Origin of the sequence: Pseudarthrobacter sp. BRE9 (assembly GCF_031844305.1) — a bacterium.
Classification (GTDB): Bacteria; Actinomycetota; Actinomycetes; order Actinomycetales; family Micrococcaceae; genus Arthrobacter.
This window is the reverse complement of the sequence record NZ_JAUZUY010000008.1, coordinates 115,344-216,017: the sequence shown is the minus strand read 5'-3', so window position 1 is coordinate 216,017 and position 100,674 is coordinate 115,344. Positions and strand designations below refer to the sequence as shown.

Below are 100,674 nucleotides of genomic sequence, written 5' to 3'. Positions count from 1 at the left end.
TCGGCGTGCTCATCATGGTCTTCATCGACTCACCCCTGACCATGCTCGTCACCGCCATCGCCTCCATCCTCATGGTCATCGGCTGGTACGCCTGCCGCCAACGCATCCGCCACATCGCCGAAACCCGCGACGGCTACACCGGCACATCCCCCGTCATCGCCAACGCACCGGCTGAGACTTTCAAGAAGTAACTGCCTGCAACGTCCGACGGCGGCACCTGGGTTCTGGAATTCCTGAACCCAGGTGCCGCCGTCGGGGTTTAACGGCGGTTTTCTCCGGTCACTTTGCCGGCTTCACCACCATGGCCGATCCACCGCCGCGCCTGACCGGTTCCGCGGCCGCGAGGACCCGGCCGTCCTTCTGGAACTCGATCGCCGTGGCCGCGCCGATTTCGGAAGCGGACGAGAACGAGTCGCCCGATGAGGCAAGGACGTGGCCGAAGCGCGAGGTCAAAGCGGCGCCGTACTTGTCAATGAAGGCCGGCTCGGCCGTGACGCTGGCGGTATTCCGCTGCGAGGCACGCGGCGCGGCGATGGCATCCGGAATGCTCATGCCCAGGTCGATGCGGTTCACCAGGGTCTGCAGGACGGTGGTGATGATGGTGGAGCCACCCGGGGAACCCAGCGCCAGGAACGGCTTGTCGTCCTTCAGCAGGATCGTCGGGGACATGGACGAACGCGGGCGCTTGCCGGGCTCAATCCTGTTGGGGTCCGCAGCGTCAAAGACGGTGGAGAAGTCGGTGAGCTCGTTGTTGAGCAGGAATCCGCGGCCGGGAACAACGATGCCCGACCCGCCGGTCTGCTCGATGGTCAGCGTGTACTCCACCACGTTGCCCCACTTGTCCGAGACGGTCATATTGGTGGTGGAGATGTTTTCCGTGTCCTTCTCATCCGGGAGTGCGGCGGGGTCCACCGGGCAGGTGCCGTCGTATGACTTCACGTCACCGGCCGCAACCGGCTTCTTCGCCGCGTGGAGGGGATCAAGCTCGCAGGCGCGTTCCTTGCCGAAGATGGGATCCGTCAACGCCTTGGTCGGGACGTCCACGAAGGCCGGGTCCCCCACGTACTTGGCGCGATCCGCGAACGCCAGGGCGCTGGCCTCGAGGTAATGGTGCAGAACGGCCGGCTGGTCAGCCTTCAGGGACGCGAGGTTGAACACGTCCAGAATGTTGAGCGACTCGCCCACGGTGGTGCCGCCACTGCTGGAGGGCGCCATGCCGTAGACGTCGTACCCGCGGTAGTTCACGTGGGTGGGGTCCTGGTCCAAGGCCTTGTAGTTCTCCAGGTCCTTCTCAGTCATGGAACCTTTGGGGACCGGCAGCGTGGTGTCCTTTGACTTGGGCGGGTTCTGCACAGTCTTGGCGATCTCCTTCGCCAGCGGTCCGTCATAGAACGCGTCCATGCCCTTGTTTGCCAACAGCTGGTAAGTATCTGCGAGGTCGGGGTTCTTGAAGACTGACCCCACCTCCGGGAGCTTCCCGTCGTGCAGGTACAGGTCCTTGGTGGACGTGAAGGCTTCAAACCGGAGCTGGTTGTCCGCCGTCTGCTGGCGGAACGTCTCATCAACGACGAAGCCGTCTTCTGCAACGTCAATGGCCGGTTCCAGAGCGTCAGCGAGGCTGAGGGTGCCCCAGCGCTTCAGCGCCCGCTCCCAGGTAGCGGGAGTTCCCGGGACGCCAACGGAGACGCCGCTGGTCACCAGATCGGGCGTGAATTTGTAAGGCTCCTTCGTCTTCGGATCAATAAACGCATCGCTTTTGATTTTTGCCGGCGCCGTCTCGCGCCCGTCAATGGTGCTGACCCTCTTGCTCTTCGCGTCGTAGTAGACGAAATAGCCGCCGCCGCCAATGCCGGCGCTGTACGGCTCCGTGACTCCAAGGGTGGCTGCTGCCGCGACGGCGGCGTCCACCGCGTTTCCGCCCTTGCGGAGGACTTCAATGGCCGCCGCAGAGGCATCCGCGTCCACTGTGCTGACGGCGCCCCCGTAGCCTGTGGCGGTAGGCATCTTTTTGGTCTCATCGCTGGCCCCGGAGTGGGCAGAAGCAGGACTTACTAACGCTCCGGTGGTTACGCTCATTGCCAGCGCAGCCGTTACTGCGGCTAACCGGCGTCCCAGAATTTGCATGATGGCTCCTGAACGGGTTTTGAGTGATGTGAGTCACGCTACTCCTCGGGCAAGGGACCCTCAACGGAGCGAGTTACCCAACCGGGTACCCCAAAAGCGTCATGCAACCGGCCCGCAACGTCCGGCGGGGGGCGGATCGCATATGCTTCCTGTGCAGCTCAATCACCGCGGCGCGCGGCACGTGCGTTCAACGACGAACAGACCGGGAGACGGCATGACCAACTGGCGGATCAGGGATTTCCACTCGGCGGACCTGGACGGGATCCTGCATCTGTGGGAGACACTGAAGGCACACAACGTCGAACCCGTGTATGCCCTGTCCGAGGTCCTCGCGTCCTGTGAAAAGGACCATGCGGTGGTTGCCGTGCAGGGCGAGCAGGTGGTGGGTGCCGCAGTCGGACGGGCCGCGCACGACCAGGGCTGGATTGTTTTCCTTGCCACTTTCCCCGAGTACCGCGGCAGGGGCATCGGCACTTCGCTGCTGGCCGCCGTCGAAAACCGGATGGCACCGCACGGGCTGAACAAGCTCTCGGCCCTGATGCCTGAGTCCGAAACCCGGGTGGAGGCCTTCCTGGGCCGCGGCTTCGCGCTCAAGAAAAACCTGCGCTACTTCGAGCGGACCATTCCCGTGCAACGCCAGGAACTCGGCGCCCTGGGCCAGCTCGGCGGCCGGGTCCTGGCCCGCGACCTGTGGGAAAACGTAGCGGGCATGCGCAGGGAAAAGGAACTGCTTGAACGGCGCCTGGTGCTCCCGCTGGCCGAGGCGGACCTGGCCGATGAATTCGGCGTGGTGCCGCCGCGCGCCGTCGTCCTTTTCGGCCCGCCCGGCACAGGTAAGACCACCTTCGCCAAGGCCATCGCCTCCCGCCTGGAGTGGCCGTTCGTGGAGGTGTTCCCGTCCCGCCTGGCCGGCGACCCGCAGGGCCTGGCCGGTGCGCTCCGCGAGACCTTCCTGGAAATCGCGGAACTGGAGCATGCCGTGGTGTTCATCGACGAGGTGGAGGAGATTGCTTCCCAGCGGGCCGGCGATCCGCCGTCGCCGCTGCAGGGCGTGACCAACGAACTGCTGAAGATCATCCCCGCGTTCCGCGAACAGCCCGGCCGGCTCCTGGTCTGCGCCACCAACTTCATCCGCGCCCTGGACTCGGCTTTCCTGCGCCACGGACGGTTCGACTACGTCATCCCCATCGGACTGCCGGACCGGCAGGCCCGGGAGGCGATGTGGCAGCGGTTCATCCCCGCGGCCATGGTGGACGCCGTGGACGTGGAACTCCTGGTGGAACGTACCGAGGGCTTCTCCCCGGCGGACATCGAGTATGCGGCCCGCAGCGCCTCGCAGCGGGCGTTGGAAAAGGCAGTGTACGACGACGGCGGGCTGGCCTCCGGAGGCGAAGTTTCCGTCCGTACGGCGGTCAGGAAGGGGCCCTCCACCCAGGACTACCTCGACGCCATCGGTGATACCCGCACCACCGTGAGCGCCGAGGTGCAGGCGGACTTCCTGGAGGACATCGAGGCGCTGGGGCGGGTTTAGGCCTCGGGGCCGGTGTCGTAGCGGAGGTTCTCGTAGTCGGTGTCGTCGGCGTCGTCCAGCTGCGCGTCGAATTCCTCCAGCAGCCAGGGATTAACCCGCGCCAGGATCTTCCGGACCTCTTCCACCTCCACGGCGGCGTAGAGCACGGGCCGGGCATCCCGGTACTTCGTTACCGGGGGTTTGTCCGGCCACTTCTCCGCCAGCGCCTGCACCCGCTCCGGCAGCGAGTTGTGCGCATTGTCCGCGATCTTGACCAGGGCGGCGTCATGGTCCCCGGCAATCTCACGGATGCCGGATTGATAATCGTCCGGGTTGCTGTGCAGTCGGTTGGTGACACGCTCGATGATGTCCACGGAGCGCTCCGGGACACCCATGTCCAGCAGGGCCTGGCGTGTCATCGGCGTATCCTCGGCGATGTCGTGAAGATAGCCCGCAATCCTGATCTCGTCGTCGAAGTCCGCCAGGGCGTCTCCGACGGCAAGGACATGGTCCCGGTAGGGCCGCTTCAGCTTGTCCTTCTGCCGGTTGTGGGCCACCTCAGCCAGGACTTTGGCGGTCTCCACCGTAAACGTGGGCGTCCGGACCTGGTCCGTAATGTGCTCGTCTGACATCTCCCCAGCTTAGCCAGCGGACGGGCGGTCCATCCCCGTCCATACCCAAGGCATGCGGGGCAACCGTTCCGGGTCAAGGGCCGGCACGGCGTGCTCCAGCGGTCCGGCGGGCAATCCCAGGGACTCAAGCAGCAGGTTCCGCACCTCGTCTGCGGCAACCCCGGCTTGGGAGAGGTCCGCCAGAGTGACCGCTCCATCACGCTTAGCCAGCCTCACGCCGTCGCGGTTCACCACCATGGGTACGTGGACATATTCCGGTGCGGGAATATCCAAAAGCATGGCGAGGTAGGCCTGCCGGGGCGTGGAGGGAAGGAGGTCGTCGCCGCGGACCACCTGGTCTATGCCCTGCGCAGCATCATCTACGACGACGGCAAGGTTGTAGGCGGTCACACCGTCGTTCCTGCGAAGCACGAAATCGTCCACCGCCCCCGTGAACGTGCCATGGAGGACGTCCTGCACTGTGTACTCCTGCACGTCCGCCCGCAGCCGGATCGCGGCTGGCCGGGTGGAGCGTTTGTATTCCAGTTCCGCCCGATCCAGGTTGCGGCATGTGCCGGGATAGGCTCCCTGCGGAGCATGCGGGGCGGACGGTGCCTCCTGGATTTCCCGGCGCGTGCAGAAGCACTCGTAGGTCAGACCGGCCTTTTCAAGCCGGGCAATCGCCTCAGCGTAGAGGGTCCCGCGGTCCGTCTGCCGGACCACGTCGCCGTCCCAGGTGACGCCCACCGCCGCCAGATCCCGCAGCTGCACCGCCTCCGCTCCTGCACGGGCGCGGTCCAGGTCCTCCACCCGCAGCAGGAACCGGCGTCCGGTGGAGCGGGCGAAAAGCCAGGCAAGGATTGCGGTCCGGAGGTTCCCTACATGCAGCTCACCGGATGGGCTGGGGGCAAAGCGGCCGGCGGAAGTCATGGACCAACCCTAGACGGAAGCACACAAGAGCCCCTCAGCTACCGATGACTCCGCCGAATGCGGGCGTCGGTAGCTCAGGGGCTCTTGCCGTGTTTGCAGAATGAGCGTGGTGTGAACAAGCGTCAATCAGCGGCGGCCTCCTTGCGGGAAGCGGTGTCCAGTTGCCGGGTGGTGTGCCGGGGAATCTGTAGCCTGCGCGGACCAGCGGTAGCTTTTGTCCTTGTTGCCACTATTCCAGCAGAGACCATACAGTTGGGACAACAGGCGGAACTTCAGTTGATCAGTCTGATCAAACCTTGGAGTTCCCAGCGACAGGAAATGATCAGATTGCAGGAACTGGACGCAACGGACCGGCGGATCCTGAACGCCCTGGACGAGGATCCGCGCGTCCCCATCATGGTGCTGGCACAGCGGCTGGGCCTTGCCCGCGGAACGGTGCAAAGCCGGCTGGAGCGGATGACGGCGTCCGGCGCCCTCCGGCCCAACAGCAGCCGGGTGCTTCCGGCAGCACTTGGACGGGGCGTGGCCGCTGCGGTCAGTGCGGAGTTGGACCAGAGCCACCTCAACGAGGCTATCGCTGCCCTGCGCAAGATCCCCGAAGTCCTGGAATGCCATGCGCCGGCCGGCGATACCGACCTGCTGATCCGGGTAGTGGCCACCAGCCCGGACGATCTCTACCGGGTATCGGAGGAGATCCGCCTCTGCCCCGGCATCGTCCGCACGTCCACCAGCATGTTCCTCCGCGAGGTCATCCCGTACCGGACCACGGGTCTCCTGAAGGACCACACAGAGTAGCCGGCAACTACACGGGCGGGCCCGCATTGGATTTGAGGTTCTTCATGACCAGCGTGGACGTCAGCCGCTCAACACCGGGCAGGGACGTCAGTTCCGTGTCGTAGAAGCGCTGGTAGGCCGGCAGGTCCTCGGCGATGACCTTCAACAGGTAGTCCGGCGAACCAAACAGCCGCTGGGCCTCCACAATGTTCGGATTGTCCGCCACCCGGTTCTCGAAAATCTCCATGGTGGGCCGGTCAACTTGGCGGAGCGTGACGAAGACGATCGCCTCGAACCCCAGGCCCACGGCCGCCGGGTCAACGTCTGCCTTGTACCCGCGGATCACCCCGGACTGCTCCAGGTCGCGCAACCGCCGGTGGCACGGCGCCACGGTCAGGCCCACCTTCGACGCGAGTGCGGTGGCCGTCATGCGGCCGTCTTCCTGAAGGTGCCGCAATATATTCCTGTCGATTTGATCCAACACGCAATAAACATACTGCCTCTACCGCGGGGCGGGCGAAAACAGGACAGCACTTTTGGCCGAATTCTCCCTATGGTTGCTCGTGAGAGCCCGTCGACAGGAGAAACCCGATGAATCCGCAGCTGTTCCTGGCATTCCTGGTGGTGGCCGCAGCCCTGGCCTGCACACCGGGTGTGGACTGGGCGTACACCATCGCGGCGGGCCTTCGGCAGCGCAGTTTTGTCCCGGCGGTTGCCGGGCTCTGCGGCGGCTATGTCCTCCACACAGTCCTGCTGGTGGCCGGGTTGGCCGCAGTGCTGGCAGGCATGCCCGGCGTCCTGGGTTGGATTACCCTGGCCGGCGCGGGCTACCTGCTGTGGCTCGGGGTGGGAACCCTTAGGTCCTGGCGCGGCGCCAGCTTCAGCGCGGATGCAGCCGGTGCCGGCGGGACACAGCTGCGAACCTTCCTGCAGGGGATGGGCACCAGCGGGATCAATCCCAAGGGCCTGCTCTTCTACGTGGCCCTCATTCCCCAGTTCGTCAGCTCCGAGGCCTCCCTGCCTGTGCCGGTGCAGTCCGGGCTGCTGGGCATGACGTTCGTGGCGCTGGCAGGCCTGGTCTACACCGTGGTGGCCCTGCTCTCGCGCACACTGCTGCAGAGCAGGCCCGGCGCCGCGCGGGCAGTAACACTTGCCAGTGGCATCATCATGGTGGGTTTGGGAGGCGTGCTGCTCGGCGAACAGCTGCTGCCCTTCCTGGCCAGCCGCTTCCAGTAGCTGGCGGGGCTTCCTAGTCTCCGCTGAGTTCCTTCCAGTCCTGCTCCCAGATCCGCCGCATTTCTTCGTCCTTCCGGATGGGTGCCGGGGCCTCGAGCTCGCGCTGTGGTTCCGGGTCCTCGCGCCGGCGTCCCCAGTCGCGGGGATTCAGCGATCGCCGGCCTGATTCCAGCACGAGCAGCGCGCGGTCCGTCAGGGCGTCGTTCCGGAGCACAAGGTGTGTCCTGCGGCGGCGCAGGACTTCGGCGATCGCCTGGTGCGCGGCGTCCAGCCGGCCTTCCCGCCGCAGGGCACGGGCGCGGACCAGCAGCAGGGCCGCGGAGAGATCGTCCGCGTTCAGCAGCCCCTCCGTCCAGTCAATGACGGTGCGGCTCCGGCCGAGCGTGAGGGCGAGGGAGCAGCGGGCCAGGGCCATGGGGAGCGACGGCGGCAGCCCGGTCAGTGCATCGAGCGCGGCTTCGGTGCGGCCGGTCTCGCGCAGTGAATGGGACAGGGCGAGAAACACGGATTCTTCGCTGAACAGCACGGGGATCTCCACCCGCTCGGCCAGTTCGATCCGCGTGACGATCCGGGTGAGGTAGGTCGACGAGTAGCGGTTGGCCTCGTCATCATTCCGGGTGGTGAGGCCGCGTTGAAGGAGCTCGGAAGCACGCAGGTAGCCGCCGTGTTTGTACACCAGGAGCCCGGCCATGAGGTAGCAGAGGCCGGCCCATCCGGGATAGGCGCGGGCCAGGGTGATCAGGCGCTCGGGTTCGCGGCTGGTGAAGACGGCTTCGTGGACCACCTTGGCGGGCTTGGGCAGCAGCCGCTTGAGCCGCGGCACCTCGCCGTCGATGGACAGCAGGGCGGGGTTGCGGCCGCCCAGCACGCCAGTCAGCAGGCCGCCCACTCCCCCGGCGAGGTCGTGGACCGGGGTACGCAGCTGCGCCTGCCCGAAGGGGGTGAGGTCACGGCTGTCCCAGTAGATCGGTGCGGTGTCCCCGGCGCTCATCACTCCATGCTAACCGGGAGGCGTTCACGGCTCGACGCCCCCATCCGGCCGGCGATCGCGCCTGGACCTTGTCCCCCGCATCATTTTCAGGAAAGGTTGTAAGCCCCCTTAGTAGATGAACCGCGGCAAGGAGAATGCCATGCAGATCGACAAAAACCAGATCCTCGAACTCCTCCGGACCCAGGGAGACCAGGCCAAAGCCTCGCAGGCGGAATCGGAACTGCCGGACCAGGTGGACACCGAACAGCACGCTGGCCTGCTGTCCAAGCTCGGCATCGATCCGGCCGAACTGCTTTCCAGGCTTCCCGGCGGGCTCGGGGACAAACTTCCGGGCGGGCTGGGCGACAAGCTCGGCGGGCTCGGGCTCTAAGCACGGGCCGGGCCGTACGCGGCCGGGCCGGGAGTCAGTCAGGTTTCCTCGCCATGAACCATTCGGTGAAGGAGCTGGCGCGGCCTAACTCGTCGAACCTGATGACCCACAGGTTGTCGTACGTGGGCCGGCCACCCGAGTAGGTGGTAACGCCCTGGACGAAGGCGGTGTCGCCGTCGCATCCCAGCAGTTCCCAGGTGAACGTCCAGTCGGCCGGCTCGTCGCGTGCCGCGAGCCAGCCCTGGACGATCCCGTCCTGGCCCCGCCAGGGTTCCGGATCGTGGGGACGCGTCTCATAGAGCGCGTCTGTGGTGAAAAGCGCGCGGATGTCCTCGGAGCCGTTGCTGGTCCAGGCTGCCTGGTATTTGTCCATCCACGAGTGGACGAGGTCGCGGGCTGAAACCGGCTGGGTCATGATTTGGTTGTACCCGCGGAACAGGCGGCGCGCAACCGGTTCAGCCGTTGGCGGCGGCTATCCACACACCGATCACCCAGGTACTGGCGGCAAGGCAGGCCAGCCCGAATTCCGCAAGCATGCCCAGCCCCGTGGCCTTCAGGGCAGCCCAGCTGGACCTCGCCGCCGTCGAAAAGTTCCGTGTCCGGAGGAACTCGCTGGCCAGCAGCCCGGCCGCGAAGCCAACGAAGAGGCCCACCACCGGGATGATGAACATCCCCGCCACGCCCGCAACGAGGGCCACCACGATGCTGCGGCTGGGAATGGCATGCTGCTTGAGCTTCCTGCCCGTGAGGACGGCGCCCGCCGTCATTCCCGCGGCGACAAAGACCATGGCCACCGCGAAGACCACCCACCCCGCCGTCCCGGCGCCACCCCAGATGGCCCAGGCCAGCAGGCTTATGCCGATGAGGACGCTGCCGGGCAGGACGGGAATGATAGTGCCGGCCACCCCCACCAGGATTGCAAGGCCGCACAGGATGGTCACCACGGTCTCGGAACTCATGGATCCCAGTCTAGGGGCCGGTCCTTAACGCCCGACGGCGGCACCTCCTTTGGGAAAGGAGGCACCGCCGTCGTGGTTTCTGCAGAAGGGGCCTACTCCGCTTCCACCGCGGCGGCGACGGCCGCGGTGACTGCGGGTGCCACGCGCGGGTCCAGCGGGCTGGGGACGATGTAGTCGGCCGAGAGGTCCTCGGCGGCGAGCCCGGCGATGGCGCGCGCTGCTGCGAGCTTCATTGCCGGCGTGATGCGGCGTGCGCCGGCATCGAGGGCACCGCGGAAAATGCCCGGGAACGCCAGCACGTTGTTGATCTGGTTGGGGAAGTCGCTGCGGCCGGTGGCCACCACGGCAGCGTACTTGACGGCCACCTCGGGCAGGACTTCGGGGTCCGGGTTGGACAGCGCGAAGACGATGGCGTCCTGGTTCATCGAGGCCAGGTGCGCCTCGTCAAGCTTGGAGGAGGAGACACCGATGAAGACGTCGGCCCCGGCGAGAGCCTCGGCAGGGCCGCCTTCCACGCCACGCGGGTTGCTGCGCCCGGCAATGTCTGCCTTCTTGCTGGCCGGGTCCGCGGCGAGGTCCTTGCGGCCGGCGTTGATGACTCCACGGGAGTCGAGCAGGACGACGTCGGTGATCCCGGCGGCCAGCAGGATTTCGGCGACGGCGATCCCCGCCGCGCCGGCGCCGGACACCACCACCTTCAGGCCTTCGAGGCCCCGGCCGGTCACCTTGGCAGCGTTCGTCAGCGCCGCAAGGGCCACGACGGCGGTGCCGTGCTGGTCGTCGTGCATGACCGGGCAGTCCAGGGCTTCGATCAGCTTCTCTTCGAGCTCAAAGCAGCGCGGCGCAGAGATGTCCTCGAGGTTCACGGCGCCGAAGCTGGGGCGCAGGCGGACCAGGGTTTCCACGATCTCTTCCACGTCGGTGGTGTTGAGGACCAGCGGGATCGAGTCAAGGTCCCCGAAGGTCTTGAAGAGGGCGGACTTGCCTTCCATCACGGGAAGCGAGGCGCTGGCTCCGATGTTGCCCAGGCCCAGGACGGCAGTGCCGTCACTGACGACGACCACCAGGCGCTCGGCCCAGGTCAGGGTGCGGGCCAGTTCGGGCTTTGCGTGGATGGCCCGGCTGACCTCGGCCACTCCGGGGGTGTACGCGATGGACAGGTCGCGCTTGTTGGACAGCGGAACGGTGCTGGTAACGGAGAGCTTGCCGCCCTGGTGGGCGCCGAAGATTTCGTCTTCCGTCAGGGCCGTGGCTGCTGAACTGTCGGTGGCTGTAAATGCGTCAATGGACACGTCGTTGTCTCCTGGTGCTCGCCGTGGGCGCACGGCACATGGGGCTGGAGCCCGGCGGGGCCCAAGCAGGGAAAGTAGTGCGGCAGGAAACCCAGGGGTGGCGGGTCCGTGGGAACGCCGGGGATGTTTCCGCCCTGCCGCTCCTGCCCCCATGGTAGGCAGCCCGGGAAGGGCCTGATTGTCCTCCTTGACACGTTCCGGCGCTGACAAAACGTTTAGTCAACGCTAACAGTGATCCAGATCACGGTATTACAGCTGATTTATTGGGCTTTTGGTCTAGACCAGTTACGCGGACTTGGCCACTGTGAAGCCAGTCTCCGTCTCCTGGGACAGCCTTCCGCAGGCCTTTTTCAGGTCCTCCTCGGCTTCGAAGAGGGACAACCGCCGGTTCCGCACGGACTGGACCAGACCAGTGACGGCCATGAGGAGGACCCGCGCCCCAACAGCGTCGCCGCAGGCACCGGCGACCAGCTTCTCGCTCAGGGCATCGATTTCGCGGAGGAGCTCCGTGGTGTCCTTTTCCGGGCGGTAAACACCCCTGCTGAGGCATTGCTCCACTGCAGGCTGCATGACGCGCATGTGGAAGATCTCCATCAGCAGGCCTGAGAGCGCGCGGCCCCGGAAGCGCGGGGATGACCCCCGGGTTCCGGCCTGCAGCTCATCCAACTGCTGGCGGTACAGCGCCAGCATCAGGTGGGTGGGGGACGGAAAGTACCGGTAAAGGGTCCCCAGCGGCACGTCAGCTTTTTCTGCAACCTGGGAGAGTTCCACGGCATCAAGTCCCGTGCGCGCGAACCCGGCGGCGGTGTCCAGGATCCGCGTGTAGCGGAGGCGCTGGCGCGGAGCGGAAGGCCTTGCGGCCATGGGCGGATGGTCTGAAAAAGTCTCGGGCATCAGCATTCCGGGGTTGTGTTTTAGGGACTGCGGCCAGGAGCGCCCCCACTTCCGTACCGCCCTGCAGCCCGGTTCAACTATACGGCACAGGCATGTGCCCTAATTAGTCAGCGGCCTTAGTTTCGGGCACCGGCCCGGTCAGTCAACGCCCTTGATTTTCACCACGAAAACGGCGCCCAGCAGGCCAATGGCAGCAGCAGCAAGGAACAGTGTCCGGTAGCCGCCCCAGGAGGTCACTGCCAGCAGCGCCAGGGCCGGAGCGGCCACCTGCGGCAGCGAGTTGGCCACGTTGATAACCCCCATGTCCTTGCCCCGGCTGGCGGCGAACGGCAGGACCTGCGTCAGCAGCGCGTAGTCCACCGCGACGTAGGCCCCGAAGCCGACGCCCAGTACGGCAGCGCCGGCCAGGGCCCCGGGCCAGACCGGGAAGAAGGCCATTATCAGGCCGGCCATGGCAATAATGGCGGAAGACCCGATCACGAACGGCTTCCTACGTCCCACCCTGTCGCTCCAGGGGCCCGCCACCACGGCGGTAATCATCACCATCAGCGCGTAAATGCCGGTGAGGACCAGCACGCCCGCGGCGGGATCTCCATGGTGGATGATGTCGCGCAGGAAAAAGAACAGGTAGACGATGGTGAGCTGGTTGCCCACATTCACCAGGAAGCGGGTGAGCCCGGCCCAGGCGAAATCCGGGTACAGCCTTGGACTGATCCAAAACCCCCGGAGGAAGGAAACCAGCCGGAACGGGGGCAGGACGCTGTCGCGCAGCACAGGGTCGTCGCGGTGCATTAGATATGGGAGTACGGACAGCAGCAGCGCGGCAGCGCACAGCCAGTAGCCCACCATGAAGTTGCCGGACACCACGGCGCCAAATACGGCGCCTGTAAGGATACCCAGCGTCTGGCCCATGGCGGCGAGCCCGCCTACCTTGCCGCGCTGGAGCACCGGTACCCGGTCCGGAACCGCGGCCGTGATGGCTGCGTAGGCCGCGTTCGCCCCGAGCTGGACGACGCACCAGAAGGCCACCAGCAGCGCAACCGTGGTGGCGCCGGACATCGCCAGAAGCGCGATGGCAGCGAGTACGGCGCCCGTCAGCACCCAGGGCGAGCGGCGGCCGAAACGCGACGTGGTGCGGTCCGAGAGTGCCCCGGACAGCGGATTCGCCACCAGTGAGACAGCCGCGCCGCAGGCTGTAGCGAGGGAAAGGACGGCTTCTTTGCTGGGCTCGTCGATACTGATGGCCTGCTGGCTTATGAAGATATTGATGGGGCCAAAAAAGGCGCAGTTGATCCCCACGTTGACCAGGACGAGTCCGGTGACCCAGCGGGCGGTGACCTTCTGCGCCGGCTCGGCGAGCGCCGCCGTCGCGTTTTCGCCTGCGGAGGTGCCATCCGGCTGTGCCGGCGTTTTGAACGGACTCATTGGCGTGCTCCCCCTGGTGCGGCCGGCTGGCTATGGAATCAGACTATCGTGGGCGGTACCGGGCCGTCTTGCACACGGCGGCCAGCCTGCGCGCCAGGTTGCCGGGCCACCAATCGCTGAGTATCAAGGAGAACCAGATGAGCGCACCCACCCCGACCGAAGGCGTCGCTATCAACACCGCGGACCTCTACGACGAACGCGGTGAGGAGCTGGCCTCCGTCTCCCTGCAGTTCCAGTCCCTGGGCGGCCGCTTCCATTTCAGCGGTCCCATACGGACCATCCGCTGCTATCAGGACAACGCCCTGGTGAAGTCCACGCTCGGTTCACCGGGGAACGGAGCTGTGCTGGTGGTGGACGGCGGCGGGTCGCTGGGCACGGCCCTGATGGGGGACATGATCGCCGAAAGCGCCGTGGCCAACGGCTGGGCCGGCGTCGTCATTAACGGCGCGATCCGCGACAGGCTGGCCATCGCGGACCTGGACCTCGGCGTCAAGGCCCTGGGCAGCAACCCGAAGAAAAGCCAAAAGGCGGGTGCAGGCGAGGTTGACGTGGACGTGGTGATCGACGGCGTGACCTTCCGTCCCGGAGCCACCGTCTGGTGCGATCCGGACGGCATCCTCGTGGAGCCGTAGCGGGAAAATGCGCAGGGCGGGGAATAGAAAGACCGAGTAAGATAGTTACTGAAAGCAACTATCGCTGCTTATATCCTTCCTTTCCCTTGGAGCACCCATGTCCAAAGCCACTGCCGCGCCCCGCGCCGGAGAAGTCCTGACGCAACGCCAGATCGTCACAGTAATGGTGGGTCTGATGCTGGGCATGTTCCTGGCATCCCTTGACCAGACCATCGTCTCCACCTCCATCTACACCATCGCCAACGACCTGGACGGGCTCTCCCTGCAGGCGTGGGCCACCACGGCATACCTGATCACCTCCACGGTCAGCACCCCGCTGTACGGAAAGTTGAGCGACATCTTCGGACGCCGCCCCCTGTACCTGACCGCGATCGCCGTCTTCCTGGTGGGCTCGCTGTACGCCGGCTCGGTCCACTCGATGACCGAACTCGCTGTTGCCCGCGGCATCCAGGGCCTGGGCGCCGGCGGCCTGCTGGCCCTGGCGCTGACCATCATCGGCGACATCGTCTCGCTCAAGGACCGTGCCAAGTTCCAGGGCTACTTCATGTCCGTGTTCGGCATCTCCTCGGTCCTGGGCCCGGTGGTGGGCGGTGCGTTCGCCGGTTCCGCGAACATCCTGGGCTTCGATGGCTGGCGCTGGGTCTTCTTCATCAACATCCCCATTGGCCTGGCCGCACTGACGGTAGTGTTCCTGTTCCTGCACCTGCCCGCGAAGCACCTGAAGCAAAAGATCGACTACTGGGGCGCCGCCGCCATCACCGTGGCCATCGTTCCGCTCCTCCTCGTGGCTGAACAGGGCCGGACCTGGGGCTGGAGCTCCGTGAACTCCTTCCTCTGCTACGGCCTGGGCGTGGTGGGCATTGCCTGGTTCCTGCTCGCGGAAAAGCGTGCCGGCGACTACGCCCTGATCCCCCTGCGGCTCTTCCACAACGTCACGTTCGGGCTGTCCTCGCTGCTGAACTTCATTATCGGCATCGGCATGTTCGGCGCCATCGCCATGCTCCCGATGTACCTACAGCTGGTCAAGGGACTCACCCCCACTGAAGCCGGCCTGATGATGATCACCTTCACCGTGGGCATCCTGTTCGGCTCCATCACGGCAGGCCGCACCATCTCGGCCTCCGGCACGTTCCGCATCTTCCCCATCATGGGCACCGGCATCCTCACCGCGGCCGCCCTGGTGATGGGCTTCTCGCTGGCAGTGGACACCGAACTCTGGGTTCCCGGCCTGATCGCGGTGTTCTTCGGCGTCGGCCTGGGCTTCTGCATGCAGCCGCTCACCCTGGCCATGCAGACGTCGGTGCCGCCGCGGGACATGGGCGTGGGAACCTCCTCCGCAGCCTTCTTCCGCTCCATGGGCGGCGCCGTGGGCACCGCCGTCTTCATCTCCATGCTCTTCAGCCTGGCTGCCGGCCGGATCGCCGACGGCATGAAGACCGCCGCCACCGACCCCGCCTACCTCGCCGTCCTCAAGGACCCCGCCGTCGCGTCGGACCCTGCCAACGCCAAGCTGTATGAATTCTTCAAGAACGGCGCCTCCAACGACTCCCTGAATGACACCAGTTGGCTGCACACCGCCAACAGCACCCTTACCCGGCCCATCACCGAGGGCTTCGCCACGTCCATCGACACCGTGATGCTCACGGCGGCAGCGCTCACCGGCCTCGCGTTCCTCATCAGCTTCGCCCTTCCCCGGAAGAAGCTGACCGACCAGAAGGCATCCCCGCAGGACAAGGACAGCATGGAGATTCCGGCGCACTGACCCGGACACTGCACTGGTGGGACGACGACGGCGGCACGGCCCGCCGTCGTCGTCCTGCGTTGGAGGGGGCATAAGGCGCCAAGTGGAACCTCGGGCGGTGACGTGCCACACTGTTTAGCGCGTGTGCGCCGGCCCCTCTGGCCGGTACCGCAGCCGACGACGTCCGCACCGCATCCATAACCCCCCAAACCCAGGGAGAACCATGCCCACTGCACAGGAGCAGACCACAACCGGCATACCGCGGCGGGTGATCTGGCTGGCGCTCGCGGGGGCGGTGGGCGGATTCCTCTTCGGCTTCGACTCATCGGTGGTCAACGGCGCCGTCGACGCCATGAAGGGAGAGTTTGCGCTCTCCGAGGCCGTCACGGGCTTCGCCGTGGCCATCGCCCTGCTGGGCTGCGCTGCCGGCGCCTTCCTGGCCGGCAAGGTTGCAGACCGCTACGGCCGCATTCCGGCCATGAAGCTGGGCGCCCTGCTGTTCCTGGTCAGCGCCGTGGGCACAGGTTTCGCGTTCGGCGTGTGGGACCTGGTGTTCTGGCGCCTGGTGGGCGGGCTGGGCATTGGGCTGGCCTCGGTCATCGCCCCCGCCTACATCTCCGAGATTTCGCCGCGAAAGGTCCGCGGCCGCCTGGCGTCGTTGCAGCAGCTGGCCATCACCACGGGTATCTTTGCCGCGCTGCTGTCCGACGCACTCCTGGCCACCAGTGCCGGCGGTGCGGACCAGGCCTTCTGGCTGGGCATCGAATCATGGCGCTGGATGTTCCTGGCGGCCGCCGTCCCCGCGGTCGTGTACGGCTGGGTTGCCTTCACCCTGCCCGAGTCCCCGCGGTTCCTGGTGTTCCAGGGCAAGGAAGACCAGGCCAGGGAAGTCTTTGAATCCATCGCGCCCTCCGAAGATGCCGACCGCCATATCCGGGACATCCGGGAAGCCATCGAGGAAGACAAACTGGCCGGGCAAAAGGGGTCCCTCCGCGGCAGGACGTTTGGCCTCCAGGCTGTGGTCTGGGTGGGCATCACGCTGTCGGTGCTGCAGCAGTTCGTGGGCATCAACGTGATCTTCTACTACTCCACCACGCTGTGGAAGGCCGTGGGGTTCCAGGAGAAGGACTCCCTGGCCATCTCGGTGGCAACCTCCATCACGAACATCCTGGTCACCCTCGTGGCCATCGCCCTGGTGGACCGGGTAGGCCGCCGGCCCATCCTGCTGGCCGGATCGGTGGGCATGGCCGTGTCACTCGGCGCCATGGCCCTGGCGTTCTCCTCGGCAACTGGCAGCGGCGAGGACATCAGCCTGCCGGGCGAGTGGGGCCCCGTGGCCCTGGTGGCCGCCAACATCTTCGTGGTCAGCTTCGGCGCGTCCTGGGGACCGCTGGTGTGGGTCCTGCTGGGCGAGATCTTCCCGTCCAGGATCCGTGCCAGGGCTCTGGGGCTGGCCGCCGCGGCGCAGTGGGTGGCCAACTTCGCGATCACCCTCAGCTTCCCGGTCATGGCTGCGGCATCGCTCCCGCTGACCTATGCCATGTACGCCCTGTTCGCGGCGGCATCCTTCTTCTTCGTCATGTTCAAGGTGCCCGAGACCAACGGCATGTCCCTGGAGCAGGCAGAGACGCTCTTCGTGCCCAAGGGTTCCAAGAAGGCCTCGTAACGCCGCATCCCTTTTGGCGGCCTTCCCCGGAACGCCCCATCAGTTTTCGCAGGAAAACAGCAAACCCTCCATCACATGGCGTGATGGAGGGTTTGCTGTTTGGTTCGGGGACCTACACGACGTGCGGCTCGTGCGAGGACAGGTAAGCGCGGCCGCCAAACGCGACGAGGATGGCGATGACCATGGCCAGGGCCCCTGCGAAGAACGGAACCTGCGGGCCAAAGTGCTCACCGAGCTGCGCCGCCGCAAACGGGGCAAGGGCACCGCCCATCCAGCGGACGAAGTTGTAGCCGGAGGAAGCCACCGGCCGGGGCGAATCCGAGACGCCCATGGCCAGTTCCGTGTAGATGGTGTTGTTGATGCCCAGCAGCGCACCGGCAACAATGACCAGGACGACGACGGCCGGCACCGAGTGCCCCGCCGCCAGTCCCAGCCCGGCCAGGTCCAGCATGAGGACGAACAGCGTGCCGGTCAGTACCTTGACGGCGCCGAAACGGCGCTGCAGGACCGGCGCGACGAAGACGGAGAAGACGGCCACGGCCACACCCCAGCCAAAGAAGACACCGCCGATGCCGTACGCGTCCATGCCCAGGACGAACGGGGTGAAAGCCAGGATGGTGAAGAAGCCGTAGTTGTAGAACAAGCCGCTTGCCGCCGTCGTCCGCAATCCCTTGTGGCCCAGGGCCAGCAGGGGGTCGCGCAACCGCACCTTGCGTTCGGGCAGCGGAGTCCGGGGCAGGAGGGCGATCAGGGCGATGAAGGCGGCGGCCATCAGGACGGCGGTGCCGAAGAACGGGGCGCGCCACTGCCAGCCGCCCAGGAGGGCGCCAAGGAGCGGGCCGAGGGAGATGCCCAGGCCCAGTGCGGCCTCGTAGAGGATGATGGCGGTGCCGGCGCCGCCGCTGGCTACGCCGACGATCACGGCAAGGGCGGTGGCGACGAACAGGGCATTGCCCAGTCCCCAGCCGGCGCGGAAGCCCACCAGCTCACCGACGCTGGCGGACAGGCCGGACAGCGAGGAGAAGACGACGATGACGGCCAGGCCGATCAGCAGGGTCTTCTTGCCGCCGATCCGGGAGGAGACATACCCCGTGATCAGCATGGCCAGCGCAGTGACCAGGAAGTAGCTGGTGAAGAGCAGGGACACCTCGCTGGGGCTGGCGTCCAGGTTGGTGGCGATGGCCGGGAGGATGGGGTCCACCAGCCCGATGCCCATGAAGGCGAACACTGCGGCGAGGGCGGTGGCCCATACCGCCTTTGGCTGCTTGAGGAATGAGGCCTTTTCAGCCTTCAAAGTTGCTTCTGGTGCCTGCAGGGTTTCTGCGAGCTGGCCGTCCATGGAGGGTGCTCCTAAGTGAGTGGCTGGTTCGGGTTAGTTCTGGAGGGAGTCGTTGATTTTGTCGATGACCGGCAGGGCCTCCGCCAGGGCTTTGCGGTCCTGGTCGGTGAGCGTGCTGAGGATGCCCGCCATCACCTGGTTGCGCCGCCGGTTTGCGGAGTCGACGGCGGCACGGCCTTCGGAGGTCAGGATCACCCTGACGGCACGGGAGTCAGCCGGGTCCGGCTCGCGACGGGCCAGCCCGGCGCGTTCCAGCTTGATGATCTGCTCGGTGGCACTGGGCACGCGGACGCCGAGGTTCCGGGCGATCTCGCCGACGCGCTGGCCTTCGCCGAGCAGCATCTTGAGCGTGCTGAGCTGGGCGGCGCTGAGTTCGCCGTCGGCGTCGAGGCGGCGGACCAGGTACACGCTGTGCCGCAGGGCTTCGCGGAAGTCGCTGGCCAGTTTCTGCAGCTGGGCATCGTTGGTATTCATCGTTAGGTAGCCTAACATTTAGGGTGCCTAACCGTCAAGGACGTTAGAGTGCCAGCTTCATGCCGATGTGGCTGGCCTCGAAGCCCAGTTGCCTGTAGAACCTGTGCGCGGCGGAGCGGCTTTTGTGGGTGGTCAGCTGCATCAGCCCGCAGCCGCGGCGCCGGGACTCCTGGATGGCCCACTCCACCATCAGCTTGCCGAGGCCCTGGCCGCGAAGGGCAGCTGCCACCCGGACGCCCTCAAGCTGCGAGCGCCATGCTCCCTGCCGGGAGATGCCGGGAAGGAAACTCAGCTGGAAGGTGGCAACCACAGGCCCGGACTCATCCCCGTGCGGCACCAGCTCGCCCACTATCAACAGGTGGGCCGGGTCGGCGTCGATCGCGTCAAAGCCGCGCTCATACGGCGCCATGTCCTCCGCTGCCTCGCGTCCCGCGCCAAGGGCGTCGTCAGCGAGGAGGCGCACCATGGCGGGAAGATCGGAGCGGGTGGCTTGGCGGAGACGGAACGTCCCGCCGTCGAGGTCGGCAGTGAGCAAAGCGGGGACGGCAGCCGGGTTCTGGTTCACCCGCCCAGCTTGGCACAGGATCTGCGCGGGGGTCCCGGAAAACGCGCCAAAGGCGAGCGGGCGTTGGGGGAAGACGCGCCAAAGGTGAGCGGGCGTTGCAGGGGGTACGCAAAAAGGACGACGCCGGCACCCCGCCACCGGAATGGAAGTGGTGGGTGCCGGCGTCGTCCGCTCTGCAGTACGTCGGTGTGTCGAAACGCGGACCTGGTCAGGCGGGGGTGCCGGCCATTTCCGCCTGCCGCTCCTCCACGAGGGTGGCAACCGCGGCGAACAGCGGGTGGCCGGGTACCAGCCCGGTGATCCTTTCCGTGGCGTCGGTGGGGCTGGCCGAGGCCAGGATGGCTGCCAGCTCGGTGGCCTCGGTGTCAGCGGGGTCGTTGAACCGGAGCGCCGCCGCGATCGCACCGAGCAGGGCCTCCGGCACCACGCCACGTTCGGCCAGTTCCGCTGCCGGGCCGATGAACCGCTCATTCCGGCTCAACTTCCGCAGTGGCGCCCGGCCCACCCGGTTGACGGTGTCCGGCAGGTACGGGTTGGAGAACCTGACCAGGATTTTCTGGACATAGGCTTCCTGCTCGTCGTTGTTGAATCCGTGCTTGGCCACCAGGAGCTGCTTGGTTTCCTCCAGCACAGCGCGGACATCCTCCGCAACATCCTGGTCGGCCATGGCGTCCGAGATCTTCTCCAGGCCCGCCTCGAACCCGAAATAGGCCGCGGAGGCGTGCCCTGTGTTCACGGTGAACAGCTTCCGCTCGATGTAGGGCGAGAGGTTGTCCACGAAAGTGGCGCCGGGGATCACCGGGACGGAGTCACCAAAGGCGGTGCGGTCGATGACCCATTCGTAAAAGGTCTCCACCGTGACGTCCAGGCCCTGCCCGGCCTCCTGGTTGGGCACGATCCGGTCCACGGCGGTGTTGGCGAACACTGCCTTGCCGTCCAGCGCTGCGGCGGTGGCACCGGGCTGGGCGGCCACCTCCTTGGCCAGGATATCCGTGGCGTTGATCGCGTTCTCACAGGCCATCACCTGCAGGGGAGCCCGGCCGGGCTCCCTCGCAACGATGCCCTTGGCGATCACGGGCGCCACGAACTTCAGGATGTGCGGACCCACCGCGGTGGTGACGATGTCCGCCGTGGCAATCTCGGAGACCAGTTCCGCTTCCTGGGCGTTGGAGTTCAGCGCCCGGAAGTTGTCCACGGTCCGCACGGCGGGGTTCTCCCCCACCTCGTGCACGGCATAGCTGTCCGCTTCCTTGAGCCGGTTGATGAGGTCCTCGGCCACGTCCGCGAAAACCACTTCGTAGCCGGCATCGTGCAGGAGCAGCCCCACGAAGCCGCGGCCTATGTTGCCGGCCCCAAAATGTACTGCCTTCACTATGCGTTGACCTTTCCGAAGAGCTCCAGGACTTCATCCTCGGACGTGGCGGCCTCGAGCCGGGCAACCTGTTCCTTGTTCGTGAAGACCTTGGCGATGGAGGACAGGATGTGCAGGTGCTCGTTGTTGATGCCGGCAACGCCAACCACGAATTTCACCTGCTTGCCGTTCCAGTCGATGCCTTCCGGGTAGCGGATTACGGACACGGCCGACTTGCGGATGTGGTCCTTGGCGGCGTTGGTGCCGTGCGGGATGGCCAGGAAGCTGCCCATGTAGGTGGACACGGACTCTTCCCGCTCGTGCATGGCGGCGATGTAGCCCTCGTCCACGGCACCGCGGGCCAGCAGGAGGCGGCCGGCCTCGTCGATCGCGGCGTCGCGGGTGGTGGCCGAACCGCGCATGACCACGCTCTCGCGGGCCAGGATGTCTGAGCTTCCGCTCGCCGGGGCTCCGGCTGCACCTGCTGCGGCCGGCGCTGCGTCCACCGGCGCATCGGCGGCGTGGGCACCGTGCGTGGTGCCGGCGTCGGACGTTCCACCCTCGGTGTTGCTCTCCCGGACCAGTTCCACGATCTCGTCATAGCGCGGGCTGTTCATGAAGTTGTCCACGGAGTAGTGGGCGGCGCTGGAGGTGGCCGGCTTGGCCCGCTCGGTGAGGTCCTGGTGCGTGACCACGACGTCGTAGGTGTCGCTGAGGTTGGCGATGGAGGCGTTGGTGACCTTGACGTCCGGGAAGCCCGCCGCCTTGATCTTGTTGCGCAGCACCGAGGCGCCCATGGCGCTGGAGCCCATGCCGGCGTCGCACGCGAACACGATGTTCCGGACCGGTCCGGCCAGCACGCCAACACCGCCATGTCCGGCAGCCGCGGCGCCTGCGGCAGTTCCCGCGCCGGCACCGGTCAGGGTGGAGGCAACCGAGCTCTTCTTGCCCTTCATGGCCTCCATCCGGGCGGTGGCGTCGCCCAGATCGGCTTCGTCGCTGTGCTTGGTGGTGCGCAGGATCAGCGAGGAGACGAGGAAGGACACCGTGGCGGCGAGCACCACGGACAGGATCACGCCAAAGTAGCTGTCCCGCGAGGTCTGTGCCAGGACGGCGAAGATGGAACCAGGCGCCGCGGGGGCCACCAGGCCGGAATTCGTGAGGGCCAGGGTGGCGATGCCGGTCATGCCGCCGGCGATCGTACCCAGGATCAGCAGCGGGCGCATCAGGACGTACGGGAAGTAGATTTCGTGGATGCCGCCCAGGAACTGGATGATCGCTGCGCCCGGGGCCGATGCCTTGGCGGCACCGCGGCCGAAAAACATGTACGCGAGCAGGAGGCCCAGGCCGGGGCCGGGGTTGGCTTCGAGCAGGAACAGGATGGACTTGCCCTGCTCCAGCGACTGCTGGACGCCCAGCGGGGTGAGGACCCCGTGGTTGATGGCGTTGTTCAGGAACAGGACCTTGGCAGGCTCGATGAAGATGCTGGTCAGCGGCAGGAGGCCGTTGTTGACCAGGAACTGGACAAAGTTTCCGGCGGCCGTGCTGAACGCTGTCACCAGCGGCGAGATGCCGAAGAAGCCCAGCAGGGCGAGCAATGCGCCCCAGATGCCGGCGGAAAAGTTGTTGACCAGCATCTCGAATCCGGGGCGGATCTTGCCGTCCCAGAGCATGTCGATCTTCTTCATGGTCCAGCCGCCGAGCGGGCCCATGATCATGGCGCCGATGAACATGGGGATGCCGGCACCAACGATCACGCCCATGGTGCCGATGGCTCCCACCACGCCGCCGCGGACGTCGTAGACCATTTTGCCGCCGGTGTAGCCGATCAGGAGGGGCAGGAGGTATTTGATCATGGGATCCACGAGGCCCAGATTCTTCACACCGCCCGTCTCGCCGAAACCGCCCAGTTGCGGAACGGGCAGCCAGCCCTTTTCGATGAAGAGGGCGGTGATAAGGCCCCAGGCGATAAACGCCCCGATATTGGGCATGATCATGCCGGACAGGAACGTCCCGAACTTTTGGACATGCACGCGGGCGCTGGTGCGGGGTTTTGCAACTGTCTCTGTTGCCATGTGATTTCCTAACCTCTTTCCTGCTGCTCCGCAGGAGTGGTCCGATGATTACGACGACGTACTGCTGGGTGTTACGGGGTTGCGGGGCTAACCGGCAGGGCTGGTGGAGATCCGGTGCAGCCATTCGAGGAAGAGCTTGAGTTCCGAGCTGGACAGCTGGTCAGAGTGCGAAGCCTGAAGTGCGGCGTTCAGGGCGATCGCTGCCACCACCACCGAGGACTTCCCAGTGCCGCCCGGGGCCGGGCCGCTGGCGGGCTCGGCGGACACCGCGAAGATCATGGCGTCCCGGGTCATGGTGGACAATTCGAGGTTGCGTTCGGAAGCGGGCTCCGCAATCAGCATCAGCGTCACGCCCACGTTGGCGGCCAGGATGGACCTGGCTGCCTCCCTGGGCTGGACGTTCAGCTGGCCCGCCGCCGCTGCCTTGTTCAGCATCTCCTCCATGAGCGCCTCGGCGTCTGCCACGATGGCAGGCCGGCTCTCCGGGCGGATATTGCCGAACATCACCAGGTACAGCTCGGGCTGGTTCAATCCGAACTGGACGTGGTTGTCCCACATTCTCCGGATGTCCTCGAGCGGCTGTCCGGAGGGGGCGAAATCCCTTTCGCCCGCTACATATTCTTCAAACCCTGCGGCGACAACGGCGTCGAATAGACCTTCCTTGTCACCGAAGTGGTGGTACAGGGTAGGAGCTGTAACCCCGGCCAGCTGCGTGATCTGGCGGGTGGACACCGGAGCTCCCGCGGATTTTGCCAGCAGTTCCGCGGCAGCACGGAGCAGCCGCATTTTGGGGGGAAGCTGGCCATCCAAACTCATAACCGCTACCCTAGCACCTATAGCGTTGCTATATGAACTGAATCACATACAATTTTTTCAGGCACGTTTCCTGCCCTGGACGTAGCAGTCCTCCGGCGGACCCGGCATGGCGCCGGAGAACTTGGCGGGCCTGTCTACCGGCAGAGAATGAGGACCTTCAGTGCAGAACTTCCCAGGAGTAGGCGTCAGTCCAGGCCGCGTCATCGGCACCGTCCGGCAGATGCCTAAACCGATCAGTGAGCCTCCCGCCGGTGAACAGCTGGCCCCGGACACCACTGCCGAGGAAGCCACCGCCGCACTGAAGGCAGCCGCACAAGCCGTGCACGACGAGCTGAAGGACCGCGCCGCCCACGCCACCGGCGACGGCAAGGCAGTCCTGGAGGCCACCGCTCTGATGGCCAAGGACACCATGCTGATCAAGGGGGCAGCCAAACTCGTGGCCCGCGGCACCTCCGCCGAACGCGCCATCTGGGAATCCGGCTCCTCCGTCTCCGAGATGCTGCACAATCTGGGCGGCTACATGGCTGAACGCGCCACCGATGTCCTGGACGTGCGCGCCCGGATCGTGGCCGAACTCCGCGGGGTTCCCGCACCCGGCATCCCCGCCTCCAACACCCCGTTCGTCCTGGTGGCAGAGGACCTGGCCCCCGCGGACACCGCAACGCTTGACCCCAACAAGGTCCTGGCGCTCGTGACCGCCGGCGGCGGTCCCCAGTCCCACACCGCCATCATTGCCCGGTCCCTTGGCCTGCCCGCCGTGGTTGCCGCCGTGGGCGTGGACGACCTCCCGGACGGCACCGAGGTGTATGTGGACGGCGCGGCCGGCCTCATCACCGCCGAGCCCGACGAATCCCTCCGGGCAACAGCGGAAGCATGGGCCGCCACGGCGTCGCTGCTGGCTGACTTCACCGGCGCGGGCACGACGGCGGATGGCCACGAGGTGCCGCTGCTCGCCAACGTGGGCGGCGGCAAGGATGCCGAAGCTGCCGCGAAGCTGGGAGCCCAGGGCGTGGGCCTGTTCCGGACGGAGTTTTGCTTCCTCGAACGCGATACCGAACCCAGCGTCGAAGAGCAGGCCGCTGCCTACAAGAGCGTCTTTGATGCCTTCCCCGGCAAGAAGGTGGTCCTGCGTACCCTGGATGCCGGTGCGGATAAGCCGCTGCCGTTCCTGACGGACTCCACGGAGCCCAACCCGGCCCTCGGCGTCCGCGGCTACCGCACCGACTTCACCACGCCCGGCGTCCTGGACCGGCAGCTGGAAGCCATCGCCCTGGCGCAGCAGCAGTCTGAGGCGGACGTCTGGGTGATGGCCCCGATGATCTCCACAGCGGAAGAAGCAGCACGGTTCGCTGCCATGTGCTCCGATGCCGGCATCAACACTCCGGGCGTGATGGTGGAGGTCCCGTCGGCCGCCCTCACGGCCGAGGCCATCCTCCGCGAGGTCGGCTTTGCCAGCCTGGGCACCAACGACCTCACCCAGTACGCCATGGCCGCCGACCGCCAGCTTGGCCCGCTGGCCAACCTGAACACCCCGTGGCAGCCTGCAGTCCTGCGGCTCGTCGGCCTCACCGTTGAAGGATCCCGGGCGGAAGGCCACAACAAGCCTGTGGGCGTCTGCGGCGAGGCTGCCGCCGATCCTGCCCTCGCCGTCGTCCTTACCGGCCTTGGCGTGAGCACCCTGTCCATGACGGCGCGCTCCCTCGCCGCGGTGGCTGCAGTCCTGAAGACGGTGACCCTCTCCGAAGCCCAGGACCTGGCCAAGCTTGCCCTGTCCGCGCCGAGCGCCACCGAGGCGCGGGCGTGGGTCCGGGAAAAGCTGCCGGTATTGGAGGAGCTGGGGCTCTGACGCGTTCGCGGGCACGCCGGCCACGGCGGGATAGGCTACGTCCATGGCACTGATAGCCCCCCGCATCACGGCCGGCCTGCCCGCCGGCGAGGCCCGCAGCCTTGCGTGCGCCCTGGAGGACAGCAATGACATCACCGTCTTCGTGGACGGCACGGTCCACCGCCTGCCCGGCCAGGCCCGGGACGCCGTCGTGGATCTCCTCGCCCGGCTGGGCCGCGGCGAAACGGTGACAGTGAGCAGCGTGGAGGAGATGCTGACCACGTCGCAGGCGGCCGAGCTGGCCGGGATTTCCCACACGTACCTGCGCAACATGACGGACCGCGGTGAGATCCCGGTGGAGTACCGCGGCTCGCACCGGCGGATCCGGACAGCTGACATCATGGGCTGGCTCGAAGGCCAGAAACTTGCGGAGCAAAAACGCAGGCATGACAAGAACGCCGGGGCCGGCGCCGGAACGGGCGAATAGTGCGTGTTACGTGGCCCGGGGGCCGGAAGGAGCCACGGCTGCAATCAGCCGACGTGGAGGCCGACGGGTTCCACGGCCGCATCCTTTGGGCTGACGGAACACCTGCGCCGGGACTGGAAAGCACAGGCGATCCCGCCGCGCCGGCGTACATCCTTATCCACGGCATCGGTGTCTCCCATCGCTACCTTCGGCGCCTGCACGGTGAGCTCGCCGCCGTTGCCCCCACCTATTCCCTGGACCTGCCGGGCTTTGCCGGTACACCCAAACCCGGGCGGCAGTTGTCGGTGGAGGACTACGGCGCCTTCATTGCGCAGGCGTTGAAGGCCTGCGGCATTGGCCCGTACATCCTGGTGGGACATTCGATGGGGGTCCAGTTCGCCATTGAAGCGGCGCTCTACGCACCGGAGCAGGCACGGCGGCTGGTGCTGATGGGCCCCGTGGTCGACTCGCAGCACCGCAGCATCCGGCGGCAGGGCCTGGCACTGTTCCTGGACTCGCTCCTCAGGGAAAGTGCCTCCTCCAACTGGCTGGTCTTCTCGGACTATTTCCGCTGCGGCCCGCGCTGGTACTTCACGGAGCTTCCCGTCATGATGGCCTACCCCACGGAGCTGCGGCTGGCGGGCATCAACGTGCCCGTGCTGGTCCTGCGCGGAAAGCATGACCCGGTGGCGGGCGCCAAGTGGTCGCTCCGGCTCTCGCGGGTTGTACCGCAGGGCAGCTTGGTTGAGATTGGCCGCGCAGGGCATGTGGCCCAGCACGTGCGGCCCCGGCAGGTTGCGGACGCCATCAGATCCTGGGCCGCGCCGCCCAGCGCCGCATCTTGAGTGCAGCGTGCAGCTCCAGGCGGGGCATGCCCTTCAGCGGGTCCACGCCCAGCAGCTGCCGGATCCGGCCCAGCCTGTTGTAGATGCTGCTGCGGTGCAGGTGGAGCCTGCCCGCCACGTCCTGCACGGAACCGTCGTTGTCATACAGGAGTTCCAGGACGGGGATGAGCTCGTCATTGCGGTCGTGGTCCTCAAGCATCCGGAAGTACACCGAGCCGGAATCCGCCCAGGCCCCCACGCCTCCCCCGGCCGACGCGAGAAGCTGGTACACGCCCGCTGCACGGCAATCCACCAGTTCACCCAGCTGGGGGTCCACGGCTGCCGCCTGCGCTGCTACCCGCGCCTGCCGGTATGCCTCCGGCAGCTGGCGGGTCTTGGCGAACCCCTCACTGATGCCCAGGATGATCCGGTGGACCGGTCGGCCGGAGCGCTTGGCAAGCTCCAGCTGGTAGTGGACCAGGACCTGGGCGTGGTTGGCCCGGCCTGTCGACTCGCGGAACAGCACCACGGAATGGGTCTCCGTGCCGGCGCTGAAGAGGGCGGCATCCATCCCCACAGTTGCCTGGAGAGCAGTTGAGCGGTGGATCAGGGTGGACGCGATGGGGTCCGGTCCGCTGGACCAGCCGTCGGCATCGAGTACCGTGACCATCTGCCACGGCCCCCGGCCCTGGACTTCCTTCCAGCCGGCAACGGCGGCCACGGCGTTGGGTTCGCCCGCGCAGGCGGCGAGGAACTCCCGCTCCCGGCCCCGCCGGAATTCAGATTCGGCCGTATTCGAGTCGAGCAGGAGGCCGGACAGCAGCTCAAGCTCGTGGTTCACGCCCGGCAGCTGGGTGAGGATCGCCGTCGGGCTTTCCTCCGCGGAGTCCTGCTGCACCCAGAGGTAGCCCACGCGGAAGCCCCGCACCATGAGCGGAACGCAGACCCGGCCCAGCATGCCCAGGTCCGGATTGGCCGGGACCACAACGGGCCGCACGGCGGTGGCGATGCCGTGCGAAAGCTGCCACGCACTCACGTCCGCCGGGACTTTCTTGCTCAGGAGGAAGTTCACCCGCACCCGGTCGGCATGGGACTGGTTGGAGCTGTAGGCAAGCAGCAGGCCGTCCAGGTCCTCGAGGGACAGGCCGCGTCCCAGCTTCTGCGCCACCTGTTCCACAAGTTGTTCCACACCCTGCTGCTGCATGGGCCAACAGTACTGCCTGGAAAGCGCCGCGGACGAACGGACACGAGGCGACACCTGACGCTTCACGCCTCGACAGATGTCGAATCAAAAGCGGTCAAAACCGCGGAATCACGCGGCTCCCGTGCCCGCTTCCTGGCCCCCGGCATGTCAGGTGGCTCACAGCGGGATTTATCGTTGAAACACGAAATCCCTTCCGTTTTGACGGCCTACCGGCCCCACACCCTGGAGCAGACGATGATCATCGGCGTCCCCAAAGAAATCAAGAACAACGAATTCCGCGTGGCCATCACCGCGGCCGGCGTCCACGAGTTCCTCACCCACGGCCACACCGTCCTGGTGGAGCGCGGAGCCGGGCTGGGATCAGGTATAACCGATGAGGAATACTCGATCGCCGGCGCTGAGATCGTCAACGAGGCGGACGACGTCTGGGCCCGCGCGGACATGGTGATGAAGGTCAAGGAACCCATCAAGGCCGAGTACCACCGCTTCCGCAAGGGCCTGATCCTCTTCACCTACCTGCACCTGGCTGCCGAGCCGGAGCTGACCAGGGAGCTCATCAACTCCGGCGTCACCGCCATCGCGTACGAGACCGTCCAGGAGGGCCGCTCACTGCCGCTGCTGGCCCCGATGTCCGAGGTCGCCGGCCGCCTGTCCGTCCAGGTGGGGGCCACCTCGCTGATGGCTCCGGCCGGCGGCAAGGGTGTCCTGCTGGGCGGAGTGCCCGGTGTTCGCCCCGCCAAGGTGGTTGTCCTGGGCGCCGGTGTTGCCGGCACGAACGCCGCAGCCATGGCGCTGGGCCTGGGGGCAGACGTCACCATCCTGGACATCAACATCAACCGCCTGCGCGAGCTGGACGCCCAGTACCAGGGCCGGCTGAAGACGGTCGCTTCCAACAAGTACGAGATCGAGAAGTCAGTGGTGGACGCCGACCTGGTGATCGGTTCCGTCCTGATCCCGGGCGCCAAGGCTCCCAAGCTGGTCACCAACGACCTCGTGGCCCGGATGAAGCCCGGCTCGGTCCTGGTGGACATCGCCGTGGACCAGGGCGGCTGCTTCGAGGACACGCACCCCACCACGCACCAGGAACCCACCTACAAGGTGCACAACACCATCTTCTACTGCGTGGCCAACATGCCCGGCGCCGTGCCCAACACCTCCACCTACGCGCTGACCAACGTCACCCTGCGCTACGCCGTGTCCCTGGCCAACCTGGGCGTCAAGGCCGCGTTCGACCGCGACCCCGCCCTCGCCGCCGGCCTGAACATCGCCGCCGGCCACGTGGCACACCACTCCGTGTCCGAGGCCCACGACCTGCCCCTCGTCGCCGACTGGCACGAGCTGGTTTCGGCGTAAGGCCCCTCATCGATTGCTCCGTACGCGCCCTTTTGAACCCTCAAAACGGCAGATGCGGAGCAATCGATGATTGGTTTAAGCCAGTTCCCGGGCGGCCTCGATCAGCTTGAGGACCTCGACGGCGTCTTCCGGGTTTACCGGGAGGGGCCGGGCTGACTTTGCGCCGCCGTCGAGGATCTTCTCCGCCAGGATCCGGTAGAACTCGGGGTACGCGCCGCGTTCGGTGGGGAGGCGGTCCAGGTGGCCGTCGCGGCCCAGGAGGCCTGCCCATTCGGGCGCCTCCTGGCCGTAGTCGGGATCCAGGGGATTGCCGCCGGCCGCCATATATGGCTCCTGCGGGTCAACGCCGTTCTTGGTGAAGCCCCCGATTGAGCCCAGCACCCGGAAGCGCGGGCCCTGCTGCGCGCACAGCATGTTCATGGTCAGGTGGCTTGTCACACCGTAATCGTGCCGGAGGACCAGGAAGACGTCATCATCCGCCCGCTCGTCCGACCGCCGGGCCGTCAGCTCGGCGTGCAGCACGGTGGCCGGGCCAAACAGTTGCAGCGCCTGGTCAATCAGGTGGCTGCCAAGATCGAACAGGACCCCTCCCCCGTCACCAGCCGTGGCCCGCGCCTTCCAGGCTTTGCCGATGGCCGGGGACCACCGCTCGAAGCACGATTCGAACCTGGTCACGTTGCCAAGGGCCTGGGCGGCCAGCAGCTTGCGCAGCGTGAGGAAGTCACCATCCCACCGCCGGTTGTGGAACACGGTCAGCACCCGGCCCAGCTGCCGCGCCAGGTCAACCAGTTCCTGCCCCTGCCCGCTGGTGACCGCGAAGGGTTTGTCCACCACCACGTCCAGCCCCGCCTCCAGCGCCGCTTTGGCCAGCGGATAATGCGTCGCTGGCGGGGTCGCCAGGACCACAAGGTCAAGGTCAGCTGCCTGCTCAAGGACGGCGCCGCCGTCGCGCACCACTGCCGCCCCCGGAAGCCGGGATGAGGCAGCCGCCCGCCGCCCGGCGTCGGACGTGGCCACGACGTCGAGCGAGTAACTGCTGTTGGCCGCCAGCAACGGCGCGTGGAATACGCTGCCGGCAAGCCCGTAGCCGACGACGGCGGTGCGGATGGTGCGGCGGTCGCCTTCAGTTCCGGTCATGGAAGCTACGCTACCCCCGGCCTGGCACCGTTGGACAAGCACAGTGAAACGCCGAAGCCGGCACCCCCGGGTGTCCAGGGATGCCGGCTTGGGCGTTATGCGGCTACAGCCGGGGTGTTACTTCTTTTCCCAGCCGATGGTGGTCCAGTCCGGAACCTGCGAGAGGCTCTGGAAGAGGGACGGGCCGTAGTTGGCCAGGCCGGTGCGGACGAAGGAGATCTGCGGGCCGTTGAAGACCACGCCCATGGAGTAGTACTTGGCCATGTGCTCCTTCTCCACATCCATCGCTGCCTTGTTGCGGGCGGCGTTGTCCTCGATGGAGGCGAGGTCGGCGATCTTCTTGTCCAGCTCGGCGTCGCCCAGCTTGTTCTCGTTCGTCTTGGAATCGTAGTACTGCTTCACGGCATCGGTGGCGTCCGGACCAACGGTGTAGCCCGAGATGCTCAGGTCGAATTCACGGCTGCCCAGGACCTTGCCGAAGTCGGCGGAGGCGCGCTGGTCAATCCCGACATCCATGCCGCCTGCCTGAAGCTGCTTCTGGAGGGTCTGGGCCACTGCCAGGGTGGTGGGGTCATCGCCGAAGTTGCTGATCTTGAAGGCGGCGGGCTTGCCGTCCTTCTCCATGATCCCGTTGGCGTTGGCCTTGTAGCCGGCGTCGGTGAGGACCTTCTTGGCGGCATCGGGGCCGGTTTCCTTGACCGGGTAGTTGTCCTGGTAGTAGTCCGAGAACGGCAGGAGCATCATGGAGCCGGAGCTGGGCTCCTCCCAGTTCAGGCCGTTGAAGCGGACCTTGCGCAGGGCTTCACGGTCCACGGCGGCGAAGATGGCCTTGCGGACGTTGACGTCGGTGATGCGCTGGGCGTTCAGGTTCAGGCCGCCGGCAAACAGACGCTGGCCACGACGGATGTCGGAGTCCTTGCTGCCATCAAGCTGCTTGTAGAGGGAGATGGTGTTGGCCGACATGGCGTCAATCTCGCCGTTCTTGAACGCGGCGATCTGGGCGCTGGTTTCCAGCTGCCGGAAGGTTACGTTGGCAAGGACCGGCTTCTGGCCCCACCATTTGTCGTTCGGGACCAGGGTTACGGTCTTGGCGGCGGTGTCGTACTGGTCGAGCTTGAAGGGACCGGCCATCCATTCGGGGTGCATGTTGCCGTTGAAGCCCTCGTTGAAGATCTCGGGGGTGTTGACGGCCGGGTGGATGAGCCCGAAGAACAGCGAATCCACGGGGAAGACCGGGCGGCTGGTCTTGACGATGACTTCCTTGTCATTGCTGCCCGCCTCGACGGAGTCAACGAATTCGTAGGCCCCCGAGCTGACGATGTCGTAGCCGGCATCCGGGCTCTTGAGGATGTTCCAGGTGTTCTTGAAGGCCTTGACGTCGATGGGCGTGCCGTCATTGTAGGTGGCCTTGGGGTTCACCTTGATGGTGATGGTCTGCTTGCCATCCTTGACCTCGCTGTCCACCGACTCACAGAAATCCGTGTTGGGCGTGACCTTGCCCTTGAAGTCCACCTTCCAGCAGCCGCCCGTGCCGCCGCTGTTCATGGCCACGGGGTTCATGGGGACCTGCAGGGCCGAGTTGTCCGCGCTGTTGCCGTTGTTGGAGAACCCGTTGAAGTCCGGCCCGATGTTGCCCAACGGAAGGGTCACCTTGCCGCCCTGCTGCAGATCGGCTGCCGGCTTCTCGTTGATGCTGATCAACTTGGACAGGTCGCTTCCCGATTGCTGTCCCTTGGCTGTTTCGGGGCCGCTGGCACCGCCACCGCCGCAGGCCGTCAGCGCCAGGGCCGCAGCAACGGCTGCAGCTCCGCCGATCCTGTTCAGTTTCCTCATGGTTTTCCCTTCATTGGTGCGAGTGGTGGTGCGTGTGGGTCGAGAAGTCCTAGGGCGCATGGTGGTCCGCCGGTTCGTGGACCACCAGCATGTCCTCGTCCAGTTCCCCGTCCGGAAAGAAGCAGGCGAACTGCTGGTCCGTGGCGGACGCCGCGGCTTCCAGGGGCGGTTCCAGGGTGAGGCACTTTTCCTGCTTGGCCGGCGGCAGCGCCGCGAAGACAGGACAACGGGTGGCGAAGTTGCAGCCCTTGGGTGCCTGCAGCGGCGAGGGCAGGTCGCCCTGCAGGATGATGCGTTCACGGGTGCGTTCCAGCTGGGGGTCCGGCACGGGGATGGCGGACAGGAGCGCCCGGGTGTAGGGGTGGCGGGGGTTGCCGAACACCCGGTCCACGGCACCGATTTCCACGATCTTGCCCAGGTACATGACCGCTACCCGGTTGGAGATGTGGCGCACCACGGAGAGGTCGTGCGCCACCAGCAGGTAGCTCAGGCCCAGTTCGGCGCGCAGGTGGTCCAGGAGGTTGATCACTCCGGCCTGGACTGAGACGTCAAGGGCCGAGACGGGTTCGTCCAGGACCACCAGCTTGGGGTTCACGGCCAGGGCCCGGGCAATCCCGATCCGCTGGCGCTGGCCGCCGGAGAACTGGTTGGGGAAGCGGTTGACGTGGTCCGCCTGCAGGCCCACGAGCTTCATCAGCTCCATGATCCGTTTCCTGATGGCTGCACGGTCCATGCCCGCGTTCTGCAGGGGTTCGGCCAGGACTTCGTACACCGTGAACCGGGGATCCAGGGCGCCCGTGGGGTCCTGGAACACCATCTGCAGCTCGCGCCGCATCTTTGCTTTGGTCTTCGCGTCGGCCGCCTCTTTGTTGCTGAGGCCGCCGATCACCACCTCGCCATCCTGGTCCGGATGGAACTCCATGATTTCCAGGAGCGTGGTGGTCTTTCCTGATCCAGACTCACCGACGATGGAGAAGCATTCACCTTCCCGGATGTCGAAGCTCAGGCCGTCCACGGCCTTGACGGTGCCGATCCTGCGCTTGATCAGGGCGCCCTTGGTCAGCGGGAAATGCTTCCGAACGTCCTTGAGCTGCAGCACCGTGGAGCGCTCCGCCCGGGGGACCGCGTCGAAGCGGGACACCGGCACCGGCGGGGCGGCGAAGACATCGTGGACATCCACCGTCCCGCCGAGCGATTCGGACTTGATGCAGGCCGCCCGGTGCCCTGCCTCGCCGTCCACAGGCGCCAGGGCGGGCTCGCCGTCCAGGCAGGCCTCAGAGGCAAGGGGGCAGCGGGGAGCGAACGAGCATCCGGTGGGGGCGTGGAGCAGGTTGGGCGGCATCCCCTCGATGGGAACGAGTGAGGATTTCTCCGCCACATCCACCCGGGGCACGGCACCGAGCAGGCCCATGGTGTACGGCATCCGGGGGTTGTAGTAGATGTCATCCACTGCCCCGGTTTCCACCGGTTTGCCCGCGTACATGACCATGATGTCATCAGCCATGCCGGCCACTACGCCGAGGTCGTGCGTGATCATCACCACCGCGGCACCGGTCTCCTCCTGCGCCGTGTGGAGCACCTCAAGGACCTGGGCCTGGATGGTGACGTCCAGTGCCGTCGTCGGTTCATCCGCGATCAGGACGCGGGGGTTGTTGGCGATGGCGATGGCGATCATGACGCGCTGGCGCATGCCGCCGGAGAACTCGTGCGGGAAGGCTTTAAGCCGTTCCCTGGGGCTGGGGATTCCCACCATGGCCAGAAGCTCGACGGCGCGGGCTTCTTTGGCTTTCCTGCTCATGGCGGGGTGGTGGATGGTCAGCGCTTCGATGATCTGGGTGCCCACCGTGAATACGGGCGTAAGGGAGGAGAGCGGGTCCTGGAAGACCATGGCGAGGTCGTTCCCGCGGTATTCGCACATGGCCTTGTCGCTCAGCCCCAGCAGCTCCCGGCCCTTGAGCCGGACGGAGCCGGAGACCTGGGCCGTGGGCGGGAGGAGTCCCATGATGGCCAGTGAGGTGACCGATTTGCCGGAGCCGGATTCACCCACGATTCCCAGGGTTTTGCCGGGCATCAGGTCGAAGTCGACGCCCCTGACGGCGTGGACCACGCCGTTCTCGGAACTGAAGCTGACGTTCAGGTCACGGACCGACAGCACTGCGTCGGTAGGGGCGTGCAGTCCTGCCACGTGCAGGCGCTCCACGTGCGACCGCGCGGGTTCCATGGCTCCGGTGGTGGTTTCGCTGCTCATGCCGTCTTCTTTTCCGCGCGGACTGTCCCGGCCTTGGCCTTCTTGGCTTTGCCGGTGGAACTGGAGCTGGGGTCGAACGCGTCCCGCAGGCCGTCGTTCATCATGGCCAGGGAGCCGGTCAGCAGGAACATGACGGCCAGCGGAACCCAGAACATCCAGGGGAAGGTCTGCACCTGGGAGGTGGCGCCGCCGATCAGCACGCCGAGGCTCACGTCCGGGACCTTGATCCCGATGCCGATGAAGGAAAAGGCCACCTCGGCGAGGATGGCAGCCGTGACGCCGCGGGTGATGTCCAGGATCAGGAGCGAGCCGATGTTCGGCACCAGGTGCCGCCAGACGATGCGGCGCGGCGGGACACCCATGTACTGGGCCGCCTTGACGAAGTCACGCTGCATGAGGGACATGGACATGGAGCGGATCAACCGGGCGGTGCCCATCCAGCTGAACACCAGCAGGACGATGATGAGCAGCAGCCATGAGGGAAGGTCGCGCTTGAGGCCGGCACCGCCGCCGCTGGTGGCGACCGCCACCACCAGGAGCGCCGGCATCATGATCAGCGCCTCCAGGATGAACAGCATGACCTTGTCCACCTTGCCGCCGAAATAGGCCATGCTGCAGCCGTAGACAGCGGCGATCAGGACCGATACCAGGCCTACCACCAGGCCTATCAGGATGGAGATCCTGGTGCCCTCGACGGTCATGGCGTAGAGGTCGATGCCGGCCTGGGACGTGCCGAGGAGGTGGTCGGTCGACGGCGGCATCCCGATGTTGAAGGGGTCGATGGTTTCCTTGTCCCACGGTGTGAAGAACCCGCCGATGAACGAGAAAACGGTCAGGGCCAGGAAGATGGCAAGGCCCGCCACTGCCATCTTGTTGCGAAGGAAGCGGCGGAAGATGATGGTGTTTTTGCCAATGACGACGTCGGCACTTTCCAGGTGCGCGTCCTGTGCCGCGGCTGCCGGGTCAACGGCGTTCAGGTTGGTCATGGCTACTGCACCCGCACTCTCGGGTCGACAAGCGTGGTGGCGAAGTCCGCCAGGATGGCACCAATGGCGAAGATTACGGAGCCGTAGGCCAGGGTGGCCGTGGCGGCGTTGACGTCCTGCAGCGAGATGGCATCGATGCTCCAGGAGCCAACACCCGGCCAGGCAAAGATCTTTTCGGCGAAGAAGCCGCCGGCGAAGATGGCGGGGATGGTGAACGCGATGCTCTGGGCCACGGGGATGAAGGAGACGCGGAGCGCGTGCCGGGCGATGGCCTGGTTCCGGCTGAGGCCCTTGGCCCGAGCGGTGCGGACAAAGTCGGCGTTGACGTTGTCCAGCAGGTACTGCCGCTGCGCAATCTGGTAGGCGCCCCAACCCACGAGCGTGATGGCCACTGTGGGCACCACGTAATGCCCCGCCAGGTCAATGAACTGGGGCCAGCCAGGCGCTGTGCCGGGAGTGGAGATGCCCGTGACGAAGAAGATGCGGTCCCCTACGGATTCATTGACGTTGATGGCTCCGAGCTGAACCAGGAAATAGGCGATGGGCGCGGGCACAATGTACGCAAGGTAACTGTAGGAAGTAATGACGCGGTCCTGGAACCTGTACTGCCGGGCCGCCGAATAGACGCCAAGCGCGACGCCGATCACCAGGGTCAGGATGATGGATGCCAGGAAGAGCCGCGTGGAGATCCAGACGCGGTCCCCAAACTCGGCATTGATGTAGGCGCCGTTTGGGCTCCGGCCCCAGTCCCACCGGGTGACGATCCCGGTGAGCCAGCCAACGTACCGCTCCCACGGGCTGAGGTCCGGGTCCAGGCCCTTGAGCCGCATTGAGTTGGCAACCTGTTCCGGCGTGGGGCGGGGGATGCGTTCCTGCTCGAGGAGCGCCGGCTTGAGCGAGCTGACAGCCAGGAAGTAGCCGGCGGATGTGGTCAGGAAGATCATCACCACGTAGGTGATGCCGCGCTTGGCGAGGTACTTGAGCATGTGCGCTGCTGGATCCTTCCGTCGTCCCCGGACAAGCACGGATTGTGCCGCCTCGCCAGGTTCTGCACCAGCGGGTAGCTGGCCTCCCGCAGCCCCAAGGGGCAGGTCCTGGTGGACTATGTCGCGGGTCACATTCCAGAGGAAACTATCACAAGCCTTGGCCGGAAAAGGGCCGTAATCCCCGGAAACCAGACGGGCCGTATCAGATCGTTATGAATAGTTCTGTGAAGTTGGTTTGACTGGACGAAAAGGCGTTCCACCGCGTAATCTACGCGCCGCGCACCACTCGTGTGACAAGATCCCGCCAGGAAGCAGACAGCCGGCGGCCCGTTACTCCATGTTCACGGACCAGGTGAAGGAGCCGCTCCGGGTCCAGGGTGGCATTGAGGGATCCTGCCATCAGCCACGGCTCAGGGGAATCGAAACCGCCTTCGCGCAGGAGCATCTCCACGTGCCGGTTCCAAAGGGCTGCGGCCGGGACGTCAAACCTGTTGCGGGAGGCGTGTTCGGCCGCCAGGACCAGGTCCCCGTATTCCAGTACGTAAACGATGCGTTCGGCGCCAAAGGCAACGAGCCGGTCGAGCGGCGCAGCCCCTGGCCCCAAGGGCGGGGGGCCGAACAGGACGCGGGCCTGGAAGGCGGCCTCCGAGTCGTTCAGCAGCGTCAGCATCAATCCGGCGCGGCTGCCGAAGCGGCGGAAAACGGTGCCTTTGCCCACGCCGGCGTGCTCCGCCAGGCGGTCCATGGTGAGTGCCGCTGCCCCGCCCTGCCCGATCAGTTCCCGGGCAGCCAGCAGGAGCCGCTCCCGGTTCCTGGCAGCATCGCTGCGTTCCGCGGCCGTTGCCGGTGTCATTTCCGGCCGCACTGGGATGGAACTCACAAAGACAGTGTAGCTGCGGGGAATATAACCGGACTGCGGTCCGTTTAGTCCGGTGAAGGCTCCATGAGCCTCTGTTCAACCAAACGCGGTTCCCGCCGCGACCCTAGCCAGGAGTTTCCATGACCAAGAGCACCGTTCTTACCCTTGTAGGCAGCCTCCGTGCCGAGTCCACCAACCAGAAGCTGGCGGAAGCCATTCAGCTCAACGCGCCCGAGCAGGTGGAAGTAGTGATCCACGAAAGCCTGGGCAACATCCCGTTCTACAACGAGGACCTTGACGTGGAAGGCCAGGTGCCGGCTGCCGCCGCAGCACTGCGCGCCGCCGCCGAAGAGGCCGACACCCTCCTGCTGGTCACCCCCGAACACAACGGCACTGTTCCCGCCGCCCTCAAGAACGCCATCGACTGGCTCTCCCGCCCCTTCGGTGCCGGCGCCCTGGCAGGCAAGCCGACCGCCGTCGTCGGTACGGCGTTTGGCCAGTACGGCGGCGTCTGGGCCCAGGATGAGGCGCGCAAGGCCGCCGGCATCGCCGGTGCCCAGATCCTCGAAGACGTCAAGCTCGCCGTCCCCGGCTCCATGGTCCGCTTTGCCGAAGTCCACCCCAAGGACGACGCAGAAGTAGTGGAGCAGATCAAGGGCATCTTCGATACCCTGGCCGCCGCAGCTCCGGCAGCGTAAGCTTCCGCGCAACCTCGCAGCGCCCGGCACGCAACTCCGCGTGCCGGGCGCTGCTGCCTTAAGTTCACCTCCGGTTCAGGACACTTCCGGCCCCGTGACCAACTCTTGTCCCAACCGGTACCTTCCGGTCATCCGAGCGGGCAAGGGCCGCCGTAGCGTTAATCCACTGGACCTACCGGATCGGATTGCGGTGCCGCATGGCAAAAAGACGGAGTTGGGGCGGTGGTGGCCGCGGCGCACTGGCGGCGGCGGGCTGCCTTGCGCTGCTGCTCACCGCTTGCAGCGCCCCGCTCCCCCAGCCCGGAGTGTCCTCCCTGCCCGCGCCCACTGGAACTGCCGGAACCAGCCCGGCCCCGATGGCCCTCCTTCCGCCCACAATGGGCAGCAGCGCTCCTGGCCCCGAGTACGGCAAGGCGGCCGGAAAGCCGGAAAGTACCCCTTCCGCAGCGGCATCCTCCGGGCCAGGCAGCAGTGCCGCCGCTACGGCCCCGCCGGTAATGGCCTACTTCGTGATGGTGGACGACGGCGGGAGGCATGGCGTGCGCTTTGGCTGCAACGACAGCCTGGTCGGCTCCGCCCCGGTGGGTGGCGCGGGGGATGCTCGGCTCAAGGCGGCGATTAGTGCCCTGTTGGACGGCGAACAGCAGCCAGGCGGGCTCTACAACGCGCTGGGCGGCTCCCGGCTGACATTCCTGTCCGGCAGTTTTGACGGCACAACCGTCACGGTCTACCTGGCGGGCACCCTGAAGCCCGGCGGAACCTGCGACCTTCCGCGCGTGGAGGCACAGCTCACGCAGACAGCCCTTGCGGCGGTGGGTGCAATCAGGGCTGATATCTACATCAATGGACAGCTCCTCGGCGATGTCCTGAAACTGAAGTAGGGCTGCGGTCTGTGATTCGTTGATAAACGCTTGTTGCTACTCAAGCAACAACGGGCTGTATCCTGACCTTGTGACCCACGAAACACTTGACGCCTCGGCGGGCACGCTGCCCGCCGAAGCCATTGACGCGATCGAGCGTGCCGCCACATCCGCACACCGGCACGAGGAGCTGTTCTCCGAGCGTGCGGCGAACATCCGGCAGTCGGCCGTCAGGGATGTTTTCGACATCTCCCTGCGGCCCGGGCTCGTGTCCCTGGCGGGGGGAAGCCCGTACCTGCAGTCACTCCCCCTGGAACGGCTGGCAGCTACGGCAGCCAAAATCATCGGAGAGGACGGCCTGACCGCACTCCAGTACGGGGCGGGGCAGGGAACTGCGGAGCTTCGCACACAAATCTGCGAGGTCATGGCCGCCGAAGGCATCCTGGACGCCCGGCCGCAGAACGTAGTGATCACCGCAGGCTCCCAGTCGGCCCAGGACGTGGCCACCAAGCTCTTCTGCAACCCGGGGGACGTAGTGCTGGTGGAAGATCCCACCTACGTGGGTGCCCTGAACACGTTCGAGGCCTACCAGGTCCAGGTGGAGACCGTAGAGATGGACCAGTACGGCCTGGTTCCGGAGCTGCTGGAGGCACGGATCGCTGCCCTGCAGCTGGCCGGCAGGAGCATCAAGTTCCTCTACACCATCCCCAACTTCAACAATCCATCCGGGATAACCCTTGCCAGGGAACGCAGGCAGCAGGTAGTCGATATATGCCGCAGGGCGAATATCCTGGTCCTCGAGGACAACCCATACGGCCTGCTCCGTTTCGATGGGGAGCCCCTGGCTCCGCTGCGCGCCGCAAACGCTGACGACGTCATCTACTTGGGGTCCTTCTCCAAAATCTTCGCACCCGGTCTCCGGATCGGCTGGGCCCTCGTGCCGGAGCACCTGCAGCGCCGCTATTACCTGGCCGCGGAATCGGTGACGCTCTGCCCGCCCGCCCTGAACCAGATGCTGGTCTCGGCCTACCTGCGTGAGTACGACTGGAAAGGCCAGATCGAAACCTACCGCGGCCTGTACGCCGAGCGCTGCCGGGCCATGCTGGCCGCCCTCGAGGACTACATGCCCGCGGGAGCCACCTGGACCAGCCCGCAGGGCGGCTTCTTTGTCTGGGTGACGCTGCCTGAGGGCGTTGACACCTACCCGCTGCTGCACAAGGCGATCGACGCCGGCGTCGTGTTTATCCCCGGCGCTGCCTTCACGCCGTCGGACGAGCCGTCCAACAAGCTGAGGCTCGCCTTCAGCGCCGTACCTCCCGAAGCCATCGCCGAGGGAGTGCGCCGGTTGGCGCCGGTGCTGCAGGAAGCCATCGCCGCGCTGTAGCGTAAGCCACACGAGTGCCGAAAACCGAGCAAAGGAGCATGCATATGGCTGGAATCATCGTTGTAGGGGTTGACGGCAGCGGGACCGCGAAGAAGGCGGCGGAGTCAGCAAGGGACCTGGCGGCAGCTTTAGGTGCGTCCCTGCACGTCGTGTCCGCCTTCGACAGCGACAAGACCGAGGTGTTCGGCAGCGGCAGCGACCGCTGGATCGTGTCTGACGCCGACGCTGCGGAGCAGGTTGCCAGGACGGTGGCGGAATCGCTGGGCCGCGACATCACGGTGACCTACTCCGCGGCGCGCGGACGGCCCGCCGACGCCCTCATCAAGGAAGCCCTCCGCATGGATGCCCGGATCATCGTGGTGGGAAACCGGCGCATGCAGGGCATCGGGCGGGTCCTTGGCAGCGTGGCCAACAGTGTCGCCCACAATGCACCCTGCGACGTGTACATCGCCAACACCTACGACGCCGACTGACCCTTTACTTCCGGGTGCCGGCGTAACGCCGGACACTCCCCGTGGTGGCGGATATCGCTGCGGGGGGTGTCCGTTCTCACCGGCTCAAACGGGTTTCGCCCTGTTCTCCACCGATAAAATCGAAGGAGGCCCCCAAAGGCGTGGACACTGACGAATCCACCCCCAGCGAAGGGCTCCCCTTGATCACCATGCAGCGCCGCCAGCTCGTTGGCCACGACATCCTCCTGGCCCGCCACGGAAACCACATCTGCTCCATGCGGGTGGACCGCAGCAACGGCAGGGTTGTTGCACTCCTTGATGATGGCACCCTGGACAGCGCCCCCAACCTCATCGCACCGGGACTCGAGCTTCCCCAGACCGTGCGGAGCGTCCTGCGCGAGGACTGGAAGCTGCTGGGGGCCTGGGCCGGGATGGCGGCCGTGATGGGCGGCCTGATGACCGCGGCCGCCGTGGTTCTGGGAACCACCACTGATCCTGCCCTGCTCGAGGCCTTCGCCGCCTACTCCGCGTACTAGGGCACGGCGCTTACCGAACGGTACGCTTCAGTGGACCAGCCAGCCCTGCAGCAGCCACCAAATCCCCGCCATCACCACACCGCCAAAGAGCGAACCGGCCAGCACCTGCGCCGGGGTATGCGCCCGCAGGACCACCCGTGACCAGCTGACCGCCGGAACCAGGAGCAGCAGCGGCGCCCAAGCGGCGCCAAGCATCAGCACCAGCACGACGGCGGCGCAGGACACCGCGGCGGCATGGCCGCTCATTTTCCAGAACGGACTGACGGCCGCCAGTACGGCTACTCCGCCCACCACCGCCAGCACCATGGCCGTTACACTCGGCGGCGCGTCGACGGCGGTCAGCACCAGCAAACCGGCAGCAATGCAGCCCAGTGCCATCAGGAGTACAGGGGCGCGCTGCTTCCGGTCGCTCACGTGATGGTCGGTGACCTTCCCCAGCCTGACCAGCGCCAGCAGCACCAGGAGCGGAAGCACGCACACAAAGAGGGCCGCCAATGCCCCGTAGCCGATGGTGCCGGGGAATCCGGCCTCCGGCAGGGGGCTGACCAGCAGTTGGATGCTGACCACCACCGGGGGCTGGAAAACCTCCGTCAGCCACTTGGCGGTGTGGTTCCTGACCCGGATGGAGCCGCTGCCTGCCGTCACGTCCTTGTCCAAGAGCCCTGGTCCCACAGCCCTAGTCCAGGAGGAGCGCGGGCTCTTCCAGGATGGCCGCGACGTCGGCCATGAAGCGGGCGGACAGGTCACCATCCACCACGCGGTGGTCGAAGGATCCTCCCAGGGTGGTGATCCACCGGGGAATCACCTCACCGTCCAGGACCCAGGGCTTTTGCTTGATGGTTCCAAAGGCAACGATCGCCACCTCGCCCGGGTTGATGATGGGCGTGCCGGTGTCGATGCCCAGGGCACCGATGTTGGTGATGGTGAGCGTGCCGCCCTGCATCTCGGCGGGCTGGGTCTTCCCGGCCCTGGCGGTGGTGGCCAGGCTGTTCAGCGCCAGGGCCAACTCCTTCAGGGACAGGTCCTGGGCGTTTTTGATGTTGGGGACCATCAGGCCGCGCGGGGTTGCCGCGGCAATGCCCAGGTTCATGAAGTGCTTGACATGGATTTCAGCCGCGTCCGAGTCTTCGCTGTCCACCCATGATGCGTTGACGCTGGGGTTCCGGGCGGCGGCCCAGATGACGGCCTTGGCCAGGATGAGAAGCGGCGAAACCTTGATGCCCTCGAAGTCGCGGGAGGCCTTGAGCCGCTTGACGAACTCCATGGTCCGGCTGGCATCGACGTCCACGAAGATGCTGACATGGGGTGCTGCAAACGCGGATTCGACCATCGCCTTCGCCGTGGCCTTGCGGACGCCCTTGACCGGGATGCGCTCCACGCGCTGGTCCTGCGGTTTTCCGGCCTTGCCCCAGAAGCCGTCCGCCTTGTCCAGTTCGGCGTCGCGCTGCGCCTGGTAGCTGACCAGATCCTCGCGCGTCACCTCGCCCCGTGAACCGGTGGCAACAACATCCGCGAGGTCGATGCCCAGGTCCCGCGCGATCTTTCGGACCGGGGGCTTGGCCAGCACCCGGTTGACGAGGCCCGTTATGGTGCCGCCAAAGGTGGGACGGTCGTCGACGGCGGCGGGTTCGATGGCGGACACCTCGGCGGGTGTGCGCGGCTGCACAGGCTCAACCTCCGGGGCGTTCACCGTCACGGCAGCGGCGGGCGCGGTCTTCCGGGGGCGCCGCTTGACGGCATCGGCTTTGGGGCCGGAACCCACCAGCGGACCGCCGGCCGGGGCACTTCCGCCAGTGCCGCCGTCGGCCGCTGCGTCTTCCGGGGCGTCCTCCGGCAACTTGCCGTAGAGCGGCTGCACTGGCGTTTCCTGGGCACCGAGGCCTGCCGGCGCACGGACGTCGGCCGGCGTAGGGTCGCCGGAGACGTCGTCGCTGACGCTGATGATGGCAGTGCCGACGTCAACGGTCACGCCTTCCTCCACCAGCAGTTCGCTGACCGTCCCGGCATACGGGGACGGCAGTTCCACGATGGACTTGGCGGTTTCGATCTCGCAGAGGACGTCGTTGATGGCAACGGCATCGCCCGGCTTGACCTTCCAGGAGACGATCTCCGCTTCGGTGAGGCCCTCGCCGACATCGGGCAGGTTGAACTTGTTCAGGGTCATGGTGTCCTCAGTAGGAGAGGGCGCGGTCCAGCGCCTCCAGGATGCGGTCAATGTCCGGAAGGTAGTCTTCCTCCACCTTGGCAACGGGATAGGGCATATGGAATCCGCCGACGCGGATCACCGGAGCCTCGAGCGAGTGGAAGGCACGCTCACTGATGCGCGCGGCGATCTCACCGCCGATTCCACCGAACGTGGGTGCCTCGTGCGCCACGATCAACCGGCCTGTCTTCTGGACGGAGGCGGTGACGGTATCAAAGTCGATCGGCGAGATGGACCGGAGGTCAATGACCTCCACGCTCCTGCCGTCCTCCGCCGCGGCGTTGGCGGCGGCAAGGGCCACGGGAACCAGGGGGCCGTAGGCGACGATGGTGGCATCAGTGCCCTGACGCAGCACGTGGGCCTTGAACGGGTCTTCGGACGGGCCGGGCGCCTGGACGTCCACTTCGCCCTTGAGCCAGTAGCGGCGCTTGGGTTCGAAGATGATCACCGGGTCCTGGCATTCCACGGCCTGCTGGATCATCCAGTAGGCGTCGTGCGGGTTGGAGGGGGTGATGATGCGCAGGCCCGCCGTGTGGGCGAACAGCGCTTCGGGGGATTCGGAGTGGTGCTCAACGGAGCCGATGCCGCCGCCGTAGGGGATGCGGATGACGACGGGAACGGTGAGGTTGCCGTGGCTGCGGGCGTGCATCTTGGCCAACTGGGTGGTGATCTGGTTGAACCCGGGGAAGACGAATCCGTCGAACTGGATCTCGCAGACGGGGCTGTACCCGCGCAGGGCCAGGCCGATGGCGGTGCCGATGATGCCGGATTCGGCCAGCGGGGTGTCCACCACGCGGTCCGGGCCGAATTCACCTATCAGTCCGTCCGTTACCCGGTACACACCGCCCAGGGGGCCAATGTCCTCGCCCATCAGCAGCGACTTGGGGTTTGCGGCCAGGGTGGCCCGAAGGCCCTCGTTTATGGCCTTGGCGATGGTCATGGTGGTCATCAGTGGCCTGCCTTTGCTGCCTGCCCGGCGGACTCTTCCTCGCCGGCGAATCCTGCGCTGTACTCCTCGAACCACGCCAGTTCCTCGGCCACCAACGGGTGCGCCTGGGCATAGACGTTGGCGAAGGCCTGCCGGATGTCCGGGTTTTCAAGGTCATGGGCGGTGCGCCGGACATAGGCGGCCAGCTCATCGCCGTCGGCCTTGACCTTGGCGAAGAAGGCGTCGTCCGCAAGGCCTTCGGCACGCAGGTACTTCTCAAGCCGTGCCAGCGGGTCCTTGGCGCGCCAGGCATCTTCCTCCGTCGACTGGCGGTACTTCGTGGGATCGTCGGCGGTGGTGTGCGCGCCCACCCGGTAGGTGAACGCCTCGATGAGGACGGGCCCGTTGCCCTGGCGGGCATGCTCCAGCGCCCACTCAGTGACGGCATGCACGGCGATCACGTCATTGCCGTCCACCCGGATGCCGGGGAAACCGTAGCCCTTGGCGCGGTTAGAGAGCGGCACCCGGGTCTGGACGTTGGTGGGTACGGAGATGGCCCAGTGGTTGTTCTGGCAGAAGAACACCACCGGCGCCTTGTACGAGGAGGCGAACACCATGGATTCGTGCACGTCGCCTTCGGAGCTGGCTCCGTCGCCGAAGTAGGCGATGACGGCCGCGTCAGGTTGCCCGTGGGCCGCATCCGACGCGGCGGCGAGCTTCTGGTCGCGCTGGATCCCCATCGCGTAGCCCACCGCGTGGAGGGTCTGGGCCGCCAGGACCAGCGTGTACAGGTGGAAGTTGGTGTCCTTGGGATTCCAGCCGCCGTTGGAAACTCCCCGGAACTGGCGCAGGAGTTCTGCCAGATCCACGTTGCGGGTCAGCGCCACGCCGTGCTCACGGTACGTCGGGAAGATGTAGTCCTGCGGCTGGCTGGCCCTGCCCGAGCCGATCTGCGCGGCTTCCTGGCCCGTCAACGGCACCCACAGTGCCAGTTGGCCCTGCCGCTGAAGGGCCGTGGCTTCAACGTCGAACCGGCGGATCGCGGCCATGTCCGCGTACAGCCTGCGCAGGTCCTCCGGGGTCAGTTTGTCCGCATAGGCGCTGAAAACCGGGTCGGCACCCAACTGCCCGTCGGGGCCGAGCAGCTGCACCATCTGGGCCGCGGGCTCGCCCATAACGGCCTCAGCATCGGCTTCCCGCTGGTCGTCTACCGCTGTTCCGTCGAACTCGGTGGAAGGCAGATGAGTGCCCATACCGTCTCCTTGCTTGCCGCATCCGGATGCAATGCAAATGTCGCTGGGATATATGCCTCATGAGGAATACATTCCCTTTGCGGCATATACATTGGCTTACTGATCCTAACTTTATCTTCGGTAGGTAGCGGGAGGGCTACTTGTTAAGTGCTAGGAAGTTGCCGGCGCCTTTGTATAGTCGGCACACAACTGGAGGAACCGGGTGTTGGCCTCGGGCTCCCCGATGCTGACCCTCACGCCCTCCCCTGGGAAGGCCCGCACGGAAAGGGCCTGGGTCCCTGCGAGGTCCGCGAAGCCGGCACTTTCAGCGCCAAGTGCGAGCCAAACGAAGTTGCCCTGGGCATCCGGAACCTCCCATCCAAGCTCCCGGAGACCCTCTGTTACCCGCGTCCGCTCATCGACCAGTTTTTGTACCCTTTCCACAACCTGGGCGAAATTTCCAAGGGAAACAATTGCTGCTTTTTCGGCTATCTGGGAGACGGCGAACGGGGTTGCGGCAACCCGGAGGTATTGGGTCAGTTCCGGCTGGGAGACGCTGTAGCCAACGCGGAGGCCGGCCAGGCCGTGTGCTTTGGAAAAGGTCCGGAGCACCACCACGTTGGAGTATTTGCGGTAGAGGTCGATCCCGTCCACGGCGTCTTCGGCCCTCACAAACTCCTGGTAGGCCTCATCGATGACCACCACGACGTCGGCCGGCACTGACCGGATGAAGGCCTCGGTTTCGGCCGCGCCAAGAGCTGGTCCGGTGGGATTGTTGGGCGTGCAGAGAAGGACGACCTTGGTACGGGCGGTCACGGCGGCGGCCATCGCCTGCAGGTCATGCCGCCCGTCCGCGGTTACGGGGATGCGCACACTGTGGGCGCCCGCCAGGCCCACGCTGATGGGGTACGCCTCGAAGGAGCGCCATGCATAGATGACTTCGTCCGCCTTGCCGTCCTCGTTCTGCCCGGCAAAGGCCGCGAGGATCTGGTTCAAGGCGCCCAGGCTCCCGGCACCGGTGACGATGTCATCCGCGGGCACGTCAAGGAATTCTGCGAGCGCGGCCCGGAGTTTGCTGCTCAGCGGATCCGGGTACCGGTTGAAGTCCGACTGGCCGGCGATTGCCTCGAGGACGGCCGGAATCGGCGGCAGCGGGTTTTCGTTCGACGACAGCTTGTAGCTGACCAGTCCGCTGACGGCGGCCGGCGGCTTTCCTGCAGCATAGCGGGGCAGCCGTTCCAACACCGGGCGGGGTGCGATGCTGCCGGCCCTGGTCTCAGGTGAAGTCATGGCTTCTAGCCTACTTCCAAGCCCCCGGCGGGATCGGGGAGCAGTCCAGTGAAATTGAGGGCATCCTGCCAGCCGTGCGTCAGGACCGTATGGAAGCATGGTGGCATGGGTTCACTTATCCTCCGGGTCATCGTCAATGCCGCAGCTCTTTGGGTGGCCAGCTGGATCCTGCCGGGAATGGACATCTCCAGTACAGCGGCCTCGGATGCCGTTGCCAGGACCGGTATTTCGCAGGACACCGAAACCATTGGGATTGTCCTGGCCTACCTCTTTATTGGCCTCATCTTCGGTGTGGTGAACGCTTTCGTGCGGCCACTGGTCAGGCTCCTGGCGCTTCCCATCACCATCCTGACCCTTGGCCTGTTCGCGATCGTGATCAACGCCGCCATGCTGTACCTGACGGCCTGGATCAGCAGTTATACGCCGGTGCACCTCACCATCGATTCCTTCTTCTGGACAGCTGTCCTGGCCGCCATCATCATCTCCCTGGTCTCACTGGCAGCGGGTCTGCTGCCGGGCGGCAGGCGCTGACGCCCGTCCGGGGTTGGCCCCTAAGTAGGAACCCGGGCGGAAACAGGTACCCGGCAAGTGCCTTCCCGGTAGGCAGCCTGCAAAACTCCAGTACCGGCCACCCATGACCCCCAAAGGACGGGCCGCCTAGGCTGCACATCAGGCCCAAAGGCCTGCTTGTTGCCAGTTCCGAAACACCGGGGGCCCACGAATGAAGCCCATAAGAATCCTGCTTGCATCCTGCCTGCTTTTCACATTGCAGGCAGGCCCGGCGCAAGCGGACGCGGAGTCACAGCCGGCATCGCGCGGCAGCGCCGCGCTGGGCAACGACATCTCGTGGCCCCAGTGCGGCGGCGATCTCCCTTCACCCCCGGCATTCGCCATCGTGGGGGTGAACGGCGGACGGCCGGACACTGTCAACCCATGCCTTGCAGCCCAACTGGCCTGGGCAGACCGCAGCACAGATGCAGCCGGAGGAACGCCGGCGGAGATCTACGTGAACACCGCCACCACAGGGCCTGTCGATTCCCTCTGGTGGCCGGCAAACAACACCTACCGGGGTGAGGACGTCAGTAACCCCTACGGTACGTGCGATGGTACGGAAACACCTGCCTGCGCCTATGTCCACGGGTACGCCATGGCCTTCAACGACGTTGTGATCCTGAAGGAATCAGGTGACGGCGTGGTGCGGCACATGTGGTGGCTGGACGTTGAAACCGGAAACAGCTGGCTCTGGGACAAGGCCGCCAATGCTGCCGAACTGGAGGGCATGACCGCGAATCTGGAGAGCACGGGTGCGGAAGTGGGGATCTATTCCACTGGGTATCAATTCGGCGAAATTGTGGGCGAGGTGGGTCCGGGAAGCAATCTCTACCGCCTGAGGAACTGGCTGGCGGGTGCGGAATCCACCTCCACTGCGCGGGAATTCTGCACGGCTTCCCCCCTCACATCAGGCGGGGCGGTGGCGCTGACCCAGTTCACTGAAGGCGACTTCGACTATAACTACCGTTGCCCCGCGGCCGTCCCGGCACCGGCTCCCCAGCCGGCCCCACAACCGGCGCCGCCACCGGAGAAGGCGCGCAGCAAAGCGTACGCTGAACTGCACGCCGCCCAGATCGCTTGAACCCTGCTTGCCGGGTGGCGGCAGCTTCCCTGTAAGTGGCAGCTTCCTGCCTTGCACCCGTTCGTAGCTGGCACCCGTTCCTACCTGGCACCCATTCCTACCTGGAACCCGGCTGCGGCCGCCCGGAAAACGGGTCCCTGCGTTCCCGGGGAAGGTTGGGCGGTGGCGGTTTGGACAAGGAAAACCGGGTTGCAGTGGCGGCACCGCCGGCGCCCAGGACCCCGCCCAGCACTGCCGTGGACTGGGCCAGGGAAGGGTCCTTGCTGCCAGCCACCAAGCGGGCCGCCTCCTCGTAGCCGGTGAGATTGTGGCCCGGTCCCAGTCCGGCGTCTTCTCCCCCACGCACATACAGGTCATTGGTCACGGTCACGGTGACCTGGTTCCTGGTGTCCGGGTTGGCCAAACCGTCGCTGCCCGGCACCCAGTCCGTGCGGTGTTCCAGGTGAAGGGTGCTGACGTCGGGGGGAGGCGTGATGCGTGAAATGGGCGATCCGGCGGTCAGGACGTATTTCATGTCGTACTCCTTCAGAAACTCCTTGTCTGCCGCCAGGTTCATGGCATGGATTCCGCCCTGGCTGTAACCCACTGCCACAACGTCCGCTCCCGGCTCCGCACCGGCTGCATGGAGCGCCTGGAGGACAGCGGCATTTACCTGCCGGGAATTGTTGCCCAGGCCGTCCACGATTCCGGCAAGATCGAAAGGATTGGTGCCTTCGTCTTCATCGTGCACCTGGGTTCCCGGAACCACCACCACGTAGGCCTTCGCACCCCTGTCATCGACCTCGATAACTTCGATGTAGCCGCTGCCGCGCTCCTCGATCAGCCTGACCCGTTCCAGCAGGCCGGCGGGGGTGGCGTCGAGATCGATGGGCACACGTTCTTCCTGTTTTGCCGTGACCGGGCCCGGCCGCAGCGCCGGGTTGGCACTTTCAACCAAAGATTTGATCAACGGAAGGGTGGTGACGGCATTGGCCACCAGCATCTCCATGGCATCCCCATTGAGGAATCCGGTCCGCCAGAAATCCACATGCTTCTGGAGTTCGACGTCCGGATTCGACAGGCCCAGCATCCACTGGGTGTGGGCAGCCGATTCGGCGATGTCGTAATCCCGCCTGCAGCTCCGCACCTGGCTGCTGATCCGCTGCAGGTCCAGCCGGACTCTGAGGACCGCGTCCCGCGCCTCCCCCACGGCGATGAGCGCGGCAGTTCCCGTGGTTCGAGGCTGGTTCTGGTACGGGCCGAGGTCCTGCCACGTCCCGAAAAGTTCCGCCTCGATGGCCGCGAGACGGCCGGCGAGTCCATCGAGCTTTCCAGCTCCGGCATCCAGTTCCTCCAGCTGGACGGTGATGCCACCCACGCCACCGGAAATTGTCAGGATGCCGTCCGGGGGCGGCGGTGAGACGTGGATGGGGCTTCCCGAACCGGAGGGTGTTGCGTCGGCCATCAGAACCTGCTCCCAGGCGAACAATCGGCGGTCATTGCCGCACGGGCGTGGGCGGCTACCGCCGCTGCGGCCTCCCGCAGCCGATCCAGGGCCCTCCGCACCGCCACCGCCTGCAGGCTTACCGAATCGCGGTACGCCTGCCCCGCGGGTGATTCCCAGTTCACCAACTGGATCTCGTGAAATCCGGCAAGTACCTCTTCCGCCCTCGCCGTGCACTGCGCCACCCTTCGGCCCAGCTCCTGGACTTCAAGGCTGACGCCCAGCCCGGTTCCCCATATTCCGTCCGTTGGATCGTTCCCCATGCCTGCTTCCCGTCACGGCCACCCCGGCCACCTGATTCGCCACAGCCTTGCCGTTTCCAACGCTAAGGAGGCGGCCCTCCCGGGGTAAGCACCGCCGTCGGCTATGTGGATAAGTAACGTGGATGCCCGGCTTAAGGCGGCACCGGACTTCGTGAAAGAATCAGGACATGCCTGAAACTGCCGCCACAGCTGATACCCGTACGCCCTCAGGACGCCTGGCCCTCGCCGCGTCATCGGAAAAAATTGCGCTCGGACCCCTGGACGGCCGCTACCAGTCCGCCGTTGCGCCCCTCGTGGACTACCTGTCCGAGGCCGCCCTCAACCGCGACCGCGTCGCTGTCGAAGTTGAATGGCTCATCCACCTGACCAGCAACAATGTCCTTCCGGGCGCCGGGCCCCTGAGCCGGGAACAGCAGGATCAGCTCCGCGCCATCGTCACCGAATTCGACGCCGCCTCCGTTGCCGAACTCGCAGAGATCGAGGCCGTCACCGTCCACGACGTCAAGGCCGTGGAGTATTACATCGGCCGCCGCCTGCCCGCGATCGGCATCGAGAACCTGACCGCCATGGTGCACTTCGGCTGCACGTCCGAGGACATCAACAACCTTTCCTACGCGCTCGGCATCAAGGGTGCTGTGGAGGACGTGTGGCTGCCCGCAGCCCGCGCCCTGGTGGGACAGATCAGCAAGATGGCGGAAGACAACCGCGCCGTCCCCATGCTGTCCCGGACCCACGGCCAGCCGGCCACCCCCACGACCCTGGGCAAGGAGCTGGCTGTCACGGCGCACCGCCTGACGCGCCAGCTGGACCGGATTGAAAAGACGCAGTACCTGGGCAAGATCAACGGTGCCACGGGAACCTACGCCGCCCACGTGGCCTCCGTGCCGGGCGCTGACTGGCAGCAGGTGTCCAAGTCCTTCGTGGAGGGGCTGGGCCTCACCTGGAATCCCCTGACCACCCAGATCGAGAGCCACGACTGGCAGGCGGAGCTCTATGCCGACGTCGCGCGTTTCAACCGCATCCTGCACAACGTCTGCACGGACATCTGGAGCTACATTTCCATCGGCTACTTCGCCCAGATTCCCGTCGCCGGCGCCACCGGTTCCTCCACCATGCCGCACAAGGTCAACCCCATCCGCTTCGAAAACGCCGAGGCCAACCTGGAGATCTCGTCCGGCCTGCTGGACGTCCTGGCTTCAACGCTGGTGACCTCCCGCTGGCAGCGCGACCTCACGGATTCCTCGAGCCAGCGCAACATCGGGGTTGCGTTCGGCCACTCCCTCCTCGCCATTTCCAACGTGGCCAAGGGCCTGGAGCGCCTGGACGTTGCGGAGGACGTACTGGCGGCTGACCTGGACACCAACTGGGAAGTCCTGGGCGAGGCGATCCAAATGGTGATGCGCGCCGAGGCAATTGCCGGCGTCGAAGGCATGGAAAACCCGTACGAGCGGCTCAAGGACCTTACCCGCGGCCAGCGCGTGGACGCCGCGCGCATGCAAGAGTTCGTGCAGGGCCTCGGCCTTTCCCCGGAGGCCGAGGCACGCCTCCTGGCCCTCACTCCGGGCAAGTACACGGGCATCGCCGACCAACTGGTGGACCACCTGAAGTAAGCCCCGCTTCAGGGCAGGAACGTACGACGGCGGCGCCGGGCTCCCAAGGGGCCCGGCGCCTTTCTGCGCCCGGAAGCGTAACGCCGGTTCCGCCGTGCGCCTGCAACCTTCCGTGATGGGAAACTGGGATCATGAAGTTGCTCCTGATCCGCCACGGCGAAACCCCCGGCAATGTGCTGGGCCAACTGGATACCGACCACCCCGGCCCCGGACTGACAGAACTGGGCGAGCGCCAGGCGGAGGCGATGGCGCGGTCCCTTGCCAATGAACGCATCGGGGCTCTCTATGCCTCCACGCTGATCCGGACCCAGATCACCGCCGCACCGCTGGCGCGGCTGCACGCTCTAGATGTCGAGGTGCTGGACGGGCTGCACGAAATCGAGGCCGGATCGCTGGAGAAGCTCACCGACCACGAATCCCACAAGCGCTACATGGGGACGGTAATGTCCTGGGCCGCCGGTGACCTGGACCTGCGCATGCCCGCGGGACCGGACGGCCACGCCTTCTTCGAACGGTTTGACGCCGCCATCGCAAAGATGGCGGACCGCGCCGAGCGGCAGCAGCATGGCACCGTCGCCGTCGTCAGCCATGGCGCCGCCATCCGCACGTGGGCCGGGCTCCGGGCCGACGGCGCGGACCACGAATTCGCCGCCAGCCATGTCCTGGCCAATACCGGGATCGTGGCCCTTGAGGGCAGCCTGCGTAGTGGCTGGAAGCTGATCCACTGGGACGGGAGCCCGGTGGGTGGCCTCGCCCTGGCGGACCCGACCGCCGAGGACCCGACGGGGCGGGATGTCTCCGCTCCCTAAATCTGCTGCCCGTGGCGCCGGGCGGAAAATCTGCGCCTTGGCCCGCATGGGAGGGTGCCCGCCCCGAGACGCTGGATCCCGGGGCTGCGCTGGCTGTTCGGGCCGTCCTGGTACTGCACTGGGAACGCGGAGATCAGCTGCGCTGCCATGGCCGCCGCGCCTGCCGCCGTCGGCCTTTCTCCCGGCTCCATGGCTGTCAGGGAACGCAGCAGGCCGGCCCAATCACCGAGGTGGTCCGGAACGTCCGGGGACCGCAGGGTCCGCGCCACGAGGGATTCGATGGCGGTGCCCGGAAACGCCTTGGCGCCGGTGAGAAGCTCCAGCAGGACCAGCCCCATGGCGTAGACATCCCAGGAGGGCTCCACGGCACCGCCGGAAGCCTGCTCGGGGCTCATGTAATGAACGGTGCCGGAAGAAATTCCCGGCTCGGGCGCCGAGCCCGCCGCGGCGGCGATGCCAAAATCTATGATCCGGACGGGACTTCTGCGCAGGCCGCTCAGCATCAGGTTGGCCGGCTTGATGTCCCGGTGCACAAGCCCGCCGGCGTGAATATGGGCCAGCGCACCGAATAAGCTCCGCGCCCACCGGGCGACCTCCCCGGGCCCGGGGTTCTGCAGCCGGATGGTCTCGGCCAGGCTCGCGCCCAAAGCCAGTTCCTCCACCAGAAAGGGGCGCCCGGAATAGCTCCCGCCCGCAGGCATGACACCCTGGGCAAGAAGCCGCACAACGGAGGGGTGGTTGAGCCTGGCCAGCACATGGGCTTCATTGCGGATCCGCTGGTGCTGCTTCCGGCCATCGGTGGACGCGATCTTGACTGCGGCTTCAGGACCACCGTCCAGGTCAACGGCACGTAAGACCTCGGCAGCGGCCCCACGCCCCAGGCGTTCCTTGAGCTGGTACCGCCCGGCAACAAGACCACCGGCCTCAGGTTTAGCCGGGGCAAACGGATGTGCAGGCGCTGCTGTCCCCGCGATGCTCATGCGGAAAGGGCGACCGAGGCGCGCGGTGAGCTGAAATCGGCTGCAGGCCAGGCGTCCAGCTGGAATCCACAGGCGCATCGCCATACCGGCGGAAGCTCAACACCTCCGGGTTCGGCTGGCTCGAACGTGTAGTTGGCAGCCTCCCATCCCACGGCCGGCGTCACCAGCTGCATGGCGGCACCGCAGTGGACCGCAGGTTCTCCCTGCGGCGCAGCGGCGCCGTCCGGGGCAACGTGCAGGCCGCCTGTCAGGGATGCCCCGGCCAAGCGGGGATCAGGCGGTGAAACTTCGGTGAAAGTAACCAACACACTCACGACTCCGTCGGGAAGCAACTTCGGGAACGATCGTAAGCTTACATATAACTAGCCGGACTAGCTAGTCACCCTAGATAATTTTGGTCTTTCCACTTTGGGGCGCCTGTAGCGCCTCGGTCATCCGCTGGAGGAAATCCACCACCACGCGCGCCTCGTCCGCGGTCAGACCTTCCGCGACCTGCATCATCCGGCGATGCATGGAACCGAGCGTCTCGCGGACCTCTTTGTCGGATTCAACCGTGGGGATGACCACTACAGAACGGCGGTCCGTGGGGTGGGCTTCACGGCGAACGTGTCCACTCGCAACCAATCGGTCGATCAGTGAGGTAGTGGAAGCACTAGTAATATTGAGGAATTGGCTCAGGTCCTTGGGGACAACCTGCTTGCCGGAGGCTTGCATGCGCAGCAGGTACCGCAGTGCAAGAATGTCCGTTTCCCCCATACCCATGGAGTCCCTGGTGGAGCGGCGGATTTCCGTCTCGGCCGCCCGGTAGTCCCGGAGGGACTTCAGTACAGCAGCACTGTTGTCCAGCTGCCCGTCAGGCCCGTACCAGTAGCCGGATCCCTCGTTGCCCTTAGAAACCATGTAGTTATTTTAGACCAACTGGTAACTAGGCAGCCAAGCAACCTGCCGCTGCTTTGCGGATCCACGTTATCCAGGTGCTAACCGTCAGGAAACACCTCCGTAACTCCTCGCGCCTAGCCTTATCAGGCATACCCCTCCGGCGAATCGAGGCAGATATGCAGACCAACCCCAGGCTGAACATCCGGCAGGTCTCCTGGTCCAACCCCGTGGGCGCCGATCTTCGCCGCGCGCAGCAGGCCGAACTTGACGCCCGCTTTGGCCGGCCTGACCACGAACCCGGCCCGCCGCCGTCGGGCGCCGACTGCGCCGTGTTCCTGGTGGCGTACGACAAGGGGTCCGGGCAACCCGTGGGTTGCGGGGGACTGCGGCTCCTTGATGGATCGACTGCCGAAATCAAGCGCCTCTACGTGCTGCCCTACACCCGTGGGTCCGGCGTGGCCAGCTCCATCCTGGCGGCCCTCGAAGCGGAGGCCTTCAAGCAGGGCATCACCCGCATCAAGGCGGAGGCAGGATCGGCGCAGCCGGACGGACGGAACTTCTACGAGAATTCAGGATTCGAGGCCATCCCGAACTTCGGACCCTACGTCGGGGTGGAACACTCGTACTGCTACGCCAAGGGCATCAATGCCCGCAGCGCGGCGCAGACCGCGATGGCCTAGCAGTGGAGTTCCCGGCAGTGGAGTTCCTGCACCGGAGCTCCTGCACCGGGGCCTGCGCGCCGTCACAGTGGGAGGGCGCGCAACGCCTTCAGCTAATCTCGCCCTATGGAAACAGCGGACATTACCTTCCGGACCCGCAAGTGGGTCCGGCCTGAGGACCTCAACGCGAACGGGACGCTCTTCGGCGGCAGCCTGCTGAAATGGATTGACGAAGAGGCCGCCATCTACGCCATCCTCCAGCTGGGAAACGGCCGCGCCGTCACCAAGTACATTTCGGAGATCAACTTCGTCAGTTCGGCCGTCCAGGGGGACCTCATCGAAATGGGCCTCACGGCCACCCGGTTCGGGCGGACCTCGCTGACCATGCGCGCGGAGGTCCGCAACATGATCACGAGGCAAAGCATCCTCACCATCGAGGAGATCGTATTCGTGAACCTGAACCAGGACGGCAAGCCACAGCCGCACGGCTACACGGAGATCACCTATGACCGGGACCGGATCCCCACCCATCACCTGACCGAAACTGCGGCCAGGGAGTAACGTTCGCCCCTGGTTAACGCCGAGGGCTCCCTCCGTTTCCCCAACTGGGCCAGAGTGGGCAGCCGGGCTGTTTATCGAATCGATAGCTATAACAGCCCGGCTTTTGTCATGCCCGGCTATAGGCTGTGCGGACATGCTCCGATTCCAGTCCAGAAATGAGTCCTGATCGTGCGTAAATTGCAGACTTTGGTTGCCGCCGCCGTCGCCGCCACCCTCCTCGCCGGATGCGGTGGTGGGTCGACCCCACCAACTTCATCGGGGGAAGCCTCCGGAGCTCCGACAGGTGCATCCGGGGACACGTTGGTCGTCTATACCAACTCCAACGGTGAGGGACGGGGCGATTGGCTGGCCACCAAGGCGGCCGACGCCGGATTCAAGATTGAGATCGTGGGGGCCGGTGGCGCCGATGCCACCAACAAACTCATTGCCGAGAAAAACAATCCCATCGCAGACGTCGCATTCGGCCTGAACAACATGTACTTCTCGCAAATCAAGAACGCCGGCGCGTTGGAGGCCTACCAGCCCGCGTGGGCCGGTGACGTGGACAAGGGCCTGGGCGACGGGGAGACGTACTGGCCCCTGGTGAAACAGGCAATCCTCCTTGGCTACAACTCCGACAAGATCGCCAAGGAAGCCGCGCCGTCGGACTGGACGGACCTGTGGACCAAGGACCAGTTCAAGAGCCGCTATGAACGGGTCACCGGCCTGGGCACCGCCACAGCCCAGCTGGTCTTTGCCGGCATCCTCTCCCGCTACCGGGACGACTCGGGTGATTTGGGTATCTCCGACGACGGCTGGAAGCAGGTAGAGCAGTACTTCAAGAACGGCAGTCCCGCCGTGGCGAAAACCGACCTGTTTGCCCGCATCGCGTCTGGCGAGGTGGACATGGGCCAGATGCCGTCCTCGATCATTGCCGAGCGCGAAAAGTCCTTCAAGGTAAACGTCGACACGATCATCCCTTCCGTGGGCGTCCCGCTGGCGGTGGAGCAGGTCGCCCTGGTAAAGGGGACGAAGAAGAAGGAGCAGGCGCAGAAATTCATTGACTGGTTTGGCAGCGCGGAGGTCCAGGGCGAGTTCGCCCAAAAGTTCAATTCCATGCCGGTCAACAAGGCGGCCGAGGCTAAGGCCAACCCTGAGGTGGTCAACTTCTTTGCGGACCTCAAGCAGCAGGACATCGACTGGGACTTCGTCCAGAAGAACATGGGCGCCTGGGTGGAGAAGATCGAGCTCGAATACATGACGTAACCCGCCCTGCCAGCCGCCGTTCCCGCGATCCATCAGACAGGTATGCCATGATCCGCTTGGAAAACATCGAAGTTACCTTTGGCGATTTCACCGCCATTCCGCATCTGGACCTGCATGTCCGCCCCGGCGAGTTCTTCACCCTCCTGGGGCCCTCCGGCTGCGGAAAGACGACGGCGCTGCGCACCCTGGCCGGCTTCATCCAGCCGGCCAGGGGTACGGTCCGGGTGGATGGCAAGGATGTCACCCGGCTTCCCAGTGACAAGCGGCAGGTGGGCATGGTCTTCCAGAACTACGCCCTGTTCCCCAGCATGAGCGTGTGGGAGAACATCGCCTTCGGGCTCCGGGTCCGGAAAGAAAAACCTGCGGACAGCGACCGCCTTGTGCGGGACATCGCGAGGCGCGTGGAGCTCAGCGATGAGCAGCTGGCGAAGAACGTGGCGGAACTGTCCGGCGGCCAGCAGCAGCGGGTGGCCGTTGCGCGGGCCCTGGTGCTGCGGCCAAAGATCCTGCTGCTGGACGAGCCCCTGTCCAACCTGGACGCCAAGCTCCGCCACCAACTGCGCCAGCAGCTCAAGGACCTGCAGAGCGAGTTTGGCATCACTACCGTCTATGTAACCCACGACCAGGACGAAGCACTCGCCATGAGCGACCGCGTCGCCGTATTCAACAAGGGCGTTATCGAGCAGGTGGGGACACCGCAGGACATCTATGACCATGCCGCAACAGAATTCGTCTGTAATTTCATCGGCGACAGCTCCACCCTGACGGCGGAGTTTGTCTCGGAGGTCAACAGGCTCTCAGAAGCCGGTCTCAGCGCCGACGCCAGGTCCTACCTCCGCGTGGAAAAGGCCTCCCTGAACCGGCCCACTGACGGAGGCGGCGCCGTCGGACTTCCCGCCACCGTGGTTTCGCGCACCTATCATGGCCTGCACAGCCGCTACGTGGTCCGCAGCCACGGCGCGGACATCCGCCTCCTGGTCAGGGAAGACGGAGGCACGCACCCCGAGGCCGGCACGAATACAACCGTCTACGTCCAGCCTGGGCACGTCCTCCAGTACCATCCGGGGACTGGTGTCTCGCTGCGCCAGGACCAGGCCGTTGCCCTGCCATGAACGCCAACTCCACAGTTCACAGCATGGGTCGTTCGCCCTTCGTTCTGATGGTGGGCGTCGTCCTCACCTGGTTTATTGCCGCGTTCCTGGTGTGGCCCAACGTCAACATCCTGATTGCCACCTTCTTCCCTGACGGAAGCTTTTCGGGCCGCGCCGCGGAGAAGCTGTTCTCTTCGCAGCGGGCCGTGAAGGCATTGGGCAACAGCTTCCTCCTGGCCGTGGCTCTTTCCGTCACCGTCAACCTGGTGGGCGTCTTCATCGTCCTGGTCACGAACTACTTCCGGATCCGCGGCTCGCGCATCCTCTTCCTTGGCTACGCGTCCACCTTCATCTACGGCGGCATCGTGCTGGCGGCGGGATACAAATTTATTTATGGGGACAAGGGGATAGTCACCTCGCTGCTGGTCAAGCTGATCCCCGGAATGGACCCTGGCTGGTTCTCCGGGTTTTTCGCCGTCCTGGTGGTCATGACCTTTGCCACCACCACCAACCACATGCTGTTCGTCGCCAACGCGCTCAAGGGCATCGACTATCAGACCATCGAGGCCGCACGGAATCTTGGCGCCTCCACCTGGACCATACTTCGGCGTATCGTCCTGCCAATGCTCAAGCCCACACTGTTCGCCGTTACCATCCTGTCGTTCCTCACCGGTCTGGGCGCCTTGAGCGCCCCGCAGGTGCTCGGCGGCCGCGACTTCCAGACCATTACACCGATGATCCTGACCTTCACCAACAGCCCCACCTCCAGGGACCTCGCGGCGCTGCTGGCCGTGATCCTGGGCCTGGCCACCATGCTGATGCTCGCCGTCATGTCCCGGCTGGAGAAGGGCGGCACCTACTTCTCAGTGTCCAAGGTTTCCTCCGAGCTGCAGAAGCAGGAGATCACGAACCGCGCAGCCAACATCGCCGTACACGGCCTGGCATATCTACTGTTTGCCATCTACACGCTCCCGGTGGTGCTGATCGTGCTTTACTCGTTCGCCGACGGCGCGGCCATCCAGACGGGGCAGCTCTCGCTGGCCAACCTGACACTGGACAACTATGCCCGCGTCCTCACCCAGCAATCGGGGCTCCGGCCGTTTATCGTCAGTGTTGTGTACAGCGCCCTGGCCGCCGTCATAGCCGTAGGGGGACTGCTCTTCGTTGCCCGGCTGCTGCAGAAGTACAAAAACTGGGTGGCGTCGGCCTTCGAATACCTGCTGCACATCCCATGGATCCTGCCGTCTGCGCTGCTGGCTCTTGGCCTGATCGTCAGCTACGACCACCCGAGCCCGCTGGTGGGCGGTGCCGTACTCACCGGAACAACGGTGATCCTGCTCATCGCATTTATCACCGTGAAGATTCCATTCACCCTCCGGATGCTCAAGGCGTCCTTTGCCTCCGTGAATTCTGCGCTGGAGGAGGCTGCTGCCATCATGGGCGCGAAGACGCTGTATGTCTTTCGGCGCGTCCTCCTGCCGTTGGTTCTCCCGGCCGCAGCAGCCATTACGGCCCTGAACTTCAACAGCCTGTTGGACGACTATGACACGGCCATCTTCCTTGCCCATCCGCTGGTACAGCCGCTGGGCCTGGTGATCAAGGCCAACACCGATGGCGCGGAGGGCACTGAGGGCATCGCCAACACGTTCGTTTACACGGTGCTCCTCATGATCATCACCGGCGTGACGATGTACCTGGTCTACGGCAGGTCGGGGCGAAGGCGGACCAGGAAGCGACTGCCCGCGGCAATGCCGGTCCAGCAGGGCCCTGGAGGACTTCCCGCTACCCAGGCACCAGGAGAGGACGACGCCACACGACCTGCCGCTGCTGTCCGCTGATCACCTGCCGGAACCGCGGCCGACGGCGGCACGTTCGTTCCGTCGTCGGGCCAGGTTGAGCAGGCCGTCACGCAGCGGCTGGGCACCTTCCGCCAGCGCCACCCGCATCATCGCCGCCGACCCCAGGCTCAGGGCGCGGGTCCGCAGCCGGCGCTGCCGGTTGTAGGCGGCGAGCGCCCTCTCCTGCGGAAGACTGTTCAACAGATCCGCAAGGGTGACGGCGTCCACGAGTGATTCACAGGCACCCCGGCCGAGGTTGGGCGTCATGGCGTGGGCTGCGTCGCCCACCAATACGGCCGTGCCGCGGACGTACGACCGCAACGGCGGGGTGGTCCAGATCGGCTGTGCGAGGGAGAGCCCGGGGACGGCGGCGGCGAGGACCTGACGGATGGCGGGCGCGTGGCCCGCAAAACGCACCCGCGCCTGGTCCAGGGCCTGGGCGACATCGATCCCGGCAGGGCCCGGATCCGAACGCCAGCTCGCATACCAGTTGGTCCCGCCCGGGGACGCGGCGATGCCGAACAGGTCCCCCCGGCCCCAGTATTCCCCCACCTCATCGGCGTTGACGGGCGCCGGGATGGTGCCCCGGACTGCGATGCACCCCGCGGCCCGGGCATTCGTGCCCGCACCCCAGACCTCGCGGCGGACCATGCTGTGCACACCGTCGGCGCCAACCACCAGGCCTCCGTCACCCGGCAACGCCTGCAGGTTCCTGGTAGCCCGGCGGACAGTCCCGGGGACGGCCGAGTCAAGGAGCCTCAGCAGGTCCACGCGGGACATGCCGAACAGCTCCCCGCCGTTGACCGTGACCCACGGCTCGCCTGCCGCATTGCGGATGGACCCGCTTGCAAGCACGGGGCTGACGGCCCGGGCCCGCCCAAGGATTCCCAACCGGGCCAAGGCACGCTGGGCGTTGGGCCACATGGCGAGCACGGTGCCGACCCTGGGTAGTTCCGGCCGCTTCTCGTAAACCGTCACCTGGAAGCGGTCCTGCTCCAGGCAGGCCGCCAAGGCCAGCCCGGCGATGCCGCCGCCAACGATCGAGACCGTGTCCATGGCCATCATGTTATGCCTCACCACCGGGCAGTGGATGTGGCCGCCCGCCATTTCCTCCTGGGACTATCCGACGGCTACCGGGTCCCTAGGCGCGGCCGGGCCAGCCGGTGTAGGCCTCGGCCAGATATGCCATGCCGTGCCTGGAGGAGACGACGGAGTTCAGTTCGCCGAGCTGGCGGGCGCGGGAGAAGTCGTCCGCATCGGCAGGGGTGTGCAGCATGGTGGTCATCCAGTAGGAGAACTGCTGCGCCTTCCACACCCGGTCCAGGGCACGGCTGCTGTAGGTTTCCAGCAGCCGGTCCGAGCCGGAGTTGTAGTGGCTGTCCAGCCCCTCGAAGAGGACCTTGACGTCATTGATGGCCAGGTTGAGGCCCTTGGCGCCGGTGGGCGGCACGGTGTGGGCGGCGTCGCCGGCCAGGAAGAGGTTGCCGTGGCGCATGGGGGTGTGGACGAAGCTCCGGAACGGCAGCACCATCTTCTCGATGACCGGGCCTTCCTTGAGCTCAAAGCCGTTGCCGTTGACCCGGCTGCGGAACTCGGCCCAGATCCTGTCATCGTCCCACTCGGCAACGTTCTCCTTGGGATCGCACTGGAAGTACATCCGCTGCACCGTCTCCGTGCGCTGGCTGATGAGGGCGAAGCCGTTGGCCGAGTTGGCGTAGATCAGCTCATCCGAACTGCGCGGAGCTTCGGCCAGGATGCCGAACCAGGCGAAGGGGTATTCGTGGAAGTACCACTTGCGGTGGGCCTCGGGGATCTGGAACCGGCAGTGGCTTCGGGAGCCGTCGGCACCCACCAGGAAGTCCGCCTGGATCTCGAACTCCACGCCTTCGGCGTCGGTGAACCAGACCTTCGGCTTGCCCTCAAGATCATGGACCGAAGTGTCAGTCACGCTGTAGCGGACGTCGCCGCCGTCGTCCTTCCTGCGCGCGGCGAGGTCCAGGAAAACGTCCGTCTGCGGATAAAGCCACACGGACTCCCCCACCAGGTCCTTGAAGTCGACGCGGTGGCTCTCGCCGTTAAACCGCAGCTCGATACCGTCATGCCGGTCCCCGTCGCGCAGCACCCGGTCCGAGACCCCGCTCTCCACCAGCATGTTCACGGTCCCGTGCTCCAGGATCCCGGCGCGCACCGTGTGCGAGATTTCGTCGTGGCTGCGGACCTCCACCACCGTGGAATCGATGCCTGCCTTTGCCAGGAGGTGGGAGAGCATCAGCCCTGCCGGCCCAGCTCCCATGATGGCCACTTGGGTGGTGATGACTTTTCGTGCCATGACTGCATCTCGCTTCGTTGCGGGGCCTTGGACGGGGCCGGAATGATTGCCTGGCTTCAGTGTGCGCGACACTGGGTGACCGGCGTTACAGCGGTTCCGTTCATCGGAACCGCGAAAAGTGAATGGCAAAGGCAGTCTGCCGAACAGCGGAACAATCAGGCCAAACTTCTGGCGATGCCGCGGGCCGCCGTTTGCAGTGCCGGCACGAGGGCCTGCAGGCGCATCTCCTGCAGGGGCACCACGACACCGAGCGAGGCCACGGCGCGCTGCCTGCGGCTGAGCACGGGGACAGCAATCCCCCAGGTGTCCGGATCCACCACACCTTTCAGTTGGGCGAAGCCCTGGCGGGAAGTCTCGGCGAGCAGGGCCCGGACGTCGGCCGCAGCCAGCTTCCCGTCGGGGTCGGTGAACTGGCCCAGGTACTCCTGCTGCAGCGCCTTTTCCTGGTGGGCCATCAGCGCCAATCCGGCGGACGAGATATGGATGGGCATCCTGCCGGCCACCTGCGCCCGGTTGGCCACCGAGCCGCGGCGGGAGAGCCGCTCCACGAAGAGCGCTTCCCAGCCGTCGAGCACGGCGAGGTTCACGTTCTGGTTCAGGACCTGTTGGATGTCCTCCATGAAGGGCATGGCCGCCTGCCGGAGCGCCAGAGCCGGGGAGGCTCGGTTCACCAGCTCCCACAGCCGGAGTCCGGGCCGGACGATACCACCGGGTGCGGCCTCCAGCAGCCCGTGGCCTGCGAGTTGGCCCACCAGCCGGTGCGTGGTGGTCAGCGGAAGGCCCGCCCGCTCCGCCAGGTCTGACAACCGGAGGGCGCTGACGTCCTGGGGGAAGGCGGAGATCAGCCGCACGATCCGGTCCACCACCGAATCCCCGGAGCTTGAGTTCGCCACCGCCGCCCACCTTCCGTTGAATGGGAAGTCCAGCGTACCGGAAACGCGGGACGGAAAGGCGGTCAGGCCGTCGTCGTCCGCTGCCTGATGCGGCGCCATGCGCCGGGAGCCAGCACCACGGCAATGCCGACGGCGGCGCCGATCACGGTCTCGATGATGCGGTCGCGCAGCAGGATGGAGGGTGAGGCCGGAACCACCAGCAATGTTGAGACCAGCGCGAGGGGCGTCACGAAGACCTGCGCCAGCAGGTACTGGCGGATGATGAACATCTCGGCGCCGAACTGGCACAGCGCCATCACCAGCACTGTTTGCCACGGCTGCAGGCCCACCAGGAGCACGGCAGCCAGGACCAGCAGTCCCAGCACCGTGCCGATGATCCTTTGGACGCCCCGGCGTACGCGGTGCCGGGTGGTGTGGCCCACCAGCGGCACCACGGCAGCCACCATGGCCCAGTAGTTGTGCCCGAACCCCAGGCGCTCCCCTGCCCACGTGGCCAGCGTGCCGGCAAGGCCGGCGGCCACAAGGTACCCGAGCCCCTCAAGCCAAGCCGCGCGTTTCTCCGCGGGAGTGCGCCGGATGCGGGGAGGCCTGGTCCAGGGAGTGCGGTGGCTGGGAAGGATCCGGGACGAGAAGCCCACAAGGAGGGCGAACACTGTGGTGAGGACGGCCACCAGCATGCCCTGCCAGAGCGGCGGCTGATTGGGGATGGATGCGATGGCGGCGAAGGCGAAGATATGGAACAGCGAACCGGCGGGGCGCAGCCGGAGCCAGGAAATGGCAACGGAACAGGCGCCGGCCACCAGCGTGGTGGCCAGGACCAGCAGCCAGGTGTGGGTGGCGGCGTCCAGGCCCCAAGCGGGGCCCGTCCGCGCCGCGAGCGCCGCCAGGAGCATGACGAGCAGCATCAGCAGCCCGGCCCGCAGCTGCAGCACAAACCGGACCGCGTGGGGTTCACCGCGGCCGTAGATTCCGGTGAAGGCGCCGAAGGACGCGAAGATGGCCAGGTCCAGCCGGTCCAGGAACACCAGGGTGAGGAGCGGAACGAAGACGCCCACGGCGCACCGCAGCGCGGGGTGGTGGTCCTTGTTGCCGGGGCCGATGCTGAACATTTCGGCGAACATCTTCACGGGCAGCGCCTTCCTGGGATTTCCTGAGGTGATTCTCACGGGCGGCCGCGCTGACGTTCCTGGTAAATCCTACGGTGCAGGCCCGGGAAACCATCTGGCGCGTTCCCATGAATGGAATCCGGAGGCAATGCAGCGGAAACAGCAGCGGACGATGCTTGTGTCATGAAGCGCCCTGCACACACCGCGCCCGCTGCTGAACTGCGCTGCGAGGTCTGCGGCATGATGCCCGAACCGCCCAAGGCGCGGCTGACCCTGGCAAACGTCGCCGTGATGCTGCCGATCGAACTGCTGGTCCACGCCCTGGTGGTGGAGACCCACCTTCCGTATGTGGCCAAGGTCCTGGTGCTTACCCTGACCGCGACGGTCCTGGTGATCTGGGTGGCCGAGCCCTCCGCCGCCCGGATCCTGCTGCGCTGGCTGCACGCCCCGGCCCTCCGTCACCGGCGGCAACTGGCATCGGCGCCGTCCTTGTGGCGGGCGCGGACGCTGCTCCGGGACCAGCCCGGGTCGCTGCAGCGGATCACCGGGGCCCTGGCCCGGCTGGACACCAACATCCTGAGCATCCACGTCCACCCGGTGCCGGACGGGGTCCTGGATGAATTTGTCCTCTCGGTCCCCGGTAACGTCGGCGAGCGCGAGCTGCTGGCGGCGCTGCACGACGGCGGCGGCAGCAGTCCGCACGTGTGGCCCACCACTGCCCTGGCCATGGCTGACGGGCAGACCAGGGCGCTCAGCCTGGCAGCGAGGATCGCTGCCGCCCCGGACGAACTTCCCCTGGCGGTGGCCGAGCTGTTGCACGCGCGGATTGTGCCGCCGTGGGACGCCGGTTTCAAAGCGTCCGACGACGGCACGCACCTTAAGATCCCCACCGCATGGGATGGCCCCATCACCTTTTCCCGGCCGGAGGAACCGTTCACTCCGGCCGAGTCGGCGCGGGCCCATCGGCTCGCGGAGCTGGCCGAGACCATGTCCTACCGGCAGGCCGGGTCCCCTCAGTAGCTGCCCACCCAAGTAGGTAGCGCTACTCAGTTGGGGTGTGGGGCAGTCACAATCCGTCAGCAGGACCTCAGCGGCGTTCGGGGAGCAAAAACCCTTGACAGTGGCGGGGGTCACTTCTATCTTTGATTTTGGGATCCCAAAGCGGGATCCCAAAACGCAACGTCCCGCTCTACGCTCCGGATCGTCCAGCGGGCCCCCTTTTCCCGCCGGCAGGCCAGCGCCCTGCCAGGCATGCACCACACGCCATTTCGCATCCTCCCCATCCGAAAACTTCCCCGTGAAGGAGAAGCTGTGTCCATCCCAAACACTGAAACAACGGCCACGCCAGACGAGGCCACACCGGGCATTACCGAAACGCGCGGAAAGGACGGAACGCAACGGCGCACCTCCGTCCGCTGGAAAATGTTCCTGCTCCTGCTCGTCCTGGTTTCCGTCAACTACATCGACCGCGGCTCCATCTCGGTGGCACTGCCCATCATCCAAAAGGAGTTCAATCTCGCCCCGGAGCTTGTGGGCCTGCTGCTCTCCGCCTTCTTCTGGACCTACGCCCTGATGCAGATCCCCGTGGGACTGCTCATCGACAAGTTCGGTCCCCGCAAGGTGATGACCGCCTCCTGCGTGGGCTGGGGCGCGGCAACCGCCGCATCCGGTATGGCCGGCGGCTTCCTGAGCATGTTTATCGCCCGCCTCGGCATCGGCGTGACCGAAGCAGGTGTCATGCCGGCCGGCGGCAAGCTCAACGCCATCTGGATGCACAAGTCGGAGCGCGGCCGTGGTGCCACCATCCTGGACGCCGGTGCCCCGCTGGGTGCAGGCCTTGGCGGCATCCTCATCGCCGGCCTCATCGCCGCAACGGGCAGTTGGCGCAGTTCGTTCGTCATCGCCGGCGCCGCAACAGTCCTGATGGGCCTGGCCGTCTGGTGGTACGTTCGCGACAACCCGCGGCAGCACCGCGGCGTCAATGCCGCCGAAGCCGAGTACATCGAAGCGTCGCACGCTGCCGAGGATGCCGAAGCCGAGCTCGACGGCAGCCAGGGCAAGCGCGCACTGCTCCCCTACCTTAAGTTCCGCTCCTTCTGGGCGATGTGCTTTGGCTGGCTCGGCTTCAACGGAGTGTTCTACGGCCTGCTGACCTGGGGCCCGCTCTACCTGGCCCAGGCCAAGGGCTTCGACTTGAAGACCATCGGCTGGTCCACCTTCGTCATCTTCGGCGCCGGCTTCGTGGGTGAAATCCTGGGCGGCACCATTGCGGACAAGTGGCGTGCGTCCGGTGCCTCAGCCAACCGGGTGATGCGCACCCTCCTGGGCATCTCCAGTGTCGTGGTGATCGGCGGCCTCGTGGGCGTCACCGTGGTCCCGGACCCCACCACCGCAGTGGTCCTGCTCTCCCTCGTCATGTTCTTCCTGCGCTGGGTTGGCCTGTTCTGGAGCATCCCCTCCATCCTTGGCGGCCGCACCAACGCGGGCGTCCTGGGCGGCGCCATGAACTTCAGCGGCAACATCTCCGGGTTCGTCACTCCGATCGCCGTCGGCCTGATCGTAGGGGCTACAGGTTCCTATACCTGGGCGTTGCTGTACTTCGTGGGTTCCGCGGTCATCATGGGCGCCTCAGTGCTCACCCTGAACTACAACAAGCGGCTTCCTGTCTAAGCTGACCCTCGCAGGGAAACTTGCAAACAACGCCCCCGCAGCCGGGAGCAGTGCCACACAAAAAATCCGAATGGAGCATCATGCTGACCGCCGAAGAGACCCAGGACAAGGACCGCCCCCTCCGCGAAACCGTCCGGGACACCCTCCGCACCAGGATTTTCGAAGGACACTACGCTCCCGGCACGCGGCTGGTGGAACGCGACCTGGCAGCCGAATTCTCCGTTTCCCGGCTGCCGGTCCGCGAGGCCCTGCGCATGCTCCGCCAGGAAGGCCTCATCAGCGACCGCGGCGCACGCGGAGCCGAAGTGAGCAGCCTCAGCGCCAAGGACGTGGAAGATCTCTTCGACGTCCGCCAATCCCTGGAAGTCCTGGCCTGCCGGCTCGCCGCCAAGCGGGCCACCAGGGACGACCTCGCCTACCTCAAAGCGCTGCTGGACAACGCTGAGGCCTTCCTGGCCAAGGGTTCCGTGATGGAGGCGCACCGGTCCAACAGCGAATTCCACGACGCCATCACGGCCATCGCGGATAACAACTTCCTCAAATCCGCCCTGGAACCCCTCCAGGGCCGGATGCACTGGCTGTTCCGGCATGTCAGCGACCTGCCCGAACTCATCCGCGAACACCGCGACCTGTACGCCGCCATTGCCAGCGGCGATCCGGACAAGGCAGCCGCCCAGTCCGCGTCACATATCGGTAAGTACCGGGACCAGTTCCCGGAGGACTTCCAGAAGACCGAACCAGAATTCCACCGGAAGAGAAAATGAAACTCCTGGTCATCAACCCCAACATCAGCGCGGATGTCACAGCGCTGATTGAATCCGAGGCGCTCCGATCCGCGTCCCCCGGCACCGAACTGCTGGTTCGTACTGCCGGCCACGGCGTGGAATACATCGAGACCCGCTTCGAATCGCTGATCGCCGCGGGTGCTGTGGCAGAGCTCATCGCCGAACAGACTCTTCCCGACGCAGACAAGGTGGACGCCGTGGTGGTGGCCGCCTTCGGCGACCCCGGCATGCCGGCCCTCAAGGAACTGGCGGACGTGCCGGTCATCGGCATCACCGAAGCCGCATTGTGCGCAGCCGCACTGCAGGGCCACCGTTTCTCCATCATTGCCATCTCGGACCGGATCAAGCCCTGGTACCGGGAGTGCGTGGAGCAGTTCGGCCTGGCAGGCCGGCTGGCCTCCATCCGTTCGATCAATGACTCCCTGAACAGCATCGGCTCCGTGCAACAGGACTTCAGGGAAACCCTGCTGGCACTCAGCCGGCAGGCCGTGGCTGAGGACGGCGCCGACGTCGTCATCCTTGCCGGCGCCCCGCTGGCCGGCCTTGCCCGCGAACTCAAGGGGTTGATTCCCGTCCCTGCGGTGGATGGCATCTCCGCCGGGGTCCGGATGGCCGAGGCCGTTGCCGCGCTGCAGTCCGGGCCGCACCGCGCCGGCGCTTTCGCCCCGCCCCCCGCCAAGGACCGGAAGGGCCTGCCGGGGAACCTGGACGCTGCCCTTGCCGCCCGCCAGGAGCAGGCCGGCACTCCCCAGCCCGCCGCCTAGCCAGAGCCCACCAATCTTAGGAGGACACCGATGTCCCGCCAGCCACAACTTGTCATTGCCAACGCCACCGTGGTGAACGGCCACGGCCGCCGGGAAGCGCACATCGTGGTGCACGACGGGCGGATCGCCCGGCTCGTCGACGCCGCCCTGCCCGTCCCCGCGGCGGACCGTATCATCGACGCCACGGGAAAACTCGTGATCCCCGGCGGCGTGGACGGCCACTGCCACGTGGCCCAGGTGACCGGGCGCTTCCGCACCCTTGACGACTACCGGACCACCTCCACCGCAGCGCTGTGGGGCGGGACCACCACCATCATCGATTTCGGGATTCCCCGCGACGCCCAGGAAACCCCGCTCGCCGCCGCCCTGCACAAAAAGGAACTCGCCACGCAGTCCCGCTGCGACGTTGCCCTCCACGGCGCCGTGGTCAGCTGGGACGAAACAGTCCCGTGGCAGCTTGAGCAGCTCGCCGCGGAGGGTGTCCGCTCGGTCAAGATGTACACCACCAACCGGGGCACCACGATGGCCGACGGCGACACAATCCTGAAGGTCATGCGGGAAATGGTCCGGCTGGACGGGTTGACGTACATCCACGCCGAACACGATCCGATCATTGCCGACTGCACCGGGCAGCACGCCCAGGACGGCCGGATCGGCATTGAGCACCTGCACCGGACCAGGCCGGAGCTGGCCGAGGAAATCTCCGTCAAGGAAACCCTGGCCATGGCCGAATACACCGGCGCCCCGGTCTACTTCGTCCACCAGTCCACGCCCGGCGCCGTCGACCTGGTCTCGCAGGCACGCGACCGCGGGCTCGTGGCCTACTCCGAAACCTGCCCGCACTACGTCACGCTGGATGACTCCGTGTACGCCTCCACCTTCCCGGAGTGGTTCGCCTGCTGCCCGCCCATGCGCAGCGCGGAAACCGTGGCCGCCCTCAAGGAGCGGCTGGTGTCCGGAGCCATCCACACCATGTCCTCCGACCATTCCTGCTACGACCTGTCGCAGAAACGCGAGCGCACCGATGACGTGCGCGCCATGCCGCACGGCCTGCCCGGGGTGGAGACGCGGATGCCGGTCACGTTCACTGCGATGACCTCCGCCGGCGCGAGCGTGGAGCAGTTCGTGGAGGCCTTCGCTGCTGCCCCCGCGCGGATCAACGCAGTCCCGGGCAAGGGCCGCATTGAAGAGGGGTCCGACGCCGACCTGGTGGTTTTCGACCCCGCCGAGGAACGTACGGTGAACGGGTCAGCCCTGCACATGGGCACGGACTTCTCGCCTTTCGACGGGAAGGCACTCACGGGCTGGCCCGCCGTCGTTGTTTCCAACGGGCGGGTGGTCCTCGACGCGGACGGCTTCCATGATCCCGGGGCCGTGGGCCGCTTCATCAACCGCAACGGCTACCGGGAGCACCAGTCCGCTGCCCCGGAAGCCTCCCAGCTCACCGCCGCCCTCTAGGAGCCACCATGCCCGCAACCCCACGCCCACGCAGGATCGGCATGATCGTGCCGTCCTCCAACACCTGCCTCGAACCCCAGACCTACCGCATCCTGGGCAGCCGCACCGACGTCACCGTGCACTTCGCCCGGATCCCGGTGACCCGCATCGCCCTCGATGACTCCTCCGACCGCCAGTTCGACCCGGCAGTCATGCAGGAGGCAGCCGGGCTGCTGGCGACGGCGGATGTGGACGTGATTGCCTGGAACGGCACGTCGGGATCGTGGCTGGGCTCGGCGCACGACCGGGATCTGGCGGCCGGGATCACGGGCGCCACCGGCATCCCGGCCACCACCTCCACCCTTGCCTACCTCGAGGCCTTCCGGGCCTTCGGCACGGAGCGGATCGGCCTGTTCACCCCGTACACGGAGGATGTGAACCACCAGGTCATCGCATCCTACGAGCGCGAAGGCATCAAGACCGTGGACCACCGGGCGCTGGGCCTCAGCGACAATGAATCCTTCGCCCGGGTCACCGACGACGAAATGCGCCCGGGCTCCCTGGAGCTCGCTGCCGCGGCGCCCGACGCACTGGTGTACCTGTGCACCAACCTCTACGGCGCCAACATCACCGCAGAGATCGAGGACACCACCGGGGTGCCCGTGCTGGACTCCGTGGCCGTCACGCTCTGGCACGCCCTGAAACTGGCAGGCGCGCCGCTGCTCGAGCCCCGGTGGGGGCGGCTGCTGGGGTAAGTCCTACATCCGCAGGGCCGGTTACATCCTCAAAGTCAGGGCACCGGGCTCCATGGTCATGAGCACGTGCTTGCCCTGGCCCTCGTGGTCCCCGTCCAACTGGTAGTCGTCCTTGTGTTCCAGCGTGATCTCAACGGTCTTGCCCTGGAAGTACTCTACGGAAGTGTCCTTGTTTTTGCCTTTGCCGATGATGCCGGCCAGCACGGACAGCCAGCCCAGTTTTCCGTGGTGCGGCGCCAGGACGGCGATGTCCAGCAGGCCGTCGTCAATCTTGGCCTCGGGGAAAATCTCCAGTCCGCCCTGGACCTTGCCGCAATTGCCCACCATCACGCTGCGGACGCCACGGTGAACAGCCCTCTTGCCGTCAATCACCACGGTGGCCTTGACGGGCTTGCCCGGTAGGTTGCGAATGCCGGCATCCACGTAGGCCAGCCAGCCCACCTTGTGCTTCAGTTCCTGGTTGGTGTCCGCCATGATGGTGGCGTCGTAGCCCATGCCCGCCATGACCAGGAACAGCTGGTCCTTGTCCGGGTCGTTCCGGCGGGCGCGCACCACGTCGATCTTCCTCTCCGTGCCCACCAGGGCTCCGGACAGGGCGCCGTCATAATCGGTGACGTCAATGCCCAGGTTGCGCGCCAGCAGGTTGCCCGTTCCCAGCGGCAGCAGTCCCATGGGAATATCGCCGCCGGCCAGGACCTCTGCCACACACCGGACTGTCCCGTCGCCGCCGGCCGCGATCACCAGGTCCGCGCCCTGGGCCAGGGCTTCCTTGGCCTGCCCGACGCCGGGGTCCTCCTCCGTGGTCTCGAACCAGAGGGTTTCGCCCCAGCCGTTCTCCTCGCAGTGCTTGGCCATGAGCTCCCGCACGTCGATGTCCACCGTCTTTGCGGGATTGATGACGACGGCGGCGCGCTTGGGTGAAGGGGAATGGTGGTCAGTCATGGCGTCCTCTGATGGCGGATGGAAAGCAAGCTTCTGAAAGAAGGGTAACCCGCGGCGGCCGGTGTTCCGCGCCTACAGCGCCTTGACCGCACCCAGCACCTGGGCCAGGGAGTCCTTGGCGTCGCCGAACAGCAGTGACGTCTGCGGCTGGTACAGCAGGTCGTTCTCGATGCCGGCGAATCCCGGCCGCATGGACCGCTTGAGGAACACCACCTGCCGCGCGTCCGCCACCTCCAGGATGGGCATGCCGTAAATCGGCGAGCCGGACGAAGTCTTGGCTGCCGGGTTCACCACATCGTTGGCGCCCACCACCAGGGCCACGTCGGTCGTCTTGAACTCCGGGTTGATCTCGCCCATCTCCTTCAGCGACTCGTACGGGACGTTGGCCTCGGCCAGGAGCACGTTCATGTGTCCCGGCATGCGGCCGGCAACAGGATGGATGGCGAAATCCACCTCGATCCCGCGGGCTTCCAGGGCCAGGGCCAGTTCGGCGGCCGTGTGCTGGCCCTGGGCCACGGCCAGGCCGTAGCCGGGGACGATAATCACCCTCTGGGCGTACCCCAAAAGGACTGCCACGTCCTCCGGTGAGGACGAACGGACCGGACGCTCGCTGATGGCCGTGGACCCCGCCGTCGAACCTCCCCTGAACGCCCCGAACAGGATGCCCGCCACGCTCCGGCCCATGGCGGCCGCCATGGCCCGGGTAAGGATGGTGCCCGAGGCTCCCACCAGGGTCCCGGCCACCACCAGCAGGACGTTGCCCAGCACCAGCCCGGACGCCGCGACGGCCAGGCCGGTGAAGGCGTTCAGCAGGGATATGACAATGGGCACGTCGGCGCCGCCCACGGGCAGCACCAGCAGGAAACCGGCGGCAAGGCCCAGGAGCAGCAACAGGACCGCAAGGGGCAGCGAACCGGTGAGGACCACGGCAACGCCGGCGGCCACCGCGGCGAGCAGGACCGCGGCCATCACCACCGGCAGGCCCGGGAACACCACCGGCCGGGTGGTCATCAGTTCCTGCAGCTTGGCGAACGTGATGCCCGAGCCGGCGAAGGAAACGGCACCCACCAGGAGCGTGAACACGATGGCCACGCGGATCCAGGGATTGCCCGTATGGGCCAGTTCCAGGAGGGCCACCAAGGCAGCGGCGCCGCCGCCTACCCCGTTGAACAGGGCCACCAGCTGCGGCATCTGCGTCATCTTCACGCGCCGGGCCACCGGTGCGGCCACCGCGCTGCCTACGGCGATGGCGGCAAGGATCAAGGGAATGTTCTCCAGCCGGGCGGACAGGAACACCGTGACGACGGCGATCAGCGCCCCGAGCGCTCCCACCAGATTTCCGCGGCGGGCCGTCCGCGGGGAGCTGAGCCCGCGAAGGGCCAAGATGAAGCAGACCGCCGCGGCGAGGTAGAGCAGGGAGGTCCAGACCGGGTCGAGGAGGCTCATCTGTTGCCCGCCTTTGGCTCCACGGCGTTCGTCGTGGCCGCGTCCTTCTTGGCGATGTCCTGCTTGGCCATGTCCCTTTTCGCATGGAACATGTGCAGCATCCGGTCCGTCACCACGAACCCGCCCACCAGGTTGGCGGTGGCAAGGACGACGGCGAGCAGCGCCACCGCCAGGACCCACGGGTCTGCTGCCTGGCCGGCCACAATGATGGCACCGACCAGGATGATGCCATGGATGGCGTTGGCGCCGGACATCAGGGGCGTGTGCAGGGTGCTGGATACCTTGGACACCACCTCGAAGCCGACGAACACCGCCAGTACCGTGATGGTCAGCAGGGCTGTTCCGTCCATCAGAGCCTTCCTTCCTGCCGGGCCGCAGCCGTGGCGGGCTCCGCGGCACTGCGTGCCCGGGCCACCAGCAGCTCCGCCGTGGGCCGGTGCCGTACCACGCCGTCGTGGGTGAGGCAGGCACCGGCCACCACTTCGTCGTCGAAATCCAGCTTGAGGGCGCCGTTCCCCGCATCGTCCGTACGGACCAGCAGGGCCAGCAGGTTTGCCACGTTCTTGGCGTAGAGCCGGGAGGCGTCCGAGGCCATGGCCGACGCCGGGTCCTTCAGGCCGACCAGGGTAATGTGCCCGGTTCCGTCGGCCGTGGTGATCGGGATGTCCTGGCCCGGTACCGATCCCTCCACGTTGCCCCCGGATTCCGCGGCGAGGTCGACGACCACCGACCCCGGCCGCATGCCCTGCACCATCTCCCGCGTCACCAAAAGGGGCGCCGGCCGCCCGGGGACTGCCGCCGTCGTAATCAGCACATCCGATTGCGCCACGTGGGGTGCCAGCAACTGCCGTTGCCGCGTGCCGGCGTCGGAGCTTAGCTGCCGGGCGTAGCCGCCCGCTGCCTCCGCCGTCTCAAGATCCAGGCGGATGAAGGTGCCGCCCATGGACGCGACCTCGTCCGCGGAGGCGGGGCGTATGTCGTTGGCGAAAACCCGTGCGCCCAGGCGCTTGGCGGTGCCGATGGCCTGGAGCCCCGCCACCCCGGCGCCGAGCACCAGGACCCTGGCGGGCGGGACGGTTCCGGCAGCCGTCATGTAGAGCGGGAAGAAGCGCGGCAGCCGGATGGCAGCCTCCAGGACGCAGCGGTAGCCGGCCACCAGCGCCTGGGAACTCAGGGCGTCCATGGACTGGGCGCGGGAGATGCGCGGCACCAGCTCCAGGGCGAAGGAGGTTACCCCGCTGTCCGCAAGCGCCTGCACGGCGGGCAGCTCGGACGACGGCGATGCAAGACCCACGGTGACGGCGCCCCTTTTCAGGGACGCGGCGGTGTGCGGGTCAAGGGGCCGGACGTGGGCCAGGATGTCGAGGGCGGCGGTGTCCAGCTCCGGGACGATGGCAGCCCCGGCATTTTGGTAGTCCGGATCGGCGTGACCTGCGCTGTCCCCTGCGCCGGTTTCCACGAGGACCTCCAGCCCTAAACCGGCCAGCTGCCTGACGGTGTCCGGGGTGGCGGCCACACGCCGCTCACCCTCCCGGCGTTCCCGCGGTATGCCCAGTTTCACCCGGTGGCTCCTTCTGACAAGCGGTGCAGCGGCTCTGCTGCACGCAGTTGGCTAGAGTCTAGGGCCGCTGCTGCCGCGGTGGGAGTGGGGCGGCCGGGTTGGATGGCAAACAGTTATCTCACCCCGTGTGCGTATCTGCACAGTGGGGGTCTGGTTCGACGCGCAGGGGCAGTCTCTGCGCATCAAGATTGGACTTGGCTGCGCGGTGCGCTGGCCCTGCTAGCCGCGGGCGGTGAGGTCTGCGGAGATGAGCTTCGCGGTGGCCACGATCTCCTGCGCAACTGCCGCCAGGTAGGCTTCCCGGTCCGGCGTCGCCTCCACGGACTGGGCCTGCAGGGAAACGTTGACCGCAGCCACCACCTTGGGCCCGTCAAACACCGGAGCCGCCACCGACATCAGGCCCAGCTCCAGTTCCTGGTCCAGCAGGCACCAGCCCTGGGCACGGACGGTTTCCAGGACGGCCAGCAGCTCCTCGACAGATCCCAGGGCACGCGGCGTGAGCGGTTTGATGTCGGCAGCAGCAAGGTAGGCCTTGAGCTCTGCCGGCGGCACGTGTGCGAGGAGCACCCGGCCCATCGAGGTGGCGTAGGCCGGGAACCGGGTGCCCACGGTGATGCCGATGGTCATGATGCGGCGCGTGGTCACCCGGGCGATGTACGCGATGTCCGTGCCGTCCAGCACGGCGGCCGACGTGGATTCGCCGAGTTTGAGGGAAAGCTCCTCCAGGTGCGGCTGCGCCAGCTGAGGCAGGGACAGCCCCGAAAGGTACGCGTATCCCAACTGCAGGACCTTGGCCGTCAACGCGAACGTCTTGCCGTCGGTGCGCACGTAGCCCAGCTCCACGAGCGTGTGCAGGAACCGGCGTGCCGTGGCCCGGGTCAGGCCGGTGCGGCCTGCCACCTCGGTGAGCGTCATAACCGGACGGTCCGCGTCGAAGGCACGAATCACCGCCAGCCCGCGTGCCAGGGACTGGACGTACTGGTCGCTGGCCTGCGGGGCTGGCTGGATATCTGTACCTGCGGCGTCGGTCATGGTTACCAATCCTAGGGCTGTCCTCAGGCGGCGGCCTTGAGGGGCACCGGTACAAGTTCCTGGAGTTCTTCGAGGGTGCAGCCGAAGGTTTCGCGGACGGTGACGCCGCCGGGGCCGGTGAGGAAGACGCCCTTGTCGGTGTAGACGCGGGTGACGCAGCCGACGCCGGTGATCGGGTAGGTGCAGGACTCGACGATCTTGGAGGCGCCTTCGCGGGTCAGGAGGGTCATCATGACGAAGACGTCCTTCGCCCCGGTAGCCAGGTCCATGGCACCGCCGACGGCGGGAATCGCCCCGGGTGCCCCGGTGTGCCAGTTCGCCAGGTCCCCGGTGGCGGAAACCTGGAAAGCGCCCAGGACGCAGATGTCCAGGTGCCCGCCGCGCATGATCGCGAACGAGTCCGCGTGGTGGAAGTAGGACGCACCGGGGAGCTCGGTCACGGGGATCTTGCCGGCGTTGATGAGGTCACCGTCGATCTGGTCCCCCGCGGCCTCCGGACCCATGCCGAGCATCCCGTTCTCGGTGTGGAGGGTGATGTTCTGCTCGTCGGTGAGGTAGTTGGAGACCAGGGTGGGCTGCCCGATTCCAAGGTTCACGAAGGATCCGGGCGCGATGTCCTTCGCCACGAGCCGGGCGAGGTCGTCGCGACCGAGCGGTGCGGTGGAGGTCTGGAGGGTTGTTGCAGTGGTCATCTCAAGCCACCTTCTCGCTCGTGCCGGCGGTGCGGCTCTCTGACACAGGGACGCGGACAACCGTGTTGACGTAAATACCCGGGGTGACCACGTTTTCCGGGTCCAGCGCCCCGGTGGGGACGATCTCCGAGACCTGGACGATGGTCTGCTTGGCGGCCGCTGCCATGATGGGGCCGAAGTTCCGGGCGGTCTTGCGGTAGACGAGGTTGCCCTTCCCGTCCGCGTTCAGCGCTTTGATCAGTGCGACGTCGGCGTGGATGGGGGTTTCGAACACCTGGCCGCGGCCGTCCAGGAACCGGGTTTCCTTGCCCTCGGCCAGCATGGTGCCGTAACCGGTGGGGGTGAAGAACCCGCCGATCCCGGCTCCGGCTGCGCGGATCCGTTCGGCCAGGTTGCCCTGCGGGACCAGCTCCAGCTCGATTTCCCCGGCCTTGTACTTGGCGTCGAAGTGCCAGGAATCTGACTGCCGCGGGAAGGAGCAGATCATTTTCTTCACCCGGCCTTCCTTGATGAGCAGCGCCAGGCCCTGGTCGCCCTGCCCGGCGTTGTTGTTCACGACGGTCAGGCCGGTGGCGCCGCATTCGAGCAGCGCGTCGATGAGTTCGAACGGCTGGCCGGCGTTGCCGAACCCACCGATCATCACGGTCGAGCCGTCCTTGATGCCGGCCACGGCCTCCTGGACGGAATCTACGAAGTTCAGCATTACTGGTCCTTTCCGGCGGTGACGTTTTCGAGCACGACGGCCAGGCCCTGGCCGACGCCGATGCAGATGGCAGCGACGCCCCAGCGTTCGCCGGAGGCCTGCAGGGACCGGGCCAGGGTGCCCAGGATCCGGGTGCCGGAGGCGCCCAGGGGGTGTCCCATGGCGATGGCGCCGCCGTGCCGGTTGACGATGGCGGGGTCGATGCCCCAGGCGTTGATGCAGGCCAGGGACTGGGCGGCGAAGGCTTCGTTAAGTTCGACGGCGCCCACCTGGTCCCAGCCGATGCCCGCCTTCGCGAGGGCTTTGTTCGCCGCTTCGACGGGTGCGTAGCCGAAGTACTGCGGATCGTTCGCATGCGCCCCGCGTCCGGCGATGCGGGCCAGCGGGTCCAGCCCCAGCAGGCCGGCGGCCGCCTCGGAACCGATCCAGGCCGCGGAGGCGCCGTCGGACAGCGGCGAAGCATTCCCGGCGGTGACTGTGCCGCCCACCTCGGCGCCCTCGGGTTCCTTGCGGAACACGGTCTTCAGCGCCGCCAGCTTCTCGGCGGTGGAACCGGGACGGATGCCCTCGTCCCGCACCAGGTCCGTGCCCGGGACCGGGGCCACGAGGTTGTCGTAGAATCCTTCGTCCCACGCGGCGGCGGACAGGTTGTGGGAGTTCGCTGCAAATTCGTCCTGCGCCTGCCGGCTCACGCCGTACTTCTCGCGCAGCCGCTCGGTGGCCTCACCGAGCGAGATGGTCCATTCCTTCGGCATCGCCTTGTTCACCAGGCGCCAGCCCAGCGTGGTGGACGCCAGCGTCATGTCCCCGGCCGGGTAGGGTTTCTCGGTCTTGGGCAGCACCCAGGGGGCGCGGGACATCGACTCGGCCCCGCCCACCAGCATCAGATCGGCGTCGCCGGCGTTGATCTGCCGCGAGGCGATGATCGCAGCATCCAGCGACGAGCCGCACAGCCGGTTGACCGTGGTACCCGGGATGGACATCGGCAAGCCCGCGAGCAGGGTGCCCATGCGGGCGATGTTGCGGTTTTCCTCGCCGGCGCCGTTGGCGTTGCCGAACACCACCTCGTCAATCCGCTCCGGATCCAGCCCGGGAGCGCGCTTCACGGACTCTTTGATCACGTGCGCTGCAAGGTCGTCCGGGCGGACGGCGGCGAGGCCCGAGCCGAACTTGCCGAACGGGGTGCGCACGGCGTCGTACACAAAAGCCTGGTTCACGGTGTTGTGTCCATTTCTCGAAAGACCTGCTGGGCAGTTTTGAAGGCGGTGTTGGCGGAGGGGACTCCGCAGTAGATCGCGGTCTGCAGCAGGATTTCCTTGATCTCGTCCCTGCTCAGCCCGTTCCGGAGGGCGGCGCGGATGTGCATCGCCAGCTCCTCCCAGTGCCCGTGCGCCACCATGGCGGTGATGGTAACCGCGGAGCGCATCTGCCGCGGGAGCCCGGGCCGGGTCCAGATTCCACCCCAGGCGATCCGCGTGATCATGTCCTGGAAGTCCTCGGTGAACTCATCCTTGTTGGCGTTGGCCCGGTCCACGTGCGCGTCCCCAAGGACTTCGCGCCGGACCACCATGCCGCCGTCGTAAATCTCCTGGCTGGTGGCGTCCGGCTGGACCACCCCGTGCCTCTCATTCCGGCTCATTTGGCTGCCTCCCGTGATTCGGCCCAGGTGACCAGGCTGCGCATGAGGTCGGCAACGTGGGCGGGCGCCTCTGCGGGAGCCAGGTGTGAAATACCCTCGATGGTGACGGCGGTGGCGGTGCCGCCGCCGGCGGTGATTCCGGCCGCGACTTCGTCCGCCATTGCCGGTGTGGAGACGCCGTCCATCGCACCGGCAATGACCTGCGTGGGGACCCGGATGCTGCCCAGTTCCGCGCGGACATCGAAGGCGGCCAGGGCTTCGCAGCAGAAGGCGTAGCTGAAGCGGTCGGCGTCGCGCAGGGAGTGCAGGAGGCGGCTGCTGAACTCGGGTTCGCGGTCCATGAAGCCGGGCGCGAACCACCGCTGGGCGGACCCTTGGATCATCACGGGCGTGCCCTGGGTGCGGACGGTTTCGGCGCGCTCCAGCCAGCCCTCGGGAGTTCCGATTTTGGCTCCGCTGTTCTGGACGGAGAGGCTCTTCAGCCGTTCGCCGTGCTTTACGCCGAGCTGCAGTCCTACGGCGCCGCCCAGGGAGACTCCGGCGTAGTGGAAGGCCTCACCGGGGGCGATGGAATCGACCAGGTCCACGACGGCGTCCGCGAGGGCGGCGACGTCGAACGGTTCGGTGGCGGCGGGTGAGACACCGTGGCCGGGCAGGTCCCAGGCCACAACGTCGTAGTGATTGCCGAGCAGGGTGGCGACCCGGTTCCACAGGACGGATGAGGTGCCCAGGGACGGACCCACTACCAGCAGGGGGTGGTCGCCGAGGGGTCGCTGGGGGGACAGCAGCGCTGCCTTTACGGCCGGTTTAGCCACGGGAAGCTCCATTCGCGTTGGGGGAAACATAGTCGGGAAAGGATGCCAGGATGCGCCGGGAGATGTCCGGGGCCTGACCCAGGTAGCTGCCGGGGTCCAGGAGCTCTTCCAGCCGCTGGTCGGGGACGACGGCGGCGGGGACAGCTTCGCGGAGCAGCTTGCGGTAGGTGCCGGCCTGCTCTGCCGGGGGCGTCTGCAGGGTCTGGTCCACGACGTCCTGCAGCTGCTGCTTGCCGTTGCGCCCGTTGTTCTCCGCCAGCAGCGGTGCCACCGCGGCGCTGACACCCTCGGCCAGCAGCAGCGGGCCCGCGAGATCCAGGTTGCGGCGCATGGCGTCCGGGAAAGCCTGCAGTCCCTCCGCGAGCTCGCGGAGGTGGCCGGCGGCGCCGAGGGCCAGGGCCAGGAGCTGGCGGAGTGCCGGCCATTCGGTGTGCCAGGCGCCGTCTGGGCGTTCATCGTTAAAGTTTGCGGCGGCCATGTGTAACTGGGCAGCCAGGCCGGGCCCCTGCAGTGCGGCACTGCGGACCAGGACAGACAGCACAGGGTTCTGCTTCTGCGGCATGGCGGAGGACACCCCGCGGCCGGCAGCGCGCGGTTCCGCGAGCTCGGCCACCTCGGGCCGGCTCAGGAACAGGACGTCCGCGGCGATCTTGCCGAACGCGTCCAGGACCGAAGCCAGCGCATGCCCAAGGGAGGTGATGGCCAGGCGGTTGGTGTGCCAGGGAGCCGCCGCCGGGGCGAGCCCCAGCTGTGCTGCCAGGGCGTCGGCCAGGGTGAACGGTGTGGCGTGCGTGCCATCCGTCAGCACGGTTCCGGCGGCCAGCGTTCCTGCCGCGCCGCCGAACTGGACGGGAAATTCCAGGCGTTCCAGCTGCCGGCCCGCGGCGGAAAGTCCGTGGAACCACTGCGCAGCCCGGAGCCCAAAGGTGTACGGAAGGGAATGCTGCGTCAGGCTCCTGCCCACGCACAGCGTCTCCGCATGCTGCTCCGCCAGGGCGGCCAGCGCCGTCGTGGTGCCTTTCACATCTGCCAGCACGGCGTGCACGGTGTTGCGGGCCAGCAGCATCAGGGCCGTGTCCAGCACGTCCTGGCTGGTCAGGGAGGTGTGCACGGCCTTCCCGGCGCCGACACCGGCGGCGTCCAGGGCCGCAACATTCTTCCGGAGGTCGGCCAGCAGCGGAATGACGGGGTTGCCGCCGCCCTGGGCTCGCAGCGCAATGCCGGCGAGGTCGTAGCGCCCCGCCTCGGCAGCGGAAGCCACGACGGCGGCGGAACCGGCAGGTGCCAGGCCGGCCCGTTGCAGCACGGCTGCCCAGCCGGACTCGACGGCGAGGATCGCCGCCAGCACTGCCCGGTCCCCTGTCAGTGCTGCCACCAGGGGTGACGCTGACACGGGACTGAGCAGGCCGGCGTCGGCCTCTTCCGCGAAGTCTCGCAGGTTTCCCGGGGCGGTGTTGGTCACTGGAAGTCCAGGAAGACCGTCTCGCCCTCACCCTGGAGGCGGATGTCCCAGGTGAGGCCGCCATCAGGGTCGCGGCGGGCGATCAGCGTCTGGCGGCGCTCCGGTTCCAGCGAGGTGAGCAGCGGATCGTTGGCCAGCGCTTCGGTGTCCTCCGGAAGGTAGATCCGGGTGAACAGGCGGTTGGTCAGGCCGCGGGCAAAGATGGCCACTGAGATGAACGCCGCTGCCCCGGGCTTGGTGGGGCCGGGGTTGACGGTGGTGAAAGTGAAGACGCCGGAATTGCCCACGGCGCCGCGGCCCCACCCGGTGAAGGTGTAGCCGTCGCGGACCAGGGAGCCGGTGCGCTGGACAACCTTGCCCTCGGCGTCCGGCTGCCAGATTTCCAGGATGGCGTCCGGAATGGCCTGGCCGGAGCCGTCGTACACGGTGCCCTGCAGGCGGATGGAGCCGGCTGAACCAGGGGCCAGCAGCTCGTTGTCCTTCTCGAACGGCAGCGCGTAGCCGTAAAAGGGGCCAACGGTCTGGCCCGGGGTGGGAACAAGTTTGGTGCTCATTTTCCTATTCCTCATCACCTTCTGCGCCGAGCGCCTCGTTTTCGGTCCAGGTCCGCTTGGGCCCCGTCAGGACGATGTCCCAGTTGTAGCCCAGGGCCCATTCGGGCTCTGTGAGGCTGTGGTCGTAGGTTGCCACCAGCCGGTCGCGGGCGTCCTGGTCCACGATGGTCTGGTAGATCGGGTCCAGCGGGAAAAGCTGGTCGCCGGGGAAGTACATCTGGGTGATGATGCGCTGGGTGAACTCGGTGCCGAACAGCGAGAAGTGGATGTGTGCCGGGCGCCAGGCATTCAGGTGGTTCTTCCACGGGTACGCGCCGGGCTTGATGGTGGTGAACCGGTAGGAGCCATCCGGGCCGGTGATGCAGCGGCCGATGCCCGTGAAGTTGGGGTCAATGGGTGCAGGATGCTGGTCGCGCTTGTGGATGTAGCGGCCGGACGCATTGGCCTGCCAGATCTCCACGAGCTGGCCCGCCACCGGCCGGCCGTCGCCGTCCAGGACCTTGCCGGAGACGATGATCCGCTCGCCCAGCGGTTCGCCGTTGTGCTGGATGGTCAGGTCGGATTCGAGGGCGTGCACGTCCTGGTGCCCGAACGCCGGCGAGTACAGCTCGATGGTTTCCGGATCCGCGTGGTGCAGGCTCTTGGTGGGGTGGCGCAGGATGCTGCTGCGGTATGGCGGGTAGTCCAGCCGCGGCTGGGTCTCGGCAGTGCCGCCGTCCTTCAACGCTCGCTGGTAGGCCTCGCCGATGGCGTTGATCTCTGCACTGAGGTCCGCCTGTGACTCGATGGCCTTGTCCAGGGGCTGGTGGGCAGCCTTCGGTTCGGCCGGGGGCACGAGTTCCTCCGACTCCAGCTCCGCGGTGATCTCTTCCGGCACGGCTGGCTCCTTTCTGGTTGTTTGTTACTTACGTCTGGGTCTGGGTGGGTCAGCTGCGGTGGAGCGAGTCGTATTGGACTGCGTGGCGGACGGGAGCGTTGGGGGCACCGTAGCCGTCATAACCACCGCGGCGTTCCACCATTTCGAAGAAGACACTTCCCACGGTGGCTGTGTAGAAATGCAGGAATTCGCCGTCGGCGTCCCGGTCAAACAGAAGGTTCAGCTCCTGCAGCGTGGCCAGGAAGCCGGGTTCAAGGTCGAACCGGGCGTCCAGGTCCTCGTAGTAGTTGGCCGGGATCTGCAGGAACTCAAGGCCCCGGTCCCGTGCTGCGCGGGCCGTCGCCACGAGGTCGTCCACCGCGAAGGCGATGTGTTCCTGGTAGGTCTTGCGGACCTCGCTCCTGGCCTGCTGGATGGGGGCGAGGTTCAGGACAAGCCGCACCGCGCCGTCGGAGGTCTGCATGACCTGCGAGCGAACCAGCCCGCCGGGGCTGGGCACCTCCGCGAACGGCTGCGGCTCCAGGGCCAGGGCGCTCGTGTAGAAGAGGACTGCTTCGTCGAAGTGCTGCCACGGCTGGGCAAGGTTGACGTGGTCGATGACCGCGCTGGCCCCCGCGGAGGGGTGTTCCAGCCCTTCCCCGAACTCGTGCGTCCACGCCGCAGTGCCGTCGGGGCTGCCCTGGCAGAGGAAGATTTCGGTGGAGTCCGGCGCGGAGATGCCCTGGAACACTTCCTCGTCCGCCTGGACCTTGCGGGCCACCACGGGGGCCTTGAGCTGCTGGGCCCGGGCGGAGGCAATCACCGGCGAATCGACGTCGAACCCCAGCGCCGCGATGGCGGGCTCGGCATGCTGCGCTGCCTGTTCGTTGATGATCACCCGGGCCTGGCCCATGGTCCAGAGCTGGACGTCCTTGGTGCGGTGCCGGCCTTCGAAGGCGAAGCCGAGCTGGCCCAGGAGTTTCTCCAGCTGTGCGGTGTCGTCGGCCTTGACTTCGGCGAAGTTGAAGCCGGCAGGCTCGTTCACCTTGGGCAGCGTGGCAAGTTCCATGGGATAACGACGGCGGGGCGCGGCGCCGTTGTTTGGCGCCCCTTCGGCGTCCGCGAGCCATTTGGCGCTCTGCTCCTCAAGCCAGATGAGCGACCGCATGGCGTCGACGGCCGTGCGCTCCACGTCCGACTGGCGGAAGACGTCGTTGAAGACCTCGAGCGACACAGGGCCGGTGTAGCCGGCGCGGACCACGTGGCCCATGAACTTGGCCAGCTCGAACTGGCCTTCACCCGGGAAGACCCGGTAGTGCCGGCTCCAGGACAGTACGTCCATGGAGAGCTTGGGGGCGTCCGCCACCTGGACGAAGAAGATCTTCTCCGGGTTGAACCCCTCGATGTGGGAGGTTTCCCAGTCCCGGGACAGGATGTGGAAGGAGTCCAGGCAGGTCCCCAGGTTGGGGTGGTCCACCATCTCCACCAGCCGGTAGGCGTGTTCGTAGTCGTTGACGTACTTGCCCCAGGCCAACGCTTCATACGCCACCTTGACGCCATGGTCGCCGGCGAGGTTCGCCAGCTGTGCCAGCTGTTCGGCGCGGAGGCCGTCGTCGTCGATGGTGGCCGTGGCAACGTTGGAGCAGACCAGGATGGTGTCCATGCCCAGCCGGGACATGAGCTTGAACTTGGCCTCGGCGCGCCGGAGGTTGGCCTTGAGCAGGTCCGGGGTGACGCCGTCGAAGTCGCGGAACGGCTGGTAAAGGTCCAGGCCCAGGCCCAGGTCGGCGGCCATCTTCCGCACGTCTTCGGGGCTGAGCGGTGAGGTGACCAGGTCCTGTTCGAAGATTTCGATGCCGTCGAAGCCTGCGATGGCGCAGGCTTGCATCTTCTCCTTCAGGGTGCCGGACAGGCAGACGGTGGCGATTCCGGTGCGCATCAGGCGGCCACCTCCTCGGCGGCAACAAGCTCAAGGAAGTGGCTGCGCATGCGGTCCGGGTCGGCGGCCAGGCCGGTGAAGATCCGGAATGCATCCGAGGCCTGGCCCACGGCCATCCGGCCGCCGTCGAGGACGTTGCAGCCCTTGGCCCGGGCCCCGCGGACCAGCTCGGTGTCGATGGGGCGGTAGACGATGTCCGCCACCCAGTGCCGGGGCTCCAGCAGGTCCAGGTCCAGCGGGACGCCGGGATGGGCGGCCATGCCCACCGGGGTGCAGTGAACCAGGCCGTCGGCCGTGCGCATCAGCTGCGGCAGCTCCGCCGTCGTGCCTGCCGTCACGGTGCTGTCCGGGAAGAAGCCGGCCAGCTCGGCAGCCCGGGCCCCGGCCCGCGCGGGGTCCATATCCACCAGGTGCAGCATGCGGACGCCAGCGGTCAACAGGGCGTAGGCGACGGCGGACCCCGCGCCCCCGGCGCCAAGCTGCACCACACGGTCCAGCTTCGCGCCGGGCAGGCCGGAGGCGAGTGCGGCGGCAAAGCCGGAGAAGTCGGTGTTGTGGCCGATGAATCGGCCGTCGCGGATCACCACGGTGTTGACGGCCCCGAGCCGCCGGGCGTCCGGGCTGACCTCGTCCAGGTGCTGCAGGACAAGCTGCTTGCAGGGGTGCGTGATGTTCAGGCCGTTGAAGCCCAGCGTGCGGGCACTGTGCAGGATGGCGCCGACCGACTCTCCGGTCAGGCCCAGCTCCAGCAGGTCGATGGGGCGGTACAGGTAGCGCAGGCCCTGCACGTCACCTTCCCGTTCGTGCATGGGCGGCGTGAGCGATGGCGTGACGCCGTCACCAACCAGTCCCACCAGGTAGGACTCAGTTCGATTGCTCATGCGTGCAGCTCCTTCGGTACGGCACCGGGCAGTCGCGGAACGTGGGCCGCGCTGCAGGGTGACAGGGATTACGGTACATCAATTGTTCACTTATCGCACTCTTGTTCTAGATACGAACAACGACGAGGTTCAAAGACAGAAAGTTGCCCTGATTGCTACCGCTGCGGAAGCCTGGCGGCCAGCTCCGCCGCGGCTTCCTGCAGCAGCGGGACGTGGGCCTTCAACTCCTCAAGGCCCAGCCGGAACACCGGCACGGCAGTTGCCAGGGATGCGAACGCGTGCCCCTGGCTGTTGAGCAGCGGGACTGCCACAGCACGCATGCCGGCCTCGTTTTCCTCGTCCATGACGGCGTAGCCCTGCCGCCGCACCTTCTCAATTTCTGCGCGGAACGCATCCCGATCGGTGATGGACTTTTCAGTGAGCCCCTCAAGCGGCAGCTCCGCCAGGAGCCTTTCCCGCTCCGCGTCCTCGGCGAAAGCCACCAGGGCCTTTCCGACGGCGGTGGTGGACAGGGAGCCCAGATGGCCGGGGTCACTGGTTACCCGGAAGATCTGCGGGCCGTCCACCTTGCTGACCGTCAGGTGGTGGTGGCCGTCGCGGACGCTAAGGATGGTCGCCTCACCGGTCTCGGCAGTAACGCGGCGCAGGACCGGCATGGCCGTACCGGCGAAGCCATGATGGTTGGACACGCGCTGGCCCAGCTGGAAGATGCGCAGGCCCAGATGGTAGCGGCGGCCGTCCGGCTCATAGTCCACAAAGCCGTCCCGGGCCAAGGAGCCAAGGAGCCGGTAGGTGGTGCTGAAGGGCAGCTCCGCCCGCCGCGATATCTCGGCGGCGCTTGCCCCGCGGGGCTCGTCCCCCAGCAGTACCAGGAGGCCCAGCGCCTTGCCCACCATATCGGTCCGGTCGGCCCCCTTCCTGCCGCCGGCGCCGGGCCCGATGCCCACCTCTTCGGGCAATTCCGCAGGCTGGGGCTGAACGTCATCGTTCACTGTGGCTTGGTTCACACTCATGCTTCGATGTTGCCACAATGTGAGAGCTATTTCTACCTAGTGATTATTTTCTTGACAAGTGACAGCCCTCACAGCCATAGTTTCTGTATCGCACAAGTAGCTCCCACCATGTGGCTACGAATGCCGGGTCTTCTTCCGGACTCCAGCCGCATCGCGCCCCGCCCGCACCAAGGCAACGGCGGCTGCGACCCCCAGATCCATCAGCGACAATGTCGTCACACCAAAGGAACACCATGAGCCAGACACTTCCGTCCGCCGGGGCGGGTGCCCTCACCTCTGCCGGGACGCCCAAGAAGGCCGCCCTCGCCAGCTTCCTGGGCAGCGCGGTCGAATACTACGATTTCTTCATCTTCGGATCCGCTGCGGCACTGATCTTCCCCAAGGTCTTCTTCCCCGATGCAGACACCAACGCCGCCATCATGTCCTTCGCCACCTTCGGCTTCGCCTACGTGGCACGTCCCGTGGGGGCCATCATCCTGGGCCACTTCGGTGACCGGGTGGGCCGCCGGAAGGTCCTGATGTTCACCCTGCTGCTCATGGGCGGCTCCACCTTCATCATCGGCTGCCTGCCGGACTTCCACACCGTCGGCTGGTGGGCTCCTGTACTGCTGGTGCTCGCACGTCTCTGCCAGGGCCTCTCCGCCGCCGGTGAGCAGGCCGGCGCCTCCTCCATGACGCTGGAGCACGCCCCGGACAACCGCCGCTCGTTCTTCACTTCCTGGACCCTGACCGGTACGCAGGGCGGCCAGATCCTCGCGGCCCTGGTGTTCATTCCCGTCCTGGCCCTGCCGGATGAGATTAAGTTCGGCATCGGCTGGCGGATCCCGTTCTGGCTCAGCGCCGTGGTGGTCGTGGTCGCATTCCTTATCCGCCGCACCCTGCATGAGCCGCCCGCGTTCGAGGAAGCCCGCAAGAACGCCCAGATCGCCAAGCTTCCCGTGGCGGACCTGCTCAAGGGCCACTGGCGCGACGTCCTCCGCGTGATCTGCTGCGCCTTCATCGCTGCCGTGTCCACCGTGTTCGGCACCCTGGCCATCAGCTACGCCAAGACCGTGGCGGGAGTGGACGGAACCACCACCCTCTGGCTGGTGGTGGGCGCCAACCTGGTCGCCCTGGGCACGCAACCGCTCTTTGGAATGCTTGCGGACAAGATTGGCCGCAAGCCGGTCTTCATCTACGGCGCCCTGGCCAGCGCGGCCCTGACCCCAGTGTTCCTGCTCAGCCTGGAGTCCGGCAGCGTCCCCCTGATGTTCCTGGCCGCCATCGGCTACTTCTCCGGCGGCTATGCAGCAGCCAACGCCGTCTGGCCGTCCTTCTACGCCGAGATGTTCAGCACCAAGGTCCGGTTCTCCGGCCTGGCCATCGGCACCCAGCTGGGCTTCCTGATGGCAGGGTTCGCACCGGCCATCGTGGCTGCCATGGGCGGCATCAAGCCCGGAGGCTGGGTCCAGATCAGCATCTTCACCGCCATCATCTGCGCCGTTGCGGCAGTCTCGGCGCTGACCGCCAAGGAGTCCTTCCGGACCCCCACCAAGCTGCTGGGCCTGAAGTAGGCACCTGAAAGCGTCCACACTGGCCCGGTTTTGAAGCCGGAAAGCCCGCCATTCCCCCAAATGGCGGGCTTTCCCCTCTTAAAACTGGGCTGCTTTGGCCCAGGCCTGGCCTGAGCCCCCGCTACGCCCGTCCGGTCTCCAGCACCGAGGCCAGGTCAAAGTTGACCGGCTCCTCCAGTTGCTCATAGGTGCATGACTCCGGGTCCCGGTCCGGCCGCCAGCGGTTGAACTGGGCGGTGTGCCGGAACCTGTCGCCCTCCATGTGGTCGTAGCGGACTTCCACCACCAGTTCCGGGCGAAGCGGAACGAAGGACAGGTCCTTCCCGGCGCTCCACCTGCTGCCTTCGGCGTTCCGCGGCGTCCGCTCCCCTTCTTCCTGCTTGGCCCACGCCCACGGGTGGTTGTCGAAATCGGTCACCAGCGGCTGGAGCTGGTCAAACAATTCCTTGCGGCGCTTCATCGGGAAGGCGCCGATCACGCCTACGCTCGCCAGGCCGCCGTCGTCCTTGTAGAGGCCCAGCAGCAGGGAGCCGATGGCGTCCGGTCCGCTTTTGTGGAGCCGGTAGCCGGCCACCACGCAGTCCGCCGTGCGCTCGTGCTTGACCTTGAACATGACCCGCTTGTCCGGCTCGTACCGGCCGTCCAGGCGCTTGGCCACAATGCCGTCCAGCCCGGCCCCCTCGAACTGTTCGAACCACTGCGCGGCGGTGTGCTTGTCCGTGGTGGCGGCGGTGAGGTGGACCGGTACGCTGCTGGCCGCGAGCGCCTTCTCCAGCGCCGCCCGCCGTTCCGAAAACGGCCTGGCGGTGTAGTCGTCGTCGCCGAGCGCCAGCAGGTCGAATGCCACGAAGCTCGCCGGGGTTTGTTGGGCCAGGAGCTTCACCCGGCTGGCGGCGGGGTGGATGCGCTGCTGCAGGGCGTCGAAATCCAGCCGGTCCCCGGAAGCCCCCACGAGGATGATCTCGCCGTCCACCACGCAGCGCGGCGGCAGGTTTTCCTTCAGCGCCGCAACGAGCTCCGGGAAGTAGCGGGTCATGGGCTTCTCGTTGCGGCTGCCGATCTCAAGGTCGTCACCGTCCCTGAAGATGATGGACCGGAAGCCGTCCCACTTGGGCTCGTAACTGAGGTCCCCGCTTCCTGGAATGCCGTCAATGCCGCTGACGGCCTTGGCGAGCATGGGCGGGACGGGCGGCATCACGGGAAGTTCCATAGTGCCCATTCTTGCCCGGCCCACGCCCTGGACGGTAGGGCGCCACGGCGCCGGAAGGGTTTTCAGCCGGCCAGGAGCCAGACCACCAGCACCAGCACGGGCGCCGCGGCGGCCGTGGAGAGCAGGATCGTTTCCCGCGCCACCGCCACGCCTTTCCCGTATTTGCTGGCAAACAGGAACACGTTCTGGGCCGAGGGCAGCGCGGCCATGAGCACCACGCCCAGCAGCATGTGGTGGTCCAGGTCAAAGAGGAAGCGGCCGACGACGAACGCCACCGCCGGCATCACCGCGGACTTGAGTGCCGTGGCAGTAAGGATTTCGGCCGTGTGGCCGCCGCTCCGAAGCATTTTGGTCCCGTGCAGCGACATCCCGAAAGCCAGCAGCACCACGGGGACGGCCGCGCCGCCCAGGAGCGTCAGCGGCGCCATCACCGGGGGCGGGGGCTGCACGTGCAACGCGGCCAGGACCACGCCCAGGAGCGAGGCAATGATCATGGGGTTCCGGAACGGCTGGGTCAGCATGAGCCGGGGCGAGAACCGGCCGGCCTCCGAGAGGTCCAGCAGGGTCAGGACCAGCGGGGCGAACAGGAGCAACTGGACCAGCAGGACCGGAGCTACGGGGGTAGCGTCCCCCAGGGCGTACAGCGTGATGGGGATGCCGATGTTGTTGGCGTTGACATAGGAGCCGGCCATCGCGCCCACGGCCGTTTCAGCCAGCGGCCTTCGGAACCAGATCCGGCTGGCGGCGACATAAAGAAGCGCGGTGACCGCCGCGGTGATCAGGGCGAGCGGAACATAAGCGGAAAAGACCACGGAAAGGTCCGATTTCAGCACCACGGTGAAGAGCAGCACCGGGTTGGTGATGAAGAAGGCGGTACGGGTCAGTGCCGAGATGGTGGGTTCGTCGCCCAGCCCGCAACGCGCAGCGATGTATCCCACGCCGATGACGACGCCGATCACCGCCAGTCCGATGAGCACACCGCCCACTTGGCATACTTCCTTCCGGTTCCGCCCCGCCCTGCACGGCGGCAGGACAAAGGACTACAAGTCTCAAACTTATCGGACAAGCAGGCCATGCTGTCGCCACCTGTCGCCAGGGCAGCGCCGGATACCCCTCGACAGGCGGCCTGCCGGACGGTACAGCTTAACGATGGTTACCGTCGGCTTCCACGCATCCCACGAACAGATCAGTCCCGGCCAGTTGCTCAAGGACGTCCAGCACGCGGAACGGGCGGGCTTTGACGCGGCCATGTGCTCGGACCATATCGAGCCGTGGTCCGCCCGGCAGGGGCACTCCGGCTTCGCGTGGTCGTGGCTGGGCGCGGCGCTGGCCACCACCAGCCTGCGGTTCGGCGTGGTGACCGCACCGGGCCAGCGCTACCACCCCGCCATCATCGCCCACGCCTCCGCAACCCTGGCCTGCATGTTCCCCGGCAGGTTCTGGTTTGCCCCCGGCAGCGGCGAAAACATGAACGAGCACATCACCGGTGACCCCTGGCCAGCCAAAGACCTCCGGCAGCGCCGGCTGGAAGAATGCGTGGACGTAATCCGCCGCCTTCACCGCGGCGAGGAAGTCACCCACCGCGGTCTGGTGACCGTGGAGCAGGCGCGGATCTGGGACGTCCCCGATTCCCCGCCCCCGCTCATCGCCCCGGCCATCAGCGTGGACACGGCCCGCCGGGCGGCAGCCTGGGCGGACGGCCTGGTCACCGTCAACCAGCCGGCGCCCAAGCTGCGGGACATGCTCGCCGCCTACCGGGACAACGGTGGCAAGGGCAAAGCGGTTTTGCAGGTGCACTTGTCCTGGGCAGGAACTGAGGACGAGGCGGTTGCCGTTGCGTTGGAGCAGTGGCGGACAAACACTTTCGCACCACCCATCCCCTGGGACCTGCCCTCCGCGGGCCATTTCGACGGGGTTGGCGGGCACGTGGGCGAGGAGCAGGTCCGCGGCACCGTGAACGTTTCAGCCAGTCTGGGCCGGCACGTGGACTGGCTGGCTGAATACGCGGAGCTGGGCTTCGACGAGCTGTACCTGCACTTCGTGGGGCAGGTCCAGGGTCCTTTCATCGACGCATTCGCCGCACAGGTGCTCCCGCAGGTGCGCACCGCCGGCGGTACCCCCACGGAACCGCAGCTGGCGGCGGCGGCTGCCAACCCGGCGTCGGACGCTCCAGCGTGAACATCGCTGAGACGTCCGACCTGTGGTGGAAAACCGCGGTGATCTACTGCCTGGACGTGGAGACCTTTTTTGACGACGACGGCGACGGCACCGGCGACTTCGCCGGCCTGACCCAGCGCGTGGACTACCTCGCGGCACTGGGCGTGAACTGCATCTGGCTCATGCCGTTCTACCCGTCGCCGGACAGGGACGACGGCTACGACGTGACGGACTTTTTCGACGTCGACCGGCGGTTCGGCACGCTGGGCGACTTCGTGGAGTTCATCCGCACCGCAAAGGACCGGGGCATCCGGGTCATCGCGGACTTCGTGGTGAACCACACCTCGAACCGGCACCCCTGGTTCCTCGAGGCCCGCACGTCGGTGGACAACGCGTACCGCGACTACTACGTCTGGCGGAGCGACCCTCCGCCGGACACGTCATCGGAAGTGGTTTTTCCGGGCGAACAAACCTCCATCTGGACCCGGGACGATGCCACCGGGGAGTGGTACCTGCACATGTTCATGGAGCACCAGCCGGACCTCAACGTCACCAACCCGGCAGTACGCAACGAGATCGCCAAAGCCATGGGCCTGTGGCTGGAGCTCGGGCTGGACGGTTTCCGGCTGGATGCCGTGCCGTTCTTCCTGGAAACCCGCGGCGCCCCCAAGGACGAGGCGGCCAACATCAACCCGCACGACTACCTCAGCGCCCTGCGCAGCTTCCTCAACAGGCGCAATGGTGGGGCGGTGCTGCTGGGCGAGGTGAACCTGCCGTACAAGGAACAACTTGAGTATTTCGGCGGCGCCGAAGGTAACGAGCTGAACATGCAGTTCGACTTCATGGCCATGCAGCACATCTACCTGTCGCTCGCCAGGCAGGACGCCCGGCCGCTGGCCGAGACGCTGAAGACGCGTCCCAGGCTGCACCCGGACAACCACTGGGCCATGTTCGTGCGCAACCATGACGAGCTCACCCTGGATAAACTCAGCGACCGTGAGCGGCAGGAGGTTTTTGCCGCGTTCGGGCCGGACAAGAACATGCAGCTCTACGGCCGGGGACTGCGCCGACGACTGCCGCCGATGCTGGATGGCGACGCCGACCGGATCCGGATGGTCTACTCCCTGATGTTCTCCCTGCCCGGGACGCCGGTGCTCTTCTACGGCGAAGAGATTGGAATGGGCGAGGACCTGCGGCAGAAGGGCCGCGCCGCCGTCCGCACGCCCATGCAGTGGAACGATGAAAAGAACGGCGGCTTCTCGAGTGCCAAGGCATCCGAACTGGTGGTCCCGCTGGTGCGCGGGGAGTATGGTCCGGAGAAGGTCAATGCCGCCGCCGCCAAGCGGGATCCCGCCTCCCTGTGGAACTTCATGGCCACGCTCATCCAGCGGTACCGCGAATCGCCGGAGCTCGGCTGGGGCGAATTCGCCGTGATCGAGCAGCCGGAGCCTGCTGTCTTCGCCCATCGCTGCAGCTCTTCGGAGGCCAGCGTGGTGCTGCTGCACAACTTCGGCGAAGCGCCCGTCAAGGTCACGGCGAACGCCGGGCCGGTCGACGGCCCGCCGGGAGCGTTCCGGGACGCCATGCTGCTGGACCTGTTCGACGGCGGCAACGTCCCCCTGGAGCCCGACGGCGGCTTCACGGTGGAGCTGGGCCGCTACGGCTACCGCTGGTTCCGCATGCACCGGAGAGGCGACCGGCTGGCACCGTAACCCGCCGCCCGCCGTCGCGCTGTGTGAAAAGATCAACCATGCACGCAATGCAGCACTCCAGCAAGCTTGAAAACGTCCGGTACGAACTCCGGGGTCCGGTCCTGCAGGCGGCCAAAAACATGGAGGCCGAGGGGCACCGGATCCTCAAGATGAACCTCGGGGACACGGCGCCGTTCGGCCTGGAGGCACCGGAGTCCGTGGTGGTGGACATGATCCACCACCTCCGCGGCGCCCAGGGCTACAGTGACTCCAAGGGCATCTTCACTGCACGGACCGCCATCTCGCAGTATTACCAGACGCGTGGCTTGATGAACATCGGGGTCGAGGACATCGTGATCGGCAACGGGGTCAGCGAACTGATCTCCATGTGCTTGCAGGCGTTCATGGAAAACGGCGACGAGATCCTGGTCCCCGCCCCGGACTACCCGCTGTGGACCGCCGCCGTGACCCTGACCGGCGGCAAGCCGGTGCACTATCTGTGCGACGAGGCGGAGAACTGGTGGCCGGACATGGCCGACGTCGAAGCGAAGATCAGCAGCCGCACCAAGGGCATCGTGATCATCAACCCGAACAACCCCACCGGCGCCGTCTACCCACGCCACATCCTGGAACAGTTCGCGGCACTGGCCCGGAAGCACAACCTGGTCCTGTTCTCGGACGAGATCTACGAGAAAGTGCTCTACGAAGACGCAACGCACATCCACACTGCATCGGTGGCAGAGGACGAGTGCTGCCTGACGTTCAGCGGCCTGTCCAAGGCCTACCGGATGCCGGGCTACCGGGCCGGCTGGGTGGCCATTACCGGGCCGCTTGCCGCTACCGCCGCGTACCGTGAAGGCCTTGAGCTGCTTGCCTCGCTGCGCTTGTGCGCCAACGTTCCCGCCCAGCACGCCATCCAAACCTGCCTGGGCGGCTACCAGAGCATCGAGGCGCTGGTAAAACCCGGCGGCCGGCTGCGCGAGCAGCGGGACCTTGCCCACCAGCTCCTGACTGCCATTCCCGGCGTCAGCTGCGTGCCGGCGTCGGGCGCCATGTATCTGTTCCCACGCCTGGATCCGGAACTGTATCCGATCGCCAACGACGAGAAATTCGTCCTGGACCTGCTCCGGGACCAAAAGATCCTGATCTCCCACGGCTCGGCCTTCAACTGGCCCGCGCCGGACCACTTCAGGTTCGTGATCCTTCCCTCGGTACTGGACATTGAGGAAGCTGTCCGGAGGATCTCCACCTTCCTTGCCGCCTACCGCAACGGCACGGACACGTAAAAACCGACACATCAAGCGGAGGCATGAAACCGGTGCGGCGCGAAGAACTAACCGCGTGCTAACCGCCGGGAAACCGCTACGCAACATTCCCGGCCCACACTGGGTAGTGCAGGCAAGAGCCGGCACCAGCTCCAGCCAGGAGGCCCCCGATGTTGAAGAAAGCGACCACGCATGTAACCAGAGTCCGCGCGCTGGACCAGCTCCACCGCGGTGACGAAATCGAAGCCCGCCTCTCCGTGGGCCCTTCCTACGACGACGTGGTGATCCGCCGCGGCAGCGTGCAGGAAACGGCGCCCGGCATCGGAGTGGTGTGGATCCTGGACCGGATCACGGGGGTCCGGAAGGCAATCAATACGGACGAGTGCAGCGTTTGGCGCGTGGCGTAACGAACTGGAGGTGGGGCTGCGGGCGTAGCCAGTAAGGGCTGCCCGCCGCCTTATCCCACTCCGGTCAGCCGCCTGCCACGGACTGGATCACCAGGACCTCCTGGCCCGGCTCCACCTCGGTATCCAGGCCCTGCAACCGCCGCACCTCGTCGCCGCCGACGTAGATGTTAACGAACCGCCGCAGCGCGCCGGTTTCGTCACGAAGCCTCCGGCCCAGCACGGCATACTCGGAGGCCACCGCGTCAAGCAGGCTGCCCACCGTTACCGGCCCCTCCGCGGGCGCAGTCAGCACGGACTGCCCGCCGGCCAGGGGCTGCAGGACACTGGGCAGCACCAGCGAAATCTCAGGCACCGGCCACCACGGCCGCCCTGACGCACAGGACATCGGGCAGGTGGGAAGCCACCTCCCTGAATGTCTCCCCTTCATCCGCACTCGCATAGACCGACCCGCCGCGTGTACCGAAGTACACCCCGGCGGGATCTCCGGTGTCCACGGACGCGGCGTCCCGGAGCACGCTGTTGTATTCGTGCTCCGGGAGCCCGGTGCTGAGCTGCTTCCAGGTGTTCCCGGCGTCGTCCGTGCGGTGGACGGCCAGCCTTCCGTCGGGAGGGATGCGTTCGCCGTCGGCCTTCAGCGGAATAACCCAGGCGGTGCCGTCCCGGCGGGGATGCGTGAGCATCACGAAGCCGAAGTCGGCAGGCAGGCCCTCTGCGATGGAGTTCCAGCTGTCTGCATTGTCGTCCGTGCGGTAGACCCCGTGGTGGTTCTGGGCGTACAGGCGTCCTTCCACTGCGGCATCCGCGGCGATCTTGTGCACGCACTGGCCGAACTCGGGATTTGGGTCCGGCATGAAATACGCCGAAATGCCCTTGTTGCGCGCCTCCCACGAGGTGCCGCCGTCGAGCGACCGGTACACGCCCCCGGTACTCATGGCAACGTGCACCGTTTCCCCGGCAGGCTGGACCACGATCGAATGCGCCGCCGCCCCGCCGTAGCCGGCTCCCCACTCACTGCGGTGCGGGTGGTCCCACAGGCCGCGGTTCAGCTCGAAGTGTTCCCCGCCGTCGGTGGATTTCCAGACAGAGATCGGTTCGGCTCCCGCCCACACAACTCCGGGACGGGACTCGGAGTCCGGGTAAATCTGCCAGACCCGCTCAAGTGCTGCCCCGGTGTCCTCAAGGAACTTGATGGCGCCCTGTTCCGGCTCGGTCCAACTGGCACCGAGGTCATCGGAGTGGGCAACTGTTGGTCCCCAGTGCGGGCTGCGGACACCCACCAGGATGCGCGTGCGGCCCTCCCTGGTATCGATCCCAATGCTGGGGATCTCCGCCATAAGAAAGTGCGGGCCTGAGAAGGACCACTCCTGCCTGTCCGGGCTGGTGGCCAGCCACAGCCCCTTCTTGGTCCCGATTGCCAGGACATATGATTCTGCCGCCGTTGCCATGCGGACCATGCAACCACCGGATGCGCCACCGCGCAACGGTTCCGAGGCGTGCGGGCTCCCCTATCGCCGGCAGGCAGGAGTCAGTCCACGAACTCGGACTGCGTCTGGATGAAGTCCCAGTCCGCGACGGTGAGCGCTGCGGCCGGATTGTCCGGATGCGGACCGCCCGCCTCCGCGATGCCCTGGAGCACCGGAAGGGGCAGCTCCTCCGCGTAGAGGTTCTCCCGCAGCCACTCCTTGCTGGCGAGGTCAAGGTCCAGCCACCACATGAAGATTTCCATGATTCCCCCTTCCTGGGGTCGGTTTAAACGTTAGGCGCGGCCGCGACGGCGGACAAGGTGCAGCACCCGGAAGCAGGTGGATCCGGCAGGGTTTCGGGTACTGGCAAGTAACCTGGCCGTCCGCTGCCGGAAAAAGACGAGTATCCCCTACTGGCGACTGTCCCGGGCGGCGCCCCTAGCCTGAAATCTCAAAGCAAGCTGACCGTGCTGCTGGGGCATACGGCGTCACCGCTGGCCTTTCCTCACCATGGTCCGTTTCACACATATATGGGGAGACAACATGAAACGCACCTTTGCCACTCTGGGGGTGGTGGGGCTCGGCCTCATCAGCCTCACTGCGCCCGCCATGGCCGCCTCCGACCAGGTGGTGGTCTGCCACTGGGACGGAAGTACCCTGGTGCAGATGGGGTTCAATGCCAACGGGACGGGCGGACACGACCAGCACCCGGAAGACATCATTCCTCCCACCGCCAAACTGCCCGCGGGCAAGAACTGGACCAACGCGGGAAAGACCCGTTACGTCAACGAGTGCGGGGCGTCGCTGCCGCCGGGTGAGGTGATCGATCCGGTGGTTACGCCGCCCGTGGTGGAGCAGCCGCCGGTGGTGACCCCTCCTGCAGAGCAGCCGCCCGTCGTCGTCGACAATCCCGTGACGGAGCAGCCCGTGGTGGAGCAGCCCGTCGTGCAGCCGCCCGTCGTCCTCGACTATCCCGTGGTCACGCCGCCTGTGGTAGTGCAGCCGGCGGCGGAATCACCGGCCGCCGTAGCTCCGGCTGCTGCACCCGCACAGCCGGCACCTGCCAAGCAGGTTGCCGCCGCACCGAAGGCAGCACCCAAGGCTGCCCCGGCTGCGGCTCCCGTCAGCGTCGGCACGAACCAGGGCTACAACGCCCAGACGGCGGTGGGAGCACCGGAGGCCGGCCCGGGCTGGCTTGCAGGCCTCGCAGCACTGGCCGCCGCCGGAGCAGCGGTGGCGGTACGCCGCCGCTCCCGTCCACTGCACACCGGCGGCTAGGCCCGCCACTGCCAGTGGCCCCCTGACAAGGAAGGCGTCCTGCCAGTGCCCGGCAGGGCGCCTTCCTTCCAACCCCGCCAACCCATGAGGAGTGCCATGCGACAGGATCGAAGCCGGCATGCAGCCCCCCAACGGGGGATTTGGCGGCGCGTATGGTTCCGGTGGAACAGCGGTGACCTGGCCATCCTTTTCTGCGGTGTCCTCGCGTTCCTGTCGTTTACTCTCGGCGCCCCCCTGCTCCATCCCGCGCCGCATCTGGCAACGGGGAACGCCCCCGCTTCGGCGGCCCTGGTTCCCGGCGGCACCGCTTCCGGCGGCACTGTTTCCGGAAACGTTGACTCCGGAAGCAGGGCGGCTCCTATCGCGGAGACGGGCCTGCCGGCCGCCACCCCGGCGCAGGACCAGCCTCCGGCAGGACTGGACCTTCCGGTGGCTTCCCCGCCTGTGCGCATCCGCTACCCGTCAGCCGCCCTCGACGTGGCCATCCACCCGCTGGACCTGGACAGCGGAGCCCAATCCAGCCGGACCATTGAACCCCCTGCAACCAAGGACGGTTACTGGCTCACGCCGTTCGGGGTCCCGGGCAAGGACTCCGGCAACACCACCTACGTGATCGGCCACAGCTGGGAAGGTGCGGACGCTCCCTTCAACCACCTCAGTTCAGCGGCCGCCGTCGGCGACCGGCTGGAAGTGGAAACAACGGCCGGAACCATCAGCTACCGGGTGGACAGCGTCACGACGTACCTGAAGTCCAGCCTCAAGGACAGTCCCGTCTGGGATATGGTTCCCAACCGCCTGGTCCTCATCAGCTGCTACACCGAGGACCCGTGGGGCAAGAACGTCGTAGTCACCGCATACCCCGGCGTTCCCTAGGTCTGCAGGCCCATGCTCCGGAGGCCGGACGGGTCCAAGGTACCTGTTCACGCCGGCCGGGCCGGCGGACAATTGGCGTCATGACACGGGAACACTTCGACGGCGGCCCGCTGCTGGTGGGAATCATGCCCAAACAGCACCCGGAGGTTCTCCAGGCCGCGGCCACTTTGGCTGCCCGGTTGTCCACGCCGCTGGTCTGTGCGTATGTGGACGAAGCCAGCTACCTGGTGGAATGGGACCCGGCCCGCTCCGCCCACCGGCTTTCCCGGCACCCAGACGCAGATGACGACATGCTGGCGCTGACAACCGAGTTGAAAGCACAGGTCCAGGCCGCAGTGAACAAGCCCGCGTCCGTCGGCGGACCTCTGCAGTGGTCCTTCCGCACCCTTACCGGGGACCCTGCCCGGGCCCTGGCTCAGCTGGCCGCCGAACTGGATGCCCCCGTGATCATTGTGGGTACCTCGGAACGCGGATTCACGCACCGGCTCTCGGAGGCACTCAACGGATCGGTCGGAACATGGTTAAGCCACCACCAGGGCCGGCCGGTGCTGGTGGTTCCCTACCGAATGCCGGCGCATGAAGACCGGTTTTGAGCAGCGGATGCAGGGGTCAAGACCCCCGATTAAGGGCCGGCTTAAAGTAAAGCGAAAGTACTTATTCGCGGTGCTGGCGCAGTGCCCGAACCAGCCAGTAAGCTGAGTCAAGCAGGACCGGTCCACGCAAGTGGGAGCCCGGGATTGCCCAAAAGCTGCTCCGGAGTGCGTATCCCCCAATAACGCACTCCGGAGCTTTTTTGTGCCCTCCGCTGCCTGGCCAGTCCCTTTCGGCGGGCTCCCGCTATACCCCCAAGGGGTACTTGCGCCTATACCCCCATGGGGTATAAGTTTGAGTCTATGAACGCAATCGAAGAAGCCGTCGCGGGCGTTGCAGCGGATGAACCGGCCTTGGAGGCCGGCGCCGCACCCCAGCACGGTTACGCGGGAAACAAGGATGCGTACCTTCGCCGCCTGAAGCGTATTGAGGGGCAGGTCCGTGGCATTGCCCGGATGGTGGATGAGGACAAATACTGCATCGACATCCTCACCCAGGTTGCCGCCGTCACCAAGGCCCTGCACGCAGTCAGCCTCGGGCTGGTCGAGGAACATATCGGCCACTGCGTGGTGGGTGCAGCCTCAGAACCAGACCCGGAAGCCCGCGCTGAAGCCATTGATGCCAAGGTCAAGGAAGCCGCCGACGCCATCGGCCGCCTGCTTCGCTGACACTACTCCACACCCAATTCCGGCCACCGCCGGCCCCAATGAAGGAGCAAGCCATGAGCACCACCTCCCCCACCACCACGACCATCAGCGTCTCCGGCATGACCTGCGGGCACTGCGTGTCGGCCGTCAGTGAAGAACTCGAATCCCTCGCAGGCGTTGAAGCAGTGGACGTGGAACTGAACGCCGGTGGCATTTCCACCGTGACCATTACCTCAAACAAGGAACTCCCGCCTGCGGACATCGGCGAAGCCGTGGCCGAGGCGGGCTATCTGGTAGTCGCCAACGAGGCCTAGAAACCCTTCAACGGAAAGCTGACATGAGCCACCAGGAACTGCTGCACCCACCCGTGACCCGGGTCGTCGAACTGGACATCGAGGGGATGACCTGCGCGTCCTGCGTCAACCGGGTGGAAAAGAAGCTCGGGAAGCTCGACGGCGTGGCGGCTACAGTGAACCTGCCGCTCGAATCGGCCTATGTCACAGTCCCCGAAGGCATTACCGACGAGCAACTTGTGGACACGGTCAACGCTGCAGGCTACACCGCAAGGGTCCGTGCGCCCCGCGGTCCGGTCGACGAGGCCGGGGACTTGCGGCAGTATGCGTCTAAGCAGGGCCCACGGCGGGAGGGTTCCCCGGACGAGCTTGCGAGTCCAGGGAACGGCCGCGGAGGAACGAACGAGCACGCAGAGCATGTGTCCGGCATCGCCGCGAAGCTCCGTCCGCGCCTCATCCTCGCCGCGGCGCTGACAATTCCGGTGTTCCTGGTCAGCATGGTTCCGGCATTCCAGTTCCCGAATTGGGGCTGGGCGGCGGCGGTCCTGGCGTTGCCGGTTGTCACGTGGGCGGCGTGGCCCTTCCACCGGGCGGCAGCGATCAATGCCCGCCATCTCGCCTCCACGATGGATACCTTGGTGTCGCTCGGAGTGGCCGCCGCCTACCTCTTTTCGGCCTGGCAGCTGCTGGCGGACCCGCGCCTGACGGAGCACCCCCGCATGGAGGGCATGTCCGGGGGCCTGTACTTCGAGGTGGCGTCTGTGGTCACCACCTTCCTGCTCCTGGGCCGGTACCTGGAGGCCAGTGCCAAGCACAAAGCCGGCGATGCCCTCCAGGCCCTG

Annotated in this window: 100 protein-coding genes and 1 pseudogene (1 of these 101 cut by a window edge); 43 read left to right on the top strand and 58 right to left on the bottom strand. The window is 66.4% G+C overall.

Annotated features, from left to right (window positions below; all coding sequences use genetic code 11):
* Nucleotides 1-191, top strand: a pseudogene (locus Q9R31_RS15510) (L-asparagine permease); the annotation flags it as partial.
* Nucleotides 192-279: 88 nt separating this feature from the next.
* Here Q9R31_RS15510 and ggt read toward each other — a convergent pair.
* Complete coding sequence (gene ggt, locus Q9R31_RS15505; RefSeq protein WP_311263599.1) at nt 280-2,124, bottom strand: gamma-glutamyltransferase; 1,845 nt, start codon at nt 2,122-2,124, stop codon at nt 280-282.
* A gap of 214 nt (nt 2,125-2,338) precedes the next feature.
* Here ggt and Q9R31_RS15500 point away from each other — a divergent pair, with 214 nt between their 5' ends.
* Complete coding sequence (locus Q9R31_RS15500; RefSeq protein WP_311263598.1) at nt 2,339-3,655, top strand: GNAT family N-acetyltransferase; 1,317 nt, start codon at nt 2,339-2,341, stop codon at nt 3,653-3,655.
* On the opposite strand, the gene Q9R31_RS15495 is transcribed toward Q9R31_RS15500, so the two are convergent.
* Both Q9R31_RS15495 and gluQRS read right to left on the bottom strand, forming a co-directional pair.
* Nucleotides 3,652-4,266: an HD domain-containing protein gene (locus Q9R31_RS15495; RefSeq protein WP_311263597.1), complete on the bottom strand. Its 615-nt coding sequence runs from the start codon at nt 4,264-4,266 to the stop codon at nt 3,652-3,654. The genes Q9R31_RS15500 and Q9R31_RS15495 overlap by 4 nt on opposite strands.
* A gap of 9 nt (nt 4,267-4,275) precedes the next feature.
* Nucleotides 4,276-5,175 (bottom strand): tRNA glutamyl-Q(34) synthetase GluQRS, encoded by a 900-nt coding sequence (gene gluQRS / locus Q9R31_RS15490; RefSeq protein ID WP_311263596.1) that lies wholly within the window; start codon nt 5,173-5,175, stop codon nt 4,276-4,278.
* Nucleotides 5,176-5,493: 318 nt separating this feature from the next.
* On the opposite strand from gluQRS, the gene Q9R31_RS15485 reads away from it, so the two are divergent.
* Nucleotides 5,494-5,970, top strand: a complete 477-nt coding sequence (locus Q9R31_RS15485) for an Lrp/AsnC family transcriptional regulator (protein ID WP_311263595.1) — start codon at nt 5,494-5,496, stop codon at nt 5,968-5,970.
* A 7-nt stretch (nt 5,971-5,977) separates the two neighbouring features.
* Here the strand turns inward: Q9R31_RS15485 and Q9R31_RS15480 are convergent, their stop codons facing one another.
* Nucleotides 5,978-6,433 carry an Lrp/AsnC family transcriptional regulator gene (locus tag Q9R31_RS15480; protein ID WP_397428258.1) on the bottom strand — a complete coding sequence of 152 codons (456 nt, stop codon included), beginning with the start codon at nt 6,431-6,433 and terminating at the stop codon, nt 5,978-5,980.
* Nucleotides 6,434-6,540: 107 nt separating this feature from the next.
* Between Q9R31_RS15480 and Q9R31_RS15475 the strand changes: the two genes are divergently transcribed.
* On the top strand, nt 6,541-7,185 hold the full coding sequence (locus tag Q9R31_RS15475; RefSeq protein ID WP_311263594.1) for a LysE family translocator: 645 nt from the start codon (nt 6,541-6,543) through the stop codon (nt 7,183-7,185).
* A 13-nt stretch (nt 7,186-7,198) separates the two neighbouring features.
* On the opposite strand, the gene Q9R31_RS15470 is transcribed toward Q9R31_RS15475, so the two are convergent.
* Entirely contained in the window at nt 7,199-8,176 is a 978-nt protein-coding gene (locus Q9R31_RS15470; protein ID WP_311263593.1) for a hypothetical protein, read from the bottom strand.
* 139 nt (nt 8,177-8,315) lie between these two features.
* Between Q9R31_RS15470 and Q9R31_RS15465 the strand changes: the two genes are divergently transcribed.
* Nucleotides 8,316-8,546, top strand: coding sequence for a hypothetical protein (locus Q9R31_RS15465; protein WP_311263592.1), 231 nt, complete (start codon nt 8,316-8,318; stop codon nt 8,544-8,546).
* A gap of 34 nt (nt 8,547-8,580) precedes the next feature.
* On the opposite strand, the gene Q9R31_RS15460 is transcribed toward Q9R31_RS15465, so the two are convergent.
* From Q9R31_RS15460 to Q9R31_RS15440, 5 genes are all read right to left on the bottom strand, one after another.
* Nucleotides 8,581-8,961, bottom strand: coding sequence for a nuclear transport factor 2 family protein (locus Q9R31_RS15460; protein WP_311263591.1), 381 nt, complete (start codon nt 8,959-8,961; stop codon nt 8,581-8,583).
* A 40-nt stretch (nt 8,962-9,001) separates the two neighbouring features.
* Nucleotides 9,002-9,505: a DUF456 domain-containing protein gene (locus Q9R31_RS15455; RefSeq protein ID WP_311263590.1), complete on the bottom strand. Its 504-nt coding sequence runs from the start codon at nt 9,503-9,505 to the stop codon at nt 9,002-9,004.
* Between the two features lie 92 nt (nt 9,506-9,597).
* The gene (locus Q9R31_RS15450) at nt 9,598-10,797 is read right to left on the bottom strand and encodes an NADP-dependent malic enzyme (RefSeq protein ID WP_311263589.1); all 1,200 of its coding nucleotides are present in this window, start codon (nt 10,795-10,797) and stop codon (nt 9,598-9,600) included.
* A gap of 285 nt (nt 10,798-11,082) precedes the next feature.
* Nucleotides 11,083-11,691 carry a TetR/AcrR family transcriptional regulator gene (locus tag Q9R31_RS15445; protein WP_311263588.1) on the bottom strand — a complete coding sequence of 203 codons (609 nt, stop codon included), beginning with the start codon at nt 11,689-11,691 and terminating at the stop codon, nt 11,083-11,085.
* 138 nt (nt 11,692-11,829) lie between these two features.
* Complete coding sequence (locus Q9R31_RS15440) at nt 11,830-13,116, bottom strand: MFS transporter (RefSeq protein WP_311263587.1); 1,287 nt, start codon at nt 13,114-13,116, stop codon at nt 11,830-11,832.
* Between the two features lie 137 nt (nt 13,117-13,253).
* On the opposite strand from Q9R31_RS15440, the gene rraA reads away from it, so the two are divergent.
* The 3 genes from rraA (at nt 13,254) to Q9R31_RS15425 (ending at nt 17,155) form a co-directional block, all read left to right on the top strand.
* Nucleotides 13,254-13,748 carry a ribonuclease E activity regulator RraA gene (rraA, locus tag Q9R31_RS15435; protein WP_311263586.1) on the top strand — a complete coding sequence of 165 codons (495 nt, stop codon included), beginning with the start codon at nt 13,254-13,256 and terminating at the stop codon, nt 13,746-13,748.
* Between the two features lie 97 nt (nt 13,749-13,845).
* A complete protein-coding gene (locus Q9R31_RS15430; protein ID WP_311263585.1) occupies nt 13,846-15,510 on the top strand; it encodes an MDR family MFS transporter in 1,665 nt (554 codons plus the stop codon).
* A 202-nt stretch (nt 15,511-15,712) separates the two neighbouring features.
* On the top strand, nt 15,713-17,155 hold the full coding sequence (locus tag Q9R31_RS15425; protein ID WP_311263584.1) for a sugar porter family MFS transporter: 1,443 nt from the start codon (nt 15,713-15,715) through the stop codon (nt 17,153-17,155).
* A 112-nt stretch (nt 17,156-17,267) separates the two neighbouring features.
* On the opposite strand, the gene Q9R31_RS15420 is transcribed toward Q9R31_RS15425, so the two are convergent.
* The 6 genes from Q9R31_RS15420 to Q9R31_RS15395 all read right to left on the bottom strand — a co-directional run bounded on the left by Q9R31_RS15420 (nt 17,268) and on the right by Q9R31_RS15395 (nt 23,775).
* Nucleotides 17,268-18,494 (bottom strand): MFS transporter, encoded by a 1,227-nt coding sequence (locus Q9R31_RS15420; RefSeq protein ID WP_311263583.1) that lies wholly within the window; start codon nt 18,492-18,494, stop codon nt 17,268-17,270.
* 33 nt (nt 18,495-18,527) lie between these two features.
* Entirely contained in the window at nt 18,528-18,968 is a 441-nt protein-coding gene (locus Q9R31_RS15415) for a MarR family transcriptional regulator (RefSeq protein WP_311263582.1), read from the bottom strand.
* Between the two features lie 43 nt (nt 18,969-19,011).
* Nucleotides 19,012-19,503: a GNAT family N-acetyltransferase gene (locus Q9R31_RS15410; protein WP_311263606.1), complete on the bottom strand. Its 492-nt coding sequence runs from the start codon at nt 19,501-19,503 to the stop codon at nt 19,012-19,014.
* Nucleotides 19,504-19,741: 238 nt separating this feature from the next.
* Nucleotides 19,742-20,905 (bottom strand): mannitol-1-phosphate 5-dehydrogenase, encoded by a 1,164-nt coding sequence (locus Q9R31_RS15405; RefSeq protein WP_311263581.1) that lies wholly within the window; start codon nt 20,903-20,905, stop codon nt 19,742-19,744.
* The gene (locus tag Q9R31_RS15400; protein WP_311263580.1) at nt 20,905-22,959 is read right to left on the bottom strand and encodes a PTS mannitol transporter subunit IICBA; all 2,055 of its coding nucleotides are present in this window, start codon (nt 22,957-22,959) and stop codon (nt 20,905-20,907) included. The genes Q9R31_RS15405 and Q9R31_RS15400 overlap by 1 nt, the downstream gene beginning before the upstream one ends.
* 87 nt (nt 22,960-23,046) lie before the next feature.
* Entirely contained in the window at nt 23,047-23,775 is a 729-nt protein-coding gene (locus Q9R31_RS15395) for a TetR/AcrR family transcriptional regulator (RefSeq protein WP_311263579.1), read from the bottom strand.
* 160 nt (nt 23,776-23,935) lie between these two features.
* Between Q9R31_RS15395 and ptsP the strand changes: the two genes are divergently transcribed.
* The 3 genes from ptsP to Q9R31_RS15380 are packed head-to-tail and all read left to right on the top strand — an operon-like array spanning nt 23,936 to nt 26,911.
* The gene (gene ptsP, locus Q9R31_RS15390) at nt 23,936-25,621 is read left to right on the top strand and encodes a phosphoenolpyruvate--protein phosphotransferase (protein ID WP_311263578.1); all 1,686 of its coding nucleotides are present in this window, start codon (nt 23,936-23,938) and stop codon (nt 25,619-25,621) included.
* 43 nt (nt 25,622-25,664) lie between these two features.
* Nucleotides 25,665-26,087: a helix-turn-helix domain-containing protein gene (locus Q9R31_RS15385; protein WP_311263577.1), complete on the top strand. Its 423-nt coding sequence runs from the start codon at nt 25,665-25,667 to the stop codon at nt 26,085-26,087.
* A gap of 53 nt (nt 26,088-26,140) precedes the next feature.
* A complete protein-coding gene (locus tag Q9R31_RS15380; protein ID WP_311263576.1) occupies nt 26,141-26,911 on the top strand; it encodes an alpha/beta hydrolase in 771 nt (256 codons plus the stop codon).
* Here the strand turns inward: Q9R31_RS15380 and Q9R31_RS15375 are convergent.
* Nucleotides 26,874-28,094, bottom strand: a complete 1,221-nt coding sequence (locus tag Q9R31_RS15375; RefSeq protein WP_311263575.1) for a helix-turn-helix domain-containing protein — start codon at nt 28,092-28,094, stop codon at nt 26,874-26,876. The two genes, Q9R31_RS15380 and Q9R31_RS15375, sit on opposite strands and share 38 nt — an antisense overlap.
* Before the next feature lie 234 nt (nt 28,095-28,328).
* Between Q9R31_RS15375 and ald the strand changes: the two genes are divergently transcribed.
* The gene (gene ald / locus Q9R31_RS15370; protein WP_142118425.1) at nt 28,329-29,447 is read left to right on the top strand and encodes an alanine dehydrogenase; all 1,119 of its coding nucleotides are present in this window, start codon (nt 28,329-28,331) and stop codon (nt 29,445-29,447) included.
* Nucleotides 29,448-29,522: 75 nt separating this feature from the next.
* Here the strand turns inward: ald and Q9R31_RS15365 are convergent, their stop codons facing one another.
* The 6 genes from Q9R31_RS15365 to Q9R31_RS15340 form a co-directional block, all read right to left on the bottom strand.
* Entirely contained in the window at nt 29,523-30,584 is a 1,062-nt protein-coding gene (locus tag Q9R31_RS15365; RefSeq protein ID WP_311263574.1) for a Gfo/Idh/MocA family oxidoreductase, read from the bottom strand.
* A 117-nt stretch (nt 30,585-30,701) separates the two neighbouring features.
* Entirely contained in the window at nt 30,702-32,417 is a 1,716-nt protein-coding gene (locus tag Q9R31_RS15360; protein WP_311263573.1) for an ABC transporter family substrate-binding protein, read from the bottom strand.
* A gap of 49 nt (nt 32,418-32,466) precedes the next feature.
* Nucleotides 32,467-34,665, bottom strand: coding sequence for an ABC transporter ATP-binding protein (locus Q9R31_RS15355; protein WP_311263572.1), 2,199 nt, complete (start codon nt 34,663-34,665; stop codon nt 32,467-32,469).
* Nucleotides 34,662-35,651, bottom strand: a complete 990-nt coding sequence (locus tag Q9R31_RS15350; protein WP_311263571.1) for an ABC transporter permease — start codon at nt 35,649-35,651, stop codon at nt 34,662-34,664. The genes Q9R31_RS15355 and Q9R31_RS15350 overlap by 4 nt, the downstream gene beginning before the upstream one ends.
* A 2-nt stretch (nt 35,652-35,653) precedes the next feature.
* Complete coding sequence (locus Q9R31_RS15345; protein WP_311263570.1) at nt 35,654-36,637, bottom strand: ABC transporter permease; 984 nt, start codon at nt 36,635-36,637, stop codon at nt 35,654-35,656.
* Nucleotides 36,638-36,905: 268 nt separating this feature from the next.
* Nucleotides 36,906-37,517 carry a TetR/AcrR family transcriptional regulator gene (locus Q9R31_RS15340; RefSeq protein ID WP_397428257.1) on the bottom strand — a complete coding sequence of 204 codons (612 nt, stop codon included), beginning with the start codon at nt 37,515-37,517 and terminating at the stop codon, nt 36,906-36,908.
* 119 nt (nt 37,518-37,636) lie between these two features.
* Between Q9R31_RS15340 and Q9R31_RS15335 the strand changes: the two genes are divergently transcribed.
* The 5 genes from Q9R31_RS15335 to Q9R31_RS15315 all read left to right on the top strand — a co-directional run bounded on the left by Q9R31_RS15335 (nt 37,637) and on the right by Q9R31_RS15315 (nt 41,426).
* Nucleotides 37,637-38,194, top strand: a complete 558-nt coding sequence (locus tag Q9R31_RS15335; RefSeq protein ID WP_311263569.1) for an NADPH-dependent FMN reductase — start codon at nt 37,637-37,639, stop codon at nt 38,192-38,194.
* Between the two features lie 197 nt (nt 38,195-38,391).
* Nucleotides 38,392-39,075: a hypothetical protein gene (locus Q9R31_RS15330; protein WP_311263568.1), complete on the top strand. Its 684-nt coding sequence runs from the start codon at nt 38,392-38,394 to the stop codon at nt 39,073-39,075.
* 70 nt (nt 39,076-39,145) lie between these two features.
* On the top strand, nt 39,146-40,438 hold the full coding sequence (locus Q9R31_RS15325) for a PLP-dependent aminotransferase family protein (protein ID WP_311263567.1): 1,293 nt from the start codon (nt 39,146-39,148) through the stop codon (nt 40,436-40,438).
* A 44-nt stretch (nt 40,439-40,482) separates the two neighbouring features.
* Nucleotides 40,483-40,911, top strand: a complete 429-nt coding sequence (locus Q9R31_RS15320; protein ID WP_311263566.1) for a universal stress protein — start codon at nt 40,483-40,485, stop codon at nt 40,909-40,911.
* 179 nt (nt 40,912-41,090) lie between these two features.
* Nucleotides 41,091-41,426, top strand: a complete 336-nt coding sequence (locus Q9R31_RS15315; protein WP_311263604.1) for a hypothetical protein — start codon at nt 41,091-41,093, stop codon at nt 41,424-41,426.
* Between the two features lie 27 nt (nt 41,427-41,453).
* On the opposite strand, the gene Q9R31_RS15310 is transcribed toward Q9R31_RS15315, so the two are convergent.
* The 5 genes from Q9R31_RS15310 to Q9R31_RS15290 form a co-directional block, all read right to left on the bottom strand.
* Nucleotides 41,454-42,071 carry a phosphatase PAP2 family protein gene (locus tag Q9R31_RS15310; RefSeq protein WP_311263565.1) on the bottom strand — a complete coding sequence of 206 codons (618 nt, stop codon included), beginning with the start codon at nt 42,069-42,071 and terminating at the stop codon, nt 41,454-41,456.
* 31 nt (nt 42,072-42,102) lie between these two features.
* Nucleotides 42,103-43,590 (bottom strand): 2-oxo acid dehydrogenase subunit E2, encoded by a 1,488-nt coding sequence (locus Q9R31_RS15305; RefSeq protein WP_311263564.1) that lies wholly within the window; start codon nt 43,588-43,590, stop codon nt 42,103-42,105.
* 7 nt (nt 43,591-43,597) lie between these two features.
* On the bottom strand, nt 43,598-44,578 hold the full coding sequence (locus Q9R31_RS15300; protein ID WP_311263563.1) for an alpha-ketoacid dehydrogenase subunit beta: 981 nt from the start codon (nt 44,576-44,578) through the stop codon (nt 43,598-43,600).
* Entirely contained in the window at nt 44,578-45,810 is a 1,233-nt protein-coding gene (gene pdhA / locus Q9R31_RS15295; RefSeq protein WP_311263562.1) for a pyruvate dehydrogenase (acetyl-transferring) E1 component subunit alpha, read from the bottom strand. Before pdhA ends, Q9R31_RS15300 begins: the two co-directional genes overlap by 1 nt.
* A 150-nt stretch (nt 45,811-45,960) precedes the next feature.
* A complete protein-coding gene (locus Q9R31_RS15290; protein WP_311263561.1) occupies nt 45,961-47,079 on the bottom strand; it encodes a histidinol-phosphate transaminase in 1,119 nt (372 codons plus the stop codon).
* A 105-nt stretch (nt 47,080-47,184) separates the two neighbouring features.
* Between Q9R31_RS15290 and Q9R31_RS15285 the strand changes: the two genes are divergently transcribed.
* Together Q9R31_RS15285 and Q9R31_RS15280 are read left to right on the top strand one after the other, a co-directional pair.
* Nucleotides 47,185-47,610 carry a phage holin family protein gene (locus Q9R31_RS15285; RefSeq protein WP_311263560.1) on the top strand — a complete coding sequence of 142 codons (426 nt, stop codon included), beginning with the start codon at nt 47,185-47,187 and terminating at the stop codon, nt 47,608-47,610.
* A 190-nt stretch (nt 47,611-47,800) separates the two neighbouring features.
* Nucleotides 47,801-48,712: a hypothetical protein gene (locus tag Q9R31_RS15280; protein WP_311263559.1), complete on the top strand. Its 912-nt coding sequence runs from the start codon at nt 47,801-47,803 to the stop codon at nt 48,710-48,712.
* 97 nt (nt 48,713-48,809) lie between these two features.
* Here Q9R31_RS15280 and Q9R31_RS15275 read toward each other — a convergent pair whose 3' ends face one another.
* Nucleotides 48,810-50,156, bottom strand: a complete 1,347-nt coding sequence (locus Q9R31_RS15275; RefSeq protein WP_311263558.1) for a hypothetical protein — start codon at nt 50,154-50,156, stop codon at nt 48,810-48,812.
* Nucleotides 50,156-50,458: a hypothetical protein gene (locus Q9R31_RS15270; protein WP_311263557.1), complete on the bottom strand. Its 303-nt coding sequence runs from the start codon at nt 50,456-50,458 to the stop codon at nt 50,156-50,158. The genes Q9R31_RS15275 and Q9R31_RS15270 overlap by 1 nt, the downstream gene beginning before the upstream one ends.
* 167 nt (nt 50,459-50,625) lie before the next feature.
* On the opposite strand from Q9R31_RS15270, the gene purB reads away from it, so the two are divergent.
* Complete coding sequence (gene purB, locus Q9R31_RS15265; RefSeq protein ID WP_311263556.1) at nt 50,626-52,068, top strand: adenylosuccinate lyase; 1,443 nt, start codon at nt 50,626-50,628, stop codon at nt 52,066-52,068.
* A 131-nt stretch (nt 52,069-52,199) separates the two neighbouring features.
* Nucleotides 52,200-52,877, top strand: a complete 678-nt coding sequence (locus Q9R31_RS15260) for a histidine phosphatase family protein (RefSeq protein WP_311263555.1) — start codon at nt 52,200-52,202, stop codon at nt 52,875-52,877.
* Here the strand turns inward: Q9R31_RS15260 and Q9R31_RS15255 are convergent.
* The 3 genes from Q9R31_RS15255 to Q9R31_RS15245 all read right to left on the bottom strand — a co-directional run bounded on the left by Q9R31_RS15255 (nt 52,874) and on the right by Q9R31_RS15245 (nt 54,757).
* Nucleotides 52,874-53,857, bottom strand: coding sequence for a serine/threonine-protein kinase (locus Q9R31_RS15255; protein WP_311263554.1), 984 nt, complete (start codon nt 53,855-53,857; stop codon nt 52,874-52,876). The two genes, Q9R31_RS15260 and Q9R31_RS15255, sit on opposite strands and share 4 nt — an antisense overlap.
* Nucleotides 53,854-54,165, bottom strand: a complete 312-nt coding sequence (locus Q9R31_RS15250) for a hypothetical protein (RefSeq protein WP_311263553.1) — start codon at nt 54,163-54,165, stop codon at nt 53,854-53,856. The genes Q9R31_RS15255 and Q9R31_RS15250 overlap by 4 nt, the downstream gene beginning before the upstream one ends.
* A gap of 76 nt (nt 54,166-54,241) precedes the next feature.
* Nucleotides 54,242-54,757 (bottom strand): MarR family transcriptional regulator, encoded by a 516-nt coding sequence (locus tag Q9R31_RS15245; protein WP_311263552.1) that lies wholly within the window; start codon nt 54,755-54,757, stop codon nt 54,242-54,244.
* A gap of 155 nt (nt 54,758-54,912) precedes the next feature.
* Between Q9R31_RS15245 and Q9R31_RS15240 the strand changes: the two genes are divergently transcribed.
* The 5 genes from Q9R31_RS15240 to Q9R31_RS15220 all read left to right on the top strand — a co-directional run bounded on the left by Q9R31_RS15240 (nt 54,913) and on the right by Q9R31_RS15220 (nt 60,130).
* Nucleotides 54,913-55,416 carry a GNAT family N-acetyltransferase gene (locus tag Q9R31_RS15240; protein ID WP_311263551.1) on the top strand — a complete coding sequence of 168 codons (504 nt, stop codon included), beginning with the start codon at nt 54,913-54,915 and terminating at the stop codon, nt 55,414-55,416.
* 105 nt (nt 55,417-55,521) lie between these two features.
* Nucleotides 55,522-55,956, top strand: coding sequence for a hotdog domain-containing protein (locus tag Q9R31_RS15235; RefSeq protein ID WP_311263550.1), 435 nt, complete (start codon nt 55,522-55,524; stop codon nt 55,954-55,956).
* A 168-nt stretch (nt 55,957-56,124) separates the two neighbouring features.
* Nucleotides 56,125-57,201, top strand: a complete 1,077-nt coding sequence (locus Q9R31_RS15230) for an extracellular solute-binding protein (RefSeq protein ID WP_311263549.1) — start codon at nt 56,125-56,127, stop codon at nt 57,199-57,201.
* A gap of 47 nt (nt 57,202-57,248) precedes the next feature.
* A complete protein-coding gene (locus tag Q9R31_RS15225; RefSeq protein WP_311263548.1) occupies nt 57,249-58,313 on the top strand; it encodes an ABC transporter ATP-binding protein in 1,065 nt (354 codons plus the stop codon).
* Between the two features lie 23 nt (nt 58,314-58,336).
* Nucleotides 58,337-60,130 carry an ABC transporter permease gene (locus Q9R31_RS15220; protein WP_397428256.1) on the top strand — a complete coding sequence of 598 codons (1,794 nt, stop codon included), beginning with the start codon at nt 58,337-58,339 and terminating at the stop codon, nt 60,128-60,130.
* Here the strand turns inward: Q9R31_RS15220 and Q9R31_RS15215 are convergent, their stop codons facing one another.
* From Q9R31_RS15215 to Q9R31_RS15200, 4 genes are all read right to left on the bottom strand, one after another.
* Entirely contained in the window at nt 60,131-61,186 is a 1,056-nt protein-coding gene (locus tag Q9R31_RS15215; RefSeq protein ID WP_311263546.1) for an FAD-dependent monooxygenase, read from the bottom strand.
* 85 nt (nt 61,187-61,271) lie between these two features.
* The gene (locus Q9R31_RS15210) at nt 61,272-62,459 is read right to left on the bottom strand and encodes a 4-hydroxybenzoate 3-monooxygenase (RefSeq protein ID WP_311263545.1); all 1,188 of its coding nucleotides are present in this window, start codon (nt 62,457-62,459) and stop codon (nt 61,272-61,274) included.
* Nucleotides 62,460-62,614: 155 nt separating this feature from the next.
* Nucleotides 62,615-63,352: an IclR family transcriptional regulator gene (locus tag Q9R31_RS15205; RefSeq protein WP_311263544.1), complete on the bottom strand. Its 738-nt coding sequence runs from the start codon at nt 63,350-63,352 to the stop codon at nt 62,615-62,617.
* A gap of 62 nt (nt 63,353-63,414) precedes the next feature.
* Nucleotides 63,415-64,479 (bottom strand): FUSC family protein, encoded by a 1,065-nt coding sequence (locus Q9R31_RS15200; protein ID WP_311263543.1) that lies wholly within the window; start codon nt 64,477-64,479, stop codon nt 63,415-63,417.
* Between the two features lie 162 nt (nt 64,480-64,641).
* Here Q9R31_RS15200 and Q9R31_RS15195 point away from each other — a divergent pair, with 162 nt between their 5' ends.
* From Q9R31_RS15195 to Q9R31_RS15170, 6 genes are all read left to right on the top strand, one after another.
* Nucleotides 64,642-65,478 (top strand): ACT domain-containing protein, encoded by an 837-nt coding sequence (locus Q9R31_RS15195; protein WP_311263542.1) that lies wholly within the window; start codon nt 64,642-64,644, stop codon nt 65,476-65,478.
* A gap of 291 nt (nt 65,479-65,769) precedes the next feature.
* The gene (locus Q9R31_RS15190; protein WP_311263541.1) at nt 65,770-67,128 is read left to right on the top strand and encodes an MFS transporter; all 1,359 of its coding nucleotides are present in this window, start codon (nt 65,770-65,772) and stop codon (nt 67,126-67,128) included.
* 80 nt (nt 67,129-67,208) lie between these two features.
* Nucleotides 67,209-67,892, top strand: coding sequence for a GntR family transcriptional regulator (locus Q9R31_RS15185; protein ID WP_311263540.1), 684 nt, complete (start codon nt 67,209-67,211; stop codon nt 67,890-67,892).
* Nucleotides 67,889-68,677, top strand: a complete 789-nt coding sequence (locus Q9R31_RS15180; protein WP_311263539.1) for an aspartate/glutamate racemase family protein — start codon at nt 67,889-67,891, stop codon at nt 68,675-68,677. Before Q9R31_RS15185 ends, Q9R31_RS15180 begins: the two co-directional genes overlap by 4 nt.
* 30 nt (nt 68,678-68,707) lie before the next feature.
* Nucleotides 68,708-70,135: an amidohydrolase family protein gene (locus Q9R31_RS15175; RefSeq protein WP_311263538.1), complete on the top strand. Its 1,428-nt coding sequence runs from the start codon at nt 68,708-68,710 to the stop codon at nt 70,133-70,135.
* Between the two features lie 8 nt (nt 70,136-70,143).
* A complete protein-coding gene (locus tag Q9R31_RS15170) occupies nt 70,144-70,869 on the top strand; it encodes an aspartate/glutamate racemase family protein (RefSeq protein ID WP_311263537.1) in 726 nt (241 codons plus the stop codon).
* A 21-nt stretch (nt 70,870-70,890) separates the two neighbouring features.
* On the opposite strand, the gene Q9R31_RS15165 is transcribed toward Q9R31_RS15170, so the two are convergent.
* The 16 genes from Q9R31_RS15165 to Q9R31_RS15090 all read right to left on the bottom strand — a co-directional run bounded on the left by Q9R31_RS15165 (nt 70,891) and on the right by Q9R31_RS15090 (nt 86,404).
* The gene (locus Q9R31_RS15165; protein ID WP_311263536.1) at nt 70,891-71,811 is read right to left on the bottom strand and encodes a diacylglycerol kinase family protein; all 921 of its coding nucleotides are present in this window, start codon (nt 71,809-71,811) and stop codon (nt 70,891-70,893) included.
* A 72-nt stretch (nt 71,812-71,883) separates the two neighbouring features.
* Nucleotides 71,884-73,257: an NAD(P)(+) transhydrogenase (Re/Si-specific) subunit beta gene (locus Q9R31_RS15160; RefSeq protein ID WP_311263535.1), complete on the bottom strand. Its 1,374-nt coding sequence runs from the start codon at nt 73,255-73,257 to the stop codon at nt 71,884-71,886.
* Nucleotides 73,254-73,607, bottom strand: coding sequence for an NAD(P) transhydrogenase subunit alpha (locus tag Q9R31_RS15155; protein WP_311263534.1), 354 nt, complete (start codon nt 73,605-73,607; stop codon nt 73,254-73,256). Before Q9R31_RS15155 ends, Q9R31_RS15160 begins: the two co-directional genes overlap by 4 nt.
* The gene (locus Q9R31_RS15150) at nt 73,607-74,818 is read right to left on the bottom strand and encodes a Re/Si-specific NAD(P)(+) transhydrogenase subunit alpha (RefSeq protein WP_311263533.1); all 1,212 of its coding nucleotides are present in this window, start codon (nt 74,816-74,818) and stop codon (nt 73,607-73,609) included. The genes Q9R31_RS15155 and Q9R31_RS15150 overlap by 1 nt, the downstream gene beginning before the upstream one ends.
* Nucleotides 74,819-75,037: 219 nt before the next feature.
* Complete coding sequence (locus Q9R31_RS15145; protein ID WP_311263532.1) at nt 75,038-75,850, bottom strand: IclR family transcriptional regulator C-terminal domain-containing protein; 813 nt, start codon at nt 75,848-75,850, stop codon at nt 75,038-75,040.
* Nucleotides 75,851-75,873: 23 nt separating this feature from the next.
* A complete protein-coding gene (locus Q9R31_RS15140) occupies nt 75,874-76,542 on the bottom strand; it encodes a 3-oxoacid CoA-transferase subunit B (RefSeq protein WP_311263531.1) in 669 nt (222 codons plus the stop codon).
* A 1-nt stretch (nt 76,543) separates the two neighbouring features.
* The gene (locus Q9R31_RS15135; protein WP_311263530.1) at nt 76,544-77,245 is read right to left on the bottom strand and encodes a 3-oxoacid CoA-transferase subunit A; all 702 of its coding nucleotides are present in this window, start codon (nt 77,243-77,245) and stop codon (nt 76,544-76,546) included.
* A complete protein-coding gene (locus Q9R31_RS15130) occupies nt 77,245-78,462 on the bottom strand; it encodes a thiolase family protein (protein WP_311263529.1) in 1,218 nt (405 codons plus the stop codon). Before Q9R31_RS15130 ends, Q9R31_RS15135 begins: the two co-directional genes overlap by 1 nt.
* Nucleotides 78,459-78,884: a 4-carboxymuconolactone decarboxylase gene (gene pcaC / locus Q9R31_RS15125; RefSeq protein WP_311263528.1), complete on the bottom strand. Its 426-nt coding sequence runs from the start codon at nt 78,882-78,884 to the stop codon at nt 78,459-78,461. Before pcaC ends, Q9R31_RS15130 begins: the two co-directional genes overlap by 4 nt.
* On the bottom strand, nt 78,881-79,699 hold the full coding sequence (locus Q9R31_RS15120; RefSeq protein ID WP_311263527.1) for an alpha/beta fold hydrolase: 819 nt from the start codon (nt 79,697-79,699) through the stop codon (nt 78,881-78,883). The genes pcaC and Q9R31_RS15120 overlap by 4 nt, the downstream gene beginning before the upstream one ends.
* Nucleotides 79,692-81,161 (bottom strand): lyase family protein, encoded by a 1,470-nt coding sequence (locus Q9R31_RS15115; protein ID WP_311263526.1) that lies wholly within the window; start codon nt 81,159-81,161, stop codon nt 79,692-79,694. Before Q9R31_RS15115 ends, Q9R31_RS15120 begins: the two co-directional genes overlap by 8 nt.
* Nucleotides 81,158-81,715: a protocatechuate 3,4-dioxygenase subunit alpha gene (gene pcaG / locus Q9R31_RS15110; protein WP_311263525.1), complete on the bottom strand. Its 558-nt coding sequence runs from the start codon at nt 81,713-81,715 to the stop codon at nt 81,158-81,160. The genes Q9R31_RS15115 and pcaG overlap by 4 nt, the downstream gene beginning before the upstream one ends.
* Nucleotides 81,716-81,719: 4 nt before the next feature.
* Complete coding sequence (gene pcaH, locus Q9R31_RS15105; RefSeq protein ID WP_311263524.1) at nt 81,720-82,592, bottom strand: protocatechuate 3,4-dioxygenase subunit beta; 873 nt, start codon at nt 82,590-82,592, stop codon at nt 81,720-81,722.
* 49 nt (nt 82,593-82,641) lie between these two features.
* Complete coding sequence (locus Q9R31_RS15100) at nt 82,642-84,510, bottom strand: TIM barrel protein (RefSeq protein ID WP_311263523.1); 1,869 nt, start codon at nt 84,508-84,510, stop codon at nt 82,642-82,644.
* Complete coding sequence (locus Q9R31_RS15095; RefSeq protein ID WP_311263522.1) at nt 84,510-85,391, bottom strand: shikimate dehydrogenase; 882 nt, start codon at nt 85,389-85,391, stop codon at nt 84,510-84,512. The genes Q9R31_RS15100 and Q9R31_RS15095 overlap by 1 nt, the downstream gene beginning before the upstream one ends.
* Before the next feature lie 155 nt (nt 85,392-85,546).
* Nucleotides 85,547-86,404 (bottom strand): IclR family transcriptional regulator, encoded by an 858-nt coding sequence (locus Q9R31_RS15090; RefSeq protein WP_311263521.1) that lies wholly within the window; start codon nt 86,402-86,404, stop codon nt 85,547-85,549.
* A 233-nt stretch (nt 86,405-86,637) separates the two neighbouring features.
* Here Q9R31_RS15090 and Q9R31_RS15085 point away from each other — a divergent pair, with 233 nt between their 5' ends.
* Complete coding sequence (locus Q9R31_RS15085) at nt 86,638-87,957, top strand: MFS transporter (RefSeq protein ID WP_311263520.1); 1,320 nt, start codon at nt 86,638-86,640, stop codon at nt 87,955-87,957.
* A gap of 121 nt (nt 87,958-88,078) precedes the next feature.
* On the opposite strand, the gene Q9R31_RS15080 is transcribed toward Q9R31_RS15085, so the two are convergent.
* Together Q9R31_RS15080 and Q9R31_RS15075 are read right to left on the bottom strand one after the other, a co-directional pair.
* A complete protein-coding gene (locus Q9R31_RS15080; RefSeq protein WP_311263519.1) occupies nt 88,079-89,167 on the bottom strand; it encodes an ATP-dependent DNA ligase in 1,089 nt (362 codons plus the stop codon).
* Between the two features lie 62 nt (nt 89,168-89,229).
* Nucleotides 89,230-90,153 (bottom strand): AEC family transporter, encoded by a 924-nt coding sequence (locus tag Q9R31_RS15075; RefSeq protein ID WP_311263518.1) that lies wholly within the window; start codon nt 90,151-90,153, stop codon nt 89,230-89,232.
* A gap of 163 nt (nt 90,154-90,316) precedes the next feature.
* On the opposite strand from Q9R31_RS15075, the gene Q9R31_RS15070 reads away from it, so the two are divergent.
* From Q9R31_RS15070 to Q9R31_RS15055, 4 genes are all read left to right on the top strand, one after another.
* Nucleotides 90,317-91,345: a TIGR03885 family FMN-dependent LLM class oxidoreductase gene (locus Q9R31_RS15070; RefSeq protein ID WP_311263517.1), complete on the top strand. Its 1,029-nt coding sequence runs from the start codon at nt 90,317-90,319 to the stop codon at nt 91,343-91,345.
* Nucleotides 91,342-93,036: an alpha-amylase family protein gene (locus Q9R31_RS15065; RefSeq protein ID WP_311263516.1), complete on the top strand. Its 1,695-nt coding sequence runs from the start codon at nt 91,342-91,344 to the stop codon at nt 93,034-93,036. The genes Q9R31_RS15070 and Q9R31_RS15065 overlap by 4 nt, the downstream gene beginning before the upstream one ends.
* Before the next feature lie 38 nt (nt 93,037-93,074).
* A complete protein-coding gene (locus tag Q9R31_RS15060) occupies nt 93,075-94,301 on the top strand; it encodes a pyridoxal phosphate-dependent aminotransferase (RefSeq protein WP_311263515.1) in 1,227 nt (408 codons plus the stop codon).
* A 149-nt stretch (nt 94,302-94,450) separates the two neighbouring features.
* On the top strand, nt 94,451-94,687 hold the full coding sequence (locus Q9R31_RS15055) for a hypothetical protein (RefSeq protein ID WP_018762891.1): 237 nt from the start codon (nt 94,451-94,453) through the stop codon (nt 94,685-94,687).
* Nucleotides 94,688-94,751: 64 nt separating this feature from the next.
* On the opposite strand, the gene Q9R31_RS15050 is transcribed toward Q9R31_RS15055, so the two are convergent.
* From Q9R31_RS15050 to Q9R31_RS15040, 3 genes are all read right to left on the bottom strand, one after another.
* Nucleotides 94,752-95,072, bottom strand: coding sequence for a MoaD/ThiS family protein (locus Q9R31_RS15050; protein WP_397428255.1), 321 nt, complete (start codon nt 95,070-95,072; stop codon nt 94,752-94,754).
* Entirely contained in the window at nt 95,032-96,141 is a 1,110-nt protein-coding gene (locus tag Q9R31_RS15045) for an exo-alpha-sialidase (RefSeq protein WP_311263513.1), read from the bottom strand. The genes Q9R31_RS15050 and Q9R31_RS15045 overlap by 41 nt, the downstream gene beginning before the upstream one ends.
* 71 nt (nt 96,142-96,212) lie before the next feature.
* Entirely contained in the window at nt 96,213-96,413 is a 201-nt protein-coding gene (locus Q9R31_RS15040) for a hypothetical protein (protein ID WP_311263512.1), read from the bottom strand.
* Between the two features lie 280 nt (nt 96,414-96,693).
* On the opposite strand from Q9R31_RS15040, the gene Q9R31_RS15035 reads away from it, so the two are divergent.
* From Q9R31_RS15035 to Q9R31_RS15010, 6 genes are all read left to right on the top strand, one after another.
* Entirely contained in the window at nt 96,694-97,428 is a 735-nt protein-coding gene (locus Q9R31_RS15035; protein ID WP_311263511.1) for a hypothetical protein, read from the top strand.
* Between the two features lie 96 nt (nt 97,429-97,524).
* The gene (locus tag Q9R31_RS15030) at nt 97,525-98,301 is read left to right on the top strand and encodes a class F sortase (RefSeq protein WP_311263510.1); all 777 of its coding nucleotides are present in this window, start codon (nt 97,525-97,527) and stop codon (nt 98,299-98,301) included.
* Nucleotides 98,302-98,381: 80 nt separating this feature from the next.
* Nucleotides 98,382-98,894 (top strand): universal stress protein, encoded by a 513-nt coding sequence (locus Q9R31_RS15025; RefSeq protein WP_311263509.1) that lies wholly within the window; start codon nt 98,382-98,384, stop codon nt 98,892-98,894.
* Between the two features lie 300 nt (nt 98,895-99,194).
* Nucleotides 99,195-99,560: a metal-sensitive transcriptional regulator gene (locus tag Q9R31_RS15020; RefSeq protein WP_311263508.1), complete on the top strand. Its 366-nt coding sequence runs from the start codon at nt 99,195-99,197 to the stop codon at nt 99,558-99,560.
* Nucleotides 99,561-99,613: 53 nt separating this feature from the next.
* Nucleotides 99,614-99,853 (top strand): heavy-metal-associated domain-containing protein, encoded by a 240-nt coding sequence (locus tag Q9R31_RS15015; protein WP_311263507.1) that lies wholly within the window; start codon nt 99,614-99,616, stop codon nt 99,851-99,853.
* Between the two features lie 23 nt (nt 99,854-99,876).
* A protein-coding gene (locus Q9R31_RS15010; protein WP_311263506.1) for a heavy metal translocating P-type ATPase crosses the window boundary here: on the top strand, nt 99,877-100,674 show its 5' end (the start). It continues 1,635 nt past the right edge of the window; the window shows 798 of its 2,433 coding nt (coding positions 1-798); it begins with the start codon at nt 99,877-99,879; its stop codon lies off the right edge, out of view.

Bases quoted from the DNA above. Each gene is read 5' to 3' on its own strand.
- gluQRS (WP_311263596.1), bottom strand. From the start codon at position 5,175: ATGACTTCCGCCGGCCGCTTTGCCCCCAGCCCATCCGGTGAGCTGCAT.
- Q9R31_RS15275 (WP_311263558.1), bottom strand. From the start codon at position 50,156: ATGGCCGACGCAACACCCTCCGGTTCGGGAAGCCCCATCCACGTCTCA.
- Q9R31_RS15185 (WP_311263540.1), top strand. From the start codon at position 67,209: ATGCTGACCGCCGAAGAGACCCAGGACAAGGACCGCCCCCTCCGCGAA.
- Q9R31_RS15135 (WP_311263530.1), bottom strand. From the start codon at position 77,245: ATGCTGAACTTCGTAGATTCCGTCCAGGAGGCCGTGGCCGGCATCAAG.
- Q9R31_RS15085 (WP_311263520.1), top strand. From the start codon at position 86,638: ATGAGCCAGACACTTCCGTCCGCCGGGGCGGGTGCCCTCACCTCTGCC.
- Q9R31_RS15255 (WP_311263554.1), bottom strand. From the start codon at position 53,857: ATGAGCATCGCGGGGACAGCAGCGCCTGCACATCCGTTTGCCCCGGCT.
- Q9R31_RS15040 (WP_311263512.1), bottom strand. From the start codon at position 96,413: ATGGAAATCTTCATGTGGTGGCTGGACCTTGACCTCGCCAGCAAGGAG.
- Q9R31_RS15260 (WP_311263555.1), top strand. From the start codon at position 52,200: ATGAAGTTGCTCCTGATCCGCCACGGCGAAACCCCCGGCAATGTGCTG.
- purB (WP_311263556.1), top strand. From the start codon at position 50,626: ATGCCTGAAACTGCCGCCACAGCTGATACCCGTACGCCCTCAGGACGC.
- Q9R31_RS15050 (WP_397428255.1), bottom strand. From the start codon at position 95,072: ATGTCCTGTGCGTCAGGGCGGCCGTGGTGGCCGGTGCCTGAGATTTCG.
- Q9R31_RS15210 (WP_311263545.1), bottom strand. From the start codon at position 62,459: ATGGCACGAAAAGTCATCACCACCCAAGTGGCCATCATGGGAGCTGGG.
- Q9R31_RS15375 (WP_311263575.1), bottom strand. From the start codon at position 28,094: ATGCAGCAGCAGGGTGTGGAACAACTTGTGGAACAGGTGGCGCAGAAG.
- Q9R31_RS15285 (WP_311263560.1), top strand. From the start codon at position 47,185: ATGGGTTCACTTATCCTCCGGGTCATCGTCAATGCCGCAGCTCTTTGG.
- Q9R31_RS15495 (WP_311263597.1), bottom strand. From the start codon at position 4,266: ATGTCAGACGAGCACATTACGGACCAGGTCCGGACGCCCACGTTTACG.
- Q9R31_RS15385 (WP_311263577.1), top strand. From the start codon at position 25,665: ATGGCACTGATAGCCCCCCGCATCACGGCCGGCCTGCCCGCCGGCGAG.
- Q9R31_RS15095 (WP_311263522.1), bottom strand. From the start codon at position 85,391: ATGAGCAATCGAACTGAGTCCTACCTGGTGGGACTGGTTGGTGACGGC.
- Q9R31_RS15305 (WP_311263564.1), bottom strand. From the start codon at position 43,590: ATGACCCTGAACAAGTTCAACCTGCCCGATGTCGGCGAGGGCCTCACC.
- Q9R31_RS15290 (WP_311263561.1), bottom strand. From the start codon at position 47,079: ATGACTTCACCTGAGACCAGGGCCGGCAGCATCGCACCCCGCCCGGTG.
- Q9R31_RS15280 (WP_311263559.1), top strand. From the start codon at position 47,801: ATGAAGCCCATAAGAATCCTGCTTGCATCCTGCCTGCTTTTCACATTG.
- Q9R31_RS15455 (WP_311263590.1), bottom strand. From the start codon at position 9,505: ATGAGTTCCGAGACCGTGGTGACCATCCTGTGCGGCCTTGCAATCCTG.
- Q9R31_RS15015 (WP_311263507.1), top strand. From the start codon at position 99,614: ATGAGCACCACCTCCCCCACCACCACGACCATCAGCGTCTCCGGCATG.
- Q9R31_RS15335 (WP_311263569.1), top strand. From the start codon at position 37,637: ATGACCAAGAGCACCGTTCTTACCCTTGTAGGCAGCCTCCGTGCCGAG.
- Q9R31_RS15070 (WP_311263517.1), top strand. From the start codon at position 90,317: ATGGTTACCGTCGGCTTCCACGCATCCCACGAACAGATCAGTCCCGGC.
- Q9R31_RS15175 (WP_311263538.1), top strand. From the start codon at position 68,708: ATGTCCCGCCAGCCACAACTTGTCATTGCCAACGCCACCGTGGTGAAC.
- Q9R31_RS15350 (WP_311263571.1), bottom strand. From the start codon at position 35,651: ATGACCAACCTGAACGCCGTTGACCCGGCAGCCGCGGCACAGGACGCG.
- Q9R31_RS15140 (WP_311263531.1), bottom strand. From the start codon at position 76,542: ATGACCACTGCAACAACCCTCCAGACCTCCACCGCACCGCTCGGTCGC.
- Q9R31_RS15235 (WP_311263550.1), top strand. From the start codon at position 55,522: ATGGAAACAGCGGACATTACCTTCCGGACCCGCAAGTGGGTCCGGCCT.
- Q9R31_RS15060 (WP_311263515.1), top strand. From the start codon at position 93,075: ATGCACGCAATGCAGCACTCCAGCAAGCTTGAAAACGTCCGGTACGAA.
- Q9R31_RS15160 (WP_311263535.1), bottom strand. From the start codon at position 73,257: ATGAGCCTCCTCGACCCGGTCTGGACCTCCCTGCTCTACCTCGCCGCG.
- Q9R31_RS15430 (WP_311263585.1), top strand. From the start codon at position 13,846: ATGTCCAAAGCCACTGCCGCGCCCCGCGCCGGAGAAGTCCTGACGCAA.
- ald (WP_142118425.1), top strand. From the start codon at position 28,329: ATGATCATCGGCGTCCCCAAAGAAATCAAGAACAACGAATTCCGCGTG.
- Q9R31_RS15330 (WP_311263568.1), top strand. From the start codon at position 38,392: ATGGCAAAAAGACGGAGTTGGGGCGGTGGTGGCCGCGGCGCACTGGCG.
- Q9R31_RS15320 (WP_311263566.1), top strand. From the start codon at position 40,483: ATGGCTGGAATCATCGTTGTAGGGGTTGACGGCAGCGGGACCGCGAAG.
- Q9R31_RS15300 (WP_311263563.1), bottom strand. From the start codon at position 44,578: ATGACCACCATGACCATCGCCAAGGCCATAAACGAGGGCCTTCGGGCC.
- Q9R31_RS15035 (WP_311263511.1), top strand. From the start codon at position 96,694: ATGAAACGCACCTTTGCCACTCTGGGGGTGGTGGGGCTCGGCCTCATC.
- Q9R31_RS15470 (WP_311263593.1), bottom strand. From the start codon at position 8,176: ATGAGCGCCGGGGACACCGCACCGATCTACTGGGACAGCCGTGACCTC.
- Q9R31_RS15425 (WP_311263584.1), top strand. From the start codon at position 15,713: ATGCCCACTGCACAGGAGCAGACCACAACCGGCATACCGCGGCGGGTG.
- Q9R31_RS15355 (WP_311263572.1), bottom strand. From the start codon at position 34,665: ATGAGCAGCGAAACCACCACCGGAGCCATGGAACCCGCGCGGTCGCAC.
- Q9R31_RS15030 (WP_311263510.1), top strand. From the start codon at position 97,525: ATGCGACAGGATCGAAGCCGGCATGCAGCCCCCCAACGGGGGATTTGG.
- Q9R31_RS15395 (WP_311263579.1), bottom strand. From the start codon at position 23,775: ATGAGTTTGGATGGCCAGCTTCCCCCCAAAATGCGGCTGCTCCGTGCT.
- Q9R31_RS15240 (WP_311263551.1), top strand. From the start codon at position 54,913: ATGCAGACCAACCCCAGGCTGAACATCCGGCAGGTCTCCTGGTCCAAC.
- Q9R31_RS15025 (WP_311263509.1), top strand. From the start codon at position 98,382: ATGACACGGGAACACTTCGACGGCGGCCCGCTGCTGGTGGGAATCATG.
- Q9R31_RS15245 (WP_311263552.1), bottom strand. From the start codon at position 54,757: ATGGTTTCTAAGGGCAACGAGGGATCCGGCTACTGGTACGGGCCTGAC.
- Q9R31_RS15365 (WP_311263574.1), bottom strand. From the start codon at position 30,584: ATGACCGGAACTGAAGGCGACCGCCGCACCATCCGCACCGCCGTCGTC.
- Q9R31_RS15195 (WP_311263542.1), top strand. From the start codon at position 64,642: ATGAAGCGCCCTGCACACACCGCGCCCGCTGCTGAACTGCGCTGCGAG.
- Q9R31_RS15420 (WP_311263583.1), bottom strand. From the start codon at position 18,494: ATGGACGGCCAGCTCGCAGAAACCCTGCAGGCACCAGAAGCAACTTTG.
- Q9R31_RS15360 (WP_311263573.1), bottom strand. From the start codon at position 32,417: ATGAGGAAACTGAACAGGATCGGCGGAGCTGCAGCCGTTGCTGCGGCC.
- Q9R31_RS15180 (WP_311263539.1), top strand. From the start codon at position 67,889: ATGAAACTCCTGGTCATCAACCCCAACATCAGCGCGGATGTCACAGCG.
- Q9R31_RS15475 (WP_311263594.1), top strand. From the start codon at position 6,541: ATGAATCCGCAGCTGTTCCTGGCATTCCTGGTGGTGGCCGCAGCCCTG.
- Q9R31_RS15445 (WP_311263588.1), bottom strand. From the start codon at position 11,691: ATGCCCGAGACTTTTTCAGACCATCCGCCCATGGCCGCAAGGCCTTCC.
- Q9R31_RS15440 (WP_311263587.1), bottom strand. From the start codon at position 13,116: ATGAGTCCGTTCAAAACGCCGGCACAGCCGGATGGCACCTCCGCAGGC.
- Q9R31_RS15500 (WP_311263598.1), top strand. From the start codon at position 2,339: ATGACCAACTGGCGGATCAGGGATTTCCACTCGGCGGACCTGGACGGG.
- Q9R31_RS15170 (WP_311263537.1), top strand. From the start codon at position 70,144: ATGCCCGCAACCCCACGCCCACGCAGGATCGGCATGATCGTGCCGTCC.
- Q9R31_RS15400 (WP_311263580.1), bottom strand. From the start codon at position 22,959: ATGGCAACAGAGACAGTTGCAAAACCCCGCACCAGCGCCCGCGTGCAT.
- pcaG (WP_311263525.1), bottom strand. From the start codon at position 81,715: ATGAGCACCAAACTTGTTCCCACCCCGGGCCAGACCGTTGGCCCCTTT.
- Q9R31_RS15220 (WP_397428256.1), top strand. From the start codon at position 58,337: ATGGGTCGTTCGCCCTTCGTTCTGATGGTGGGCGTCGTCCTCACCTGG.
- Q9R31_RS15090 (WP_311263521.1), bottom strand. From the start codon at position 86,404: ATGAGTGTGAACCAAGCCACAGTGAACGATGACGTTCAGCCCCAGCCT.
- rraA (WP_311263586.1), top strand. From the start codon at position 13,254: ATGAGCGCACCCACCCCGACCGAAGGCGTCGCTATCAACACCGCGGAC.
- Q9R31_RS15155 (WP_311263534.1), bottom strand. From the start codon at position 73,607: ATGGACGGAACAGCCCTGCTGACCATCACGGTACTGGCGGTGTTCGTC.
- Q9R31_RS15055 (WP_018762891.1), top strand. From the start codon at position 94,451: ATGTTGAAGAAAGCGACCACGCATGTAACCAGAGTCCGCGCGCTGGAC.
- pcaC (WP_311263528.1), bottom strand. From the start codon at position 78,884: ATGAGCCGGAATGAGAGGCACGGGGTGGTCCAGCCGGACGCCACCAGC.
- Q9R31_RS15020 (WP_311263508.1), top strand. From the start codon at position 99,195: ATGAACGCAATCGAAGAAGCCGTCGCGGGCGTTGCAGCGGATGAACCG.
- Q9R31_RS15460 (WP_311263591.1), bottom strand. From the start codon at position 8,961: ATGACCCAGCCGGTTTCAGCCCGCGACCTCGTCCACTCGTGGATGGAC.
- Q9R31_RS15270 (WP_311263557.1), bottom strand. From the start codon at position 50,458: ATGGGGAACGATCCAACGGACGGAATATGGGGAACCGGGCTGGGCGTC.
- Q9R31_RS15465 (WP_311263592.1), top strand. From the start codon at position 8,316: ATGCAGATCGACAAAAACCAGATCCTCGAACTCCTCCGGACCCAGGGA.
- Q9R31_RS15045 (WP_311263513.1), bottom strand. From the start codon at position 96,141: ATGGTCCGCATGGCAACGGCGGCAGAATCATATGTCCTGGCAATCGGG.
- Q9R31_RS15145 (WP_311263532.1), bottom strand. From the start codon at position 75,850: ATGACCGACGCCGCAGGTACAGATATCCAGCCAGCCCCGCAGGCCAGC.
- Q9R31_RS15100 (WP_311263523.1), bottom strand. From the start codon at position 84,510: ATGCGCACCGGAATCGCCACCGTCTGCCTGTCCGGCACCCTGAAGGAG.
- pdhA (WP_311263562.1), bottom strand. From the start codon at position 45,810: ATGGGCACTCATCTGCCTTCCACCGAGTTCGACGGAACAGCGGTAGAC.
- Q9R31_RS15165 (WP_311263536.1), bottom strand. From the start codon at position 71,811: ATGACTGACCACCATTCCCCTTCACCCAAGCGCGCCGCCGTCGTCATC.
- Q9R31_RS15415 (WP_311263582.1), bottom strand. From the start codon at position 18,968: ATGAATACCAACGATGCCCAGCTGCAGAAACTGGCCAGCGACTTCCGC.
- Q9R31_RS15485 (WP_311263595.1), top strand. From the start codon at position 5,494: ATGATCAGATTGCAGGAACTGGACGCAACGGACCGGCGGATCCTGAAC.
- Q9R31_RS15345 (WP_311263570.1), bottom strand. From the start codon at position 36,637: ATGCTCAAGTACCTCGCCAAGCGCGGCATCACCTACGTGGTGATGATC.
- ggt (WP_311263599.1), bottom strand. From the start codon at position 2,124: ATGCAAATTCTGGGACGCCGGTTAGCCGCAGTAACGGCTGCGCTGGCA.
- Q9R31_RS15215 (WP_311263546.1), bottom strand. From the start codon at position 61,186: ATGGACACGGTCTCGATCGTTGGCGGCGGCATCGCCGGGCTGGCCTTG.
- Q9R31_RS15080 (WP_311263519.1), bottom strand. From the start codon at position 89,167: ATGGAACTTCCCGTGATGCCGCCCGTCCCGCCCATGCTCGCCAAGGCC.
- Q9R31_RS15225 (WP_311263548.1), top strand. From the start codon at position 57,249: ATGATCCGCTTGGAAAACATCGAAGTTACCTTTGGCGATTTCACCGCC.